The organism is Candidatus Pelagibacter sp. IMCC9063, from assembly GCF_000195085.1.
GTDB lineage: Bacteria > Pseudomonadota > Alphaproteobacteria > Pelagibacterales > Pelagibacteraceae > IMCC9063.
Map to the genome: position 1 here is coordinate 793,341 of NC_015380.1, position 113,021 is coordinate 906,361.

Consider the following 113,021-nt stretch of genomic DNA (forward strand, 5'->3'; position numbering starts at 1 on the left):
TTCGCCCAAAACTGCTCTTTGTTTTGAATCGATTCTTTAAAAGCTGATGTGTATTTATCCATAAATTATATGCTTAGTTATATTTTGAAAAAATAGATTAAAGCATGAAAAATGCACAAAAAAAAAGTAAATTTTGACCAATTTTGGGTTATTTTCCTTGTTTATAAGTCATTTTTTATTTGTATATCGAGCAAATTCTAGTACTGTTTAACAAAATAATGCGGAATCTAAGTAATTAGAAGTCGCATTTTTTGTTTAAACAAAAAAAAGGGAGTAAATTATGAAAACTGCTATGTTAGCATCAAATGATTTCGTTGGAATTTCGTTCTGGCTGATTTCTATGGCTATGTTAGCTTCAACTGTTTTTTTCTTCATTGAGAGAAATTCAGTTAAAGCATCTTGGAGAACCTCAATCACTATATCTGGTCTTGTAACTGGTATTGCATTTGTGCACTACATGTACATGAGAGAAGTGTGGGTTTCTACAGGAACTTCACCAACTGTATATAGATATATCGACTGGTTATTGACAGTTCCGTTATTAATGATTGAATTTTATTTCATCTTGTCGGCTGTTAAAAAAGTATCATCAGGTATTTTCTGGAGACTACTAGTTGGTTCATTAGTAATGTTAATCGGTGGATACTTAGGTGAAGCTGGCTACATAAATATCACTGCTGGTTTTGTAATAGGAATGGCAGGATGGATCTACATTCTATATGAAATATTTTCAGGAGAAGCAGCAAAAGAAGCTGCAAAATTAAAAGGTCCAGTAAATGGCTGTTTTAATTTTTGTAAATGGGTTGTAACTTTAGGTTGGTCAATTTATCCATTAGGTTACCTATTTGGATATATGATTGGCGGAACTGATGAAGCGTCTCTTAATATCATCTACAACTTAGCTGACTTACTAAACAAAACTATCTTCGGATTGGTTATTTATCAAACAGCAAAAAATCTTACGCCAGCTGGTAAATAATTATATTTTAAATTAATTTTTAAAATAAAAAAAAGAGGCCCCTTTATAGGGGCCTTTTTTTTGTGCTAATAAAAATTGTAATTTATTTGTGCCAAACCGTTTCGGTAAGTTATTCCGTACAGGCGATCTTTTTTTAAAAAATAAGCTCCATCTAAGTCACAATAGTTACAATCGTTAAAATATCTTAAGGCAGGGTAGATAGAAAGAGAGGAGCTAACCATACAGCCAAGCATAATTTTTTTCTTTAGTTTTTTTGCAATAGAAATGTATTTTAGTATTTCCTGATGAGTTCCAAACTTATCTAATTTTAAATTTACATAAGCATAGTGCTGTATATCTTTGATTAGGTTTTTGTTTTTTATATGAAAAGATTCATCAGCACAAAAATCTATTTTAGATTTGATATTCTTTAAGCAATGATCATTTCCCTGACGGAAGGGTTGTTCAATAAAAAGAATGTTAAATTGCTCTAACTTTTTAATATTTGCTTGAAGGAAAGTTTTGCTCCAAGATTCATTCGCATCAATAATAATTTTAGATTTAGGACAAATTTCTTTGATGAGAGAAAGTTTACCTATCACCTCTTTTTGATTCAGTTTTATTTTTATAATTTTAGTTTTGGTAAATTTCTTTAAAATTTTTTTAGTTTTCTCTAAATTAAAAATAGGAATAGTTATGGATGTAATAAATTTTTTTTTAATTTTGTTAAATTTAAAAAAGTTAACTTTATTTTTCTTATACTCTAATGACAAAATAGAAGTAGAAAGAGCATTTTGAAGACAAAGAAAAGGTATTCTTTTAATTTTGTTGTTTATGATTATTTTCTCTAGATTGTCTTTGTTATCCGTTAAATATTTAAGAATATCATCCAATCTCTCATTATATCTTTGATATGGAACACATTCTGCGGTGGTCGAATTGACGCTATCTTGGAGCGAAATATCAATAACTTTAATAATTCTCTTAGATACCCTTGATATTTTAAACTCATCTTTAAGTTTAAATGTCTTTATTTTAAAATTTAGTTTTATGTTATTTAAATTCTTTATTGTCATTAGCTATCGGATAAATATAAAGGAGATTATGCCAAAAGTAACCTATATTGAATTTAACGGAACAGAGCACGTAGTGAATGTTGAAAAGGGTCTTACTATTATGGAAGGTGCTGTGCAAAATAACATTCCTGGAATTGATGCAGATTGTGGAGGATCTTGTGCTTGTGCTACCTGCCATGTTTATGTCGATGATGACTGGGTAGATAAACTACCTGAGCAGTCTGATGCAGAAAAAGATATGCTAGACTTTGCATTTGAAACCAAGAGCACCAGCAGATTAAGTTGCCAATTATTTTTAGATGAAGACTTGGATGGTATCGCGGTTTCGTTACCGGAAAAACAAGGATAAATGATCAAAACAGATGCAGTTATAATTGGTGCAGGACCGGTTGGCTTGTTTACTGTTTTTGAGCTAGGTATTTTAGGTTTAAATTCTCATGTGATTGACAACTTAGATAAGGCAGGTGGACAATGTATTGAGCTTTACCCTGATAAGCCTATCTATGACATCCCAGCTCTTCCAGTTTGCACAGGAGAAAGTTTAACAAATAATCTATTAGAACAAATCAAGCCATTTAAAAATGAATTTCATTTAAATCAAAGAGTAAATACTATTAAAAAAAACAACAAGAACTGGATTGTAGAAACTAGCGATGATTTAATCTTTGAAACCCCCAACGTTATTATTGCAGGTGGAGTAGGTTCGTTTGAGCCAAGAAAACCTCCTATCAAAGGTATTGAAAAATTCGAGGATAAAAATTTGTTTTATTCCGTAAAAAATAAAAATCAATTTTCAGGCCAAGAGGTTTGCATATTTGGAGGGGGGGATTCTGCTTTAGATTGGGCGGTCGAGCTTTCAAAAATTGCAAAAAAAATAATCCTAGTTCATAGACGAGACGAGTTTAGAGCAGCTCAGCACACAGTTGATCAAATGATGAAGTTAAAAGAATCTGGAAAAATTGACCTTTATACAAACTGCCAGCCGAAAGATTTTGTCGGAAGCTCGTCTATAGAAAAAATTATCATAGAAGATAATCAAAAAGAAACAAAAGAGATCAAAGTAGATTCTGTCTTAGCTTTCTTTGGTCTCAAAATGGAACTTGGACCTATAGTGAATTGGGGTTTGAATTTGGATAAGAAAACGATTGTTGTTAATACTCATAATTTTGAAACGAATGAAAAAGGAATTTTTGCAGTGGGAGATATTTGTTCTTACCCAGGAAAGCTAAAGCTCATCTTGTGTGGTTTTCATGAAGCTGCATTAGCATCTCAAGAGTGCTTTAAAAGAGCCAAACCTGATGAAAAATATGTTTTTAGGTTCACAACCTCTTCCAGCGATATTCACAAAAGGCTGGGCCTTAAATAGTTTGATTTCTTATAGACTTAGTTATCCACACAGACACAATATCTAGTTCAAATGTTCACTCTTTGATTCATAAATGAATCTATTTTGGACTCAAAATACAACCTGAATAGGTGTATAGGTTTCTTAAACAAAGAACAAAATAAGAACAAAAATGAAAGAAACTTTACCTATAATTTTACAAAAAGTAAGCGCTGGATTTCCATCCCCAGCAACAGACTATATCGAAGAGCAAATTGATCTAAATAAAGAGCTTATTAAAAAACCTTCTTCAACATTTTTAATTAGAGTTCAGGGCAACTCTATGATTGATCACAAAATTACAGAGGGGGATGTTTTGATAGTAGACCGTAGTTTGGCATTAAAAACAAACTCTGTTGCAGTTCTTAACTTTGAAGGAGAGCTAGTAGTAAAAAAAATTATAAAAAAAAAAGAAAAATATTTTCTACTTTCTAAAAAAAAATAACTCTACAAAAGAAATAGAAATCAATACTAATTTGAATACTGAGTTATGGGGAGTCGTGACTTATGTTATTCACAAACTATAATGGTAAGAAAAAAATTATAGCATTAGTAGATTGTAATTCTTTCTACGTTTCTTGTGAGAGACTGTTCAATCCTAAAATTTCCCAATCTCCAGTAATTGTTTTATCTAATAATGATGGATGTGTCATTGCAAGATCCTCTGAAGCAAAAAAAGTTGGAATCAAAATGGGTGAGCCTTATTTTAAAATAAAAAACATAGTAACAGTTAATAATGTTCAGGTATTTTCCTCAAATTATGCCCTATATGGAGATATATCTAGAAGAATAATGACAATCTTAAAAAATATTTTTCCAGTTATTGAATATTATTCAATAGATGAAGCTTTCCTAGATCTAAGTGATATGCCTATAAAAAATATGAACAATTTTATCACTGATATTAAAAAAACCATTTATCAAAGTACAGGAATACCAGTTAGTATAGGAGTTGGAAGTAACAAAACACTTTCCAAAATAGCAAATCACTTAGCAAAAAGAAATTTAGAAGGAGTTATCGATCTAACAAAGTTACCCGACGAAGAAATAAACAATGTCCTTAAAAATATTGATATTAAAGATGTTTGGGGAGTGGGGCGTCAACTTTCTATTTTGTATAAAAAAAATAAAATAAATAATGCATACGAGCTTAAATATTCAAGCTCATCTTGGATTAAAAAAAACACGAACGTTTTTGGTTTGAAAACAGTTATGGAACTAAATGGAGCAAGCTGCATTACGCTTGAAACCTCTAAACAAAAAAAAAGAAAAAGTTGCTGTGTTTCTAAGTCTTTTGGAAAGAAAGTAGAATCTTTTGAAAAACTTAAGGAGGCAGTTGTTACTCACTGCTTAAATGCAGCAGAAAAAATTAGAGAAGATAGGCAACTAGTTAAGTCTGTTATTGTTTTTATAAGAACCAGTCCTTTTGATAAGCATCTTTTTTTATCCAGGTCTGAAAAAATTGATTTAGCTATATTGACAGATGATAGCATGATCTTATCTAGAGCTTGTATAGATGCTTTAAAAAAAATTTTTGCAAAAGGTTATAGATACCAAAAAGCAGGAGTAGTTTTTTTAGGCTTGGTTAATAATAATGAGTACGGCCAAAATTTATTTGTAGATAAGAGTAGTCAAAAATCAAACAGCTTAATGAAAGCTATAGATAGCATGAATGTCAAATTTGGAAGAAATTCCTTAACACTGGCAGATAGTGGGGTCGGACATTGTTGGAAAATGAGAAGGAATCATTCATCTAAAATAGACACTTCTCATTTTGATTTCTTACCTACTGTAAAAAGTGGTTAGATCTTTAATATTTAAGTAGCTAGCATCTAGTTTTTTAAGATCGTCTTTTCGTGAGAGGTAAAACATAAACAGCATAAAAACCCAAGAGAGCATAGCTGGAATCAAAAAATATGAATCGGTAGTTTCATGGGCTGCATAGCTAAAAAACATAACTAAAAGAGTAGACCTGATAAAAATAGTCTCTCTAAAAGCAGCTGAGATATTTAAGGAATGGACCACCAGTTTTGTAAAATTCATCTTAGAAGTGCCAAAATACCTAGTACCTCTAATAGAACTTGTAGATTCTATTGAAGAAAAGTTTTTAATAATTGAGCCAGAGTAGCTAAGCCAAATAGATCCACTTGAAAGTATTTTTACTACAGCTTTTTTAGACAAGCATGAATAGTTTCCAAACTTAACCATTTTTCCTATCATTAGATAGGTAAGAAACTTGTGAACTATGTAGCAGGCTTTAAACAAATTCCCTTCACTTCTTTTTATTCTATTTGCTGTGATAATTTCAGGAGATGAAGAATCCGCCAGACTAAAAAAATGATTTAATTCTTCAGGTCTGTCCTCTCCGTCACCATCCATAGGTATAATGTAGTCGAATTCTAAATTTGTATCGCAATATTGAAGAGCTGTAGCAATTCCTTGGCAATGACCAATATTGTTAATTAAATTTAAAATTTTAACAGACTTGATTTTAGAATAGGTTCTTTTAGTGCCATCAATAGCCTCAGTTGAAGCATCGTTGATAATAATAATATCAACATTCTGATTATTAATTTGCAAATCAATATTATCTATTAGCTTTAAAACCGACTGCCAGTCATTGTAGACAGGAATGATAATTATATATTTTTTCATTTATCTATTATTTGTTTAAGCCACAAAGTTTGACTGTATACAAAAGAAGCTCTCTCTTTTTTATTTTCTGCGATTAATATAAAATCATTTTTATCTTGCACAGTACATTTGGGTCTGGGTTTTAAATTGTAGCATAAATTTCCTGCTAACCACTCATTACCCTGGATAGAAGAAATATTCTTATAACCCAGGTCAGTTAATTTTTTTTTAACTAATATGGCTTTTTCCTGACCCTTATAATCAGTGCGCTTATTATCTTTAGTTAGAGAAATGTAACTATAGGTGAAAGGCGATAAGAAAAATAAAAAAACAAACATGTAATAAAATTTTTTTAGATTGTTGATGCTTATCTTGCTCTGAAATATATAAATTACGAAAACTCCAAAGAATAAATAAAAAGGAGTCATCCACATAGTTCTGATTTTAATACCCATAGCCATGGATGTTAAGAATACTAGGGCCAGTGGGGTAAGGCTGGTGAATAGTAAAAAAATAAACTTACGATCCGTAAAACGAATATTAGTTTTGAGTTTAGGAATAATAAAAAAAGACATTAAAGCAAAAGGAATTAATATTCCAAGTTGTTTGCCCAAAAATATAATGGGTTGAGTTAAATGACTTAGTAGATTGGCTTCACCACCAGTTCTATTCAGACCATAGGTAACTGTAATGTAATTACTGTCTACTAACCACATTAGATGAGGCAACAGCAAGAGTAGAAAAGTGGGTACAATAACAAGAGATTTAGTTCTAATCTTTTTTTCCTTAACAATTAGATAAGCAAACAGAAGTCCAACACTCAAGACTAAATATGCAAAAAGGTATTTTGACAAAAGACCACAAGCAATGAATAGCCCTAACAACAAATAGTCTTTTATTTTGTCATATTTTATACATTTCCATGCATACAAAACAGTTAATGAGTAAAAAGGTAGTTGGCAAACATTTACATTAAATTCAGGTGTAGTGAAGTTATAAAAATAAATACCCTCTAAAAGCAAAATAGAAAAAAATGCATGACTTTTGTTTTCTAAAAATTCTTCAGCAAATTTGTAAACAATATAAAAAGATGTAATAACAAAAATTTGGCTTAGTAAATAGTAAGACCAATCTTGATTTTTAAATATTTGATAAAATAGTTCAACAGCAAAAGCGCTCATGGGAGGGTGCTTGTTAAATCCCCATTCTAGATTGCCTCCCCAGGCCAAGGCTTCAATGGTATCTAAAGGTAAATTGTTGTTGGCAATAGAAGGGACTAAAGTCCAAATTATCAAGTGTGTTGATAAAAAAATAAATAATTTTTTATTTATCGTCATTTATTTGCTTTTATATGCTTTATTATTAATTGACACTTAAAATTAGAACCCTATTATCCAGCGCTTTACAAATGCCAACAAAATTACCTAAAAATTACAAGCCCACTTCCAAAGAGAAGTATATGTGTGCCAAACACAAAGCTTATTTTAAACAGATGTTATTTAACTGGAAAAAAGAACTGATAGAGCAAAATAATAGAATTATGTTTAATGACATGGATGACAATTCAGCTTCTGCTGATATTGTTGACCAAGCTACTTCAGTATCTGGAAAAACAGTAGAGATGAGAACAGTTAATAGAAACAAAAAACTTATTACTAAAATAGATTCGGCTGTAAATAAAATTGAAGAAGGGACTTACGGGTATTGTGAAGAAACAGGTGAAGAAATAGGTTTAAAGAGACTTGTGGCAAGACCCATAGCTAGTTTAACGGTAGAAGCTCAAGAAAAACACGAGAAGCAAGAAAAGATTTTTGCGGATAACTAAATTCCGGGAACTGTCTCGCCTTTTTTTAAAAGATCATATCCTTTAATAACCGCTTCTCTTTTGGAGATATCCAAATACCATCTACTTAAGTTTTTAAAATTTTTAAGACCAATGTCATGCCAATCATGTCGCGCGATCCATGGAAAAGTTGCAATATCTGCGATCGTATAATTTTCTCCCGCCAAGTACTTGGATTGACCAAGACGTACATCTAGATCTTCATAAATTCTTTTAGCAATTTTAAAATATCTTTCTTCCCCAAATTCACTTTTACCGGAGTTGTAATGATGAAATTGATGGTGCTGACCTAGCATAGGACCAACGTAAGCCATTTGACCCATTAACCATTGATTGATAGTTAGTCTTTCGCTTTTATCATAAAACTTTTCACTTTTTTCACCCAGGTATATGAGGATTGCCCCTGACTCAAAAACTGAAATCTCCCCATCTTTAATAACTGGAATTTTACTAAAAGGACTAATTTTTCTAAATTCTGGATTAAACTGATCGTCTTTGTTGATGTTTATTTTTGTAACCTTATATTCAAGTCCAATTTCCTCAAGCATAATTGAAATTTTTTGACCATTGGGTGTATTCGCAGTTAAAAGATCAATCATTTTCTTAATATATATTTAATTAACTTTAATTAAAGGTATAAATATCAAAATGAAAATAGAATATTATTATAGCGTGGCATCTCCTTATGCCTACTTAGGTGTAAATAAATTTCAAGAACTTGTAAAAAAATACTCATTGGAAGTAGATGAAAAACCTTTTGATTTAGTGGGAATAGTTTTTCCTGCAACAGGAGGAGTGCCAGTTCCTAAAAGAGACCCATCAAGACAGGCCTATAGATTATTAGAGATAGAGAGATACGGAAAAAAATTAAATGTTAATATTAATAAACAGCCTAAATTTTTCCCTCCCGCAGACCCACATAAAGCTGCCTTGTTTGCTATTGCTACAATCAAAAATGGCTTTAGTCTGGATTTTGGAAAATCAGTATTAACTAAGCTTTGGTCAGAAGAGCAGGACATATCTTCCGATTCAACGTTAGAAACAACTTGTAAGGAGCTAGGGTTGTCTTTTGCTGATCTTAAAAAAGATATAGACAATGAGGCCATTAAGAGCGTCTATTTATCAAATTCTAAGGAGGCTATTAGCAAAGGTGTGTTTGGAGCCCCTTCATTTATCATAGATAATGAGCTTTTTTGGGGACAAGATAGACTTGATTTTTTAGAAGACAAGATTAAATCTCTTCAAAAGTAAAATGCGATTTGTAATAAATTTTTTATGTTTTTGTATTTTTGTAACGCATGCATATGCGGAGGAGAATTTATTTAATTCTCTAGCTTCTTCTTATTTAAGCAATCCTCAGCTGAATTCACAAAGAGAAAAAACAAAAGCAGTAGATGAAACTCTCATTCAGGCTTATAGTAATTTCAAACCATCCATAGAGGGGTCTGCAGAGATAGTAGATTCAATAAACAAAAATACAACTACATATAACGGTTCTTCCGTTTCAGATTCAAATTCACAAATACAGACCAACTCGATAACTGTAACTCAAAAACTATTTCAAGGAATACCCAATGCACAGAAATATAAAAAAGCTGTTGATATTTCTAGATATGAACTCAAAAATATAGAACAAGAAGTTCTTTTTAAAACAATAGAATCTTTTACAGAAGTTTTATTATTTGAAAAACAAGTATTGATTAACAATGACAACCTAAATCTTTCCGATAAACAAGTGGAGTTAGACAAGGCAAGATACAATAAAGGATTGTTAAAATTATCTGACTTAGCGCAATCAGAAGCTTCGTTAGCATCAGCAAAAGCAAAACTTTTAAGTTCAAAAAATGACTTGGCAATAAGTAAAAATAATTTTAAAAATATTATTGGCTATGAACCCAAAGACCTTAAGAATCCAAATTTAAAAAGTATAAAAATTCCACAATCATTAAATGATACTATTTCTGAATCTCAAAAACAAAATGTTCAGCTGTTAATCTCAGAGCTAAAAGTAAAGAAAGCAAAGTACGATTATAATAGTAACATTGAAGATGCATTTGCTCCTAAGGCATCAGTATCTTTTAAAGTTTCAGAATATGATGAGTTTAGCTCTTCTTATGACAAAAGAACCAAAACAGAAGCCTCCGCAAAAATTTCCATTCCAGTTTATTCAGGTGGCAAGGGATATTCTTTAGTTAAAGAAAAGCAGGCATTGAAGATTAGCGCGGAACTTGATTATGAAGACGCCAAAAACAATTCAGTAAAAGTTGCCTCATCATCTTGGTCTAATTTCAAACTTGCTGAAAGTAAATTACAATTAGCTAAGGCGCAATTAAAAGCATCAGAAATAGCTTACGAAGGTATTATCCAAGAGTATGAATCTGGACAAAGAACTACACTCGATGTTTTAAACTCTAGAGGTTTTTTGTTGGCATCAAGATTAAATTTAATTAATTCAGAAAGAGAACAGATTCTTTCAACCTTTAACTTACTTAAAATCACTGGAAATCTAACAGCAAGTTATCTTAATTTAGAAGCCAAGGTCTACGACCCAAAAGAAATTTATAAAAAAAGCTGGATTAGACACATTTTTTAGTAAAAAAACTCAATAAATCAGTTGTTTATTTAATAGTTTGAAAATAAGAACAAAATGTGTACATTTGTTTTATAGATTCGTTTAATCAAAAAATAAAAAAGGAAAAAAAAATGGCAAAAAAAGAAGGTAACTTAAAGGTAGTAAATGAGGCTCACACTGATGACAAAGAAAGACAAAAATCTTTAGATGCAGCAATTAGTCAAATAGATTCAAACTTTGGAAAAGGCTCTGTAATGAAGCTTGGCCAAAGACAAGTAATGGATATTGAGTCAATTTCAACAGGTTCGTTGAGTCTAGATATAGCTTTAGGGATAGGTGGATTGCCAAAGAGTAGAATTGTTGAAATTTATGGACCAGAATCCTCAGGAAAAACAACTTTAGCTTTACAAGTTATTGCAGAAGCGCAGAAAAGTGGTGGAACATGTGCGTTTATCGATGCTGAACATGCTTTAGACCCAAGTTATGCAAAAAAACTAGGTGTAAACACTACAGATTTATTAATCTCTCAACCAGATACTGGAGAGCAGGCTTTAGAAATAACAGACACATTAGTTAGATCTGGTGCAATTTCAGTATTAGTAGTTGATTCTGTTGCTGCTCTAACTCCTAGAGCTGAGCTTGAAGGAGAAATGGGCGATCATCACATGGGACTACAAGCTCGTTTAATGAGTCAGGCCTTGAGAAAATTAACGGGAAGTATTTCAAAATCTAATACAATGGTTATCTTTATTAACCAAATAAGAATGAAAATTGGAGTAATGTTTGGAAGTCCAGAAACAACTGCTGGAGGAAATGCTTTAAAATTTTATTCATCCGTTAGATTGGATATCAGAAGAATTGGTGCAATTAAAGACGGAGATGAAATTGTAGGAAATCAAACTAGAGTGAAGGTGGTAAAAAATAAAGTTGCACCTCCATTTAAGGTAGTTGAATTTGATATTATGTATGGAAAAGGTATAAGTAAATTGGGAGAGTTAATTGATCTTGGTGCCAAAGCCGACATTGTTGAAAAAGCAGGAGCTTGGTATTCTTATAAAGGAGAAAAAATAGGTCAGGGTAAAGAAAACTCTAAAGAGTATCTAATAAACAATCCTAAAATATCAGCAGAAATTGAAATGGCTATTAGAGCTAATGCCGGATTGATATCTGATAAAATGATGGGAAACCCTTCGCCAAAAGAAAAAATAGAAACTGAAGAGAATTCTAAAAATACAAAAGATACTAAGGAATTAGATAAGTAAAAAAACTTTATTATTAGCCATCTTAAAGCTAGATAAGAGCACCTTTGTAGGGTGCTTTTGTCTTGTATGGACTTCTATTTTAAAAACTGTATTTATTAAAATATGAGTAACAAAACACTTCAGGATGTAAGAAAGACTTTTAAAGATTTTTTTAAAGCGAACGATCACCAGATAGTTGATTCCAGCCCGCTAGTACCACAAAACGATCCTACCTTAATGTTTGCAAACTCTGGAATGGTTCAGTTTAAGAATGTTTTTACGGGTCTGGAGCAAAGAGATTATAAGAGAGCCACAACCGCGCAAAAATGTGTTCGTGCAGGAGGAAAACACAATGATTTAGAAAATGTAGGATTTACACCTAGGCACCATACTTTTTTTGAGATGTTGGGAAACTTTTCATTTGGAGATTATTTTAAAGAAGAGGCAATCAATTATGCTTGGCAATTAATTACTAAGGAATATTCCTTACCTAAAGATAAATTGTATGTGACTGTTTTTTCAGAAGATCAAGAAGCTTATGATTTATGGCACAAAATAACGGGTTTTAATGAAGATAGAATAATAAAAATACCAACGTCAGACAATTTTTGGTCAATGGGTGACACAGGACCATGTGGACCTTGTTCCGAAATATTTTATGATCACGGAGATCATTTGTTTGGTGGATTGCCAGGAACCAAAGATGAAGATGGAGATAGATTTATTGAAATTTGGAATTTGGTATTTATGCAATATGAGCAGGTATCAAAAGATAAAAGAATTAACTTACCCAAACCTTCAGTTGATACTGGAATGGGATTGGAACGAATGACTGCTGTTTTACAAGGAACACATGATAATTACCAAATTGATTTGTTTAAAAAAATTATTTTAGATACGGAAAGTTTGTTTGAACAAAAGTTATCTGAAAAAAATACTGCAAGTTACCGTGTAATAGCAGATCACCTTAGGGCTTCTGCTTTTCTAATTTCAGATGGTGTACTGCCATCTAATGAAGGGCGTGGTTACGTTTTACGAAGAATAATGCGTAGAGCGATGAGGCATAGTAATGTTTTGGGTAAAACAGATCCAATTTTATACAAAGTGTTACCAACTATTATTGAATTAATGAAAGAAGAATATCCCCAATTAGAAAATGCAAAAGATTTGATAAAAGAAACAGTTGTTACAGAAGAGGAGAGATTCTCGTCATTACTAAAAAATGGATTAAAAATTTTAAATGATGAAGTGAAGAAAATAAAAGATGAAACCTTACCGGGCTCGGTTGCATTTAAGCTTTATGACACATACGGTTTTCCAGTTGATTTAACCCAAGATGTTTTAAAAGAAAAAAATATCAAGATTGATCATGACGAGTTTAAAAAATTAAGAGAACAAAGCAAAGTAGAGGCTAGAGCTAGCTGGAAAGGTACAGGCTCAGTGGGAATAGATAAAATTTGGTTTGAGATTGTATCTGGTCAAAACAAAGAAAAATTAGCTGATACAGAGTTTTTTGGGTATGGATCTGATCAAATTGAATCTAAGTTATTATCCATAGTGAAAGAAAAAAAAGCTTCTCTTGAAATTAGGGAAGGAGACTCTGCAAGTTTAATTTTTAACCAAACAGTATTCTATGCAGAATCTGGTGGACAGATATCAGACACTGGTACAATTGAATCTAATGAAGTTTTATTTGAAGTCAGTGATACTCAAAAGATTTTTGGAACTTTTTATGTGCATTCAGGCGTGGTTAAAAAAGGAACGCTTAAACTAGGAGATAATTTTATTTTAAAAATCGACAAAAAAAGAAGAGACAAGATTAAATGTAATCACTCAGCAACTCATTTGTTGCATGCTGCACTAAGGGAAAAGCTTGGAAAACACGTATCCCAAAAAGGTTCATATGTTGGACCTGATAGATTAAGATTTGACTTTAGTCATTCAAAACCAATTAGCAAACAGGAGATTGTGGAATTAAATAAGAATGTAAATGCTGTGGTAATCAATGGTGGTGAGGTCAAAACTACACTAATGACGCCCAAAAAAGCTATTGAACAAGGAGCTATGGCGCTTTTTGGAGAAAAATATGGAGATGAGGTTCGAGTAGTAACAATGGGTAATTTTAATAACAAGACTTTTTCAATAGAGCTTTGTGGAGGAACTCATGTCACTGAACTGTCTACTATTGATAATTTTGAGATCATTAACGAGTCTTCCATTGCTTCTGGTGTGAGAAGAATAGAAGCGTTGAGAGGAGACGAGCTCTCTACCCATAAACAATCTTTAAATAAATTGGCCAAAGAGAAAGAAACTAGTCTGAATTCACAGATTAAGGGTTTGGAAAGTAATATAAAAAAACTAAATGGTAACCTAGAAGATTTTAAAGATTTTTCGCCAGAAGTAAAATTGGTTAAACTAAAATCTTTGTATGAATCTTTATATAAAAAAAACATTCTTCAAGACTCTAAAAAAAATATTATTAAAGATTATCCACTCAAAGACTTAACAGTTCGAATTCAATATATTTATGGTCTTTCTGGAAAAGATTTGAGAACCATTGTAGATGATAATAAAAAAGAAATTGGTAGTTCTGCTGTTTTTACTTTCAGCGAGCTTGATAATAAACTAAATATAGCAGTTGGTATTACGGACGAACTTACAAATAATTTAGATGCTTCTTTTTTTGCTAAAGAAATATCTAAATTCCTTAAAGGTAAGGGGGGAGGTGGAAGGAAAGATTTTGCTCAAGCAGGAGGAGAGCCCCCATCTAATTTAAAGACTGTTTATGATTTTGTTCTAAAGTTAGTAGAAACAAAAATTAATTAAATATTTTTTTCAATAAACTCTATAATTTTTTGTGAGTCTAAATTGTCAATAGTTTCTTTATTTTTTTCACAATCATATACAAAAGAGTTGTTTTTTATCGGTTTAAATTTATCTGAATTCTTATTAAAAAAAACAAACAGCCTTGGATCCGTTAAAGAAAGCATATGCATCACACCATTATCAATGCTAATATTAAAAATCATTTTATTTGCAATTGCCACGACAAGAGCTGGATTTTGTAATTCAGGACTAGCTAAATGTTCTGGAAAATATGCATTAAAAATGTGTTTTTTTATTAGATTAATTTCTTCTGTATATTTTGGCTCTATAAAAAAAACAGGTATAAATTTTTTTTCTGCAAAGTGCTGAGCTGTTTTAATAATTTCTATCAATTGAAATTCTTTGATTCTAGTTTTGTGACCTGCTTTAATGGAAAAACCAACATACCGCTTACTTTCATCAATTAATTTATCAGCTTCTTGTTTGTATTTAGTAGGAATTTTTATTTGAATATTTTTAATATCGAGTGTTTTATTTAAAAATTTTTCTAAATAGCTAATTACCCTCAATTGAACATGAGGATTTTTTTGAAAAAAACTTATTGGATTACTCAAGACACCTCTGAGGGCAAAGCTTAAAAAGTACTTGTGTGGTATTTTTTTATATATCAGGGCATTTCTAATTTTTGACTGATTGTCTATAATTAGATCATAAGGTTTTGTATTTCTAATTTTTTTATCGAATAGATGATTAAACCTAAAGCCGAAATAAAGAGGAAAGTTCTTAATAGTTTGTACATTAGCTGCCTTTAAAGAGCTTAATTTATTATCAAACCAAAAATTATTTAAATCATTTCCATAATAGTCGATATTTGGATTTTTAAATTCCTGATTAATTAATTCAAATATTTTGATGAATTGGATTGCATCTCCTATTCCACCACCTGCATTAATGATTAGAATATTTTTTATCGGATGTTGCAAATTTAATTTAATTTGCTTTGTAGGTTTTTGTTGATTGCTTCTAAAAATTGGCTGGTTGTTAAGAATTTTTGTTCCCCACCAACTAAAACAGCTAGGTCTTTCGTCATTTCACCTGTTTCAACTGTTTCTACGCAAGTTTGCTCAAGAGCATGAGCAAAATCTATTAATTCCTGATTACCATCTAATTTACCTCTATGTGCCAAACCTCTCGTCCATGCAAATATTGAAGCAACAGGATTGGTTGAAGTCTCATTTCCTTTTTGATGCTCTCTATAGTGTCTAGTAACTGTTCCATGTGCTGCCTCTGATTCAACAGTTTTTCCATCTGGAGTCATTAAGACGCTAGTCATTAATCCCAAGGAGCCATATCCTTGCGCAACAGTATCACACTGAACATCGCCATCATAATTTTTGCAAGCCCAAACATAACCACCACTCCATTTCATTGCACAAGCTACCATATCATCAATAAGTCTATGCTCGTATGTAAGTTTATGTTTTGCAAATTCATCTTTAAATTCATTGTCAAAAATTTCTTGGAATAAGTCTTTAAACCTTCCATCGTAAGTTTTTAAAATTGTATTTTTAGTCGATAAATATACAGGCCATTTTCTTAACAAGCCATAATTCATGCAAGATCTAGCAAAATCTTTAATCGATTCATCTAAGTTATACATTGTCATGGCTATTCCAGACCCTGGAAAGTCAAAGACATCATGCTCAACTGTGTCGTTACCATCTTCCGATGTCCATTTAACAGTAAGCTTTCCTTTACCGGGAACTTTAAAATCTGTTGCTCTATATTGATCTCCATAGGCATGCCTTCCAATAACGATTGGATCTGTCCAGCCTGGTACTAATCTTGGAACATTTTTCATAATGATTGGTTCTCTAAAGATAGTTCCACCTAAAATATTTCTAATAGTCCCGTTGGGAGACTTCCACATTTTTTTTAATTTGAATTCTTCAACTCTAGCTTCATCAGGAGTTATGGTCGCACATTTTACACCAACACCATATTTTTTTATTTCATTAGCGCTATCTATGGTGATTTGGTCATCAGTCTTATCACGACTTTCCATTCCCAAATCAAAGTACTTCAACTCAACATCAAGGTATGGAAGGATTAGTTTATTCTTAATAAATTCCCAGATAATCCTGGTCATCTCATCACCGTCAAGCTCTACTACTGGATTTTTAACTTTTATTTTTGCCATGTTATTAGTTAATTTAAGAAAATGTGTTATATACAAATCAAAAAATTTAATCAATTATAATTTAATGTTAGAAATAATTTTTCCAAAAATACACAAAGAAGGTAAAAAGATATTAACAATAACTCTTTCAATCAACTTTTTGGTATTTTTTTTATCTGAGACATTAGGATTGTTACTAATTATTATTAATGTTTGGGTTTATTACTTCTTTAGAGATCCTGATAGAGTTTCCATAGGTGATGATAATTACCTTGTTAGTCCTGCAGACGGAAAGATTAGTATGATTACAGAATGCAATGGTCCCAAAGAAATTGGAATGGAAGAAAAAACATTTACTAGAGTCAGCGTTTTTATGAATGTGTTTGATTGTCATGTGAATAGAGTTCCTACTAAGTGTGATATAGAAGAGATTTTTTACAAGCCTGGAAAGTTCATCAATGCTTCACTAGATAAGGCTAGCGAACACAATGAAAGAAACATTTTAAAAGTAAAAGGAAAAAATGGAGACGAGTTTGCAATTGTTCAAATTGCAGGATTGGTTGCTAGAAGAATTGTTTGCGAAACGGATGTTGGAAAAGAATTGAATCAGGGAGATAGATTTGGAATTATTCGTTTTGGAAGCAGAGTTGATTTGTATTTTGACAGTAGTTACCAACTTTTTGCAAAAACTGGCCAAACAGTTGTTGCTGGTGAATCCTTATTGGCTAAAAAAAAATAAGTATATAAAATACACCTGCTATGAAAAAAGCAATTAGTATAAGATCAGTTATACCAAATATTATTACCGTACTGGGTTTGAGTTTAGGTTTAACCGCAATTAAATTTACCTTAGTTCAAAATTTTCACAGCGCTATCATATGCATTGTGATAGCTGCAGTTCTAGATGCTGCTGATGGTAGAATAGCAAGATTAATAAAAGGAACTTCAAAGTTTGGTGCCGAATTAGATTCTTTAGCTGATTTTGTAAATTTTGGTGTTGCTCCAGCTTTGATGCTTTATATTTGGGATTTAAATGTTTATGGAAACTTGGGGTGGGTGGTTACATTAATTTATATTATTTGCTGCTGTTTAAGGTTAGCAAGATTTAATCTCACGTCTAACATTGTCAAAAATCCAATTTTAGATAATTTTTTTACAGGAGTCCCATCACCAGCTGGAGCAGGTATTGTGCTACTGCCTATTATTATTAGTTTAGGAAATTTTTCATTTCTTTTAGATGAAGCGCAGTATTTTCCAGTTATTATTATCATTATTTCCTCATTTTTAATGATCAGCAAAATTCCAACCTATGCTTTTAAAAAAATAAAAATTACCAAAGCTTACGTTTTATTAATTATGTTGTTTTCAGTTTTGTTATTTGGTTTCTTGATTACCTATACTTTCAATACTCTTTTTGTAATAGGAGTCATGTATTTAATGTCAATACCTGCAAGTTTTTTTCACTTAAGATATCTTAAAAATAAACATAATTTAAAAACAGACTCTGATGAAAGTTTAATTTCAGAAGATGTTTTGTAATATAATTTTACTTGCATTATTGTTTTGAAAAAATTTCAAAAAAAAAATTTAAGTCATAGCTCTAAGCTTTGGTTAACTAGACAATTAAATGATCCTTTAGTAGCTGAGGCTAAAAAACAAAACTATCGATCTAGAGCTATATTTAAGTTTTTAGAAATTAATGAGAAGCATCAATTTTTGAAAAATAATTTAAATATAATTGATCTTGGGGCTGCTCCTGGAAGTTGGTCTCAACACACAAGTAAAATTAATAAAGACGGAGTTAATATTGCGCTAGATCTATTGGATACAAAACCTATTAATAATTGTAAAATTATCAAAGGAGATTTTACTTCCGATGAGGTACAAAACAAATTAGTCAATTTGTTAGAAGGAAAAAAATTTGATATAGTTTTGTCAGATATTGCAGAAAACTCTACTGGGAATAGATCCTTAGATTCAATGAGAAGCAACATCATCACAGTTGAAGTGATGAAATTTTCACTAAAGCATTTAAAAAAAAATGGTAAGATTCTAATTAAGACCTTTTCAGGAGTGGGCAATGAAGAAGTTGTGGATATGGCAAAAAAGAACTTCTCAAAACACATCTTTATTAAGCCAAAATCAAGCAGGAAAGATTCAAAAGAGCTCTATTTGTACTGTATTTTATAATTTATTGACATTTGTCCGTAGGCAAAATAAATAGGATTATGGAACCAAATAAAGGCCTTACTTTTGATGATGTATTGCTAGTACCAAAGAAATCATCTCATTTACCCTCACATTCTATCACTAAAGCATTTCTAACTAACAACATTGAATTAGGTATCCCAATTATATCAGCCGCAATGGACACGGTTTCCAATTATCATTTGGCAATCGCGATTGCTCAGCTTGGTGGAATGGCATGTATTCACAAAAACATGCCTGTGGAAGAGCAATCACTGCAGATTAAAAATGTAAAAAAGTTTGAATCCGGAATGGTGATTAATCCAATCACTATAGGACCAGAAAGCGATATCTCTGATGCTATTAAATTAATGTCATCTAATAAAATTTCTGGAATACCTGTTGTCGATAATAACAAAACATTAGTAGGCATTATTACGAACCGTGATTTAAGGTTTGCCAAAGACACAAAAACAAAAGTTAAATCTTTAATGACCAAAAAAGTTGTAACCGTCGATCAAGGTGTGAAGCTAGAAAATGCTAAGAAATTACTACATGAACATAGAATAGAAAAATTAGTTGTAGTAAATAAAAAATTTCAATGCGTTGGATTAATTACAGTTAAAGATTTGGAAAAATCACAATTATATCCAGATGCCTCAAAGGACAGTAAGCAATCACTAAGAGTGGCAGGCGCAATAGGAGTTGGTGAAGAAGGATTGGTTAGAGCGGAACATTTAATTAATAGTGGTGTGGATGCTTTAATTCTAGATACAGCTCATGGACATTCATCTTCTGTTCTGACTGCATTAAAAAATATTAAAAAGAAATTTAAATTTAAAAATATTATTGTGGGAAATGTAGCAACAGCTGATGCTGCAAAAGAACTTGCTGATTTAGGAGCCGATGCAATTAAAGTAGGAATTGGTCCAGGCTCAATATGCACAACTAGAGTTGTTGCAGGAGTGGGGGTTCCTCAATTTACAGCCATCCAAAATGTTGCTAACGGATTAAAAAATTACAAAACTAAAATTATAGCAGACGGAGGAATAAGATACTCTGGAGATATCGCAAAAGCTATAGGTGCTGGAGCTGACATAGTGATGGTCGGATCTTTATTTGCTGGAACTGACGAGGCACCTGGTGAAATTTTTTATTACCAAGGTAGAAGCTATAAGTCTTACCGAGGCATGGGTTCTCTAGCTGCAATGGCAAAAGGTTCTGCTGATAGATATTTTCAACAAGATGTTTCAGATGCTTTAAAATTAGTTCCAGAGGGGATTGAAGGAAGAGTTCCTTATAGAGGTCCTGTAAGAAATATTATCAATCAGTTGGTAGGAGGATTAAAATCATCCATGGGCTATGTTGGAGCCAAAACTATTGCAGAGTTAAAGAAAAAAGCTACTTTTGTTGAAATCACCAATTCTGGAATCAAAGAAGGCCATGTTCATGATGTTCAGATAACTAAACAGTCACCTAATTATCCAACCGAAAGTTAAATGAAGTTTTTTATTATAATTATATTTTTTTTATATAGTGTCAGTTCATATTCAGCAGAGAATAATTTTTTCACTAAAGGTAAAACTTTATTTGATCAAAAAAAAATTACAGAATCAAAAATAGAGTTTGAAAGAAGTTTAGTTTCTGACCCTAAACACGTTAATAGTTATATTTTCCTATCTAAAATTTTTTCAGAAACAAAAAAACAAGACGAGGAAAAAAAAATTTAACAACTGCTTTATTACTTGATTCTAAAAATGAAGAAGCTCTTTACTTGATGTCCTTGCTTAATATTAAAGAGGGGGATTACAAATCCTTAGAAAAAAACTATTCTATTTTAAAGCTTAATTGCTCTAAGTTTTGTGATCAGCTAGAGGATTTAAACAAATCAATTAAAAAATTTAACAAATCATGAGCAAGGCAGTATCTGGCCAAAAAGTCTTGATTGTAGACTTTGGCTCTCAAGTTACACAACTAATTGCAAGGAGAGTTAGAGAACAATCCGTTTACTGTGAAATCATTAGTTTTGAAAATTTTAATAAACTTAAATCCATTGAAAATACCAAGGGCATTATTTTATCAGGTGGCCCATCCTCAACATCTGAAGCGAAATCTCCAAGAATTAAAAACTATGGCTTATTAAAAAACATTCCAATCCTAGCCATTTGTTATGGCCACCAGCTAATAGCTAAAAAATTTGGAGGTAGGGTTAAATTTACAAATAAAAAAGAATTCGGAAGAGCTGAAATTTATGAAAAATCTAATTCATTACTCACTAAGGGTTTCTTTAAGCAAAAAAAAAATACCGTTTGGATGAGTCATTCAGATCAAGTGATTAAAATAGGAGATGGCTTTTCGGTTGTAGCTGCTACTAAAAATGCAAAGTACGCAATTACCCAAAACATTAAACAAAAAATTTATACCGTTCAGTTTCATCCTGAAGTAGTTCACACCAATCAAGGAAAGCTTATTTTTAAAAATTTTATTTTTAATATTTGTAAATGTGAAAAAAATTGGACAGATAAATCCAAGCTAGAAAAAATAATTTTTGAAATTAAAAAAACCGTAGGAAAGAAAAAGGTTTTATGTGCCTTATCAGGAGGTGTGGACAGTAGTGTATTAGCGCACATATTAAAAAAAGCATTAAATAACAGGGTTTATTGTGTTTACATAGATACAGGTCTGATGAGAAAAAACGAGAGCAAGGAAATTGTTTCTATCTATAGAAAAAAATTTAAAAAAATTTTATTTATTTAAACGAAGGACCACTATTTCTAAAAAATTTACACAAAGTGTCTGACCCCGAGAAAAAAAGAAAAATAATAGGAAAAACTTTTATAAAAGTATTTGAAAATTTTTCCAAACAAAACAAAGGAATTGATTTTTTAGCCCAAGGAACACTTTATCCAGACATAATAGAAAGCCAAAGCTTTTCTGGAAGCCCTAGTTCTAAAATTAAATCGCATCATAATGTTGGCGGTCTTCCTAAAAAGATGAATTTTAAATTAATCGAACCATTCCGTGAAATGTTCAAAGATGAAGTTAGAAAGCTTGGAAAAAAAATGAACATCGAAAGCACTATTCTTGATAGACACCCCTTTCCAGGACCAGGATTGGCTATTCGAATTTTAGGCTCTATTAGCAATAATAAAATTAAAATTTTACAAAATGCTGATGATATTTTTATAAGAGAATTGAAAAAAAAGGGTTTATATAAAAATATATGGCAAGCGTTTGCTGCATTGCTTCCAGTAAAATCAGTTGGTGTGATGGGGGATAGTAGAACGTATGATTTTGTATGTGCCTTAAGAGCGGTCACTTCTACTGATGGCATGACAGCTGATTTTTATAATTTTAATTACAAGGATATCTCTGATATTAGTAACAAAATTGTAAATGAGGTTAGCGGTATCAATAGAGTTGTTTATGATATTACCTCTAAGCCACCAGGAACTATAGAATGGGAGTAAAACAAATGTATATCTCAGTAACAGGTCTAAAACCAAAAGGTTTAATTGGCTGGATACGATTCTGGATATTAACAATTCCAGCAGCTAAGGATGCTCAAAAAGCTGATGGAATACTGCATTGCGTGTTTAAATCTCGCAACGGGTTCCAACACACATTAACTGTGTGGAAATCAAAGAAACATATGCTAGGTTATTTGAGATCTCCAGCCCACGCAAAGGCTATGAAAAACTTTTCAAAGATTGGTGACGGAAAAACATATGGCTATGAAGCAGATGCTATCCCAAGTTGGGAAGACACATTGCTTGAGTGGGATAAAAATGGACGAATCCACTAAGATTTGTTAGAAAATGGTTACCAATTTTTCTTAACTAAGTGTGACTAAAAAATAATTTCACCTGAAATAATTGAATGGGAATAAAAAAAAATAATAAAATTAAAATTTATTGTAAGCAAAAGCGACCCTTGGTCTGTCTTACTGCTTACAACAAACATATGGCCACTATTCTGGATCCTTTTTGCGATTTATTGTTAGTTGGCGATTCATTGGCGATGGTACTTTATGGAGAAACCAGTACTAATAATGTATCCTTACAAACTATGATTGAGCATGGAAAATCTGTAGTAAAAGGATGCTCCAAAAGCATTATTATTGTAGATATGCCCAAAGGAACTTATGAAGTTTCAGCAATAGTAGCTCTTAAAAATGCAAAAAAAATCTTAAAAGAAACTGGTTGTGACGGAGTAAAATTAGAAGGTGGTGTAAAAATTTCACATACCATCAAGCTTTTAGTTAAAAATAAAATACCAGTTATGGGGCATATTGGACTTATGCCACAACAAGTAAAGCATCCGAAAAATTACAAGGTAAAGGGAAGGTCGTTAGATGAGCAGGAGTTAATTATAAATGACTTAAAGGCAGTAGAAAAAGCTGGAGCCTTTTCTGTAGTAATTGAGGCTGTCACTGAGAAATTGGCTAATAAATTAACTAAACTTTCTAAAATTAAAACCATAGGAATTGGCGCAAGCAAGAAATGTGATGGACAGATTTTAGTAACGGAAGATCTGTTAGGTTTTTTTAGTAAAAATGCTAAATTTGTTAAAAAGTATGCTGATATAAGCGGCTTTATCAGCAAAGCTATTAAAAAATTTAAATCTGATGTAATTAAAAGAAAGTTTCCATCAAAAAAAAATGTTTATTAAATGTCAAACGAATTAGACAATCAAGTATCAGAAAGTGTCTTTAATGATAAAATATCAAATTTTTATCAAAAGAGAAAATATTATATAATAGGATTAGCTATCCTGATTGTTTTAGTGCCTATTAGTTTTCAGATATTTTTAACTCTAGATGAAAAAAATAATTCAAAAGAGTTAGAAAAATACAGTGAGATAATTATTGGCAAGGATAAGAAAATACAAGAAGTTGAGCTAGAAAAATTATTACAATCCAACAATGAAAGTGTTTCATTGCTTGTCTTAAACCAATTACTTGAAATTAACAAAGATTCAAAAAAAAAATCAATTTCATTTATTGACCAGTTATTAAATGCCAATAAATTTTCTGAGAAAAATATAAAATTTTTAAAAATTAAAAAATCTTTATTGGTATTTGATACCGCCACTGAAGTAGAAATGTTAAATTTAATAGACTTAAAGAGCAAGGATTCTGCTTTTAGAAAAATGTCTTTCGAAATTATGTATGATTTTTATATTAGCAAAAAACAAAATTTAAAAGCCAATGACCTCAAGAGGTTAATTGATGAGAACTAGTCTCATCCTATTTCTTTCTTTCCTTTTATTAAATTGTTCTAAAGAAGTTGAGCTAGGAATAGATATAGAGAAGCTTAAAAACGACGGAATAACTGTTTTAAAAAAAATAAATAATTCAGAAAAATTGAATGAAAAAAAGTCTTTAATATCTAAAATTAATTTAGAAAATCCTGGTAATTTTAAGAATTGGAAACATCCTAATTTTAATTTTCAAAACTTAGTTCCACATCCAAAATATGAAGGAAATTTTTCTAGCATTAAAAAAACTTATAAATTCAAAAAAACAAAACAAAATACTTACATAAAAAATATTATTAAGGTTAACAACAAGATTGTTTATGTTGATGATTTTAGTAATTTGCATATTCTAGATGAGAATTTAAATTTGATGAATAAATTTCAAATTTATAAAAAAAAACTATTTAAAAAATATTCTTTAAAGTTCTCTATAGCATCGAATGATAATTTTGTTTATGTTGCAGATAATTTAGGAGGAGTGTTAGCATACGATATTGTTAATTTTAAATTAGCCTGGAGAATAGAGCTGGGAGTTCCTTTGTTGTCCAACATGGTTCTTTATAAAGAAAATCTTTTTGTTACCAACTCAAATGGAAAAATTTTCTCTCTAAATTCTATAGATGGAAAAGTTAACTGGAGCTACGAAACAGGCTCCTCTGGAGCAAGCTCTCATAAAGCATACCAATTAGTTGTAGCTAACGGTAAACTTTTGTTTTCTAACGATTTTGCCAATATTTATTGCATAGATCTTAAAAAACAAAATTTATCCTGGAGAATTACCCTGGAACGTGGAAGTGATTATAGTGATGTCTCTTTTTTAAAGCTATCTAATCTGGTTGTAGAAAAAAATAATCTTTTCTTATCATCTAGCTTTGGTTTAGTTCTTAAGATTGATATTGAGACAGGAAAAATTATCTGGTCTAACAATAACAACTCTGACATTCGACCATTAATAACAAAAAACCATATTGTATTTGTTAACCACAGAGGTATTTTTAAAATTTTCAATAAAGAAAGTGGAAAAATTGTTTTTCAAAAAAATTTATTTGAAATTTTAAAATCTAAAAATATTAAACTAAAAAAAACAAGAGTTAGTAATTTATTTTCTGCTTCTAATATCATTTATGTTTCCATAAACAGTAGATTTGTCTTTCAAATTAATAGTCTAAATTTAGAATCGATTGATTATTTAAAAATTTCTAAAAGTCCTCAGTCTAACCTCGTCTTTTCTGATGGATCTGTTTATTTTATATCCAACAATAAAATTTATAAAATTTAATGACTATTAATATTTCAATTGTAGGAAAGCCCAATGTAGGAAAGTCTACTTTTTTTAACAAAATTTTTTCTAAAAATATATCAAAAGTTGCTGATGAGCCTGGAACAACTAAGGATGTGATCTCCGAGTCTTTTTTGTTTGGTAATGAAGAGTTGGTATTTCACGATACCGGAGGACTTAAAAAAAAAGCCAAGTCTAAAGATGAAAATCAATCCTATATTACTAAAGAATGTTTAACTGCCATTAATAACTCTTCCATTGTTATTTTTATGATGGATGCAAATGACAAGTTTACCAAAAACGATAAACAAATTTGCAGAATGATTTTAAATAAATTTAAAACATTAATAGTTATTATTAACAAAGCTGATTTAATTAAGGATGAAATCAAAACTAGAACAAAATACTTTAACTATTATTTTGAAAATTTATTTTCAGATATTTTGATTAAGCCTCATTTCTTCTCTTCTATCATGGAAAAAAGCCCGGATGTTTTTCTTAGAAAAATTTGTAGCTTAGACCAATCTACTAAAATTATGATTAGTAACAATAAATTAAACACTTTTTTAGAAAAAACGAATAATTCCCATAGAGCTCCACAAAAGGGAAATTTTAGACCAAAAATTAAATTTTTAAAACAAGTCAACGCTAGACCTATTATTTTAAAAGCTTTTGGAACTAGATTAAAAGGAGTCAATAAAGATTATAAAAATTATTTTTTAAAACAACTGCTAAGTCATTTTGGCATTTACAATAAAGTAGTAATTATTAAGTTTGTAAATAACGAAAATCCTTTTAGCTAGAGTTATCCTGTAAAGTTACTGAGCAAAGATAATTGATTGTTTTTTTCAGTTTGGTTCTTAAAATCCTGGGGAATTACTGGATAGTCTCCAGTAAAACAATGATCTGTAAATTGTGGATTTTTATTATCTCTTTTTTTATGTCCTAGGGCCTTATAAACTCCATCTATACTTAAAAAAGATAATGTCTTAACACCAATAATTTTTCTCATTTCTTCTATGGTGTTATTCGCAGCTAATAATTCGGACACATTTGGCGTATCAATTCCATAATAATCAGGAAATTTAATTGGAGGACTTGAGATTTTCATATGTACCTCTTTTGCTCCTACCTCATATAACATCGAGACAATTTTTTTAGAAGTAGTTCCTCTGACAATAGAATCATCAACTAAAATAATTCTTTTATTTTTTATTAATGCTCTATTTGGATTGTGTTTAAGCTTAACACCTAATTGTCTAATCTGTTGAGTTGGTTCAATAAACGTTCTTCCCACATAATGATTTCTTATTATTCCCATATCAAATTGTATTTTTGACTCTTCGGAATATCCAATGGCTGCAGGATTACCAGAGTCTGGAACTGCAGATACTAAGTCAGCTTCTGTAGAAAATTCTTTAGCTAGTTGTTTGCCCAGATCTTTTCTATATTCATAAACACCTTTACCTCCCACAATGCTGTCTGGTCTTGAAAAATAAATATATTCAAAAATACATGGTCTGGAATTTTGTTTAGGAAATGGCTTGATACTTTCAATACCGTTTTTGTTAATAATTACTATTTCACCATTCTCAACTTCTCTTATAAATTCTGCCCCAATTATATCTAAGGCACAAGTTTCAGACGCAAAAATATAAGAATCTCCAAGTTTACCTAATACCAAAGGTCTGATTCCGAAAGGATCTCTAATACCAACAAGCTTTTTATTAGTTAGCATGACCATTGCGTAGCCACCCTGAATTTGAAAAATAGAATCGATGATTTTATCGATAATTTTAGTCCTTCTTGATTTTGCTATTAGCTGAACAACTGTTTCAGTATCAGATGTTGTTTGAAATATTGCTCCTTCTTTGACCATTTTCTCTCTAATGTGAATGGCATTGGTAAGGTTTCCATTATGCGCAATGCTAATACCACCCAAATATAAATCAGCAAAGAAAGGCTGAATGTTTCTAACAATAGGAAGTCCACTCGTTGAATAGCGATTATGTCCAATAGCTGTATTTCCAGGTAGTTGATCGATTATTTTTTTACTTGTAAAGTTGTCACCTACAAGACCTCTTCTTTTAACCGAATGAAAGTTCTTACCATCAAATGTATTGATACCACACGCCTCTTGCCCCCTGTGTTGTAGTGCATGCAAACCTAACGCCGTAAGAGATGCTGCATCCTTATGGTTGTAAACACCAAAGACACCACACTCTTCTCTTAATCTATCGTCTAGCACAGGCAATCCATTACATTAAATGACACAAAGAGTCATTTAGTAATTTTATCTACGTTTTCTTTACTTCTTTCTATGTATTCATACCGTTTGGGAAGATTTTCAGTTAAGAATTCTTGACCCCATACAATGGATGTAAAAAATTTTCCTTCATTTAGATTCGAACTCCATTTAGGAAAGGGGTGAACAAAATGCAAAAAAGTAAAGATAGATACGAAATATACATACCCTTTTAAAAATCCAAAAACAAAACCAAAAAATTTATCTACTCCTCCAAGACCTGTCCAGGACATGGTCTTCTTCATTCCCTTAGAAACCAGAATTGTCAGAAATAGAAAAATAATAAAAATTATACCACCAAATACTATGTCATGAGTGAATTCTGATTCAATGACATTTTCAGTATACGGAGTTGCAAGGGGTAAAAATATTTTAACTGCAATGATAGATAGTATCCACTTTAAAAAAGACAAAAGGCTAAGAACAAATCCATTCCTTAATGACAAAAAAGAATTTAAAATTAAGAAAAAAATAAAAATAAAATCAATTGTTGAAAAGATTTCAATAGAATCTAAAAAATTATCCATTAGTTTCCGGAGCAAATTGAATAAGAAGTCTTGGCAATAGAGTTAGAACCAAAATTAAAGCAGTGATCATTGCCAAACCAGTAAAAAGACCAAAATAAATAGTTGGTATGAAGTTTGAAAAACCCAATATAGAAAAACCAAAAACAATTGTTACTGAAGTGCTTATAATTGCTTTTCCTACGGTGTGATGGCAAATGTAAACAGCATCATTTTTATTTTTACGTTCTTTGATTTCCTGTCTAAATCTATAAATGTAGTGAATGCTATTATCGACTGCTATTCCTATGGTGATCGCAGCGATAGTGATGGTCATCATATCTAGCGGTATATTTAGAGCTCCGATAAAACCTAACACAAAAAAAGCAGCAATAAAATTTGGAACAGTTCCTATGAGAGAGTAGGTTAAAGACCTGAATAAGATTAAAAACATTAGAAAAATTCCTAGCATGACAATTCCTAAAGTTTTAATTTGAGAATCAAATAGACTCTGAAGTAAATTGTTAAATATTATTAACACGCCCGTAATCTTGAATTCGTCTTGCTTGAACAAAAACTTTGTTTGCAAATCAGATTGAATTTTTTCTATTAACTCTTTTCTTCTAAGATCTGGTTTGGAATCCAAAATTCTCATGCTAATTCTAGCCTCATCGTTTTGTACGGAGATATAAGGATTTATGATATTTCTTTTAATATCTTCAGGTAGCTTATTATACAAAACACCCATTTCAAGGGATCCAAGTTTTTTTCCATTATTTAAACTTTCAGCAATATCTAAAATGGAAGAAAAAGATAAAACTTTTCCAATATTCTGATTTTGTTCTAGATATTTATGAACCGATATAATTTTATCTATTTTATCTCTGGTAAACCAATATTTGTATTTTTCATCAAAAGCTTGTTGTTTATCCTCACCTAAGTAGTCATCTTTTTTTACAGTAGATCCTAAAAAATCGTCCTCTTTATTTACAACGGTCGTTTTTTTAAACTTTAAAATTATTTCTAGCGGAGTTGTTCCTCCTAACTTTTCATCTATATTTTTCATGCCTTTGTAAATTTCAGTCTTACTACTAAAATAATTAATAAAACTATTCTCTACTTTTAGTTTGCTAATTCCATAGATCGAAAAAATAATTAAGAATACAGACAAGGAATAAATTAGTTTTGGAAATTGAGTAGAAATATGAGCAAGCAATTCAGCAAATTTAGATTTTTTTTCTTTTATCTGAACAGATGCTTTTGGATTAAAAACAAGAATTAACGAAGGTAATAATAGAAAAGACAATGCAAATGATACTAACAGGCCATAAGTCATCATCCATCCAAAGTCCATCACAGGTTTAATGTCGCTAAATACTAAAGACATAAATGCACAGATCGTAGTCAGAACTGCATAAAAAATTGGATAAAAAATACTGGAAGAGGTTTTGGTAACAAGATCAATAGGTGTAGCGTTTTCATTTTCATTTTTTATCTGAATGTATCGAACTAGGTAATGAATGTTCATAGAAATGGTTAAGATCAGCATCAGCGCGATGAAATTTGAAGAGATAACCGTAACTTTCCATTGTAGAGCTCCTAAAAAACCCACCATTATCAATATAGAGGAAAAACAATTGATTAATGGAAAGGCTACCCATTTCAAATTTCTAAACACCATCCATAAAATAAATATAATAAATGCAAAAACTCCGAATCCAAAAATAACAATATCATTTTTGATAAAAGTAATCATGTCGTCGGCAATCATGGGAATTCCACTAAGCCTAATTGTTGCAAATTGATTTTGTTTAGCAATCAAATTCTTAATTTCTTGGTTGTAGCTTGATATTAAATCGCCCTGTTTCTTTTTCTCTATATCTAACTTTGCATTAGTTTTTTTTAAATCAGCCAGCAGACTTTCGTCAGGATTATTATTCTCCAGTAATCTCGACTTCTTAGAAATAAGATCTAAATATTGTTTGTTTTCTTTTAGATAGACGACAATACCAAATGTCTTTGAATCTTTGCTTATAATAAGATTTTTGTAGATAGGACTACTGGTAAGTTCTTTAATAGCAGTTTCAAATTCTATATTTGGACTTGTAATATATTTAAGATTTTGAATCCTCTCCATTAAAGGCTCATTAGTACTCTGCAGTAATGGAGCATTGATAACACTAATAGTTTTACTTACCCAGTTCAAGTTATTGATCTTAGTAACAAATTTCTCCAACTCTAAAACAGAATCTTTGTTTATAACGGCTTTAGGCTCGTAGGTTAAGATGAAGAATTCTTCTGAGCCGTATCTTTCGTTAACTTCTCTAAGGTATTTTAGATCTGGGTCATTTTCTAACAGCAGAGTATCGGCGGAGGCATCTAATTTAAAATTTTTAGAAAAGTATAGCGAACCTAGGAGTATGATAATTAGGCTTAATAGAATTAGTTTAGGAAAATTAAGTAATTTTTTATACATACAGAAATAACTTTCTAGATGTACTTTTTATCATATCTTTGAGACATACAAGTAATAATTCTGTAAGGAATAGTACCTGTTTGTTTTGCAAAATCATCAATTGTGTAATCAGAGTTGTATATGTCAATCATGTCCCCAACTTTGACTTTATTTTTGAATTTAGTTACATCTAAAATAATCAAATCCATAGATACTCTTCCTATAATAGGAATTTTTTTTCCCTTAAATAGAAAAAAACCTTTATTGCTTAAACGAATATTTAGTCCATCCGCATACCCAATAGGAATAGTGGCAGTTGTAGTATTTTTCTTGGTATAAAAAGTTCTAGAGTAGCCAATAGACTCTCCTTTTTTAATTTGATTAATTTGAGTAACAGGAACCTTGAGAGAAACTGCATGTTTGATACCTTTGTGAAACGTTCTTTTACCGCCGTAAAGACTAATACCAGGTCTAACCATGTCATAATGATATTGTTTGCCTAAAAATATCCCACCCGATGCCGCTAAGCTATATTTGCAATTAGAAAATTCTTTTTTGATCTTCTCGAATCTAGCCTTTTGAATATTGTTATAGTTATTATTTTTTTCATCCGCACAAGCTAAATGACTCATAAAAGTTATATCTTTAAATGAATATAGTTTTTTTTATTTTTTTTAATTTATCAATATCCTTTTCTTGAAAACCAAGTCGGTTCATTCCCGTGTCTACATGTATCATGATATTACGTTGGTAATTTTTTTTAAGATATCTAGTCCACTTTTCAAATTGCGAATAGGTATTTAATACAGGAGTTAATTTATTTTTAAAAAAAACAGATTCCTCCTTTATACCAAGTCCATTTAATACAAAAATATTAATTGATTTAAATTTTTTTCTAATCTTTAAAGCTTCCTTCACATTAGCTACGAAAAAATTTTTGCACTTAAGCTTAACTAAAGATGCTACAATTTTATTAGCCTCGCCCAATCCATAACTAGAGGCCTTAACAGTAGCGGAAACCACGGATGGCTTACAAAACCTTTTTAAAAATAGGTAGTTATTTTTAATAGATGTTAAGTTGATCGATACTTGTCCTGAAGAATGTTTCATAGCTTTAAAGGCTATTTATATAAAGGATTTCTTTATTTCTGTAACCAAGAATTTAAGATTGTGTGTCTTTAAATTTAGTATATGCACTTTCAAACTCAAGTCTTATGATACCAGTTGGGCCGTGTCTTTGTTTTCCAATTATTAGCTCTGCTTGACCATGAATTAAGCTCATTTTCTCTTGCCATTCTACGTGCTCAGCCGTACCAACTCTTGGCTCTTTTTTTTCTTCATAGTATTCTTCTCTATAAACAAACATCACTACATCTGCATCTTGCTCAATAGATCCAGATTCTCGCAAATCAGACAGTTGTGGTTTTTTATCATCACGCTGCTCTACAGCCCTAGATAGCTGAGATAATGCTAAAACGGGCACATCTAATTCTTTTGCTAATGCTTTTAAGCCTTGCGTAATTTCTGCTACTTCTTGAACACGACCTTCATTTCTGTAGTTTCCAGATTTCATTAGCTGAATGTAATCAACTATAATCAAATCAAGTCCATGAAGTCTTTTGATTCTTCTCGCTCTATTGCTTAAAGTAGAAATAGTAATAGCTGGAGTGTCATCTATAAAGAGTGGTAAGTTTTCCAAATTCTTTGAGCTTTCAATAAACTTTTCAAACTCATCTTGATTTATATTTCCTTTTCGTATGTCATTTGATTTTACTCTAGATTGCTCAGATAGAATTCTTGTTGATAGCTGTTCAGATGACATCTCTAAGGAAAAGAAGGTGACAGTAGATTTTTTATTATTCTCCTGTATTTGTCTTGCCGCATGAAAAGCTATATTCGTAGCTAGGGCTGTTTTCCCCATGGATGGTCTTCCAGCAATAATTAACAAATCTGATTTATGCAAACCTCCTAATCTATCGTCCAAATCCCTTAATCCTGTAGGGACACCAACAATTCCACCTTCATTTTTATAAGCAGAGGATGCAACAGCAATAGTTTCAAGTAGAGCTTCTTTAAATTCAACGTAAGACTTATTGAATTTACCACGCTCAGCTATATCAAATAATTTTTTTTCTGCAGATTCTATGATTTGTTCAGCACTAATTTCAGAATTTTTATTTTGAGACTCTTCAAGCGTTTCTTTAGATATGTCAATTAAATTTCTTCTTATCTTTAAATCGTGAAGTAAATTAGCGTAGTATTTTATTTGAAGTTTGGAAGTCGAAAATTTAGTAAGCTTAACAAGATACTCACTACCACCTATTTCATTTAATTCATCCTCATTAGAAAAAAAGTTTTTCAAAGTAATCGGGTTGGCTAGCAAGCCTTTAGCCATTAAGTCACTAATGATTTTGTATATTTTTTTATTGATAGGATTGAAAAAAAAATCTTCATTAATATCTGCAATTTCATCAAATATTTCATTGGAGAGCAATATGGTTCCTAACACCGTCTGCTCAGCTTCAAGATTTTGTGGGGATGTGTCTAATCCAGATAATATTTCCACATTTTTAAGAGAGCTCATGAACTATAATAGTATTATCTAACACCAAAGGTTCAACAATAATGTTTTGACGGATGTGTGGAGAAGTTAGTTAAATATTTGGATTATTCAACTTTTGGTTTTACATTTAAATTGATAGCAGCAATTACTTCAGCGTGTAAATTAATGTAGACTTTTGAAATACCTGTATTTTTTAATTGACCTTTTATTTCAATTTTTTCTGCAGATATATCTAAATTTTTTTGCTCTTTGATCAAAGTCACAATTTCTTTAATGTTAATAGATCCATAAAGCAGACCATTTTCCATAGCTTCTTTGTAAATTTCCAATTCCACATTGTTTAGTATTTGGAATGTTGCGTTAGCTTTGTTTTTTTCAATTTCATTTTTCTTATTGATTTCGCTCTTTTGCTGGTCAAAATATTCAGTATTTTTTTTATTGGCCACTAGAGCTTTTTTATTTTTTAATAAAAAATTTCTTGCATAACCATCTTTGACAGTTACCTTTTCACCGATTGCTCCAAGTTTTTTTATATTTTCTAGTAGAATTACTTGCATGTTAATTACCAACGTATGGCATTAAAGCCAAAACTCTTGCTTTTTTAATTTCTTTAGAAAGCGCCCTTTGTTTTCCAAAAGATACATTGGTTATTCTGCTAGGCAAAATTTTCGCAGTATCTGATACGTATTTTTTTAATAGTTTGATGTTTTTGTAATTGATTTCAGGGGCACCCTTACCACTTAACGGACAAGACTTATTTGGTTTAGCCGTAGATTTGTTAAAAAGTGCATTACCACCTTTATTGAATTTTTTTTTACCTTTTTCTTTTCTTTTAACCATTATGAAGTTACCGTTAGACCAGATTCTTCTTCTGGTATTTTTTTAATTTTCATAGAAAGAAATTTTATTATTCTTTCATCATATCTTTCAAATTTTTCCAATTCCTTGATAACCTTACTATTTCCTTCGATATAAAGGTTGCTGTATTTTCCTCTGTAATTCTTTTTAATAGAATAAGCTAAAGATCTTACTCCCCAATTTTCTTCTTTGACAATTTTGCTGTCATTTTTCTTTAAAATTTCTTCAATCTTTTCTTTTATAGAGTTAGAACTCTCTTCATTTAGTTCTGGGACAGTAATATATGTATGTTCGTAGTAGTTCATTTAATAATTATAAGTGTTTAAAAAAACAGTTGAATATAATATTATCTTCGTCATATCAAGCTATATAAAGAACTTATTACATTGAAAAAATCAATATTATTTCCAGGCCAAGGGTCCCAATATGTCGGTATGGGTCTTGATGTTTATGAAGCTTTTGACGAAGCCAAAGAGGTATACCAGGAAGTAGATGACGTTTTGCAAAGCAATTTGAGCGACATTATCTTTAGAGGCGAGGCTTCGGATCTGAACCTAACAGCTAATACCCAGCCTGCAATTATGGCAACAGGTGTTGCTATATTTAGGGTATTGCAAAAAAAGAATAACCTTAAAATTACAGATTTTTCTTTTTGCGCAGGTCATTCTTTGGGAGAATACACAGCGCTTGTTTGTGCAGAATCTTTAAGTTTAGCCGATGCTGCAAAAATATTAAGAGCTAGAGGTCAAGCAATGCAAAGCGCAGTCAAACCGGGGGAGGGCAGTATGGCGGCTATTCTTGGTTCAGAGATTAATGACATAGAACAGTTGATTAAAGAATCTAATTGTTCAACGGTTGAAATTTCTAATGACAATTGCCCAGGCCAAATAGTAGTAAGTGGAAAAAAATCAGAAGTTGATGAATGTTTAATTGCTATTAAGCAAAAGCTTTCAAAAAAAAGCATCTCACTTCCTGTATCTGCTCCTTTTCATTGCCAGCTAATGAAACCTGCAGCAGAAGAAATTAAAGAATTAATTATGAGTCTAAGTATGAAGAATCCTCTCATCCCCATAGTTTCTAATGTAACTGCCGAAGCCGTTACCCAGGCTGATGAAGTTAAACAACTACTGATACAACAAATTTATAAAAGAGTACGATGGAGAGAGATCATTGAATACATGTTTAAAAATTCTAATGATAGTTTTCTAGAAATAGGACCTGGCAAAGCACTTAGTGGCATGCTTAAAAGATTTAAAAAAGAAATTGAAATTAAAAACTACAACAATAGAGAGGACCTTGAACTATGACATTTTCAGACTTAAAAGATAAAAAAATAATTTTAACAGGAGGATCTAGAGGCATCGGTCTTTCAATGTTAGATAAGTTTTATGCGATAGGATCTAAGGTTTTAATTATTGGATCTAATAAAGAAAACTTAGAAAAAACGAAAGCAAAATACCCGAACATTCTCACAGAGGCGTTTGATTTGGGAAATCATGATGAAATACCTGATTTATTCAAAAAGTGTGTTGAGCAGTTAGGTGGCCTAGATGTATTAATAAATAATGCTGGAATCACAAAAGATAATTTGGCTATAAGAATGAAAAAAGAGGAGTGGACAAAAGTTATTGATGTAAACCTTACTTCTAGTTTTTTAATGGCTCAAGAAGCCATCAAAGTTCTTATCAAAAACAAATCCGGATCAATAGTTAATATTAGTTCGGTTGTTGCTCACTTGGGAAACGCAGGACAGGTTAACTACGCGAGTTCCAAAGCTGCTCTTATTGCCATGTCCAAGTCATTGGCTAGAGAGTATGCTAAAAAAAATGTTAGAGTAAACTGTATATCTCCAGGGTTTATCGAATCAGATATGACCTCAATTTTAAAAGATGATCAAAAAGAAATGCTATTAAAGAACATTCCTATGGCAAAAATGGGTACAGGTGAAGATATTGCAAATATAGCAATGTTTTTAGCGTCGAACCTATCTGGTTACATTACAGGGGAGACAATACATGTGAATGGAGGCATGTATATGGCTTGATTAATTTCATTTATTGATCTAAAGAAAAATATAATCATATAACAAAAATAGAAAGATAATAATGAGCGAAGTTGGAGATAAAATTAAAAAGATAATTGTTGATCATTTAGGTGTTGATGCCGAAAAAGTTACTGATGAGGCTAGCTTTATCGATGATCTTGGTGCTGATAGTTTAGATACAGTAGAATTAGTTATGGCATTTGAAGAAGAATTTGGAGCTGAAATTTCAGACAGCGAAGCAGAAAAAATTCTAACAGTTGGTGATGCTATAAAATTTGTTGAGAATAGCACATCTAAATAAGTTTTTTGTTAAAAGAAAAAAAAGGGGAGTTCTGATTGTTATTTCCTCCCCTTCGGGTGCGGGTAAAACTACTATAGCCAAAAAATTAGTTTCTAAAAAACTCAACATCGAACTTTCGGTATCCCTAACCACTAGAAAACCAAGATCTAATGAAATCAATAAAGTAGATTATCATTTTGTATCCAAGAAATTTTTTCAAACAAAGATTAAGCAAAAACACTTTCTAGAACATGCAAAAGTATTTGATAATTTTTATGGAACGTCCCAAAAAGAAATTACGAACAAGCTAAGCAAAGGCAAAAATATCCTATTGGATATTGATTGGCAAGGTGCAAGGCAGGTCAGAAAAAAAAAGGCAACTGATACCGTTAGTATATTTATTCTACCCCCATCCTTAAAGGTTTTGAAACAAAGATTAATGAAAAGAGAATCTAGCTTGGCATTTGTTAATAATAGAATGAGTAAAGCTAAAAAAGAAATAGCGCATTGGAATGAGTATGACTATGCAGTTGTTAATAAAGACTTAAAACAATGTTTAAAAGAAATTAAAAAAATTTTAGAAATACAAAAGCACAAATCATCTGGAAAAACTATTTTAAAATTTTAATCCTTTAACAGTTTTGTCAACTGATAAAAATTTTCTTTACTTATATTTTCCGCTCTCAAGTCAAAATACTGATCTAGCTTATTTTCTTCAATAACTCTTTCATCAAATAATTGCTTGATTTTATTTTTCAGTTTTTTCCTTCTATTAGCAAACAAAGTTTTAGATAAAAGCTCAAGTTTATGAATATTTTTATTATTTATAATAGTTTTTTTCAAAGGAACAAATTTAATCATAACCGAATCGACTTTTGGAACAGGAAAGAAGTCATTTTTATTTATGTCTAAAATTTTTGAACACTGAAAGAAGGCAGATACTATCAGAGATATTCGTCCATATTTTTTTGAATTTTCTTCTGAAAGAATTCTTTCCCCAACTTCCTTTTGAAACATTAAGATCATTTGATCAAACCATGGGTTAGTTATGTATTGATTAATCCATTTAAGAAGTAGTTTCAGAGAAATGTTATAGGGAAGGTTGGAAATTATAGTTACATTTTTTGAAAACACGGATGTTTCATCGAATTGTAATGCATCTTCATTAATTATCCAATGCTCCTTTTTAGCAAAAACATCATCCAATTTTTGAATTAAGCCCTTATCTATTTCAACAGCTAGATACTTTTTTGGATTAATTTTAACAATTTCTCTACTTAAAGCTCCATCGCCAGGACCAACCTCATAAACTATAGAATCTTTAGTGATGTTTGCAGATGTTATGATTTGATCAATAATAGTTTGGTTATTTAAAAAATTTTGACCAAATTTTTTTTTCATATTTTTTTATAGTGCTTTTCAAAAAACTTTAAAGCAGCAATAAAACTTTCAGGATTGGCTAGGTTTTTATTCCTTAAATTGCTAGCAGTACCATGATCAGGTGAAATTCTTAAAAAGGGAAGACCTAAAGTTATATTTATAGCATCAAATTTATGGATATATTTAAAGGTTGGAAGCACTTGGTCGTGGTAATGACCCACCAAACAATTGATTTTTTTTTTATTAACTTCATTAAATGCTACGTCCGGAACTAAAGGGCCAATTACCCTTATCTTGTTTTTAATTAGTTTTTTAATAGCAGGATTAATAACACTATTCTCTTCTGTGTTTTTTTCAAAATCCATACCGCTATGAGGGTTCAGACCCATTACTCCAATCATTGGTCTCTTGACACCAGGAATATTTTTGTAAAAATTATCTATATTAGTAATGTTGGTAATAATTTTTTTTTGGTTTAAATTTCTAGATACATCTTTAATCTTAATATGCGTTGTGTTTGGGCATACGGAAAAATTTTGATTATACAAAAGCATTGTTTCTTTACCTTTTTTATTAAATGCATCTGCAATATATTCTGTAAATCCAGCGTAATTCCCTGGCAAAAAACGCTTATTAAGCGGTAAGTTAATTAATCCATCTGCTTCTTTATTTTTTAGAAGTTTAAAGGCAAGCTCAAAGCATTTTTTTAAATAAACTTTTGTATTCGTACCTCTTTTAACATTCAAGAAATCTATTAATTTGTTATCTTTTTTAATATTATTACAGAGATCTTTTTGATCACCAACAAATAGATACTTGTTGTGTAGCTTTTTTTTAAAAAAGTTTTGAGATTTTTTTATAATTTCATAATTAATGCTAAGTGGATCAGAAGTTAAAATAAGAATGGTTTTTTTCATTTTATTATTTTAATTAACAGTTCTCTTTTTGCCTGCTCAAGGTGAGCTCTTGAATAGAAATCAAATTTTTTATTTTTTGCTCCTGCAGTCAATTTCTCTTTTTCTTTAATAGTGTCAGGATTGTTTGAATCCACATATCCTAATGCAGTTAATTTTTGTTCAATTTCATTAATATTAACATTTAGTTTCCAGCTATATTTTCTCGAAATTAATACATTCCAAGCATAGTCTATCTCACTTTTTTTTTTAATCTTATTAAAAATTCTTTTAGATTTAATTCCGTTATCGTTAAGTTTTTTTTTAAGATTAGTCAGTGCTTGGTTTGTTATTGCTTCTTTAATTTCAATTTTATTATTTATTATTTCAATTTCCTTAGAAGCCTGATCCACTAAACCTTGAAAAGCTGATTGTTGTAGTGTGTTTTTTTCTATTTCTTTAAAGTTATTTAAAGCCCTGATAATTAACATCTCATCTTTTAAATCAATGTTAGTAATAGAGATGTTGTTTACAGTTGCTAGTGTTATTATTTTTTCATTTGAATTGGCAGTCGTAGAGAAAAAAATAATAAAAATAAATAATATTTTTTTCATTTGCTTTGGTATTAATTTAAGAAACCAGATAAGTCAGGTGCAACAGGCGATCCAAATGGTTTTAACACAATAGAAAATGTCAAATTGTTGCTAGGCTTAAGTTCTTCATCCTGATAAAATATTTTTGATAAAGTCAGACCAATTTTCAGACAATCACTTTCATAATTTGTTTCAATAAAATTTCTTTCCGTAAAGTCTTCTTGTAAGTTTTTTCTTAACCCCATTGAAAAGCTTAGATTATCTTTAAATTCTCTTTGGTATTTCGTTTCGACATAATGTTTTGAGCCTATCTTGCTTTCCTCATAATAGCTTAATGATAAATTGTTATTATTGTTACTAAGTGTGGTGATAATTTCATTTTTTAAAAAAGTGTTAAAATTTTTGTTCAGTATGTAATTGTAATCAATATCAAATTGACCGCCGCTAAACTTCTCACTGCTTACTTTAAATGAAGCATTGCCAACATAGTCTGACTTTTTTTCTTGAAGGGAAGAGCTCTTTGGCATTTCTTTTAATCTACTTTTCTTTAAAATTTGACCCATTGAAAATCCCGCATCTAGATATACTTCATTTTTTAAATTTTTTTTATTTATGTTGTATTCAGCCCCGTATCCAACACTTGCTCCGGTTTCAATGTTTGTTGAACTGTTGGTTCTGTCCATTGAAAGAATATCCTGGTAATTTAATATTTTGTTTTGATCAGCAGCATTTTCCATTGAACCTGTGGTATATTTTGAAAATATAATGGGACTAATAGATTGTTCAGTTTTGTCGTTATATTTTACCAACGGGTAATTATTCTCCATAGCTAGTGTTAAATAGACATCATTATTCAAGTTTTCTTTAGCATTCTCAACATTGTCGTTATAAATATTAATATTTTTTATAGATGTCTTAAAAATACTGCCCATTCCTTGAATCGATTTTGTCTTTTTTAAATCGCTACTAGTAGAAATTTTATTAATTTGATGTGTTTGGTTGATATTTTCACCTAAATTCTTCGCTGAAAAATCATTGCTAAGGTTGATTGATTGATCAAATCTTCTAAAAAAATTATTGAAAGTTACGGATGGCAGGGTGTACTGATATTTTTTATTATGCTTTTCTTCGTTTAGATTTTCATAAACGTAAGCTTCTAGAGTTAGTTGCTTGCTATCCTCGTAGGAACGTAAAATTATATCATTTTGCAAAGCCGATATATCTTGCTTAATATTAGGAGTGTTTATTTGATGAACTTTTAAATAATTTTTTTGAGAAATTTTCTGAATATTCATTTCCAGATCGTTGGAAGCAAAAATCAGATCATCATAGCTACCCAAGAAATTAAAGAAAAAGTGGTTTCTTGACCCTGGTGTTCTTGCGATTGAAGACCCATCATCACTTTTTTTATTTAATTTTTTATAACCCTGAGAATAACTCGTATCTACATAAAGCTCACTATATTTATTTTTTTGTCTATACTCTCCTAAGAAAATAGAGTTTTCTTCTGTGTAATAAACTGGAGTAAAAGTAAAATCTTTGCTATTACCAATTTCTAAAAAATAAGGAGTCTTGAATGATCTTCCCAAATCTGTAAAATTTTTAATTGAAGGTGGCAAAAAACCACTCTTTCTTTTAACACTTGGATCTGGGTGTGAAAAATAGGGAGTGTAAAATACAGGAACGTTTCTAATATTGACGAGAACATTTTTGTGGTAAAGCATTTTTTTATTCTTATCGTGAGTTGTTTTAGATGAAGTAACGCTCCAGTCAGGACATTTTTCCAATATACTAGCACTCAAACCTTTATCAATTGCGCATGACGTGTAGGTATTTCTTTTTTTACCTGATTTGTCTTGGTTAATAATTAAAGTTCCCTTCTTTCCATCAATTTCAGCAGAAGCCCCTTCAAGTGAACTTTTATCGGCCATTTGACCTAAAAAATTTTCCCCAGAACCTTTTTGCAAGTCTTCATAGTATTCAAAAAGAGAAAATTTAAAATGGTCACCTGCATTATTAAAATAATTAACATTACCACTAGCTTTTATTTTTTTTAATTTTAAATCATAAAAAAACTCATTAGCTTCCAATCTGCTTCCTTTACCATCAAGATAAATAGACTTTTCAGAAGTTAATATTGTGAAATCTTTTTTATTATATATGATTTTATCAGAGTAGATTTCTTTACCAAGCTGATCCTTTGCATAAGCGTTCCCAGATGCAATTATTAAATTTTTATCATCTTCGTAAGTAATTTTTTTTCCTTGAATTTCATAAAGTGAATCTTCTCCATAAACAGGAAAAAAATTCATTAAAAATGAAAAAAAAAATACGAAAAATAATGAAATTGTTTTAGCGTTCATTGATCCTAATTAGATTTATTGTGCTAAGAATAATAATTAATCCCACGGGGGACCACACTGAAATTGCCAAGGGTAATTTGTTGCTTAAACCGAAGGATATAGACAGGTCATTTAAAAAATATATACAAACGCCTAAAATAGTACCAAAAAATAAATACATAAAAGTGTTATACTGTTTATTGGCACCCATTGTAAATGTGGTAGATACAAGAATCATTGCAAATAAATAAAAAGGAAGTGATAGGTATTTATGAAACTTTACCCTCAATTCTTCAGCAGAATAGCCCCTGGAATTTAGTGTTTTGATGGTTTTAAACATTTCCCAAAAAGAAACTGTATTAACATCAGTAAAATAGTTTTTTAAATCGTTAATATTAATTGACGAATCAAAACTCATTTCTACTAGAGAGGCATCATTATCTTTTTTGCTATCTGATAAAGATTTTTTTTCTTGTGTAACTTGAGTTTTGTTTAGTGACCACCTTTTTTGATTAATTGTAATTTTTTCACTGTCATATCTTTTAACAAAGTTGAATCCCTGATCTAAGTTGTAGATTGTAACATTGTTTAATATATTAAAATTATTCTTTTCAATCTTGTCAGCACGAATAATATTATATCCACTGGTTGTATTTTCCATGAACCAAAGACCCATCTTATTCATAACAATCAAATTATCATTAGAAGAATATATACGCTTTTCCTGTTCATAAAAATTTAAACTAGCAGATGAAATAGAAGTAAGAAAAAAAATTATAAATAGCCCACATATAAATGAAATTATAGACGGTATGAGAATAGGTAGAGTTTTGGAAATTCCTGCTAACAGCATGGTGTTTACTTCGTTATTTTTTTGAATCTTTACAAAAAACAATATTCCAGAAAATAAAAAAATAAATATAGAAAGTTCAATAATAGTAGTTGGTGTTTTTGCAAGCGTGAGTATTGTTGCCATCCAAATAACATTTTCTAATTTTTTATCTTTTAAATAAATAAGTTCACCAACAGAGTTAATCAAAAGAGATAAGGAAAAAAAAACTAAAAAAACTAACAGCAAGGAGAATATAAATTCTTTAGAAAAATAATAAATGAGTTTTGATGGGTATAAAGTATTCATTTAGCCAAAGGTTCGTTTTGAATAAATTTATGTAAGAAAAAATATATTATAATTCCCACACACATTGGAAATGAATATAAGAAATATTGAAAGAAAATATTAGAAGAGCTTAAGCTGATCAGTATTTCAAAAAAAATAATGAACAAAACACTTAGGGAAAATATTGAAAATCTTAATTTAACTAAATTAAATTTCTCATTATTTCCATATAAAATAAAGCAGCATAACAATGCAATAATTGGAATAAACAATGGTTTGAATATTCTTTTGTGAATTTCAAAGATAGTATTATTTTTTTCTTTTCTATTGTTTTTAAGCTCATTAAATAACCACAAAAGACTTCTTTCTTGAAGTTTGGGATAGGTGGTGAGATTGCTTTTGTATTTCGTAAAATCGTATAAAGTTTCTTCAAATTTAATTATTTGAATTTTTCCATTTTTATTTTTCTGATGAATAAAACCATCAATTAATTGTAGGTAATTTTTATTATCTACATTTAAAACTTTTCCTTGCTTGGCTATGATTGTCTTGTTGTTTTCAAATAAATACACCTTTTCCAAATTGCCTCGATTATCATTTTCACCGACATATACAGTTAAATTCCTGAAAGGGGAGTTGAAGTTATTTTTTTTTACCAAAGCATTAACAAATGTAAACTCTGAATTTGCCAATATATTTCTTGAAATTAACCCAGTCATTGGCGCTAAATAAATGTATAGAAAAAATGCCACAAATGTAGGCACTAATGATATTTTAAGAATTGTCCAAACTATTGTTTTTTTACTTACTCCCGATAGCCAGTAAATTTCCATTTCTTTATTATTTTGAAATTTAATGATGGATATAAAAAGACTAATTAAAAAGCTTATTAACATCATTTGAGAAACAATCTTAGGAAGCTGGTAAAGTATGTATGGAACATACACACTCATAGATAGCCCCATGTCTGTAATAAGATATAAAAATCTAGCCGATTGGGCGATCCAAATTAAGAAAGACAAAGTCGCCAAAACAAAAGCATACGATCTTAAAATTTCAGCAATAAAATAGTTGTTCAGCTTGTTTTTAAACATAAAATATGTAAATAGTAATTCTTTTTTAACTATTATATATGTTTAATATCTCATACAATTTAAATAAAAAGTCTCCAGCATGTGTAATTTTTGCTGATAAAAATCTTAAATTTTCTAATTATTTAAACTATTTTAGCAAGAATCAGTTAGATCAAATTTTTCAATTAAAAGAAACTTTCGTAAAAGATGGTCATGCCACAGGCGACCTTTGGGAAAAGGGTAAAAAACATAAAATTATCATATTTAAAATTAAGGATAAAACCAATGACTATGACGCCCAAAAAATTGGTGGCCTAGCATATTCAGCTTTAGCAAGTTTTAAAGAAGCGAATGTATTTTTTGAAGGATGTTCACTTGTAGAAAAAGCATCAAGTTCTTTTTCTTCTAATTTCTTTCTAGGTTTTTATTCTAAAAGCTACTCATTTAAAAATTACAAACTAAAAAAAGACATTGAAAAAAAAATACTAAAGTCGCTTTCAGTAGTTACTAAGAAAAAAGATCAAATCACAAAATCGATTAAGTACGCAAAAAATGTGTACGACGGTATTGAAGAAACTAGAAATTTAGTAACCTTGCCAGCAAACATTTTAAATCCTAAAAAATTTGTAGATGAAATCAATAAACTAAAAAAAACAGGGTTATCCATTGAGATTTTAGATGAAAAAAAAATGAAGTCCTTAGGTATGAATGCTCTTTTGGGAGTTGGCCAAGGTAGTACTAATAGTTCTTACTTGGCAATCATGAGATGGAATGGTGATAAATCATCGAAAGAAAAGCCAGTTGCGTTTGTTGGAAAAGGTGTTTGTTTTGACACTGGAGGAATTTCTTTAAAGCCTGCAAGATTCATGGAAGACATGAAATACGACATGGGTGGAGCTGGAACAGTCACAGGTTTAATGAAAACCTTAGCACTTAGAAAAGCCAAAGTTAACGTTGTGGGTGTAGTAGGCTTAGTTGAAAATATGGTCGATGGAAACGCACAAAGACCAGGCGATGTGGTGATCAGTTATGCAGGACAATCTATAGAAGTTTTAAACACAGATGCGGAAGGACGGCTAGTTTTGGCAGATGCTATCGCTTACACAGAAGATAGATTTAAACCAAAATTTATTATCAATCTTGCAACTTTGACAGGAGCTATAGTAGTAGCATTAGGAAATGAGTATGCTGGACTATTCTCAAATAACGACAAGCTAGCTCAACAAATTCACGACACAGGAATGAAAGACAACGAAAAAGCATGGAGATTTCCACTACATGAGAATTTTGATCGTTTGATGGATTCTAAAATCGCAGATCTACAAAATATTAATTATTCGGGAGGTGCTGGATCTATAACAGCAGCTCAATTCTTGCAAAGGTTTATCAGACACAAAACACCATGGGCTCACTTAGATATAGCGGGTATGGCATGGATTAAAAAAGATACAGAAATTACCCCAGAAGGCGCTACAGGTTATGGAGTAAAATTACTAAACAGACTAATCAAGGAGCATTACGAAAAATAATATGGAACAAACGTTATCATTAATTAAGCCGGACGCAGTAGAAAGAAATTTGATCGGAAAAATTGTAACTGTTTTTGAAGAAAACAATTTAACCATTAAAGAAATAAAAAAAATTCATGTAACTCTAGAATTTGCTCAAAAATTCTATGAGATGCATTCGGAAAGACCTTTCTTTAAAGACTTATGTAGTTACATTAGTTCAGGACCTTTAGTGGCTATCGTTTTAGAGGGAGATAATGCCATTCAAAAGAACAGAGACTTAATGGGAGCTACGAACCCAAGCGAAGCTCAAGAGGGAACTATCAGAAAAATGTTTGCAATATCAATTGATAAAAATTCTGTACACGGATCTGATTCTTCTGAAAGTTCTAAAAGAGAAATAGATCTTTTTTTCAAACAATAATTAGCAAATTTTATTAAGAGCGATGGGGTAAATTTGGTGTTCCACTTTTAATACTTTTTTAGAAAGAGTGGTTGCTGTATCTTTCTTAAGAATTTTAACTTTCTTTTGTAAAATTATTGTTCCAGAATCTAATTTAGAAGTCACATGGTGAACCGTGCATCCTGAGTATACATCTTTATTCTCGATAGCTCTAGCATGAGTTTTTAGGCCCTTGTATTTGGGTAGGAGCGAAGGATGTATATTGATAATTGGTATTTTGCATTTCTGTACAAATGTTTTAGATAAAATTCTCATAAAACCAGCCAAGCATATAACGTCAATATTTTCTCTACTGATTAAGAATAAGCTCTTCCGTTCAAATTCACTCATTTTTTTATCAATAGAATAAGACTTAATTTTTTTGGACTTAGAAAACAAAATGCCCTTGGTATCTTTTTTATTTGAAATAACTAGATGGATAGTAAATTTGGATGATTTAGTTTTTGAAAATTTATAAAGATTTTTTAAATTAGAACCTCTGCCTGATAAAAAAACAGCAATTTTTTTTTTAAAATTTGAGATTGCCATCAAAGGTAATGTTGGAGGAAGAGGAACCAGTGACAGTTCCAATTACATAAGGCTTGTAAGGAGATTTAAATACTTTGGTAATTTTTGCTATATTGTTAGTTTTGGCAAATACGACAAATCCAACACCACAATTAAAAGTCTTCAACATCTCATTTTGATCAACCCCTTGTTTACCAATCCAAGAAAAGATTTTTTTCACCTTAACTTTAGTAAGATCTATTTTGGCCGAAACATTTTTTGGCAACACTCTAGGAATATTTTCTGCTAGTCCACCGCCGGTAATATTGCAAGCTCCATTTATTAAATTTTGTTCAAATAGTTTTTGAATTTCTTTAGTATAAATTTTAGTAGGGGCTAGAAGGTCTTGGTATAGCTTTTTGTTTTTTGCGGTATAGGTTATTTTTTTTCTTTTAAAATTTTTCTAACCAATGAAAATCCATTCGAGTGGACACCAGAAGAGGGGATGGCAAGAATAGTATCCCCCTTTTTAATTTGCTGGCTTTTTAAAATTCTTTTTTTATCTGTAACACCCACAGAAAATCCAGCTAAATCAAAACCATCTTTGGAATAGATCCCAGGCATTTCTGCAGTCTCACCACCTGCTAAGTAGCATTTAGAAATTTCACATCCCTTGGCAATACCTTTTAAAATCGATTTGTATTTAGAGGGAACAACCTTACCAATAGCTATATAATCTAGAAAAAATAAAGGTTTGGCTCCTTGAACAATCAAGTCATTGACACACATAGCCACTAGGTCAATTCCAATCGTGTCATATTTTTTAGTGATATTAGCTAATTCCAATTTTGTCCCAACACCATCGGTAGCTGACACCAATACGGGGTTTTTTATTTTGTACTGAGAAAGATCAAATAAAGAGCCAAAACCACCTATATTTTTAAATGATTTAATAGTGCTACCTTTGATCTTTGTTTTGTTTGATAAATTTGAAATATATTTTACAAGTCTACTAGTAGTGTTGATATCAACACCACTTGTTTTGTAAGTAAATTTTTTTTTTGACATAATAAATATGACTAAATTTTATTTTATTAAAAGCTTCGCTAAAAGCATCAAAATTATTTTGTTGTTGTTATCTTTTCTATTCACTGCAACTTACAGTTATAGCGATGCTTATAGAGTTGAAAATGTAATTATTCAAGAAAGCTTTCAAAATACAAAAAATTTTAGACAAAATTTAATAAATAAGGGAATTATTAGTTCCTTCCAAACCCTCTCTAAAAGAATTTTATTAGAATCTCAATTTTGGAAAATCAAGAATATCGACTCAAAATTAGCCAAAGAGATGACCAAGACGGTTAGCCTGCAAGGAGAACGAAAAATAGATAACAATTACGAAATTAATTTGTCGGTTGTTTATGACAAAAACAAAGTTAAGAATTTTTTTAATTCAAGAAATATTGCTTATACAGAAACGATCAGTCAGCCCATTATGTTATTTCCCATTATTAAAGAGAATGACACGATCACTATTTGGGAGAATAATTTTTTTTCAGCAAATTGGGATAAATCTAAGTACTCCAGTTACTTTGTTTCCTTCTTAGTTCCAGAAGGCGATATTTTTGATCAAAAAAATTTAATACTAAATATGGATAACATTAGAGACATTGATGAAAGACAGATACTTCAAAAATATAACTTAAACAATTCACTTATAGTTCTAATAGACTTGGATACCCAAAAAAGTAACGTACAATATGAGCTTAATTTGTCTGGCGTTTCTTATTATAAAAAGATTAAAAAAGAGTTTAAAAATGATGGAAATAAAGAATCTCAGTTTTTAGAATTGATAGACGAAATTAAATATTCGGTAGAGAATTTATGGAAAAGTAAAAATACCGCTTTTTCAGATAGTGAGCTGTCACTAGAGTTTACTGCTCCACTCAAAAGCTTGAAACAATTGAACAAGTTAAGAAATGAATTGTTAGCCAATGCCTCTATTAAAAAAATTAATACCTTAGAAATTTCATCCAAAGTACTGAAAGGAAGAATATATTACACAGGCAGCCTTAAGAATCTCCAAGAAGGACTGGAAGACCAAAGTATTTTTTTAAAAGAAAATTTTAGCTCATGGGTCATTAGTTTCAATGGGTGAGCAGCAAATTTTTAATCTAAGCACGGAGGAATATTTCTTCGAAGAAGATTTTTGTATTTCACAGAGCAACCAAGATGTTTGTAATTATCTCAGAAAATGGCCCAATTGGGATGATAACATTATCAATATTTTTGGACCTAAAAAATCTGGAAAAACTTTTTTATTAACCGTGTTTGAGAGAAAAAATTCTTTTTTTAGAATTTCTGCAAACACATTAAATAAAGAAACTGTCTCTTCTGCTTTATCTCAAGACCGTCTAATTATTGAGGATGTCGAAGAGAACACGGATGAAGAACTCCTTTTTTTGTTGTTTAATGAATTTAAAAATAACAATAAATATTTAATATTTTCCTCCACACAAGACTCCTCTCGCATTTCTTTTCAATTACAGGATCTTTCCTCTCGTTTTAAATCAATGTTAAATTTAGAAATTTCCAATCCTTCAGACACGCTTCTTTGCTCTGTGTTAATGAAACAACTTTCAGAAAAACAAATTACCATCAAGAAAGAACTGATTACACACACTATCAAAAGAATAGAACGATCGTACGATTCTGTAAATAAATTTTCTGTTATGATTGATGAAGAAAGTCTAAAGAATAAAAAAAAATTGACCTAAAGTTAATTAATTTAGTTTTGTCTAAAATTTAAAAAGCTAGCGTATTTTTCTTAATTTTAATTTTTAGATTTTTTTTGACTAGCTGGTCAGTAATTTTATAAAATATTTTTTCTCTCCATTTGCTATTTTTTTTAAGGCCATCTTCCAGATAAGCAATAGTATCATTTTTATTAGATATTAATTGTTCTGAAATATTTTTATTCTTAGAGACTTCAGATCGAATGATATTAATCAGCTTAATAATATTGTCATTAGTAATTTTGTTATTATTTTTCTGTACCTTAATTTTTTTAAATTTGTTTATGAACATTTTCTTTTCTTGAAAAGTTAAATTCTTATTCTCTTTAATATCTTTGTGCTCTTTGTTTTTTATGATCGTTAAAATACCTGAGTCTGGGAAAATCCAATTTTTGGGTAGATTTTTTTTTTGTGCTAATTGCTCTCTTGTGTGCAGCAAGCTTTGAAAGCTTTTGTTGTTGATTGTCTTACTGTTCATTTTTTTTCTTATTAGGCTGCTAGTGATAGTTTCGCTTGCTTGGTCGATGATAGACATTTCTTCCTTAAAATAGGAAAAGTTTTTATTTTTTTTTAATTCTTTTGAAAAGAAAGCGTACAGGGGCTTTAAATATTTCACATCATTTTTTAAATATTCGATAGTTTTTTTATTTACAGGTCTTTTTAACCAATCACTATTTTGTAGTTGCTTATCCAAGCTTACTTTACAAATTTTTAATACAGCATTAGCGTAAGAAATAGGCTGTTCAAACCCGCAAAATTGGGCTGCTGTTTGTGTGTCAAATAAAGAGTTGAGGGGTAGTTGGAGGTGTTTAAAAATTTCTAAATCTTGCTGAGACCCATGCAATACCTTGGTAATTTTTTTATTATTTAACACTTTCGATAAAGCTTCTACCTTGATGTCGGTAAGGCAGTCGATTAGCCAAAACTTAGTTCCATCATAGACACTTATAAATGACAATTCTGAATAGTAGGTATTACGTCTGTCAAACTCAGTATCTATAAACAAAACTTTCTTCCTAGATGCTAGTTTGCAAAATTTTTCAAGATCTTGGTTGGATTGAATGATCATTAACTTTTAATTGATTGTTTTTTTTAATTATTAAATGTATTTATTTTTTGGAGATACATAGTGAATATTTATAGAACACACAATTGTAATGAAGTAAGAGCGTCGAATAGTGACGAAAAGGTTACTTTATCAGGCTGGATTCATAAAAAACGAGATCATGGAAATCTAGTATTTATAGACCTAAGAGATAATTACGGCATGACTCAATGTGTAGTTCAAAAGGACAGCTCTCATTTTGAAGAAATAGAAAAATTAAAATTAGAAACCGTTATTAAGATCACTGGCTCTTGTATTAAACGAGCAGCAGATGCGATCAATGCAGAGCTGGATACTGGAGAGATGGAAGTGGTAGTTGATTCTATGGAAGTACTAGGATCTTGTGGTGAACTTCCAATGCCCGTGTTTAGTGATCAAGAATATTCAGAAGATATAAGATTAAAATATCGTTTCTTGGATCTTAGAAGAAAAAAAATACATCAAAATATTATCCTTAGATCTAAAGTGATCTCTTTCATTAGAGATAAAATGAGTCAGCTTGGATTTTTAGAATTCCAAACACCTATTTTAACAGCTTCCAGTCCAGAAGGAGCGAGAGATTTTTTAGTTCCTAGCAGATTAAACCCAGGAAAATTTTACGCCTTACCGCAAGCACCACAACAATTTAAGCAATTAATCATGGTAGCGGGATTTGATAAATATTTTCAAATAGCTCCCTGTTTTAGAGATGAGGATGCTAGAGCGGATAGGAGTCCAGGCGAATTTTACCAATTAGATATTGAAATGTCTTTTGTGGAGCAGGAAGATATCTTTACTATTTTAGAAAAACTCATGAACGACGTGTTTTCGCAATTTTCTAAGAAAAAAGTTATTTCCAAAGTGTTTCCTAGAATTAGCTATGACGATGCATTGTTAAAGTACGGGACCGATAAGCCAGATCTTAGAAATCCATTAATGATTTATGACACTACCGATCTATTTCTTAGTGAGGAAGTTAAATTTGAAATCTTTAAAAAGTTAATCAAACAAGGCTCTTTAGTCAGAGCTATCAAAACGACTAAAACATCCGAACAACCAAGAAGTTTTTTTGATGGAATTGATAAGTGGGCTAAAGAACAGGGCGCATCAGGTTTGGCTTATCTTACTATTGAAAATAATAACAATGTTCTTTCTGGTAAAGGACCTATCGGAAAATTGTTTTCTGAAACAGCTATTAAAGAATTGATGAAACTTTGTGAAGCAGAAGTGGGAGACAGTATCTTTTTTGCCTGTGGAAAAAAATCAGAGGTAGAAAAATTATCAGCAATCGCAAGAGATAAAATTGCCAATGAGTTAAAACTAATAGATGAAAATACTTTTGCCTTTTGTTGGATTGTGGATTATCCGATGTTTGAACAAGATCCTGCTACTAATAAAATTGATTTCAGTCACAATCCTTTTTCCATGCCACAAGGAAAGATGGAAAATATTGATTTTAATAATCCTTTAAATATTAAAGCGTATCAATATGACATTGTTTGTAATGGTATCGAGCTATCCTCAGGCGCAATTCGAAATCACAAACCAGAACTGATGTACAAACTGTTTGGTATTGCTGGATATTCAAAAGACCAAGTAGATGATAAATTTAGCGGTATGATTAACGCTTTATCGTATGGTGCTCCACCCCATGGAGGGATTGCACCGGGATTAGATAGAATTGTTATGCTACTTGCAGATGAGAAAAATATTAGAGAAGTAACCATGTTCCCTATGAACCAAGGAGCTCAAGACTTAATGATGAATGCTCCTAGTGACGTAACTGATCAGCAATTGAAAGAGTTGAATCTAAAAAAGATTAAATAGCGTTTTTACTTTTAATATTAAGTCTAACGTTACTAAGATCTACTAGTTTTTCTTTATATTGATTTCTTACAAAGCCTTTACTAGTAATATTTTTTAAGACATCTAAAAACTTATCCTGTTCTGCATTTTCTTCTTCCGTGCCCATATCTGTTTTTTTGATAGAGGGTGTATGTGCTAAATCTTCTCTGTTTAGATAAGATATTGCTAACTCTCTAAAGATATAATCTAAAATAGAAGTCGCACTTAATATTCTATCGTTTCCAGCAATTTTTCCAGAAGGTTCAAATTTAGTATCGATGAATGCATCTACGTATTCTTCTAGAGGAACTCCGTATTGCAAGCCCAAAGATATAGCTATCGCGAAGTTGTTCATTAGTGATTTCACCAATTCACCCTCTTTATTAGTATCAATAAAAATCTCTCCGACTTTACCGTCGTCATACTCTCCAATGTGTAAATAAACTTTATGACCACCGATTTCAGATTTTTGAATATAGCCTTTTCTTCGGTCAGGCATTTTCTTTCTACCATTGAAAAACTTACTATCTTTTACAGCTGCAACCCCTTTAACTGGTGCAGGTTCTGATTGAGCTGCTGAATGTATTAAATCTTTGATGATCTCTTGTTTTTCAGCAGGGGTAGAAGTGTCTGAAGATAGTCCCTTTTTAATATCGCTTAAAGCTTTGGTTTTTCTCTTATTAAATTTGATGTCAATTAAGTCAAACTTCCCATCTTTTCTGTTCTCTAGATCTTTTAAGCTTTGGTTGGTTACTTCCTCTAGCTGGTGGGTAATTTTAAATAAACAAGTGTAGAAACTTTCTGCTAAGTATTTGCTCATATTTTATAAATTAGAATCAATTTGAATTTACAATGTTTGTATTTTAGATTGTGTGGTAAGTCTATTTAAATTAAAACAACTTAAGCTTGTATATGTTAATAAATTTTTTAAAATCAATTTTCACTTGGTGGAATACCCAAACAGTCGGAACATTTTTGTTTACACTTTTTTCTGGAAAGTTAGTCGGAGTAGATCAGTTTGGAAATAGATATCACAGAAACAAAGATGATTCTAAACGATGGGTTATTTATAATGGCGATATTGATTCGTCTAGAATACCTCCCGAGTGGCATTTGTGGATTCACAAAACTTCACTATCCACTCCTGATAAAATTAAATTCGAGAATCATGATTGGATGAAAGAACATCACCGTAATTACACTGGCTCAAAATTAGCCTATAGCCCATCTAAATCCAAAAAAGAAAAAAAAGATTCTTATAAAAAATGGCAACCAGAATCTTAGCCTATTTCTTTCTTTTTATTTTTCTATCTCCTATCTATGCGCTTGGTCAGGGTCTAAAAGATGTAAAAATATTAGATAGTAATGCCAATACAGCGAACATTGTTATTCTGGATAAAATTACTTCCAAAAAAAATACCCATACCATTCAAATCAATAAAAAATATAAGTTTTATTCTTTAGAGGTGTTAGTTAAAAGATGCGTCTTGGATAATAGTGATGGTTCTTTAAAAACTTCTGCTTTTGTGCAAATCCAAGATCCTAATAAAAAAAATAAAGACCAAGTATATATTTATAATGGATGGATGTTTTCTGGATTTCCATCGATCAATCCCATGGAACATGTTAATTATGATATTTGGATTGAGAGTTGTGTTTAATTAAGAATATCTGATTTCGCTAACCAGTTCGTATCAAATTTAGAGTTCACAAAATCATCATGCTGTAAGATTTTTTTATGAAGGCCAATGGTACTTTCTATTCCAGCTATCACAAATTCATCTAAAGCTCTTTTAGAAATAGCTATCGATTCTTCTCGGTTATTTCCGTGGCAAATTAATTTTGCAATTAAGCTATCGTAATAGGGTTGAACTTTTCCACCTTGGAAAATGCATCCATCTACTCTTGTTCCCAGACCAGAAGGTTGATGGTAGGTGGTAACCGTACCCGCACTAGGTTGAAAGTTTTTTTGATAATCCTCTGCATTAATCCTGCATTCGATGGCATGACCTGAAAATATAATATCTTCTTGTCTTAAACTTAGTTTTCCGGTGGAGGCAATTTCTATCTGTCTTTTAACAATATCTATGCCAGTTACCGCTTCGGTAACAGGATGCTCTACTTGTAATCTAGTATTCATTTCTAAGAAAAAGAACTCTCCATCTTCATAAATAAACTCCAAAGTACCTGCACCTTCATATCCAAGTTGGGAAATACTTTGGACACAGGTATTTAACAAATCTTCCCTCTGTTTGGCTGTAATGACAGGACTAGGGGACTCTTCGATTACTTTTTGGTGTCTTCTTTGAATAGTACAGTCCCTTTCTCCAAGATGTACCGTATTATCTTTTCCATCTGAAAGTATTTGAACTTCAATGTGTCTTGGGTTTTTGAAATATTTTTCAATAAACACCTCATCATTATTAAAAAACTTTTTGGCTTCATTTTTAGCAATTTGTAAATTTTCCAATAATTCAGAATCTTTTTCTACAATTTTCATTCCTTTTCCACCACCACCACCAGCAGCTTTGATCAGAACCGGGTATCCAATCTTATTAGCAATTTCTTTAGCCTCATTAATTTCGGAAACTCCTTTTTCAGAACCTTTAATGACTGGTAATCCTAATTCTTTAGCGATTTTTTTAGCTTGGATTTTATCACCCATCTTATTAATTAATGCAGAGCTGGGTCCAATAAATTTAATCTTATGATCTTCTAAAATTTTAACAAAATTATAATTTTCTGATAAAAATCCATAACCAGGGTGAATGGCATCAGCACCAGACAATTCAAAAGCAGAGATAAGAGCTTGTACGTTTAGATAGCTGTCTTGTGCTTTATGAGGCCCTACGCAAATACTTTCATCCGCCATTTGGACATGCATGGATTCACTATCGACATTGGAATGGACGGCAACGGACTTAATTCCTAATTCTTTACATGCACGAATAATTCTAACTGCTATCTCACCACGATTGGCGATTAAAATTTTTTTAATCATGAGTTATTTTATTTTTGCTAGAATTTGGTCGAATTCTATTGCTTCACCATCTTTGACACATACTTCTTTTAACTCACCATCTGAGGTTGCTTGAATGTGGTTCATGGTTTTCATGGCTTCAATAATTAAAATAGTAGTTCCTTTTTTAACTTTAGTTCCTACTGTAACAAATGGTTTTGCACCAGGTTCTGCTGCAAGGTAAGCAGTTCCGACCATAGGACTTTTGATTAAGTGAAGAGATGGATCTTCTACCGGTTCGTTGGCTGCAACGGTAGCTGTAGGAGCAGCCGCTAATGGTGCAGAGGCTGCGGCAGTTGCTTTTGTTTCTTTTCCAACTTTAATAGAAATGTCTCCATCTTTATAACTAAGACTCGTTAGTTTAAATTCTTCCAAGTACCCAGATAGGGTTTTAATTAAATCTTTATTTATTTTCATCTTTAATAATTCTTTCTATCGCATCAACGGCTAAAATATAACTATTCAATCCAAATCCGCAAATAATTCCATTCACCGATTTACTAATCATTGATTTGTGGCGAAATTCTTCTCTAGCAAACACATTGGAAATATGAACCTCAATTTTAGGAATGTTCAGCGTATTTAAGGCATCCAATATAGCAACCGAAGTATGAGTAAACGCAGCGGCGTTAATAATTAAACCATCCGCGCTTTCTGATATTTCTTGAATTTTTCCAACTAATTCTCCCTCAATATTAGATTGATAAAAATCTGCAGTTATTTTTTTTGGCTGACAGTGGCTATCCACTTCTTTTTTAATTTCGTCTAAAGTCAAATGTCCATAAATATCAGGCTCTCTTTTGCCTAATAAATTTAGATTTGGACCGTTGATAATTTGTATTTTTAAGGTCATATAGCTTGAAGATTAATTATAATAAAAACTATGGAAATACAATTAAATGGAAATGCATATCCATTAGACAAAGAATGCAATATTGATGATTTCTTGAGCAAGCTTTCTATTGATAAGACCAAAGTTGCAGTTGAACTGAACAAAAGCGTCGTTCCCAAAGACAAATACTCTGTTACCAAATTAGCTCATAAAGATGTTGTTGAAATAGTAACCTTTATAGGAGGAGGGTAAATGTCAGATATTTTTAAAATTGGTGAACGAACTTTTAATTCTCGCTTAATTGTAGGAACGGGAAAATATAAAGATTTACAAGAAACTGCAGATGCAGTGAAAGCGTCGGGTGCTGATATTGTGACAGTTGCGGTAAGAAGAGTTAATATCACCGACACGAAAGAACCTTTGTTAATGGATTTTATTGATCCTAAAAAAATTACATACCTTCCTAATACTGCAGGATGTTTTAATTCTGAAGATGCTTTGAGAACTTTAAGATTAGCCAAAGAAAGTGGAGGCTGGAATTTGGTAAAACTAGAGGTTTTAGGAGATGAAAAAACATTATACCCCAACATGAGAGAAACTTTAGTGGCAGCTGAAATATTAGTGAAAGAAGGTTTTGAAGTTATGGTCTATTGCTCGGATGATCCTATTGCATGCAAACAGTTAGAAGAAATTGGTGTGGCAGCCATTATGCCTTTAGGTTCTTTAATTGGATCCGGACAAGGAATTCCTAATAAATTAAATATAGAAATTATTAAAAAACAATCCAAGGTCCCAGTTATTGTCGATGCAGGAATTGGTACTGCATCTGATGCTGCAATTGCTATGGAACTAGGTTGTGATGGAGTGTTAGTAAACTCTGCAATAGCCAAAGCTCAAAATCCTATCCTGATGGCAACCTCCATGAAGAATGCTGTAATTGCTGGAAGACAATCCTATTTATCAGGCAGAATGGACAAAATTAATATTGCCTCACCATCTTCTCCAGTAAAAGGGAAAATTAACTAAAACTATCTTTTTCTCTTCTTAGTTTTTTTTTATATTAGTTTATTAATTTGAGCCAATATATATTTATTTTTATTTGGCTAATTTTTTTATTTGATTTTTGCTTTTATTTTTAGCCTTGGTTTTTTTTTTACACGTTTCTTTTTAAAAACAATCACAGGCCCATACTTATTTTTTTTAAGATCGCTGGGTAATGAAAATAATAAAATACTAATCACTAAAGATATAATTCCAAACCACTCGAAACCCTCTATTCGAGACACGATACTAGGAACAATAGGTAGTAAGACATACCAGGCACTTTTGTTAGAATCGTGAAGTCTTCTGATAGCTACTCCAAGATAGGGAAGTAAACTTCCTAAGGAAAAGGCATACATGATCCACATCAACACGTTGCTCATTTGGAAATAGAACATAGAAAAAGTTAAGAGAAAAATAATTGTGTAATAAAATAGTACAAAGAACCAGAATTCAGATCTAGTTGCTCTGCCTGAAAAGGTTGCATATTTCACGTAGGTATTTTTTATCGAATTAAAAAATTTCATATTTAAGGACTTGTTCTATTAAAGTTTAGAGTCGTAATTTTCAGGATTGTAATTTTTGTTATTACGTATCGTCATGACAGCGGAAATACCTATAACTAAAAAAACTGATGAAAAAATTATAACTAAGTTTTTCTTATCAAAGAAATCAAAAAAAGCACCCAATACCGTTAGTGTTATTAACAATGCAGACACAGTAATTTGATAACGCACAATATTTTTGTGTTTTTGTTTGATGTCAGTGCTCATTTCTATTTCTGCTCTTAAAAAATCTCGTATGGAAAAGAAATCGGTCAAAATATTATCTTCATTTACCACAGGCATATGACGAATATTTTTATTTTTCATTATTGCAATAATTGAATCAATGCTGTCATTTAATTTAGCGGCAATGATTTCACTTGTCATGATTTCCTTAGCGGTAGTTAAATCAGCATCCTTTGCCTCTACCACCAGTTTAGTTACTATATCTCTCTCCGAGACAATTCCCACTAGCTTGTTTGCATTATCAACAATAGGTACTGCACCAATACTTCGCTCTTTTAATGCTGTAGCAATTTCGCTAATAGGTGTGTCCGGCTGGAAATAAAAATTTTCTTTATTATCTTTTAATTTCCTAAGATCTAATATTTTCATAAAATATTTTAATTTATATTTGTATAATTCTAAGACAAATGTAATGTTTATTTTAGACCATGAAAAGTAAATTTGTCATTGAAACCGGAAATACTTCTTGGTGGAAAAATGTCAAATATCGGAGAAAAGCTGCTGAAACTATCCGTAACTACCGAAAATTAGGTTATAAGTTAAAAAAAATGAAGACTTACCGGCTTAGTGGCCCCAATACCCTCATTTATTCAGATTATGAAGTTAGATTAAGTTGTCTTGATTAAGAAAGATCTAGACCAAAATGAACAATGCTAAAAATCTTAAGATGTTTAAAAGCTTTCCACATTCTACCTTACTAGTTTTGTTATCTTTACTATTCTTCAGACAATTCTGATAGTTGTGTTTTTCATATTTAAGAAAAAAAATAAAAATGGCTGATAAAATAGAACTAGATACCGGAACAGAATTGCCCAGCTCCTTTGTATTAACCGAAGAGTTCAAAAGCATCTTTAATACGATTGAAAACACCAAATCTAATTTATTTATTACCGGAAAAGCAGGATGTGGAAAATCTACTTTGCTTGAATATTTTAGACAGAACACGAAAAGACCTCATGCCATTGTAGCTCCTACGGGTTTGACTGCAATTAAAGCAAAAGGCATGACGATCCATAAGCTTTTTAAATTACCACCTACTTTTATTAGAAAAGAAGATGTCAGATTCTTAAAAGATAAAGCTTTGTTGAAAAAAATGGAAGTGTTGCTGATTGATGAGTGCTCTATGATGCGAGCGGATATTCTAGATGCGATTGATGAATCATTGCGAAAGAATAGAGGAAACCAAAAAGTGTTTGGTGGCGTTCAAGTAGTGATGTTTGGAGATTTGTTACAGCTTTCACCCATCGTTAATCAAAATTTAGAAGGGGATGTGATGAGAAGCATTTACCCTGATGGAAGTTATTTTTTCAACTCACAGGTTTTTTATCAATCTAATTTTCAAATTAATGAATTAACTAAAATATTTAGACAATCCGATAAATCATTTATTGATTTATTAAATAAATTCAGAATAGCCAAAGTCAACGATCAAGATTTAGCAGACATTAATCAAAGATATCAAGGACCTGGTTTTAAAGTACCGAATGGCGTTATTCTACTTTCCACCACGAATGCCAAAGTAGATAAAATTAATAATTCGAAATTAGCAGAATTAGATTCTAAGCATTTTGAATATGCAGGATCTATCAAGGGAGATTTTAAAGAAAAAGACTGTCCATCACCAGAAACATTAAAGTTAAAAGTAGGAGCACAGGTTATGTTAACTCAAAACGATGTTGGCAATGAGCCTAGACGATGGTCGAATGGAACCCTTGCAATCATTCATGAATTAAAGCCCAATTCCATTAGTATTAAAATTAAGGATGAAATTTTTGTATTAGGAAAAAGTAGATGGGATAAAATTCAATTCACTGTTGCTGAGGATACGATTAACCGCAAAGTAGTAGCAACCTTTTCCCAGTATCCTTTAAAATTAGCTTGGGCTTCTACTATCCATAAGTCCCAAGGGCAGACTTTTGAAAAAGTAGCCATCGATTTAGATAGAGGTGCTTTTGCTCATGGACAAACCTATGTTGCATTATCTAGAGCCAAATCCATGGAAGGTATTTATCTGATAAGAAAAATTGCTTATAAAGATCTTATCTTTGATGAAAAGGTTTTTGATTTTTTAGGTCAAGACTTTGAAGCTAAAAATAAAGAACAAGTTACTAAAAAAAATGAACCATCAGAATACGCATCAAGTCTACCTTATGATGAAGACTACAACCAAGATTCTTAAAGTAAAATGAAAGACAAAATATTCATAAAGATAGTCATTGGAGTGGTGATGTTTGTGATAGGTTTTGGAGGAAGCTATTTATACAAAACTAAATTCAGCGACACTTCTCTAAAAAACTTAAAGCAAAGCATTAGCAAATAAGCATGACTAATTTAGACATTTCTCACACGGATTATGCTAAGCAGCTCATCCAAAGCTTAGAGCAGGACCGAACCTTTAATATTGAGCTGAAAGAAGCATCTAATGTGTTTTTAGAAAAGTCGGTAGAAACGTATTACGATTTTTATGAAAAAGGTAAACGAGGTAGTTTCTTTAATTGTTTGATCTTTTATTTTCCAGAACCTAGACAATCAGATGTGGGTTTATTTATTGAAGATACACGAGGCTTATATATCAAAGCAGATCATAAGGTGATTGCCACGGAAGATAATAAGTCTTGTGCTATGATGCGTTCTTTCATTCCGCATAATTCTAAGTCTTTTTCCACAAAGGAAATACAAAATATCAAAGATATTTATTTAAAAGCTATTTATAAAACTGCTGAACAAGTATTTCATTTAGAAAATAAAAAAAACTAACAAGTAGAGGGGCACTTTGTTGTTAAGCGCCCCTATAATATTATTTACTAGCTTTTAAACATCTCCAAAGCCTTATTTAACAATTCTTCAGATTTTGCATGCTCTCCAGCATCGTGAGCTTTCATACCTGCGTCACGCATTTTTTGCGCTTCTTCAATTTTAGTATCCAAGTTTTTAGCCATCATTGGACACGAACCAGCGTATGCTGAGCCTGTAAAAAGAACTAAGATTGATACAATTAAAAATTTTTTCATGTTTTCCTTTCAGTTAATTTTTTTTAAATACCATAGATGATAAGATTAAAGTCGCTCACAATTGTCACGGAGCTTAATCGGGAACGACTCTTCGGTAATAATTACCAGAAGAGCCCCCTTTAAAATGACCTTTCGGTCGAATTCATTTAGAAAAATGAATTCTTTTTTAGTCTACTTAATAAAAGTTTAATTTACTTAAACCTTCAAGTTTCAGGCGGTGACATATATAGTCCTCCTCCAACAATTACCCTCTGCGCATTTAAAGAATAAGTCAAATTGACGAATTAAAAACCAAAACAAATTATATCGTAGCAAAACCAAGTAGTTATTTGCTTAGTTGGTTAAAATAAAATTAATAGGATTTCTTAAGCATTACATACCAAGGGTTTTTTTTTAATTGTAAAAATTTAATATTTTTGTCTTTGTTTTCAATGCTTTAGATTTCTTTAATGTAGTGATTGAAAGGCGTATAATTTTAGAAATTTTTTTTACAAAACTCATTTTCTTAAAATACTAACTTTTTTTATTTAAGTAGTAGTCTGGTTGTTACAATGAACTTAGAAAGAGCTATCGAAATTGCCCAAGAAGCTCATAAGGGAGTAAAGGACAGAGGGGGCCATGATTACATTAACCATCCCATAAGAGTCATGCATGCCATGAGTAATGATCAGGAAAAAATAGTAGCGATCCTTCATGATGTAGTAGAAGATTCAGATTGGACCTTTGAACGGTTAAAGGAAGAAGGTTTTGAAGATTCTGTGATTGAAAGCTTACGTTGTGTAACCAAATATTCAGAAGAAGAAGACTATCAAGAATTCATCAAGAGAGCTGCTACCAATAAGATTGCTACCAAAGTAAAAATGGCAGATATCGAAGACAACCTAGATTTAAGTAGACTAGGTACCTTAACCGAAAAGGATCTCACCCGAATAGAAAAGTACAAAAAAGCTTTAAAGTATTTAAAAGCCTTATAATTCCATCTATCCACAACTTTTCCTTTTAAATCAAACTTGAAACGTGGTTCTTGAGACCGTACAATATTAGGGATAAATTATGAGAGGTAGTTGGTTAGCATATTGTATGAGTAGTAACGATTGTTCTTCGTTAGAATGGATTGCACCTATAACTTATTTTCTACTAACCCTTGCTTCAATTTATTTTGCAAGAAAAGAGTACTTAACAAAAATCAAACCTGTAGGATTTATTCCTCGTAATATAGTCATGATGGTATTTTATATTTCAGTTCCGATTGGTTTTTTCACTATAGGAGTTGTAAGTTTAGTAGTTTTTTAGCGTGAAAAATAATCCAGATATAAATCGTAATCATGAGAAGTATAAGAGCGTGAGCCCAGACGATTTATCCTTAGCATATAAGTCGTTTTGCACGGACTCACAGAAGTAATGGTACTTATGGAAGGAACTTTAGTCTACAGAAAAAATAATCTTTGCATTCACAGTATTCCAATACTCATAATTCTGGGATAGAATTTAGGGATGAGAAGTATTTTATTGGCGTTAGTTTTGAGTTTGTTGTTGAATGGAAATGTAACTGCAGAACAATTAAGCAAATCTCCTTTTATACCAGATGATGTTTATGATCAATTCAGTCAATTGTCTAAAGAGCATAAAATTAAATTTTGTGGCTTTAAAAATTACAAACCAAAAAATAACATAATTAACAAAGATCTCCCTCCAAGAATTTATGGTTACAATTCAAGAATGGATAATGATAAAAATGTAGAAGGTATTTATGCTAGAGATGTTTTTAGAGCATACTCGCATGCTATTAATTTTGTGATGGTAAATGAAAATGATGAAATAAAAGAAATTCTTTTTAATAAACTTTATATATGGGCAAAAAATAAGGCTCTTACTAAAACAAAACAATGTTACAGGAATTCAGCTAAAAATTCTATATTGGAAGAATGCGAAGGAGAATGGAGTGATCCTGAGGGACAAGATTTAGCGCCGATTAAAGACGCAACAGTTACTTTGGAAATAATTATGGGATTAAATTATATCTACAATCTTAATTTTGCTGATTACAAGATTAACGATTCTAGACATAAAGATATTAATGCGTGGTTTAAACCTTTTTACAAAAGAATAAAGCGAGCTAATAAATTTTATTGGGGAAATTCTGCTGGTTGGTATTTTCCAAATATAGCATTAAGACATAATAGTAATAAAAAATATAAAAGTTTAGTGAAGAAACTGGTAAAAGGTGCTGATAAATGGATTTTAGAGGATGGAAGCATTAGGGATAGAACTACTCGTGGAGATAGAGCATTATGGTACCATCATACAGGTCTAGGCGAGGCATTCATGATACTAGAAATTGCTAACGCTGCTAAAGTGAAATTACCTAAAAATTTTGAAAAAAAATTAATTAAAGCTGTGGAGTTATTCCACGACTCATTTTTAGATAATTCAAAAATTGAGCCTTGGGCAAAGAAACGGCATAATTCGCAAGCTAGCAATAGAGTTCAAAAATTTACTCTTAACTTAGATAGCATTTCATTTAATGGTTCATGGTTTCATATTATGCAGTATAGATACCCAGAACATAGAACTTCAAGGTTTTTAAATAGTCATATGTCAAATCGTTCACAATCTCTTAAAGGTGATGAGGTTACTGGAATTGGGATGGGCTGTGTATACAACGCATTAGCAAATCAATGAAAAAACTTTTAGAGATCGTGGTTTCAAAAGATTAAATGGTTTTACTTTGGTCCATTTCATTTTTAGTAGTCTTAATTTTTTTAAGTAATTTTTTAACAAATTATTTAAAAAGTCTTGACATAGAAAATGATCACAACAGCCCAGATGCTTTTTGGAAATTTACCTATGATCATTATGATAAAAATGAATTTAATAAATCTATTACAAAAGTAAAAGATTCTGATTCAGTAGAAAAGCAAAAAATATTTAAAGACAGATTGATTATATTATATTGGCTGCTTACAATTTCGATTTTTGTAACTGTTATTTATATTTTAACTTTAGTTTTAAAAATGATATTATTATAATCAAGAAATCGTAGCTAATTAATCTTCTCATTACGTTATGTATATAATTATAGCCTATCCATCCGTTCCATTGCCCGAGATTCTAGGGTAGAATTCTGGTTATGAAAAAGCTTTTAGGGATCATGGTTCTGGGTTTGTTGTTAAGTGGGAACGCTTATGCAGAAATTAACTGGCAGAAAAGAAATTTGTGCGAAAAATCTGAATACAAAGATTTATGTTCTATAATTTTAGATAAAAAATTAGTTGGTGTAAATACAATAGCAAATTTTAAATTTGAAAAAGGAAAAATTATTGCACTAATAATTGTTAAAAAAAGGGAAAATATGAGTTTGCTTCAAGATCCAGATCCAAGTTATGTAGCAAAATATACAGGTGAATATCTTGTTTATAAAAATGCAGATGGGATATTTATCACAGAATTTGCACCTTCCTCTCCTATGGAAAATTTAATATGTGATAATTCGAATAAATGTATTAATGCCAACTCAATAAGATCTTAACATGAAAAAACTAATTTGCATCATGGTTCTGGGTTTATGACACTTGAGATTATTATTATTTCATTAACTATCGTCTTTGCAGTTTATTTTTTATTTAGACCTACCTCTAAAAAAGAAAAAGACAGGTTTGAAGATAAAGATAACTGGAGGGGTGGGTTTTAAATGAAAAAAATCCTAACGTTCCCAATTCTCGGTAGAGTGGATTAGAAAATGTATGAAATAGCTGCAAATTTAATATTATTGGTTCATTTTATATTTATTCTCTTTGTTGTATTTGGTGCCTTATTATTTTTTGCTTCAGCAAAGATTATTTTGATACATACGCCTGCTTTTATTTGGGGGTGCTATATCGAATTCACTAATTCTATATGTCCTCTGACTTATCTTGAAAATTGGTTTTTACATAAAGCTAATCTAACAACATATTCTGTAGGTTTTATTCAAAATTACTTAGTGCCGATTGTTTATCCGGTGAGTCTTACGAAAGATTTACAAACATACCTAGGAATAGCCCTAATAGTCATAAATGTAGTTTTTTATGCCTTTATATTTAATAAATTGAAAAAAAATTTTAAATGAAAAAGATTTTAGGTATAGCGTTTCTGGTTTTGTTGTTGTGCTAGAATGCTTATGCAAAAATTGATTGAAAATACATCAAAAACGATACATCTTTAGATTTAAGGTAAGCAAACGACGAAATTTAACATCGATATCTTCTTTAATATTTTAGCAAAACATGACCGCTCTACTATTGTATTCAATTAACCTTAATTTGGTTTAATTAATGCGATATTTAAAGCTTATTAAGCCTTTTTTGTTTTAGGGACGATCTTTGTGTGATTGGAGTTTTTGTTTTTTTTATTACAACATTCTTTTAAAACTTTAACTGCAGCCATACCACCTAAAAAAGTTAAACCGAGTACCTTAAGCCCAATTAAAGTTTTAATTATCATTATTATTAATTATCACAGATTTTTTATTCAAGAAATAGTTTTAAACTTAATCAATCCAAGAAGTGAGACACTATTGCAAAAAAAATAAATGCAATTATCTTTAAAATACAACTAAGAGCATATATCTAGATCGTCATGACAAATAAATATCTTATTTTTGGAGCAACAGGTTCCATTGGTTCCAGTTTAGCTAAAATGCTTAAGCAATCTGATTTTGATATTCATCTTGTCGCCAGACAAGAAGATTTGGTATCACAACTTGCTAATGAATTAGGTTGTAGTTTCACCGTAGCTGATGTTTTAGAAGAAAATTTTATTGAAAAGGTAAAAGCTGATGCGCCTGATATCAAAGGGCTAGCTTATTGCGTAGGTTCTATAGATTTAAAGCCACTTAAAATGGTTAAAGAACAGGATTTACAAAAATGTATGAAGCTTAATCTGTACTCTGCGGTGGAAATTATAAAAGCTTATCATGATAGTTTAAAACAAAACAAAGGTTCAATTGTATTATTTTCAACAGTTGCTGCTCAAAGAGGATTTACAAATCATGCAATTATCGCTTCTGCTAAAGCTGCCGTGGAAGGATTAACAGTTTCTCTAGCGTCTGAATTTGCACCTGATATTCGTGTCAATTGTATTGCACCCAGCTTAAGCTACTCAAAAATTGCCGAACCTATGCTTAAAAATAAACCTTTAGCGGATGGTATCGCAAAAGCTCACCCACTTAAAAGATTGGGTGAGGGAAAAGATTCAGCAGCCTTAGCTAAATTTTTACTGAGTGAAGAAAGTTCTTGGATGACGGGACAAATTATTGGTGTCGACGGCGGACGATCTAAGCTTTCTTAAATATATAAATTCAATTTAAAAAATTAATATTCTTTACTAATTTGTTTTTTTTAAATTTGTTTGTTGTTCTTCGTTAGGATCTAATTTGTTGTTTAAAATATTTGCATATGAATGATTAACATCTCTATGACCCGCTTCATCTTCTCTAACTCTTACGACCACATCTCTTAAAGTCGCGTGAAGTGGAAGGCTATAGTAATCAATGGCAATTTTAGGAGCAGGTTCATTTTTCATTTTACCGCTATCAAGTTCGTCTAAGAACTCAGTATAACTATAAACTGCTTCTTCTTCAAAATAACCAACAATTCGGTGCGCCGTTCTTTTTGAAATAATATAAATAAATAAATACATTAGAATAAAAATGAATTGCGCTATTAAAATGATAACTCGTTCCATGGCCGTTGGTTTTGCAATGTTGACGAAAATCATTAGATGCATTCTTTCATTTTCAGCTTCATCTAAAAGGGTCTTAATCCAACCCTTATCATCTTCAATTTTTCTAATGGACTTTAAATGCGTTAACATTCCAGCTATCATACCAGGAACTGCTGCCACTGTTTCCAGTACCACAGCACGATGCCCATATTTTTTTTTAAAGAAGGTATCTGCAACAAACCTTAAAAATTTGGTAAATCCAAATGCAATACGATCACTAATATTTTCAGGTTTATGGTGACTGTCTAATTTCATAAAATTTATATAGTAAATCTTAATAAATTTTCTTCTGCAATTTTATCATCTATGCTCTTTGCCATCATTGGGCATGAACCTGCATAAGCAGAACTTGTGAAAAGTACTAAGAATAATGTAATTACTATTTTTTTCATTAATAACCAAATAATAGGAAAATAATTAGTTTTTACTATAACCAATATTGTCACTTTGCATGTGCAAAATGACCCAACTATTTCTTGTATAAATTTACTGTGCGCATAAAGCCTATAATCATTTAATAAAAATCCTGTATTATGATTATTATTAATGATTGAAATTTATGATTGAAAAATTTAATGGAATTTTTTATTTAGTATTATTTGTAGTACATTTCTTAGGTGTTGGAGCTTATGCTTATCAACTGATTATTGGAAACCAAAAATTTAGAGATAAATTTCAAATAAATGAAACTGCTACAGCAACCCTGAGAATGATTGGCGCTATGTTTTTAGGTACTTTCCTGATGGCAATGTATATCATGTTTGTAAGACCCAATGGCGTTCAGGATACATGGGCATTTTTCAATTTAGTTTTTGTTCAAAATTTGTGCATTTTTATTGTTAATACTTATTCGATTAAGATTGATAAGACCGGTGTAAAATCACCATCAAATGAAGCTGTAGTTGCACCATTAATCTTTACAATCATTAGTGCAGTTCTCTGTTATGGGTTGGCTGATAAAATTTATATTTACTAAACTTTTGAAGGCAATGATAAGAATGAAACATATACTATACAAAGTAATTGTGATTACCTTGTTTGCTTCATCAATATCTTATGCTGAGTTAATAGAACCTAATGATGGAATTGAACCTTCTCAAGTTATCAAAATTCAATTGAGAAGTTTAAAGCAGAACAATAAACCTAATAAAGACAATGGGATTGAACAGACCTGGAAATTTGCCCATCCAAACAATCAAAAATACACAGGTCCTTTAGACCGATTTAAAACTATGATTAAAGGAAAGTCTTACGAAATGTTGCTCAACCATTTAGACCATAATATTACAATGGTTCAATCTAATGATTTAATAGTGAATTTTGAAGTAACGGTTCTTGATAAAAACAAAACCTACTATAAATTTAATTGGACAGTTGAAAAATATAGAGAAGAGGGACCACTTAAAGACTGCTGGTTAACTACTATAGTGTCAGCTCCAAAATCTCTAGGATCATCAATTTAAATAATCCCCATTTAAAAGCCCATCTAAAATCCTATCTTCAACAGCCCAATAAATTTCCAATACCTACACAAAACCTACACAAAACCTACACAAAACCTACACAGATTGTTCTCTGGGATCTCTCTGGACTTCTAAAAGATGCGCAACTCATCGTCTTAACGTTAGCTTTTTTTAAAATATAAAAGTCATAAATCGCGACACTTAAAATAGTCAACGTTGATATCCAAGCGGCGGTGTTCATTTTTTATTTTTCTCTCTTCTCCATAATATATAAAATAATAATATGAGAGCTGGCTGTAAGATTACAAAAATAACAATATTAGCCAATTCATAGCCCATCCCTGTTACATCACCTATAACCTCAAGAACCCAGACACACCAGTTGAAAAAATCATGAATCATGGAGGTTATTTTTTCATATAAAGTATTTTAATGAGTTTCCAATAGCTGACAATATTAGTATCACAGTAGTAACCTTTGCTGTAGTAGCCCAGCTATAAAGCTCGCCTGCTTTAATTTTTTTAGCTTTATAAATATCTGCAGAATTAAACACTCCCATGACTGCAAGTACATTCCAAATAATAAGCAAAATATAAATTAACAAAATAATTATTTTATTGGGCAAAAACAAAGTGGTTAAAATGTTAAAAAAAATATTTCCAAAAATAAAAAAACCCCAAAAAGAAGCGGCTAAACTTTTATTACCATGCCAGAAATTTTTAAACGTGTGTTTGCGATTAATTTTTCCTAGATTAAAAGTATTTTTTTTTAATCTCATTTTTAGACTCCGTTTTCTTTTATTTTTAAACAATCCCACTAGAGGAATTGCAAAAACTAATGCAAAACCCATAATACCGTAAATAAAATTAGTCCTTGTTTCCTTATCTCGTATTTGTTTAATTTCTTTACTGGTGAATTTGCACTCTCTTTCAGGCAAAACTATATGAAAATATTCAGATTGTGAATTAACCCAACGCGAATGAACTTTACCTTCATAGCATTCAAGATTTTTTACCATACCACCTTTGTGTTCGGCACTAGCCACTGCACCAAATAAACAACTTAGAACGATGATGCAAATTAGTTTTTTCATTTATTAATGGCCCGTACAATTCCATTGCATATTTTTAGATCACCACCAATATAGTTATTCATCATATATATCCCTGTTTTAGCAAAAGATTCGTTTCCATCTTTTTCTAGATACTTCATCATATTATCTATGTCAGTCTTAAGACTCTTTGCTGTAACCTCTTCAGTCCAATTCATTTTTTTCATTAAGATTTTTGCAGCAAAATTAAACGTTATTCGAAACGCTTTTAAAAGATTTTCTGGATTAGAAGAGTCTTTAGTTATTGAAGTAGCATATATATATGCTGCGGAGCATCTTTTTAAAACGTAGGTAAAAGTTATAGGATCACTAGCGTAATTATCATTTTCTTGAATATATTTTTTTAAAGCTATCATTGATTGAGAATAAGCATTCCCACCCAACAACAAACCCAGAACCACGATCAAAGAGAAGAGTTTTTTCATTTCCAATTACTATCGCATCCTATCATCCAAGCATTAGTTGGATACTTTCTTAGCATTTCTGCAGTATTAGAATATTCGTCTATAAAATCCTGACAATCATCTACTTCTTTAGCTTTAAATTTTCCACCTAAATAAAATTTGTATTTACTAGGTCCCCCTTCCATACATGGATCTCCTGTTCTTCCAAGGTCAGGGTTATTCAAAACTCCTTCCTGATAATTGCACAAATATGCTTTTACATCTTTCTTAAAAAAAGCATAAGCATTCCCACTCAACAACAGTGCTAATACCAATCCCAACACAATCCTCTTCATCTTCGAATTCTACTCCAGAATCATGGGCAATGGAACGGGGTGATAAGCTAGGAAATACTGTAATCTCTGATAAATTATATGAGTGAGAAAGATATCAGAATCAAAAAGTTGGAAAGAATTAAACAATCATTTAGCTTCTCTAACTACCTCGCAAAAATCTAAAGCAGGTGGAGATATATTTGAACACGTTTGTAAGTATTATTTACAAACAGCACCTCACTACCAGTCCAAGCTAAAAAAGGTTTGGCTCTTAAAAGAAATTAAAGAAGATTTAAAAAGAAAACTTAATCTCCCCGATACCGATGAAGGTATCGATTTAATTGCAGAGACTTATGATAAAAAATATTGGGCGATCCAATCTAAATACAGATCCAATCCTAAAGACACCCTTACGATTAAAGGGGATCTAGCAACCTTTGCTAATTTAGCTTTTAACAACTGTAAACACATAAGTCATGGTTTAGTTCTAACGACTTCTGATAAACCACCACTTAAAACCAAACTATTAAGGGGAGTTGGTTTTGAAACGTTAGAAAGCTTTGTTGGTTTAGATGATAATGATGGTGAAGGTTGGAAAGCTATTACTGCTAAAGCCAAAGGTAAAACCATTAAACCAAAAGCCCTAACTCCAAGACCCCATCAAGCAGAAGCTATTAAAAAGAGTTTCGAACACTTTAAAAACAATGAACGTGGCAAAATGATTATGCCCTGTGGTACGGGTAAAAGTTTAGCTGCATTTTGGATTGCAAGAAAAGTAAATGCTAAATCTATTTTAATTGCTGTTCCTTCATTAGCGCTTCTTCAACAAACGTTAAAAGTATGGACTAGAGAATATTTAATAGCAGGTGTTAGACCTGATTGGTTATGCGTTTGTAGTGATCAAACGGTAAGTGATGATCAAGATGATTTTGTCAGCAACATTTATGATTTAGGAATCGATGTCACTACGGACAAGAATGATATTAAAAAGTTTCTTCAAAAAAAGAACAGTAACTTAAAGATAGTATTTACCACCTATCAATCAGGAAAAGTCACCGCTCAAGGAGCTAAAGGATTTAAGTTTGATCTTGGAATTATGGATGAGGCTCATAAAACAGTAGGGCATGGTGAAAAAGCAATGGCTCATTTAATTCATCAAAAGAACATCAAGATTAAGAACCGTTTGTTTATGACGGCAACCGAGAGATTATTTAGAGGCGATAAAGATGAATACTTATCCATGGATGATCCAAGAGATTATGGAGAGATCATCTATCAATTAAGCTTTAAAGCTGCGATCGAAATGAAGCCACCTATCATTTCAGATTATAAGATTATTACTTTCGGGATCACGGCTCCTGAAATTGAAGCGGTTTATAGTAGTAATAAATTCATCCAAGTTAAAAAAGAAATCGATAATATTACTGCCAGAGAATTTGCAATAGCCATAGCTCTTCGAAAGGCAATAAAGAAACTTAAAATAAGTAATGCTATTTCTTTTCACAGCTCCATCAAAAGAGCCAATAACTTTAAAAAACAACAAGAGCTTATCTCTAAAGTTTATAAACAATACGGAAAAATCAAAACATTCCACGTAAGTGGTGCAATGGCAACCAGCCAACGTACATCACAAATGAGAGAGTTTGCGGAAGGCAAAGGTTTAATGACCAATGCTAGATGTTTAACGGAAGGGGTGGATTTACCAGCGATCGATTGTGTTGTGTTCACGGATCCCAAAAGATCCAAAGTAGATATAGTGCAAGCGGCAGGAAGAGCTTTGCGATTATCTAAAAGTAAAAAGTTTGGTTATATTCTTATACCCATTCTTATTTCAGAAGATGAAAATGCCACTGAAGCTGCAAAGGACACAGCCTTTGAAGATATCGTAGCAACGATTAGAGCATTAGCTACACAAGATACCAGGATCACTGATTATTTAAGAGCGGTCAGCAGTGGAACTATTCCAAGAGGCAAAGGAAGTCCAGTTGATGGCTTGACAAAACTTAATGTCCTAACAAAAGTTAATGAAGAAGAGTTTAATAAATCCATCCAACTAAAGGTCTGGGACCGTGTAGCTTTTGGTAATTGGAGACCTTATGAAGAAGCTAAAAAATATGTTCAATCTTTAAAGTTAAAAAATTCCACACAATGGAGAGCCCATATTAAACTAAAAAATTTTCCAAAGGACATTCCACAAAGCCCAAATGAAGTCATTGTATACAAAAAAGAATGGGAAAGCTGGGGTGTATTTTTAGGAACAGGAAATGTTGCTTCACAACTAATACAATATAGAGATTACAAAGAAGCAAAAAAATACGCTCAATCTTTAAATCTTAAGAGCGGAAGAGAATGGGTAGCCCATACTAAATCTAAAAATTTTCCTAAAGATATCAAGGTTGCCCCTCATTCATATGAAGAATTTGAAAGTATGGGTATATTTTTAGGAACAGGAATTGTTGCTAACAGGTTAAGAAAATACAAAAAATACAAAGAAGTTAAAAAATATGCTCAATCTTTAAAATTAAAAAGTGCTAAACAATGGACTGATCATTGTAAATCAAAAAATTTCCCAGAAGATATTCCAGTAAAAGTTTGGGATATTTACAAAAATGAATACCAAGGTATGGGAGATTTTCTAGGTACAGAAAATACTTCTTGGAGATATAAAAATTACAAATCGTACAAAGAAGTTAAAAAATACGCTCAATCTTTAAATCTTAAGAGCAGAAGAGAATGGAAAGCCCATATTAAATCTAAAAATTTTCCTAAAGATATCCCTTTATACCCAGATAATCTCAAAACGTATAAAAAAAAATGGGAAAACTGGGGTGTATTTTTAGGCACAGGAAATACTTCTTTGAAACATAAAAAGTACAAATCGTACAAAGAAGCTAAAAAATATGCTCAATCTTTAAATCTTAAGAACAGAAATGAATGGATAGCCCATGCTAAATCTAAAAATTTTCCTAAAGATATCAAGCGTGCCATTTGGCTTGATGAAGAGTTTGAAAGTATGGGTGTATTTTTGGGAACAGGAACTGTTGCTAACCATTTAAAAGAATTTAGAAGTTTCAAGAAAGTTAAAAAATATGCTCAATCTTTAAAATTAAAAAGTGCTAAACAATGGACTGATCATTGTAAATCAAAAAATTTTCCAGAAGATATTCCGAGAAATCCAGACGCTTCTTACAAATATAAAAAAGAATGGAAAGGCTGGGACGATTTTCTGGGTAAGAAGAAATGACGAAAAAAGAAGATGAAATTATTGAGGTAGGGTTAGATTTGTATGAATTAGCTATGGCGGGTAAGCTAAAATACAAGGCTCCGCGTAGGAAATCACAACAAAACTTAGAGCATAAAGTACTCTTTGGTATGATGAAATTAGTTCGAGAAAAACTACACACTCCTCACAAAGCTCAATTGCAGTTTAGCAAAACCGAAGAATTATTGGAGCTATATAGAAAAGATAAGAAGATACCTGCCACGGACAATCCTAAGCATTGGGCTTCAGAAAAGCTATTTAAATACTGCAAGAATATGTGGGATAAATATATGCGAAAAGGCGGTATTTATTCATCTTTAAAGAGGAATAAAAAAGGTAGACCCAAAGATAAAAAAAAGAATAGCTAAATAAGAACTTAGCAATTTTTTTCATACATTTTCTTTTGTAGAGAATGATCTATGAAACATTTAAATAAATACGACCGCAAACTAGAGCTACTAGCTTTAGAATGCATTGAGTTGTTAAAGAAACAACTTCATTTACCAAACAAAGAAAAACCAAGAGAACAATTTGCCAAAGGTGGCAGTGTTGGCTCCTTGATGGATAATGGAAGAATTGACCAGCCGATGAAGCGCTTGTCTATGAAGCCAGTGGAACAAATGCATAAGATGCAGCAACTGCGTATATTGCTTTCTGAAGGAGGAATGGTTGATGATGAATCACAAACCAGATATCTCATATCCATTTTAGAATCAGCACATGAACTATCACCCATTGAGCAAAAACTATTAGAGGATCTGTATCAAGATCTTAATAAATTTAAAGGAGGAAAAAAATAATGAGCAGTGAAGCAAAGGTAACTTCTATCAAACAAGTAGAGGCTAATAAGAAAAATGCACAAAAAAGTACAGGGCCCAAATCTATGTGGGGAAAACATAATGCAAGCGGTAATGCAGTTTCCCATGGTTTGCATGCCAATAAACATTTGGTGATAGGAGAACAGCTAGAAGAGTTTGAAGAATACCGATCTGCTTATTTAGATATGTTAGCACCTATTAATCCCGTTCAGGAGGAAACTGCTTTGCAGATTATTTCTGCAGGATGGAGACTCAGACGTTATGCCAATGTAGAGGCTGGCTTGTTTGATAACGAACAGTTGGATGGAAAACAATTTTTAAAAGAATCTTATGCCAGTAAAATTAGTTCGAAAGAGTATGAGGATTTGGTTAATAAAAGTTATAGGCCTAATGAGCTCCAAGGTCTGGCTTTTACTAGAAACTGCAATAGTCAAAATGGATTTTTAAAACTAAGTACGATCGAGCAACGATTGTTGACTAGGTACTATAAGCTTTTAGATATTTATGCTTCGATGCAAGAGAAGAGTAGCAATGAAGAAACGTAAGAAAAAGCCTTCGTGCGAAACGAACCCATTTAAGGAAACTCGCCCATTTTATAATGAGCGAAAGTACATTAGATGGGTTGATCCCTTTGAGTCGATTAATCAAACCAGTCTAGGTCATTCTCAGAGCTGGAGGGACAATAAGTCCAAAAAAGAGTAATATTAAGTGAGGTTTTTTAGGCTTTTATGCAACCTATGGGCGGTTGTTTAGTTTGATTATTGCTTTAATTAGAGTGTTTTACGGGAGAGACTATTTAAATATAGCGCTGAAGGATCAACTGCTCAGGAAAATCTCAAGCAAAAGGACCGTAAAAATTAAAACTCTGGAAAGAGAGCTTAAGTGCTCCACCGAAGGATTAAGATCTCAGGTATTCAAGACAGATGAGCATATAGATTTTGAATGAGTAGTTTAAAAACAGCGTTATTTGATTTTCATGTTAGCCAAGGAGCAAAGATGGTTCCTTTCGCAGGCTATGAAATGCCTATTCAATATTCTTTTGGAATTATCAATGAGCATGACAAAGTAAGAGCTGCTGCAGGTATTTTTGACGTTTCACACATGGGACAATTTTCAATTGTAGGCGATGATAGCGTTTGCTCAGCAATTGAAAAAATTATTCCAATTGATTTGTCTGTATTAAAAATGAACCAATCCAAATATTCTTTTCTTATGAATGAGCAGGGTGGGATCGATGATGATTTGATTGTGACCAGAGTTAAAAATGGAATTAATATTGTTTTGAATGCTGCATGCAAACACAGTGACGTTAAAACTTTAAAAAATATTTTACCTAATCCAGATTGTGCAACTTTACATGATCATTTAGCCTTAATAGCTGTTCAGGGTCCTTTGGCGGTTTCCATTTTAGAAGAAATAGTTCCAGGTGTTGCTGATTTAAAATTTATGAATGGAGGAGAATTTTCATATAACGGTGAAACGATTTATATTACTCGATCTGGCTACACAGGTGAAGATGGTTATGAAATTTCTATTTCAAATGAAAAAATAACAAAACTTTGTGAGGAATTGTTATCTAAAAATAAAATCGCTATGATTGGTCTTGGGGCAAGAGATTCTTTGCGTTTAGAAGCTGGGCTTTGTTTATATGGTCACGATTTAGATAAAACAACATCACCTATTGAGGCAGATTTAATGTTTGGAATTGCAAAAAATAGAAGAGCTACTTTTGATTTTGTTGGTGGTGACGTTGTAAAGGCCCATGTAGAAAAAGGAGTTACAAGAAAAAGAGTTGGAATTAAGTTAGAAGGTAAAATTATTGCAAGAGAAGGGGCTAAAATATTTCAAAGTGAGAAAGAAGTGGGAGTGGTTACCAGCGGTTGTTTCGGACCAAGTGTAGGAAGTGCTGTTGTCATTGGTTATGTTAATTTTGATTGTTCAGAAGAAGGAACTTCTGTGGAATTAGAAGTAAGAGGTAAACAATATCCAGCAAAGATTTGTTTGTTACCATTTTATAAAAAAAGTTACGCAAAATAGGAGAAACATATGAGTGAAGTAAAATATTCAAAAAAACATGAGTGGGTATCAGTAGACGGAGATGTGGGAACGGTAGGAATTACCAAACATGCAACCGAACAATTAGGAGATATTGTGTTTGCAGAAATTCCTGATGTAGGAAAAGCACTAACTAGTGGTGGAGAAGCTGCTGTGGTTGAAAGTGTGAAAGCTGCTTCTGATGTGTACACACCAGTTAGTGGAGAAATAGTGGAAGGAAACCCAGCTATTGTTGAGGATCCTTCGTTAGTGAACAAAGACCCAGAAGGAAACGGTTGGTTTTTTAAGATTAAAATTACTAGTCCGGATGAATTAACAGCTCTTATGAGCAAAGCTGATTACGACAAATTTGTAGAGGAGAACCCAAGTTAATGAGAGATCACAGAACATCAGAATTTATTAAAAGACACATAGGCCCATCCCAAGCTGAGCAAACTAAAATGTTGGATTCAGTTGGTTACAAGTCCATGGAAAAATTTATTAAAGACATTGTTCCTTCAAGCATTTTAGAAGACGAGCAATTAGATATGAGAGATTCTGTATCAGAACAAAAAGCATTAGATATTTTAAAAGGAATAGCTTCTAAAAATACAGTAAATAAAAGTTATATAGGAATGGGTTATTACGGAACCTACACGCCTAATGTGGTGTTGAGAAATGTTTTGGAAAATCCAGGTTGGTACACAAGTTATACGCCATATCAGCCAGAAATTGCACAAGGCAGATTAGAAATGTTGTTAAACTTTCAACAGATGATTAGAGATTTGACTAAAATGGATATCGCCAATGCATCTTTGCTAGATGAATCTACTGCAGCTGCAGAAGCAGTAGCGCTTTGCCAGAGAATTAATAAAGAAGATGCTAAAATTGTTTTTGTTTCTCAAAATTGTAATCCACAAACTATAGATGTGATTAGAACTAGAGCGGAACCTTTTGGTTTGCATGTCATGGTGGGAACGTTTGATATGTTAGAAAACATCAAAGATAATATATTGTGTGGAATTGTTTCCTATCCAGATACGTATGGTTTCGTAGAAAATATTGAAACTCATATTAAAACCATTCAATCAAAAAAAGGAAAAGCAATTGTAGTTGCTGATTTACTTGCTCTTACCTTACTAAAAGCACCAGGAGAAATGGGTGCGGATATTGTGGTTGGAAATTCTCAACGATTTGGAGTGCCGATGGGATATGGCGGACCTCACGCTGCTTTTTTTGCAGCCAAAGATGAATATAAAAGAGCGATGCCAGGTAGAATTATTGGAGTATCGGTTGATCGAAAAGAAAACCAAGCATTACGTATGGCTCTACAAACAAGAGAGCAACACATTAGACGTGAAAAAGCAACGAGCAACATTTGTACGGCTCAAGCATTGCTTTCTATTATGGCAGCAGCTTATGGAATTTATCATGGACCGGATGGCATTAAACATATTGCAGAACGCGCTAATACTTTTGCAAATATGTTTGCCTCCGAGACGTCAACTAAATATAAATTAGTTGCAGACACTTTTTTTGATACTGTTTGTTTAGACACGGGAGCAGACACAGCAGATATTTTAAAACGAGCTTATAATTACGGTATTAATTTACGAAAAGTAAATGACGAAAGAATAAGCGTTTCTTTTGATGAGACTACCGAACTAAAAGATATCAATAATTTACTTGAGATTTTTGGTGTGGAAAAAAAATTAGAAGCACTAGATGCCAATACTGCGACCAGCATTCCAGCTGAATTGGTTAGAGGTTCTAAGTTTATGGAACATGAGGTATTCAATTCATTTCACTCAGAAACAGAGATGTTAAGATATTTAAAACGTCTAGAAAACAAGGATATAGCGCTTAATCAGTCTATGATTGCACTTGGATCCTGTACGATGAAATTAAATGCTGTTGCTGAAATGATCCCAGTGACGTGGCCAGAATTCGGTGGTCTTCATCCTTTTGCACCAGTTGATCAAGCGCAAGGATACCAAGAATTATTTGAAGATTTAAAAAAGATGTTGTCTGAGATTACAGGTTTCTCTGGAATTTCATTACAACCGAATGCAGGAGCTCAAGGTGAGTATGCAGGTTTAATGACTATTCGAAAATTTCATATTTCTAATGGAGATGAAGAAAGAAATATCTGCATCATTCCGGAAAGTGCTCATGGTACTAACCCCGCATCAGCGCAAATGGCGGGTATGAAAGTGGTCGTGATTGATTGTGATGAAGAGGGAAATATTGATTTAGAAGTACTAAGGAAAAAAGCAGAAGAACATTCTAAAAACTTAGCAGCTTTAATGGTAACCTATCCTTCTACACACGGTGTGTTTGAAGAAAACATTGTAGACATTTGTAAAGTGATTCATGATCATGGAGGTCAAGTCTACATGGATGGAGCTAATCTAAATGCACTAGTTGGAATTGCAAAACCGGGAAAATTTGGACCAGACGTGTGTCATATGAATTTACATAAAACATTTTGCATCCCGCACGGTGGAGGGGGCCCAGGTATGGGACCAATCGGTGTGAACGAACACTTAGAACCTTTTTTACCCAATCATTCTGTTATTACGGAAAACTCAGGACCAGAAACTGGAATGGGATCGGTATCAGCTGCACCCTGGGGAAGCGCTAGTATTCTACCAATTTCTTGGATGTACATCCGTATGATGGGACCTAAAGGATTGAGAGAAGCAACTGAAGTTGCGATTTTAAATGCAAATTATATGTCTAAAAAATTAGAAGGACATTTTAAAACTTTGTACAGAGGAACGAAAGGCTTAGTAGCACATGAATGTATTATTGATCTTCGTCCCATTAAAGCGGAAAGCGGTATTAGTGAAGAAGATATTGCGAAACGATTAATTGATTATGGGTTTCATGCACCGACCATGTCTTGGCCTGTTGCGGGAACGTTAATGATTGAGCCAACGGAGAGCGAAAGCTTAAATGAAATTGATAAATTTTGTAATGCATTAATTAATATTAAAAAAGAAGTTCTTATGGTTCAAAATAAAATATTTGATGAAAAGGATAATCCCTTGAAGAACGCTCCTCATACCCATCAAGAGTTAACAGGAGATGTGTGGGAACACAAATATACGAGAGAGCAAGCAGCCTTTCCTTTAAAATATTTAAAGGAGAATAAATTTTGGGCACCTGTATCCAGAGTAGATAATGTGTATGGTGATCGAAACTTAGTTTGTTCTTGTCCTTCTTTAGACTCTTATAGAGACGAAGTAGCTTAAAGAGTGAAATGGGAATTGCTGTACAACCCGGGCAATGTACTTTGTGATTATCTAAAGATTAAAGATGATCATAAGTTCATTTTAAGAGTGTTTATAAATCTTACATATTTTGGCCATTTTATTGCTGTTATCATTCTATTTTTAGTTCGTAATACAGATCTTCTATGAATTTTATTACAAAATACCAAAGCTTAGCCCTTATACTTCTTGCAACTTATGTCATCTCCCTACCAGCTAGTATTATTACCATGCCGTCGGTGGCCACTTGGTATGTGGATATTGTAAAGCCAAACTTTAATCCTCCCAATTGGGTATTCGGTCCTGTCTGGACCACCCTGTATGCCTTGATGTCGGTTGCGGTATGGAATGTTTGGAATGATCTAAAAAAAACAAAAATATATTATGCCAAAAAAATTATTTTTATTTATTTTGTACATTTGTTAGTAGGAGCTAGTTGGAGCTTTGTATTTTTTGGAATGCATCAAGTAGGATTAGCAGTATTTATTATTGTAGCTATTATTAGTTTTATTATTGTCCTTATGAAAATCTATTGGCCTATCAACAAAGCATCTTTTTATTTAATGATTCCGTATTTGCTATGGAGTTCGTATGCTTTGATTTTAAATATTAGTATTTGGAAACTTAATTAATTCGATTAACGATATAAAAAGCTAATTCTTGTAATCTAGTTTTTTCTTTGCTTTCAGGAAAAATCCCAAGAGAATCTGCTGATACCGAAGAAAAGTGTTCTGCTCTTTTTTTACAAGAAGCAATGACTTGATACTTAGTCATTAAATTTAACGTATATGCCAACTCTTCTTTAGTGCGTTCTTTACGAACAAACATTTCTTTTAGAGCTAATCGTTCCGACTCGGATGATTTTTGATATAACATGATAATGGGCAAGGTAACTTTACCTTCATAAAAATCATTACCAATCACTTTTCCAAAAGCAATTTTATCAGAATAGTAATCTAAGATATCATCTGTAATTTGAAAGCATATTCCAAGATTGAAACCAAATGAAGTTAAAGCTTCTTTTTCATTTTTAGATTTATCGTTAATGCATCCACCCACTCGCATAGAAGCTGCAAATAGTGAAGAGGTCTTTGATCCAATAATCTCTAAATAAGTTTTTTCTAAAGTTTCAACTTCTTTTTCATGTTGAAGCTGAAGAATTTCTCCCTGTGCGATTTCTGATGATACAGAAGAGAGTAGTTTTAATACTTCTAAAGATCCATCCTCCACCATAATCTCAAAACACCTACCTAATAAGTAATCTCCAGTTAAAATAGAATTTTTATTTCCCCAAAGATTGTTATTAGTTTTTTTGCCTCGTCTAAAATCTGATTTATCAATCACATCATCGTGAAGTAAAGTGGCATTATGAATGAGCTCTACACAAGCTGCTAATTTAATGTGACGGTCACCTTGGTAACCAAATAATTCTGAAGATGCGATCGTTAACAAGGGTCTTAGTCGTTTTCCACCAGACTGAATTAAGTAAGAAGACATCTCTCCAATAAGCTCGACATGGCTAGAAAGTTTCTCTTTAATAAAAGAATCTACCTCTTCAATTTCTGATTGATAAGCGCTTCTAAGCTCCTCATAAGGATTGGAGGTTTCTAGCTTCTTTAATGGAACTACATTATTAGACATGACTTAATCTAGCTTATTTAAATGACCATGGTTAATTATCTAATGACGCACCAAATACAATTGAATCATGCTATATTTCTTTACTCTCAATTTCTTAAGTTTTAAAAGGCTTAAACAAAATATGTTTTTTAAAAAAAAATCACTTATAGCTCATATTCGCCTTTCAGGCGTGATTGGCAATGTAGGAAGATTTCAACAAGGCCTAAGTTATGCATCTCACCACGAGATTATCAAAAAAGCTTTTTCTCTTAAAAAGATCAAGGCCGTAGCTATTACCATTAACTCTCCAGGAGGATCGCCCGTTCAATCTCATTTATTATATTCTCTTATTAGAAAATTGGCCGATGAAAAAAAAGTGAAAGTAATCACCTTTGCAGAAGACGTTGCAGCATCGGGTGGTTATATGTTGGCTTGTGCAGGAGATGAAATTTATGCAAACGCTAGTTCTATTTTAGGATCGATTGGAGTTATTTATTCAGGTTTTGGTTTTCAAGAATTAATTAAAAAAGCAGGAGTAGAACGAAGAGTGCATACTGCAGGTACTAGCAAAAGTATTTTAGATCCTTTTGTAGAAGAAAAGCCTGAAGACATTCAAAAATTAAAAGCAATTCAAGAAGAGCTGCATAAAGAATTTATTCTATTAGTTAAAAACAGTAGAAAAGGAAAAATTACACTAGCAGATGACAAATTATTCACTGGGGAATTTTGGGCAGGATCCAAATCAAAGGAACTGGGTCTTATTGATGGAATAGGAAATATGTTCCAAGTCATAGAAGATCAGTTTGGAAAAGATGTTAAGGTTAAAAATTTTGAGAAGCAAGAAGGTTGGTTAAAGAAAAAATTATCTTCTAGCATGGCCAATGCAGCTTCTTCAATAGTAAGCGAATTGGAAACTAGATCTTTTTGGAATAAGTTCGGACTTTAATATGGTTGCAAAAAAAGCAAAAGTAAAAGCAAAACCTAAAGCTGTTAAGAAAGTAAAGACAGCGGCTGCAAGCAAAGAAAAGAAACAACCTAATTTTTTAAGTTTTCAAGAAATCATTTTTAAATTACAAAAATTTTGGTCAGATCAAGGTTGTGTTATTCTTCAGCCTTACGATACAGAAGTTGGTGCAGGAACGTTTCATCCAGCGACTACACTAAGATCCTTAGGACCGGAACCATGGAAAGCAGCTTATGTTCAGCCATCGAGAAGACCCACCGATGGAAGATATGGTGAAAACCCTAATCGCTTACAGCATTATTATCAATTTCAAGTAGTGATCAAACCATCTCCAGAAGATGTACAAAAATTATATTTAAAAAGTCTTGCTGCGATTGGAATTAATCATAAAGATCATGACATTCGTTTTGTAGAAGATGATTGGGAAAGTCCCACTTTAGGTGCGGCTGGTCTTGGTTGGGAAGTCTGGTGCGATGGTACAGAAGTTACCCAATTCACGTACTTTCAGCAGATGGCAGGATTTGAATGCAAACCAGTTACTGCAGAAATTACTTACGGCTTAGAAAGATTAGCAATGTTTATTCAAGGTAAAAAAAGTGTGTTTGATATTGAATGGAATAAAGAAGGTATTAAATATGAAGCAATATTCAAGCAGGCTGAAAAAGAATTTTCGGCGTATAATTTTGAACATGCCAATACAGACAATTTATTAAAAATGTTTGGTTTTGCAGAAGCTGAATGCAATGCCTTAATAGAAAAAAAACTTTGCTTGCCTGCTTATGACCAGTGCTTAAAGGCCAGCCATACTTTTAACTTACTGGATGCAAGAGGAGTGATCTCCGTTTCTGAAAGAGCAGGATACATTACCAGAATTAGAAACTTAGCTAAAGGCTGTGGCCAGGCTTGGATTGATAGCCAGCAAAAATAAATGGCCCAATTTTTATTAGAACTGTATTCAGAGGAAATACCTCATGGATTACAAATTGATACGAGAAAAAATATTGAATCTTCATTTAAAAAAAAACTAGAAGAGTTTAGTACTAGCTATAAAAAGTTTTCTGTTTTCTCCACACCAACTCGTCTTTGCGTTTCCATAGATGGTTTGCCCTCTCACTTGTCTGTTCCATCTAAAGAAATTAAAGGACCTAAGGTAGGTTCTCCAGAGCAGGCCTTGATAGGTTTCTTAAAATCAAATCAATTAGAACAAAAAGATGTGTTTGAAAAGACGATTGATAAAGGAAGTTTTTATTTTATAAAAACCAAGCAGCAAAAAATAGACTTACAACAATTGCTTGCAACTACCGTTCCAGAAATATTACAAAGTTTAAATTGGAAAAAATCTATGCGATGGGCCGACCATAATCTTTCTTGGGGAAGACCATTAAAATCTATTTTTTGCCTATTAGACAAACACACAATCAATTTTAATTTTCATCACTTATCTTCTTGTAATAAAATTTATGTGGGAGCTATTTATGATGAAAAAAATATTACGATTAAATCTGCTGAGCAGTATTTCCAAGTTTTGAAAGATAAGAATGTTGTTTTAGATCAAGATGTTAGAGAAAAAATGATCTTAAGTAGCCTCACCTCTATTTTTAAAAAATCTAAGTGCGAAGACAATCCTAACTTACGATTAGTAGAAGAGGTGACTAATTTAGTAGATCATCCAACTGCTTTAAAAGGCTCTTTTTCTGCTGATTTTCTAGTGTTACCAGAGGAATTGTTGAATCTTACTATGATGCAACATCAACGATATTTTCCCATGAAGTCTTTAGAAACGGGAAAAATTACAAACAGCTTTATTACCATTTCCAATAACCAAGATGAAAAAAAATTAATTATAGATGGAAATGAAAGAGTGTTGCAAGCACGCTTATCAGATGCAAAGTTTTTCTGGGACAAAAACAGAAGACAAAATCTTGTAAAAAATGTTTCTAAATTAAATGGTATTACTTTCTACAAAGATCTAGGAACCTTGTATGACAAAACTCAAAGAGTCAGACAGTTAGCCTCACTAATTGCTGATATTATTGGTGCGAATAAAGGTGATGCTGAAATTGCAGCATCTATTTGCAAAGCAGATTTGGTGACAGATTTAGTGGGAGAGTATCCAGAGCTACAAGGAGTCATTGGAAAATATTTTGCAATGTCCCAAGGGTTTAGTCCAGAAATTGCAAATGCTATTTCAGAACATTATTTACCTTTAGGTCCATCCGACAAAGTTCCCAAAGACAAAATTGCTATCTGTGTAGCTCTTGCAGATAAGTTAGATACTTTAATTGGTTTTTTTGGAATAGGGTTAAAGCCTACTAGCTCCAAGGATCCCTTTGCATTAAGAAGAGCTGTGTTGGGCATGATTAGAATTGTGATAGAGAACAAACTATCCATCTCTCTAAAAGAACTCATCAACAATGCAAAAAAATTTATATTTATCTAAGAACGTAAATATTACTAACAAGAGTTTAGCAGATGATCTGGTAGAATTTTTTAATGATCGATTTAAGAGTTTGCTAAAAGAGAAAGATATTAGCTTCAATGTTGTAGATTCAGTATTAAACAATAACCGAAGCGATGATTTTTATAATTTGTTTTTAAAAATTATTACCATTGCAAAATGCATCAAACAACCTGAGGGAATTAATTCTATCGCAGCTTATAAGCGTGCTAAAAATATTTTAGAACAAAATGAAGATATTATAAAAGGAAATATTTTTGGAACCCCAGATATCGTGTTGTTTAATTCTGAAATTGAAGAAACATTGTTTGCTAAAATTAATGAGGTTAAAGAATACTTTACAACCCCAAGTAGACTTCGCGATTCTAAAAAAACTATCCAGATGTTGTCTGAAGTTAAAGTAATAACAGATCAATTTTTTGAAGAAGTGAAGGTTAATGATGAGAATGAAGAAGTGAAAAAAAATAGACTAGAATTATTACTTTTGATGTGTAAAACCTTTGATAATTTTACAGACTTTTCAAAATTTGAAGGAATTTAATGCCAAAGAAGATTAAAAAAAAAGCTTTAAAAAATGCCAAGGTAAAAAAAGCCAAGGCGTCTAAAAGCAAAAAAACTTCATCTAAATTTAAGTGGGTATATAATTTTGAGGATACTCCTCGATTAAACACACAATCTCTAAAGAATTTATTAGGTGGCAAAGGTGCCAACTTGTCAGAAATGATAAGAATAAAATTACCAGTTCCTCCAGGATTTACAATTACGACAGAAGCCTGCAATGAATATTACAACTTAAATAAAAAATATCCTGCCGCTTTAGTTAAGCAAGTAAAAGACTCAATAAAAAAAGTTGAAAAAAAAATAAAAAAATCATTTGGCAATGCATCTAACCCTCTTCTAGTTTCTGTAAGATCAGGTGCGAGAGTTTCTATGCCAGGTATGATGGATACGGTTTTGAACTTAGGATTAAATGACAAGACCGTTATTGGATTGGCAAAAAAAACAAACAACGAAGCATTTGCTTACGATAGCTACCGTAGATTTATTCAGATGTATAGCAACGTTGTGCTTGGTGTGAACCATCACAATTTTGAAGACTTAATTGAAAATTACAAATTAACCAAAGGAGTTCTTTTAGATACAGAACTTACAGCCGAAGACTGGAAATCTTTAATTGGATCTTTCCGCGAACAAATTATTAAAGAAACCGGAAAAGATTTTCCTCAAGATGTGCATCAACAATTATGGGGCGCTATTGGAGCAGTGTTTCAATCATGGAAAAATCATAGAGCCAACGTATATAGAAAATTAAATAATATTCCGGAAGAGTGGGGAACTGCAGTTAATGTTCAATCTATGGTATTTGGAAATATGGGACAAGATTGTGCTACCGGTGTTGCTTTTACTCGAAATCCTTCTACGGGAGAAAATAGTTTTTATGGTGAGTATTTAATTAATGCGCAAGGAGAAGATGTAGTAGCAGGAATTAGAACTCCACAAAATATTACCAAGAAAGCAAGATTAGAAGCAGGATCGAAAGAACTTTCTATGCAAGAATCTATGCCGAAAGCATTCAATGAACTAGTTACCATTTATAAAAAATTAGAAAAGCACTACCGAGATATGCAAGACATAGAATTTACGGTGGAAAATAAAAAATTATGGATGCTACAGACTAGGTCTGGGAAAAGAACAGCGAAAGCAAGTATTAAAATTGCTGTGGACATGGTTAAAGAAAAATTAATTAATAAAGATGAGGCTGTCTTAAGAATTGATCCAAAAATTCTTGATACTTTATTGCATCCAACTTTAGATCCTAACGCAACTAAGAATATTGTTGCAAAAGGATTACCTGCATCACCTGGTGCTGCTACAGGAAAAGTAACTTTTACAGCAGATGATGCTGAACAATTAAAAGCACAGGGGCAAAAATCAATTTTAGTTAGATTAGAAACTTCACCGGAAGATATCCATGGAATGCATGCTGCAGAAGGAATTTTAACTTGCAGAGGTGGAATGACGAGTCATGCCGCGGTAGTTGCAAGAGGAATGGGAAGACCTTGTGTATCAGGAGCTGGAACAATTCAAATTGATTATGAAAGCAAACTTTTTAAAGTTGGCTCTCACGAAGTAAAAGAAGGAGATATTGTAACGCTTGATGGCTCTACAGGAGAAGTTATGCTTGGAGAGGTAAACACCATTAAGCCTGATATTTCTGGGGATTTTTCCACCCTTATGGCATGGGCAGACAAAGTTAGATCTCTTAAAATTAGAACCAATGCAGAAACTCCTTTGGATACTAAAGTAGCAAGGGATTTTGGAGCAGAGGGTATTGGTCTTTGTAGAACAGAACATATGTTCTTTGATGATGAGAGAATTTTATATGTAAGGCAGATGATTTTGTCTAAAAATGTAGAAGATCGAAATGAAGCCTTAAAAAAGATTCTGCCGTTCCAGAAAAAAGATTTTATAGAGATATTTAAAACAATGAGTGGACTACCTGTGACAGTTCGTTTGTTAGACCCACCTTTACATGAATTTTTACCTAAAAGTGAAAAAGAAATTTCTGGAGTAGCTAGCAGTTTAAATATCACTGAGCGTGAAATCAAAAATAGAATAAATGATTTGCATGAAGAAAACCCTATGTTGGGACATCGTGGTTGTAGATTAGCAATTTCATATCCAGAAATTTATGAGATGCAGTGTGAGGCTATTTTCGAAGCATTAATGGAGTGTCAGAAAGCAAAAGTAAAAGCAATCATTCCTGAAATTATGATCCCTTTAATTTGCACTGCCAAAGAGTTGGAAATTTTAAGAGCTTTAGTAGATAGGGTTGCCAAAATTGTTGAGAAAAAATATTCCATTAAATTAAGTTACTTAGTTGGTACGATGATTGAATTACCAAGAGCAGCTTTAAATGCATTTGAAATTTCTAAACAAGCTGACTTTTTTAGTTTTGGAACAAATGATTTAACTCAAACTACACTAGGAATAAGCAGAGATGACTCTGGAAAATTTTTAGATGATTATGTAAATAATAATATTTTCAAAATTGATCCATTCATTAGTATTGATGTCGATGGTGTAGGGCAGTTAGTTAAGATTGCTTGTGAGAATGGAAAAAAGAATAATTCTAAAATTAAGCTCGGTATATGTGGAGAACATGGTGGCGACCCGGACTCCATTGATTTTTGTCATAATGCAGGATTGCACTACGTATCTTGTTCCCCTTATAGAGTACCTATTGCTAGATTGGCAGCAGCCCAAGCAAAAATAAGATCGAAAAGATAAGTTTACTTTTTAATTTCTAAAGAGAAATCAAAATTAGATATTGTGTGGGTCAGAGAGCCCATGGAAATACGGCTCACACCAGTTTTGGCATAGCTAACAATATTTTTTTCGTTAATATTTCCAGACGCTTCTGTTTGAATATTTTTAGGAAGCAACTGAATACCTTTTTTGATTTGAGATGGTTGCATATTATCAAAAAGAATTCGGTTTATTTTTAAATGTTTAATCCCTTTTAATTGAGCAAGCGTATCCACCTCTACAGTAATAATTTTTTTAGATTTATTTTTCTTAATTACATTCTGAAGAAGTAATGCAATATTTTTTGTATTTGCTAGATGGTTATCTTTAACAAATATTTCATCACTTAAATTCATTCGATTATTAGTGCCACCCCCTATTAATACAGCATATTTCTGTAGGTTTCTGAGATTAGGAATAGTTTTTCTAGTGCAACAAACTTTGCTTTTAAACTTTTTAATTTTTTTAGATACATGATTAGTTTTAGTAGCTATCCCCGTTGTTAAACCCAAAAAATTTAGAGCAGTTCGTTCGGCTGTTAGAATAGAGTTTTTTTTTCCATAGATTTCTAAAATGGATTGATTGTTTCTAATTATATTTCCATCTTTAAATTTTCTTTTGATCCTTAAAGAAGGATCTACAGATAAGAAAACTGCTTTAGCAATTTCTAGCCCACACAAAATACCGTGTTCCTTAGAAATAATCTTTGCATGCACTTTTTCTTTATTAGCAACAGTTAACTGAGTAGTGATATCCTTTGAGGGAACATCTTCTCTCAAAGCATCAGAAATAATTTTATTAAGATTATTCAAGATCAGTTAATCTTGTCTTCCAATAGCAACCATTTTTTCAATAGAACCTCTAGCTCGCTCTAAGGTGTTGCTATCAATTAAAATTTCATTTTTTTTATTTTGTAAGCAGTCTAATATATTCGATAATGTAATAGACTTCATGTGAGGACAAAGATTGCAAGGCTTAATAAAATTTACATCTGGATTTTCAATTTCAATATTGTCACTCATAGAACATTCTGTAACTAAAAAAACATCCTTAGGTTTTTTGTCTTTAACATAATTGACCATATGAGATGTGGACCCTGCAAAATCAGAGGCAGCAATAACATCTGGAGGACATTCTGGGTGAGCAATAATCATAAGACCCGGATAGTTTTTTCTTAATTCTTTTATCTCTGCTTCGCTAAATTTTTCATGAACTTCACATTTTCCATGCCAGGAAATAATTTCAACATTGGTTTTGGTAGCAACATATTTTGCCAAATATTCATCTGGTAAAAACAAAACTTTATCAACGCCAAGAGACTCTACTACCTTAACTGCATTGGCTGATGTGCAACAAACATCGGTTTCAGCCTTAACATCAGCAGACGTATTCACATAAGTTACCACGGGAACTCCGGGGTGTTTTTTCTTAAGTTCAATGACATCTTGGCCAGTAATAGATGCTGCCAAAGAACATCCAGCTTTTAAACTAGGAAGGTACACATGTTTATCAGGAGACATGATTTTGGCAGTTTCTGCCATAAAGTGCACACCACACATTATTATATTGTCTTCTTTTACTTTTGACGCTTCTACAGCTAAAGCCAAAGAATCTCCCACAATATCTGCCACACCATAAAAAATCTGAGGCGTTTGATAGTTGTGAGCTAATATAACTGAATTAGTTTCTTTTTTTAGTTTGTTAATTTCGTAAATATAAGGCGCAAGAAAAGGCCATTCAATATCCGGTATTGAGTCTTTAATCTTATTATAAATAGAAGAAGTTTCATGTTGTACCTCATCTGTAAAAGTAAGTTGTTGTGTGCTCATAAAAAAAAATATTAATAGCAGAATAACTATAATTGGTACTGTATTATTGTCACGTTTATATCTATTAATGTTTAAAAATCATTACTTTGCGGCCATGCTGGAATTGGTAGACAGGTACGGTTGAGGGCCGTATGAGCTTTGCTTGTGAGAGTTCAAGTCTCTCTGGCCGCACCAAAGAAGGCTCTTAAATAGGTAGGCTAAAAAAGCAGATTTTATTCAATCTATGAAAAAATAAGATAGAACTAATTCATGAATAACAAGCTTTATACAGATCCAACTTATCAACGCTTTAAAAAGTATAAAAAAAAATATTCTTTAGGGAGTAATTTTGACCTAAACCTAAAAGAAAGCAATTCGGAAGTATATTTAAAAGACAAGGTTAATTGGGAACGGGCTAGAACAGAATTTAAATTGTCTAAAAAACAAATGTTAGAGCTAATAGACAAAGGGGAGGTCTCTCATACTTGGCAAGATAGCGTCAACAAAGACAGGTCATATAAGGGAACAGTTACTTTTAAAGATAGAGAGCCCAAACAAGAAAAATAATTTACTTTTTATTGTAAATTGATAATCATATATTCTAAATCATGTTATCCAAGTCCCATCTATCTAAGCTACAACCATCCTCAACTTTGCTTATTAATGAGCAATGCAAAGCAATAGAAAAATCTGGTGGAGAAGTTTTTAAATTTGGTTTTGGCCAATCTCCATTTCCTATTCCCCAAAATATTGTTGATGAGCTAAAGGCACATGCTTTTGAAAAAGATTATTTACCGGTAAATGGTCTTCTATCTTTAAGAAATGCTATTCACAAAACGTTATTACAAAAAAAATTAAATCACTTTTCTGTCGATAATGTTTTTGTAGGACCCGGCACTAAGCAGTTAATGTTTTTGTTGCAATTAGCTTTTGACGGAGACATAATTTTACCTGCACCTAGTTGGGTTTCTTATGAGCCACAGTCTGTTATTTCTAATAACAAGGTTCACTGGATACAAACAAAAATAGAAAATAATTGGCACGTAACATCCGAAGAAATCACGGAAGTATTAAAACAATCTACCGCTAAAAATAAAATTATAATTTTAAATACTCCCAACAATCCTTCAGGAACTAATGCCAATAATTTAAAAGAACTTGCTGAAATTTTTAAAAAAAATAATATTATTGTTTTATCAGATGAGATTTATTCAGATTTAAATTTTTCTGAAAATTATGAATCTATTGCAAAATATTATCCTGAAAAGACGATTATCAGTAATGGTCTTAGCAAGTGGTGTGGAGCGGGTGGTTGGAGGTTAGGTTTTTTTGCTATTCCCGATTCTTTAAAAGAATTAAATGATAAAATGCAAGTTCTTGCTAGTGAAGCTTATAGTTCGGCCTCTGCACCAATTCAATATGCTGCAATTGCTGCTTATGAATCTGATCAAACTAAATTTTTAAATCATTCTAAAAAAATCCTAAATCTTATTGGGGAGCATTGTTATAAAAAATTAAAGACTAACAATATTGAAGTGTTAAAACCTGAAGGAGGTTTTTACATCATGCCAGATTTTAGCACCTTACTAGCAAATAAATTTAAATCCTCCGCAGATTTTTGCAAAGTTCTTTTAGATGAAACAGGAGTTGCTTTATTGCCAGGGTCTGATTTTGGCTTTGATTCAAAAAAATTAATTTTTAGACTAAGTTTCGTTGATTTTGATGGAGAAAAATTTCTTAATTACTCCTATTTGAAAGATGAGTTAAGCGAGGAAGACTTGAATATTTATGCCCCTAAAATAGTCAAAGGTATTAACAAAATCATTGATTGGGCTAACAAATAAAGACCTTGAGTCTCTTTTTTTTACACTATACGCTAATCTCTAATAATAAAATTAAATACAATATTGTATTTAATTAAACTTTAAATAGGGGACATTATGAAAAAACTAATATCTTCTGTAGTAGGAGCTTTAAGCATTTTTGCTTTAAGTTTATCACTGATGGCTACGGCAAAGTCAGCTGAATTTTTTACTATAGGAACAGGCGGACCAACTGGGGTTTATTTCCAAACTGGTAACGCTATTTGTAAAATGTTGCACAAATCTGCAATCAGTAAAGAGCACGGAAGAAAAAAAGGTGGTGACAAAGCTTACAGATGTACAGCGCCTTCTACTGGTGGTTCGAATTACAATATTGGACAAATTAAAGAAGGTGAATTTCAATTTGGTGTAGCTCAGTCTGACTGGCAATACCATGCTGTAAATGGATCTAGCAAATGGGAAGGAAAAAAATACGGAAAATTAAGAGCTGTATTCTCTGTACACAACGAGCCTTTTCAAATTTGGGCTAGCAAAAAATCTAAAGTTAAAAACTTTAAAGGCCTTAAAGGAAAAGTAGTTAACATTGGTAACCCAGGTTCTGGACAAAGAGGAACTATGGAAGAGCTAATGAAAGCTATGGGAGTTAACAATAGTTACTTCAAAACAACTACAGAGCTTACATCATCTGAGCAAGTAAAAGCTTTATGTGATGGTAAAATTGATGCATTCGGTTATTCAGTTGGATTTCCTAATGGAGCAATGGAACAAGCTGCTACTTGTGCTGCAAAAGCAAGCCCAATTAATTTGACTGGATCGCAAGTGAAAAAGTTAATTAGTGGAGCTGATTATTATGCACAAGCTGTAATTCCAAAAGGTACTTACTCTAACCAGAAAAAAGACGCGACTACTTTTGGTGTAAAAGCTACAGTAGTAACAAGTGCGGATGTTTCTGATGAGCTAGTATATTTGGTGACAAAAGCTGTTTTTGAAAACTTTGATGATTTCAAAAAACAACATCCTGCATTTTCTTTTTTAAGTAAAAAAGATATGATCAAAGATGGTTTGTCTGCACCTTTACATCCTGGTGCGATTAAATATTACAAAGAAGCTGGGTTAATGTAATCTAGTTTTTAAACTAAATCAAAAAAGGCCCACTTAGTTGGGCCTTTTTTTTATAGCTTAATAATTTCACAATGGTTTTAAATATAAAAAAAAATGTAGAAAGTAAGATCCAGGAAGATTTATCTCCTACAAGAAATTTGACTGGAATACATTTGAAAATTGTAAGTGCGCTTGCAATTATTTGGTCTTTATTTCAGCTTTGGTATGCATCTCCGTTTCCATTCATGTTCGATTTTGGAATGTTTAAAGGTCTACCAGCAAGAGCTATACATTTGGGATTTGCCCTAACTTTAACATTCTTAATTTATCCTTTTTCTAGAGGTAAAAAAATTTCTTTCTTTGATATTGTAATTAGCATTACAGCAGCTTTTTGCTGTTTATATATTTATTTTTTTTATGACCAATTAATTGCAAGAGGTGGAGTTCTTTTAAAAGTCGATATTGCAAGTTTTTCTATTCCATTGGAAATTATTATTGGTAGTACTGGAATTCTTATTTTGCTAGAAGCTACGAGAAGAGCCATCGGTACTCCTCTGGTTATTATTGCAGTATGTTTTTTATTATTTTCTTACTTTGGTAGATACGCACCAGAGATTATTTCTCATGGAGGACTATCTCTTAAGCGCCTTGTTGGTTTTCAATGGTTTGATCAAGAAGCTATTTTTGGAATTCCTATCGGTGTTTCTGTAGATTTTATTTTTCTATTTGTTTTGTTTGGTGCTCTTTTGGAAACAGCTGGAGGAGGAAAATATTTTTTAGATTTAGCATTCTCAATGGTGGGAAGAATGAGAGGAGGGCCTGCAAAAGCTGCTATTCTTGGTTCTGGATTAACTGGACTAATTTCAGGCTCTTCAATTGCAAATACAGTAACTACGGGAACTTTTACTATTCCTATTATGAAAAAATCTGGCTTTTCCAAAGAAAAAGCCGGAGCGATTGAGGTTTCTGCGTCAGTCAACGGTCAAATAATGCCTCCCGTTATGGGGGCTGCTGCTTTTGTAATGGCTAGTTTTATAGGAGTGACGTACTTTGAAATTGTGAAGCATGCATTTCTTCCAGCAATTATTTCATACTTAGCTTTATTTTACATTTCTCATTTAGAGGCATTGAAAATGAACTTAAAAGGAATGGAAGAAAGTGAAATTCCAAATTTGAAAAAAACTTTTTTAGACGGTTTGCATTTTCTAATTCCTATTTTTGTTTTAATTTATATGTTGGTTTTTTTACGTTACACAGCGTCATATTCAATTTTTTTTGCAACCATCACTTTGATACTTGTGAATTTAGTTCAAAAGCTATTTAAAGAATCTGATTATTTATTTGCTTTAAAATCCTGGTTTAATCAAACAGTAGTTGGCTTTGAAAAGGGTGCTTTAAATATGGTTGGAGTGGGTATTGCCATTGCAACAGCCGGAATAATTGTTGGAGCAGTTGGCTCTACTGGCTTAAGTACTAATCTAATTATCGTCATAGAATCTATTGCCAAAGACAACATCGTGATCTTATTATTTTTAACTATAATCTTATGTTTATTGTTAGGTATGGGTTTACCAACTACTGCTAATTATGTAGTGGTAGCTTCATTGATGGCTGCAGTGCTAGTTGAGGTGGGGGCGGCTTCAGGATTTATTTTCCCATTAATTGCGGTTCATTTGTTTGTGTTTTATTTTGGTTTAATGGCGGATGTTACCCCTCCTGTTGGACTTGCCTCTTATGCTGCAGCAGCTATTTCGGGAGGAGATCCTTTGAGAACAGGAATGCAAGCATTTTGGTATAGTTTGAGAACTGCGATTCTTCCAATTGTTTTTTTGTTTAATCACGAGCTATTATTAATAGGTATTGAAAATATTTGGCATGGTTTATTAGTGATTGTAACTTCTTTGATTGGAATTTTAATTTTTACTTCAGCTACACAGGGCTGGTTTTTTAACAAACTTAGATGGTATGAAATTATTATCTTTTTGTTTATTTCTATTTCCTTTCTTGCGCCAGAGTTTATCTTAAATAGAGTATATCCAAAGTATAACTATTTTGATGTCTATCAGGCTCAAACAGTTCAGTTAGATTTTGACAAAGAGGTAAGATTTAAAGTCACTAGAAATAGTGACTACGGTGAACGTTACAAGCTATTCTTAATTAAAGAAAACAGTTTTGAAAAGAAATATACCCTTCAAGATTTTGGATTAAATGTTGTAACAGACAAAAACAAACTAGTTATTGTAGATACAATTCAATGGAATGGTCTCGCCAAGAAAGCTGGATTTCAGCAGGGAGATATTATTAGCGAATTCAAGATAGAGAATACCAATAGGCCTGACAAAGACTGGATTTATCCATTTGCATTAATTCTTCTGGGATTGTTTGGTTTTTCTAATTACAAAAGAGAGAAAAATTAAGCTAAATTTTTTTTTGCAATTGATATAAGAGTATCAATTAAGTTAGAAAGACCACTTTGTCGTTGAGCTGTAAGCAATTCTAAAATTCCAAGATTTTTAAAATCATTTTTACTTAGTTTTGAAATCTCTGCGATTTGCTCATTGTTTAGTAGGTCAATAACAAGTTTTGCGGTACCTTTTGTAATGAATGCATCGGCATCAAATCTATAGACCATTGTATCGTTAGATTGTTTCGAGCCAACAACCCAAAGATTAGAAGCACATCCAGCAATTTTATTATCATGGATTTTGTATTGATTGTCTAATTCAGCGGCATCGTTTGCTATATCAATTAAGTATTGCAAACGATCGGTTCCCTCCAGAACAGAAATTTCCATACCTTTAGCTTTAATTTTTTCAATAATCATTTGTAATAGTCGTAGTTAATATCGCATCAATGGGTAAAACAATACAGTTTTTACGATTTCTATTGTTAATATTTAAAAGCGACTTGAAATCCATAATCTCAAAAGTTTGTTTCGTATCAATTTGGTTAAAAAAGTTCATAATTTGTATTTTAAACAAGCCTAAGCTGTCCCAATTGAGCTTATTTATATTTTTGGAAAGTAATGAGGCCGATGCTTGGCAATAGATGCATACCTCACCTTCATACCTAAAATTACTTATTTGCTTATTCTTTAGATCGAATTCTATTTTAATCTCATCGCCGCAATTTTTATTTTTTAATATATTTTTAAATTGCGCATGTCCTTTCAAGCCAAAAGATTTTGTGTTGGCAGCAAGTTTAATTAACTCCTCCATAAATACATATTACTTTAGATAAGGGCCTATGTTTAAAATTAATACTTCTTTAACAAGATAATAAAACTGACCTATATTTATAATTAATTGTTCCTTTGCTAAATAATATGTCTGAAATGAAGGTATATTAGTAATAATAAAAATTTGGAAGTAATCGAGGGCTATAATTGATAAACCAAAAAAAATTACGAAAAGAAATAATACTCGAGAAAATAAGAAATTTTTAGAGTTTGATTTGTTTCCATGTATCCATTTTAAATTACAAATACCACATTGAACTTCTCTATTGCCAGTTCCAAGTTCTGATTTTTTTTACATCAAACTGATATTTACCACACTTACAATTTATGATCATTTGTTAGCCCCTGGCGGCATCATAGTAATGATTTTGATTTTAGAGTTATGTAATTTGTTTAAAAATAATGATTTTGTATTAGTAGGTTTGTATTTAATTATTCTTGTTAATAAAAGAGATTTTTCAAAAGATGTTTCTTTCTTTTTCTGAATAATATTGTTTTTTTTGACTTTTGTATTTTTTCTTAGTTCAGTTTTGGAGACTACGCTCTTAATTGCAGTTTTTTCTTTTGGTTGATTGTTTATCTCAATAGCAGCTTCATTGTTTTGAATACTATCTACAGCTTTTAAAATCTTTTCTGTGGTTAGTTTCTTTGCTTTTTGATTATTTGAAATAGGATTGATATCATGAACGGCATCTAAAATTTCATTTATTGAAAATTTTTTATTCATCAAATTTTTATATCATATTTTTAAAATAAATATAATTTTAAGAATACAACTTATAAACAGATATTTAAGCATGAGAAACTTTCTTTTATTTTTATCCACCTTAACCTGTTGGGCACCTACCTGGTATCTTATAAAATTTCAGTTTGGAATTGTTGATCCTATTGTGTCTGTATTTTATCGCTTTTTTTTAGCTGGTTTAATTCTATTTGTTATTTTACTTATCGCAAAAAAAAATATGATCTTTAGAATAAGAGACCATGCTCGCTTTGCAGCTCTTGGAGTAGCATTGTTTTCTTTAAACTATATATTTTTTTATTCTGCCAATACTTATTTAATAAGTGGAATAGTTACTGTAGCTTTCTCTTCAATTTTGATTATGAATATTTTAGGGGAGAGAATCTATTTTGGAGTTATCTCATCAAAGAAAACTTGGTTAGCTGCTGGGCTTGGAATTTTAGGAATCTTTATTATTTTTCAAAAAGAGATTCTGGCATTTGAATCTAGCAACAATATGCACCTAGGAATTGCTTTTTCTTTTATAGCAACTTTTTGGGCTTCTACTGGCAACCTACTGCATCAGAGTAATTTTAAAAACAAGATCCCTTTTTTTCCATCCTTGTCTTATGGAATGATTTATGGCTCTTTGTTTTCGCTTATGATCGCAAAATATCGTGGAGCTGAACTGATTTTTGACTTTTCTGCTTCGTATGTTTTTTCCTTTTTATATTTGGTGATATTTGGATCTGTTATTGCTTTTTATTTATATTTAAACTTATTAGAACGGATCGGATCGGCTAGAGCGGGCTACATAGGTGTAGTTATGCCAATAGTGGCCCTTTCTATCTCAACAGTTTTTGAAGGTTTGCAGTGGACTGAAAACTTAATCTATGGACTTCCTATTTTGATTGTTGGATGCGTGTTGATTCTTGATCAAAAATCCAAATCAGAACTATAGAAGAGACGTCTTTTTTATTGTCATCAATTCATTAATTATGTAAAAACTTGCCATCATGCCCCCTTAGCTCATTTGGTAGAGCAATTGATTTGTAATCAATAGGTGATCTGTTCGAATCAGATAGGGGGCACCACTTTCTTTAGATAGCTAATTAAATAATAAAAACTTTGTTAATAAGTTATTTGCTATTTTGGCAAAAATAAATCACTCTTAACAAAAAGTTAATTTATGAATAAAATTTTAATATTAGGCTTTGGTGTAGCTAGCACTGCTTACATATCGCTTTTAGATCATAATAAAAAAAAAGTGTCCGTATTAGGTACACCATTTGATCTTAAAAAAATCTCTAGCTTAAATGCATCTCACATTAAAAAAGATAAAAAATCTGGATTGGTTTTTTCAAATAATGTTAAATTTTACAATAACATAGAAGAGATTATCAAATCTAAATATTCCTTAGTTGTTGTTGGAGTTAACTCGAATGGAATTTTATGGGCTTCCAAGCAACTTCGTTTGCTGAAACCAGGCTGTCCTATTTTAATTTTAACGAAAGGCTTGTTTAAATCAAAAAATAAAATTTATAAACTTTCAGATTTTTTTAAGCAAAAAAATAAATTAACTAAAATAGTTTATGCAGCTGGCCCATGCCTTGCTGGTGAGCTGATAAACAAAACACACACAAGAACTGTATTGGCTAGCAATTCTATCATTAACGCAAAGTACGTTAAAAAAATATTGCAAAATGACTATTATCATCCAGATATTACTGCAGACATAGCTGGTGCAGAAATTTGCTCTGCGACCAAAAATATTTATGCAACAATCATAGGCTCTTCTGTTGGGCAGTCGAATAAATATTTGTCTAAAAAAGATAAGGAAAAAAATTATTTTAATGCTGCTTCTGCATTGTTTGAACAGTCTATTCGCGAAATGAATATTATAGTTACAAAATTTAAGGGACAAACGTCAACTGTATTAGGTCCTGCTGGAACTGGTGATCTTTACGTGAGTGCTTTAGGAGGAAGAAATAGCAAAATGGGTTCTTTTTTAGGTAATGGTTTTTTGTATAAAAACATCATTAAATCACAAATGAAAAATATTACAGTGGAAGGTGCTGAGCTGATGCTTGATGTTGGTTCCTTGTTATTAAAGACAGTTGGGAAAAAGAATCTGCCTCTAGCAAGCCTTTTGTTGAGCTCTCTTAAAAACAATAAAAAATTAAAGATAGATTGGAAAAAATTTTCAAATTAGTTAATTTTTGCGACATTTTGTGTGGTTAATTAGCTCAATCCCTTATTTATTAGAATATAAATTAGGTGTATAGACAAGGCCTATGGAAACTGAGTTTTTAAGAGATTATGCAACAATTTTGATTTTTTTATTCATCTCGATTGGCCTTGGCTTTGGGTTTATTTTTGTTAATTTTTTATTTTCACCAAGCAATCCTGACACGGAAAAGCTATCAGCTTATGAATGTGGTTTTGAGGCTTTCTCAGACTCTAGAATGAAATTTGATGTGCGATTTTATTTAGTAGCAATCCTATTTATTATCTTTGACCTTGAAGTAGCTTTTTTATTTCCTTGGGCTGTAACTTTGGGACAATTAGGACCCTTAGGTTTTTGGAGTATGATGATATTTTTAACAGTTCTTACGATTGGTTTTATTTATGAGTGGAAAAAAGGAGCGTTAGATTGGGAATAGTACCTGCCGAAAAATTGAAAGACATTCCAAAAGAATTCAGAGAAGTAGCTGAAGAATTTACGGAAAAAGGATTTGTTACCATTGGTAGCGATAGACTCATAAATTGGGCTAGAACTGGATCTTTGCACTGGATGACTTTTGGTCTTGCATGTTGTGCTGTTGAAATGATGCAAACCTCAATGCCGAGATATGATCTAGAACGTTTTGGAGCTGCTCCAAGAGCCTCTCCTCGTCAGTCAGATGTCATGATTGTTGCTGGAACTTTAACAAATAAAATGGCTCCTGCTTTAAGAAAAGTTTATGATCAAATGCCAGAACCTAGATATGTAATTTCCATGGGTAGCTGTGCTAATGGCGGTGGTTATTATCACTATTCTTATTCGGTAGTAAGAGGTTGTGATAAAATTGTGCCCGTAGATATTTATGTTCCAGGTTGCCCACCTTCGGCGGAAGCATTGCTGTATGGTATTTTGCAACTTCAAAAAAAAATAAGAAGAGAAGGAAGTCTTCAACGCTAATGTCAGAAATTTATCAAAATTTAAAGAAATTAGTTTTAGAAAAAAAAGAACTAAAGCTTAAAGAGGTAGATTTGACTCATGATAATCTTATTTTAAACTGTGATGTAGATAACATTATTCATAATATTGATATTCTAAAGAGATCTCCTGAATTTAAATTTCGTCAGTTAATAGATATCTTAGGAGTAGATTATCCTCAACAAAGTAAAAGATTTGAAGTTATTTATTTGTTTTTAAGTCATGAAAATAATTTTAGAATTTCTTTAAAGATCAAGATTGGAGATGAAGAGATAGTCCCAACTCTTACAGATATTTTTCCATCAGCCAACTGGCAAGAGCGAGAAGTTTTTGACATGTATGGAATTCGATTTGCTGATCATCCTGATCTCAGAAGAATTTTGACTGACTATGAATTTGAAGGCTATCCATTAAGAAAAGATTTTCCTCTAACTGGATATAAAGAGGTCAGATATAGCGCAGAACATCAAAAAGTTATTTACGAACCAGTTAAGCTAGCTCAAGATTATAGAGATTTTAATTTTGAGAGTCCTTGGGAAGGGTCTGAATATATTAAAAAAGAACAAGACAAAGTGGAAGAAAAGAAATGAGCAAACATACCAAAACAATGAATCTAAATTTTGGTCCACAACACCCTGCAGCACACGGTGTACTTCGTTTGATTCTTGAATTGGATGGAGAGGTTATTGAAAGAGCCGATCCTCATATTGGTTTATTACACAGAGGAACTGAAAAATTAATTGAACACAAAACATACACCCAAGCTATTCCATATTTTGACAGATTGGATTATGTCGCTCCCATGAACCAAGAGCATGCATTTGCTATGGCAGTGGAAAAGCTTCTGAAAATTGAAGTGCCTATTCGAGCTCAGTATATCAGAGTAGTTTTTTGTGAGATCGGAAGAATTTTAAGCCATATTTTAAACATTACAACACAAGCATTAGATGTTGGTGCTTTAACACCTTCTTTGTGGGGTTTTGAAGAACGCGAAAAACTTATGGTATTTTATGAACGAGTGTCCGGTTCAAGATTACATGCCAACTACTTTAGACCTGGTGGTGTTCATATAGATCTGCCCACTGGTCTTGCGGATGATATTTATAAATTTTGCGAAACTTTTCCTGACGTAATTAATGATTTAGAAACTTTGCTTACTGACAATAGGATTTTTAAACAAAGAAATGTAGATATAGGAATTGTCTCTAAGCAAGAAGCTTTGGATCATGGTTTTTCAGGAGTTATGCTAAGAGGATCAGGAGTACCTTGGGACTTAAGAAAATCTAATCCTTATGAATGTTACAACGAATTTGATTTTAAAATTCCAGTAGGAAAAAATGGTGATTGTTACGATAGGTATCTTTGCCGGATAGAAGAAATGAAAGAAAGCATTTCTATTATGAAGCAAGCTCTGCAAAAAATGCCAGAGGGACCTGTAATGACAGCCAATACAAAGGTAGGACCTCCAAAACGTAAGGAAATGAAAATGAGTATGGAGGCACTAATCAATCACTTTAAATTATATACAGAAGGTTATCATGTACCTAAAGGAGAAGTGTATACTGCTGTTGAAGCTCCTAAAGGAGAGTTCGGTGTTTATTTAGTGTCTGATGGTTCCAACAAACCTTATCGCTGTAAAATTAAAGCACCTGGATTTACACACTTGCAAGCTATGAATTATATGATCAAAGGACACATGTTAGCGGATGTTCCGGCTGTATTAGGTTCTATGGACATTGTTTTTGGAGAGGTTGACCGATGAGTGGAAAGCACGTTGCTAAAGACCAGCCAAAATCATTTATTTTTTCTTCAGAAAATTTAAAAACAAAAGATATAATATTAAAAAAATATCCAGAAGTTAGAAAAAAAAGTGCTGTAATGCCTTTATTAAATTTAGCTCAAAAGCAAAACGATGGATGGATATCATTAGCAGCGGTTCAATATATTGCTGACTTGTTAGAAGTTCCTTACATAAAAGTTTATGAGGTTGCTACGTTTTACACTATGTACAATCTTGCCCCTGTAGGAAAATATTTTGTCCAAGTGTGTACTACAACGCCCTGTGCAATAAGAGGCTCAGGAAAAATAGTAGAAGCTTGTAAGAAATATATTTCTAGTAACGAAGGACATCTAAGCGAAGATAAAAAAAGCTCATGGATTGAAGTGGAGTGTTTAGGCGCTTGTGTTAATGCACCTATGATACAAATTAACGAAGATTATTATGAGGATTTAGATGCCATTTCAGCAGAAAAGATTTTTAAAAGCTTTAAAGACGACAACTTGCCAAAATTAGGATCTCAAAAGGGAAGAAAAGGATCTGAACCGATTAAACAAAGATTAACTTTATTAAAAAATTAAATGCTAGAAGATAAAAATAGAATATTTAAAAATTTATACGGAGATGAGAGTTTTAGCCTTCCTGCCGCTGAAGTTAGGGGTGATTGGAAAGATACTAAAGAAATCATTTCTAAAGGAAAAGATTGGATTATAGAAGAGGTTAAAAAATCAGAGCTACGCGGTAGAGGTGGCGCCGGATTTCCTACTGGAGTTAAATGGTCTTTTGCACCGAAAGAAGTCAAAGAAGGAAGACCTCATTATCTAGTAATTAATGCCGATGAATCAGAACCAGGAACATGCAAAGATAGAGATATATTAAGGTATGAGCCTCACAAATTAATCGAAGGATGTTTAATTGCAGCCTACGCAGTAAGTGCAAATATTTGTTACGTCTACATTAGAGGCGAGTATGTAAATGAAGGTAAGGTTTTACAAGAGGCAATTAATGAGGCTTATGAAAAAGGTTATTTAGGAAAAAATGCTGCAGGAACTGGATGGGATCTAGATATTTTCATTCACTATGGAGCAGGAGCATATATTTGTGGCGAAGAAACAGCCTTATTAGAAAGTCTTGAAGGAAATAAAGGTCAACCAAGATTAAAACCTCCTTTTCCAGCGTTGATAGGTCTTTATGGGTGTCCAACTATTGTTAACAATGTAGAAACTGTTGCGGTAGTTCCTACTATCTTAAAAAGAGGAAGCGAATGGTTTGCCTCTTTTGGAAGAGTAAAAAACAGAGGAACTAAAATTTTTTGTATTTCTGGAAATGTTAACAACCCATGCAATGTTGAAGAAGAAATGGGCATTCCTTTAAAAGTTTTAATAGAAAAACATGCGGGTGGAGTAATAGGTGGATGGGACAATCTACAAGCTGTAATTCCTGGAGGCTCATCTATGCCCCTACTTCCAAAGAATATTTGTGAAACTATAAATATGGATTTTGATGCTTTGATCGAGGCGAAAAGTGGCTTAGGAACAGCAGGCATAGTAGTAATAGATAAGTCGCAAGATATTGTTAAGTGCATGACTAGAATAGCCAGATTTTATAAACATGAAAGTTGTGGTCAATGCACTCCATGTAGAGAAGGTACGGGTTGGATGTGGAGAATGTTAGAACGAATAGGTCGAGGAGAATCTAATATTTCTGAAATTGATATGCTTATGGATGTCACCAAGCAAATTGAAGGACATACGATTTGTGCTTTTGGTGAAGGTTCTTCATGGCCTGTCCAAGGTCTTTTAAGACACTTTAGAAAAGAAATGGAAGCAAAGTGTAATTCAGACCAATATCATTTAAGGAAAGACATAATTTAATGCCAAAAGTCAAAGTAGATGGAGTAGAGATTGAAGTTGAGAATGGAACTACCGTTTTGCAAGCTTGTGAAATTGCAGGCAAAGAAATACCAAGATTTTGTTATCATGAAAGACTTTCTATAGCTGGAAATTGTAGAATGTGCTTAGTGGAAATAGAGAGATCAGCAAAGCCTGTTGCTTCCTGTGCAATGCCAGCTGCAGAAGGACAAGTTATTTTTACAAATACAGAGATGGTAAAAAAAGCAAGAGAAGGTGTTATGGAATTTTTGCTTATTAACCATCCACTAGATTGCCCGATTTGTGATCAGGGTGGTGAGTGTGACCTTCAAGATCAATCAGTTAATTACGGTGGCCGAAGCTCTCGTTATGAATTGAACAAAAGATCTGTAAAAGAAAAATATATGGGACCGTTAATCAAAACCCAAATGAATAGATGTATACACTGCACAAGATGTATTCGTTTTGCAGAAGAAATTGCCGGTGTTCCTGATTTGGGCGCAATTAATCGTGGTGAAAACATGGAAATAACGACATTTCTTGAAAAAACTGTAGACAGTGAATTGTCAGCCAATGTCATCGACTTGTGCCCTGTCGGAGCACTTACTTCCAAGCCTTACGCTTTTGAAGCAAGACCTTGGGAGTTAACCAAAACAGAAACTATAGATGTTATGGATGCAGTTGGATCTAATATTAGAGTTGATACAAAAGGATGGGATGTAAAAAGAATTTTACCTAGAATAAACGAAGATATTAACGAAGAGTGGATATCTGATAAAACTAGATATGCTTGTGACGGATTGTCTTCGAACAGAATAGATCAGCCTTACATTAAAAAGGAAGGTAAGCTAACCCCATGTTCTTGGGAGGAAGCTTTTTTAAAAATTAGTGAAGAGTTTAAAAAAACTGCAAATATAGGTGGCCTAGTAGGAGACTTGGTAGATTTGGAAACTATTTTTTCATTAAAAAATTTACTATCAAGCGTTAGTGGAAGTGATTCGGTAGATTTTAGACAGAAAGATTTTTATATAGATCCATCTCATCCTTCTAACTATTTATTTAACACCCCCATTGCTGAAATCGATGATGCTGATTTATTTTTATTAGTTGGTGCAAACCCGAGATTAGAAGCAACGATGATAAATTCTAGGATTAGAAAAAACTTTGTTAGCAAAAAATCAGAAGTTTTTTCAATTGGAAACCCTGGAGATCAAACGTATAAAATAAATTTATTAGGTGATAATTTGAATATTCTTAAAGATATAGAAGCTGAAAAAAATTTATTTGCTGATAAAATAAAAAAATCAAAAAAACCAATATTTATAATTGGTGAAAGTGTGTTGAACTCTAAGCAAGGAAAGTTTGTTTTGGAAACTTCAAAAAATATTTTGAAAAAATACAATGCTCTCTCAGGTCTTAATACACTTCATAGAAATGCGTCTTCTGTAGGAGCTTTAATGCTGGGTGCTTACAATACTAACCAGGACGTTTTGAAAAATGAAATTTTATATTTGATCGGCGCAGATGAAATAGAAATTGATAGTAAAAATAAGTTTATTATTTACCAAGGCTCTCATGGTTCTAAAAACACAAAGATAGCAGATGTTGTTTTGCCTGGAGCTGCTTATACGGAAAAAGATAGTTTATATGTTAATTTAGAAGGCAGAGTACAAGCTGCATACAAAGCCTCTTTCCCCCCTGGAGATGCAAAAGAAGATTGGAAAATTTTAAGAGCTTTATCGGATGTGCTTAAAAAACCACTAAAATTTAATACTATTGAACAGTTAAGGTCTAAAATATTTGAATCATTTTCTGTTTTGCCGGAGATTAATCAACTGCCAAAAGTAAAGACTGAAAATTTATCCATAGCATCTGTAGACACGCTAGATTCCAAAGTAAACTTTACTATTTTAGATTATTATCAAACCAATGAAATTGCCAGATCCTCCAAAACTATGATGGAGTGCAAAAGTGCCAGAGAGCAATTGGCAAAAACAGGAACGGACGATTAGAGATGATGTCTGAATACTTAAATATTATACTTTTTGATAGCTTGAAGATATTGGCGTTATTAATACCTGTTTTAATTGCTGTAGCTTTAATTGTTTGGGTAGATAGAAGAGTGTGGGGTCTTGTACAGCTAAGAAAGGGTCCAAATGTAGTTGGTCCATTTGGTTTATTTCAAACTGTTGCTGACGCTTTAAAATATATTTTTAAAGAAATAATTATTCCAGCGGGTGCAAATAAGATTATTTTTATTTTAGCCCCAGTCGTTACTATGTCCTTAGCTTTATTAGCTTGGGCAGTAATTCCTTTTGGAGAAAACCTTTATGTAACCAACATTAATGTTGGAATTTTGTATTTATTTGCAGTTTCTTCTTTGGGAGTTTATGGAATTATTATGGCAGGATGGGCTTCCAATTCAAAATATCCTTTTCTTGGAGCATTAAGGTCAGCAGCTCAAATGGTATCGTATGAAGTTTCCATAGGATTGGTTATTATCACTGTTCTATTGTGTGTAGGTTCTTTAAATCTAGTTGATATTGTTGTTGCTCAAAAAAATATATGGTTTGCCATTCCTTTGTTTCCCATGTTCGTTATTTTCTTTATTTCAGCTTTAGCAGAAACCAATAGGCCTCCTTTTGACCTTCCTGAAGCAGAAGCAGAGCTTGTCTCTGGATATCAAACTGAATATTCAGGAATGATGTATGCACTTTTTTGGCTTGGAGAGTATGCGAATATATTATTAATGTGCGCACTAGGTTCTATTTTATTCCTAGGTGGGTGGCTATCTCCATTGGATATCACTCCATTCAATCTTGTTCCTTCTCCTATTTGGCTGATTTTCAAAATTCTACTATTATTTATTTTATTTGCATTGGTAAAAGCAATTGTACCAAGATATAGATACGATCAATTAATGAGATTGGGATGGAAAGTATTCTTACCTCTCTCTTTATTTTGGGTGGTATTGACTTCGGGGTTTTTATTCTACTTTGACTTACTTCCAAATTAAATATGAAATTTGATAGAATTATAAAGACAATTTTTTTAGTAGAGTTTGTAAAAGCTCTATATTTGGCAATTAAATACATGTTTAAAGACAAGGCTACTATCAACTATCCTTTTGAAAAAGGCCCTTTAAGCCCAAGATTTAGAGGGGAACATGCCTTACGTAGATACCCAAATGGAGAAGAGCGATGCATTGCTTGTAAATTGTGTGAAGCAGTATGTCCCGCTCAAGCAATTTCTATTGATGCAGAACTAAAAGAAGACGGTTCTAGAAAAACTACTAGGTATGATATTGATATGGTTAAGTGTATTTATTGTGGCCTTTGTCAGGAAGCTTGCCCAGTAGATGCAATAGTACAGGGGCCCAATTTTGAATTTTCTACAGAAACTAGAGAAGAGCTTTATTACAACAAAGATAAGCTAATGGATAACGGAGATAGATGGGAAAAAGAAATTGCTCATAATATAAAAAAAGATAAAGCCTACAGGTAATGCTAGCTCATTCAATTATATTTTATTTTTTTTCATTTATAACAATCGCATCCTCTTTAATGGTGATCGCTAGTAAAAATACTGTTCATGCAGTTTTTTTTTTAATACTTGATTTTGTTAGTATATCATCTTTGTTTATCATGATGGGAGCTGAATTTTTAGGAATGCTCACATTGATTGTTTATGTCGGTGCAGTAGCAGTACTTTTTCTATTTGTTGTTATGATGATTAATGTCAATTTTTCAGAATTAAAATCTGGTTTTTTAGAATACATACCATTTGGATTGCTAATCGGTCTTGTTATTTTGTTAGAACTTGGAATGATGATTGCTACCTGGAAATACAAACCTGATTTTGTACCATCTAATACGATTATAAATAAAACTATTACTAATACAGAAAGCCTAGGCCTAGTAATTTACACAGATTATATTTTCTTTTTTCAATTATCAGGTTTTATTTTATTAGTAGCGATGATTGGTGCTATCGTTTTAACCTTTAGAAGAAAAGAATCTCTTAGAAGACAAGACATTACCACACAAGTTTCTAGAGAGAGAACAGATTCAGTTGAATTGGTTGAAGTGAAGCATTCCGAAGGAGTTAAAATAAATGATTGAAATTGGATTAACCCATTATTTATTCCTTGCGTCTATAATTTTTACAATTGGTGTAATAGGAATATTTTTAAACAGAAAAAATGTAATTGTAATTTTAATGTCGGTGGAACTAATTTTAATTGCTGTAAATATTAATTTAGTTTCATTTTCTGTTTATTTGAATGATATTGTTGGGCAGGTTTTTACATTGTTTGTATTAACTGTAGCAGCCGCTGAGGCCGCTATAGGGCTTGCTATATTAGTGGTATTTTTCAGAAACAAAGGCTCTATTCACGTAGATGATATCAACTCTTTAAAAGGTTAAACAATGGCTTATTTATTAGTTTTTTTGCCATTAGTTGCCTCTTTCATAGTTGGTATTTTTGGTAGAATTTTAGGAGATAAAATTTCACAATTTATTACGTGCTCGTTTGTTTTAATTTCATCTGTTTTATCTATCTATATCTTTTCTGACGTTGCTATAAATTCTAACATCTACAATCTTAAGATTTTTAACTGGATCACTTCTGGAGGCCTAGTACTTAATTGGTCTATCAATATCGATACTCTTACTTCAGTCATGTTGGTAGTTGTCACTTCGGTTTCAGCTTTAGTTCATGTTTACTCAGTAGGATATATGTCTCATGATCCTGACAAACCCAGGTTCATGTCTTACTTATCTTTATTTACTTTTATGATGTTAATGCTAGTCACATCAGATAATTTTTTACAGCTATTTTTTGGCTGGGAGGGAGTAGGTCTTGCATCTTATCTTTTGATAGGATTTTGGTATAAAAAACCATCAGCCAATTCAGCAGCCATAAAAGCATTTGTTGTCAATAGAGTAGGAGATTTTGGTTTAGCGATTGGTATTTTTTTAATATTCAAATACACAGGCAGCGTTAATTTTGTAGATGTGTTCAAAGCTATTCCAACGCTTTTAGATAAAAATATTAGCATGCTTGGCATTGAGTCTTCTTTAATTAACTTTATTTGTATTTTTCTATTTATTGGGGCGATGGGTAAATCAGCGCAGATTTTTTTACACACTTGGCTACCTGATGCTATGGAAGGACCAACACCTGTTTCTGCATTAATTCATGCAGCCACCATGGTTACGGCGGGAGTTTTTCTAGTTGTGAGATGTTCGCCAATATTTGAATACTCTCCTTTTGTTTTAAATATTATAGTTTTGGTTGGCGCTACTACAGCTTTTTTTGCTGGTACCATTGGCCTTGTTCAGAACGATATTAAAAGAGTGATAGCGTATTCAACATGTAGTCAATTAGGGTACATGTTCTTTGCAGCTGGTTTGGGAGCTTATCATATTGCTATTTTTCATTTATTTACACATGCATTTTTTAAAGCGCTTCTTTTTTTAGGAGCTGGATCTGTCATTCATGCATTTAATGACGAGCAGGATATGAGAAACATGGGAGGTGTTTGGAAAAAAATTCCTTACACTTATTCATTAATGATTATTGGAACCTTGGCACTAACAGGCTTTCCTTTTCTTTCAGGTTTTTTTTCAAAAGATGCAATTATAGAAACTGCCTATAATTCAACTTCTTTTTTTGCTGGTTATGCAGTTACTATTGGAGTGTTAACAGCTTTTATGACTTCTCTTTATTCGTGGAGGTTAATTTTTATGACTTTTCATGGAACCTATAACAACAAAAACATTAGTCTATCTAAGGTTCACGAATCTCCAGCAGTAATGCTTGTGCCTCTTTTATTTCTTGCTTTAGGTGCGATTTTTGCTGGTTACGCTTTTAAAGACTATTTTATAGGTTCTCAATTTATCCAATTTTGGAGCAGTTCAATTTTCTTTTTAAAAGAGTTTGTTTTGCTGCATCCTCCTTTGTGGTTTTTATTACTAACTCCAATTTTAGTTTTATTAGCCATTCCACTTTCTTATTACTTTTTTGTCAAAGATAAAAAATCTCTGGATGGTTTTGTAGAAATAAACAAACCTCTTTATAATTTTCTAGTAAACAAATGGTACTTTGATGAGTTGTATGATTTTTTATTCGTGAAGCCCGCCAAAAAGATAGGTGCTTTTTTTTGGAAAATTGGAGATGGTACAATCATAGACGGCTTTGGTCCTGATGGTCTAGCTAAATTAGTCAAATTAGTTTCAGATAAGGCTGTTCAATTTCAGTCAGGGTTTTTATATCATTACGCTTTTGTTATACTGATAGGGCTTTCAATCTTATTAACCTACATGATGATTTTTTAATTAATGAACTTACCGATATTAACCATAATCACTTTTCTTCCTTTGATAGGAGTTTTTTTTATTCTTTTTAACAAAGGAGAAGAAGAGAGGGTAGGTAAGATTAGTTTTCATGTGTCTTTGCTAACTTCTTTGCTAGTTTTTGTTTTGTCATTATTTTTATGGTTTAGCTTTGACAAAACCATATCCTCTTTTCAGTTTGTCGAAGAAAAAAAATGGATCATTGACTTTGTGAAATACAAAGTAGGAGTGGATGGTATTAGTATCCTTTTTGTTGTGCTGACTGCCTTTATTACTCCAATTTGTATTGTTGCAACCTACAATAGTGTAAAATTTAGAAAAAAAGATTTCTTTATTGCTCTACTAGTGATGGAGACAATGATGATAGGAGTTTTTTGTTCCTTAGATCTTTTCTTATTCTATCTTTTTTTTGAAGCAGGATTAATACCCATGTTTTTAATTATTGGTATATGGGGTGGGATTAGACGAGTGTATGCGGCTTTTAAATTTTTCTTATACACACTTCTAGGATCTGTTTTTATGCTGATTGCAATTATATTTATATATATGCAAACAGGAACCACAGATGTGGAGGCTTTGTTAGCCTTGGATATACCTGTGCAATATCAATATTTATTGTGGCTTGGTTTTTTTGCTTCATTTGCTGTTAAAACACCAATGTGGCCAGTTCACACTTGGTTACCAGATGCGCATGTTGAAGCTCCTACTTCAGGCTCAGTAATTCTAGCAGCTATTTTGCTTAAAATGGCAGGCTATGGTTTTATTAGATTTTCCCTTGGTTTATTTCCAGTAGCTTCAGATTTTTTCTCACCTTTGGTATTTTCATTGAGTATAATAGCTATTGTTTACACGTCCCTTGTAGCCTTAGTCCAAAAAGATATGAAAAAATTGATAGCCTACTCGTCAGTTGCTCACATGGGCTTTGTTACTATTGGTATTTTTGCTTTCAATTCACAAGGTATCGAAGGAAGTATATTTCAAATGATAAGTCACGGCATAGTGTCTGCTGCTTTATTTCTTTGCGTAGGTGTTGTTTATGACAGAATGCATACGAGACAAATTTCAGATTATGGTGGGGTATCAAACGTAATGCCCAATTATGCAATTGTATTTATGGTTTTTATCTTAGCAAGCGTAGGACTTCCAGGAACCAGCGGTTTTGTTGGAGAGATTTTAGTTTTGATTGGAATATTTAAAACGAACTATTTGGTAGCTTTCTTTGCAGCTACAGGAGTTGTTTTGTCAGCTTGTTATAGCTTATCATTATATAGAAGAGTTTGTTTTGGAGAAATTATCAATGATAAGGTTAAAGTTTTAAAAGATATGAATTATTCAGAATATATTACTTTAATACCTTTACTGATTCTTGTAATTTTACTTGGAGTTTATCCAAACATTATTTTAGATACAATTTCAACAAGTGTGGAAAATTTAGTCTCTGTTTACAATGTTAAAATTTCAACATTTAATAATTTAATGATTAAATAATTATGGAAAATATTAATTTTATATATCCGGAAATTTTTATAGCAATTTCTATTTTAGGATTGTTAATGGTTGGAGTTTTTAAAACCAATAGTTTTAATTTAGTTACTAAGCTTACTTCGTTTATGCTTTTGATAACTATACCTATAGTTTTTTTGAATAGTACTGTTTCGATGAAGCTATTTTCAAATAACTACATAGTCGATGAATTGTCTTCTTTTTTAAAAATACTTATTTTGGGGTCTAGTGCTTTTGCGTTATTTTTTACTGATCAGTACATAAAGAAAAATAAATTAGATAAATTTGAATATCCAGTATTGATTACAACAGCTATACTTGGAATGTTTGTGATGGTCAGTTCAAATAACTTAATTGGCCTGTATCTTGGAATTGAGCTTCAGTCTCTTTCTCTTTATGTTTTGGCTTCATTAAGTAGAGATTCTACAAAATCTACAGAAGCCGGTGTTAAGTATTTTGTTCTAGGAGCATTGTCTTCTGGTTTGCTTTTGTACGGCTGTTCTCTAGTTTATGGATTTACAGGATCTACAAACTATTACGTAATTGCCGAAAACTTTTCTGCTGACAATATTGCTTTATTATTTGGTCTTGTCTTTATATTGATTGGATTGGCTTTTAAAATATCTGCTGTTCCATTTCATATGTGGACACCAGATGTTTATGAGGGTGCTCCTACTTCAGTAACAGCATTTTTTGCGTTAGCTCCAAAAGTCGCTGGCTTTGGAGCAATTATAAGAATTTTATATATTGCTTTTGGAAATGTTTTTGATGAGTGGCAGTCTATCTTGATTTTCATATCAGTAGCATCTATGATTTTGGGAGCCGTTGCTGCTATTGGGCAAACCAACATTAAAAGACTTATGGCCTATAGCAGTATTAGTCATATGGGCTATGGTCTTGCAGGGTTAGCCACTGGAATTAACGAAGGTGTGACAGCTTCTGTTCTTTATATTTTTCTTTATGTCGTAATGAACATCGGAAGCTTTGCCTGCATTCTCATTATGAAGAGAAAAGATATTTATTTAGAAAACATTAGAGACCTTTCTGGGTTGTCCAAAAATCATCCTCTTGTAGCTTTTTGCTTAACGGTAATGTTTTTTTCTTTGGCAGGTATTCCTCCCTTAGCTGGATTTTTTGCCAAATTTTATATTTTTATGGCTGTAGTTAAGGCGGATTTAATTATTTTAGCCGTAATTGGATTGGTAACTTCAGTAATTTCAGCGTTCTATTATTTGAGAATTATTAAAATAATATATTTTGATCCGGAACAAGAAAAGTTCGACCCAATCTCAAGCAAAGGTGTTAAAATTTCTTTAGCACTTTCAACCTTGTTAATATTATTTTACTTCTTGAATCCTTCTATACTAAATTTTTTCGTTAACCTTGCATCAAAGTCAGTTCAATAAAAGCAATGACCAAGACAATTTTTTATTTTGATAGTGTTAATAGCACCAACGATGAAGCTAAGAAATTAGTTGAAAATCATAAAGTTATGTCAGGCTTAGTGATTAGTGATCACCAAAAAAAAGGTAGGGGAAGGTTTGGTAATAATTGGGTATCCATGAAAGGAAATTTTATGGGGTCTGCTTTCTTTCCTGTTCGTAATTACAATTCTATTGACAGGTTGCAGTATAAAGTTTTAAAAACCCTTCTTAATTTATTTGTCAAAATTACCAAAAAAAATAATTTTAAAATTAAGAAACCTAATGATATTCTTATAGGAGACAAAAAAGTATGCGGAATACTTATAGAAAGCTTTGTTAACAATAATAAACTATTTGCCATCATTGGAGTAGGGGTTAATTTTATAAAAAATCCAATTCTTAAAAAGTATAAGGCAACTAATTTTAAAAAAGAGTTTAACAAATCAATAAACGTATTAGAATTTTCTAGAATTTTAAATCAAGAAATGAAAAAAACTATTATATGATTTTAATTGGAGATATAGGAAATACACAGTCTAAGTTTGCTCATTATAACAAAGGCAATAACAAGATATTTAAATTAAAAAATTTTAATACTTCCGATATAGAAAAAAATAAAGATTTTACAAAATTTGTTAATAATACAAAATTTACAAATGCTGTTATTGCATCAGTAGTTCCAAAG

The 113,021-nt window shown here is 31.8% G+C and carries 125 protein-coding genes, 2 tRNA genes, 1 pseudogene and 1 riboswitch (2 of these 129 cut by a window edge); of the genes and pseudogenes, 84 read left to right on the plus strand and 44 right to left on the minus strand.

Going from position 1 to position 113,021, the window contains the following annotated elements; genetic code table 11:
• Positions 1-62, minus strand: the beginning of a protein-coding gene (locus SAR11G3_RS04175; RefSeq protein WP_013695532.1) for a propionyl-CoA synthetase. 1,825 nt of this gene lie to the left of the window's left edge; 62 of the gene's 1,887 nt are visible here — the first part of the coding sequence; its start codon is at positions 60-62; its stop codon lies off the left edge, out of view.
• Positions 63-280: 218 nt separating this feature from the next.
• On the opposite strand from SAR11G3_RS04175, the gene SAR11G3_RS04180 reads away from it, so the two are divergent.
• Positions 281-979, plus strand: a complete 699-nt coding sequence (locus SAR11G3_RS04180) for a bacteriorhodopsin-like (protein WP_013695533.1) — start codon at positions 281-283, stop codon at positions 977-979.
• Positions 980-1,044: 65 nt separating this feature from the next.
• On the opposite strand, the gene SAR11G3_RS04185 is transcribed toward SAR11G3_RS04180, so the two are convergent.
• A complete protein-coding gene (locus tag SAR11G3_RS04185) occupies positions 1,045-2,034 on the minus strand; it encodes an enolase C-terminal domain-like protein (RefSeq protein WP_041862508.1) in 990 nt (329 codons plus the stop codon).
• Positions 2,035-2,062: 28 nt separating this feature from the next.
• On the opposite strand from SAR11G3_RS04185, the gene SAR11G3_RS04190 reads away from it, so the two are divergent.
• From SAR11G3_RS04190 to SAR11G3_RS04205, 4 genes are all read left to right on the plus strand, one after another.
• Positions 2,063-2,383, plus strand: a complete 321-nt coding sequence (locus tag SAR11G3_RS04190; protein ID WP_013695535.1) for a 2Fe-2S iron-sulfur cluster-binding protein — start codon at positions 2,063-2,065, stop codon at positions 2,381-2,383.
• Positions 2,384-3,400: an NAD(P)/FAD-dependent oxidoreductase gene (locus SAR11G3_RS04195; protein ID WP_013695536.1), complete on the plus strand. Its 1,017-nt coding sequence runs from the start codon at positions 2,384-2,386 to the stop codon at positions 3,398-3,400.
• A 151-nt stretch (positions 3,401-3,551) separates the two neighbouring features.
• Positions 3,552-3,863 (plus strand): LexA family protein, encoded by a 312-nt coding sequence (locus SAR11G3_RS04200; protein WP_013695537.1) that lies wholly within the window; start codon positions 3,552-3,554, stop codon positions 3,861-3,863.
• A 62-nt stretch (positions 3,864-3,925) separates the two neighbouring features.
• The gene (locus tag SAR11G3_RS04205; RefSeq protein WP_013695538.1) at positions 3,926-5,224 is read left to right on the plus strand and encodes a Y-family DNA polymerase; all 1,299 of its coding nucleotides are present in this window, start codon (positions 3,926-3,928) and stop codon (positions 5,222-5,224) included.
• Here SAR11G3_RS04205 and SAR11G3_RS04210 read toward each other — a convergent pair.
• Both SAR11G3_RS04210 and SAR11G3_RS04215 read right to left on the minus strand, forming a co-directional pair.
• Positions 5,201-6,073 carry a glycosyltransferase family 2 protein gene (locus tag SAR11G3_RS04210; protein ID WP_013695539.1) on the minus strand — a complete coding sequence of 291 codons (873 nt, stop codon included), beginning with the start codon at positions 6,071-6,073 and terminating at the stop codon, positions 5,201-5,203. The genes SAR11G3_RS04205 and SAR11G3_RS04210 overlap by 24 nt on opposite strands.
• Positions 6,070-7,389 (minus strand): glycosyltransferase family 39 protein, encoded by a 1,320-nt coding sequence (locus SAR11G3_RS04215; RefSeq protein WP_013695540.1) that lies wholly within the window; start codon positions 7,387-7,389, stop codon positions 6,070-6,072. Before SAR11G3_RS04215 ends, SAR11G3_RS04210 begins: the two co-directional genes overlap by 4 nt.
• Before the next feature lie 71 nt (positions 7,390-7,460).
• Between SAR11G3_RS04215 and dksA the strand changes: the two genes are divergently transcribed.
• Positions 7,461-7,877, plus strand: a complete 417-nt coding sequence (gene dksA, locus SAR11G3_RS04220; RefSeq protein WP_013695541.1) for an RNA polymerase-binding protein DksA — start codon at positions 7,461-7,463, stop codon at positions 7,875-7,877.
• Here dksA and SAR11G3_RS04225 read toward each other — a convergent pair.
• Entirely contained in the window at positions 7,874-8,494 is a 621-nt protein-coding gene (locus SAR11G3_RS04225) for a glutathione S-transferase family protein (protein ID WP_013695542.1), read from the minus strand. The genes dksA and SAR11G3_RS04225 overlap by 4 nt on opposite strands.
• Before the next feature lie 49 nt (positions 8,495-8,543).
• Here SAR11G3_RS04225 and SAR11G3_RS04230 point away from each other — a divergent pair, with 49 nt between their 5' ends.
• From SAR11G3_RS04230 to alaS, 4 genes are all read left to right on the plus strand, one after another.
• Positions 8,544-9,146, plus strand: coding sequence for a 2-hydroxychromene-2-carboxylate isomerase (locus SAR11G3_RS04230; RefSeq protein WP_013695543.1), 603 nt, complete (start codon positions 8,544-8,546; stop codon positions 9,144-9,146).
• 1 nt (position 9,147) lies between these two features.
• Positions 9,148-10,488: a TolC family protein gene (locus SAR11G3_RS04235; RefSeq protein ID WP_013695544.1), complete on the plus strand. Its 1,341-nt coding sequence runs from the start codon at positions 9,148-9,150 to the stop codon at positions 10,486-10,488.
• Between the two features lie 110 nt (positions 10,489-10,598).
• Complete coding sequence (gene recA / locus SAR11G3_RS04240; RefSeq protein ID WP_013695545.1) at positions 10,599-11,729, plus strand: recombinase RecA; 1,131 nt, start codon at positions 10,599-10,601, stop codon at positions 11,727-11,729.
• Between the two features lie 102 nt (positions 11,730-11,831).
• On the plus strand, positions 11,832-14,534 hold the full coding sequence (gene alaS, locus SAR11G3_RS04245) for an alanine--tRNA ligase (protein ID WP_013695546.1): 2,703 nt from the start codon (positions 11,832-11,834) through the stop codon (positions 14,532-14,534).
• On the opposite strand, the gene SAR11G3_RS04250 is transcribed toward alaS, so the two are convergent.
• Both SAR11G3_RS04250 and SAR11G3_RS04255 read right to left on the minus strand, forming a co-directional pair.
• A complete protein-coding gene (locus SAR11G3_RS04250; RefSeq protein ID WP_013695547.1) occupies positions 14,531-15,517 on the minus strand; it encodes a glycosyltransferase family 9 protein in 987 nt (328 codons plus the stop codon). The genes alaS and SAR11G3_RS04250 overlap by 4 nt on opposite strands.
• A 2-nt stretch (positions 15,518-15,519) precedes the next feature.
• Complete coding sequence (locus SAR11G3_RS04255) at positions 15,520-16,734, minus strand: NADP-dependent isocitrate dehydrogenase (RefSeq protein WP_013695548.1); 1,215 nt, start codon at positions 16,732-16,734, stop codon at positions 15,520-15,522.
• 64 nt (positions 16,735-16,798) lie between these two features.
• On the opposite strand from SAR11G3_RS04255, the gene SAR11G3_RS04260 reads away from it, so the two are divergent.
• From SAR11G3_RS04260 to SAR11G3_RS04310, 11 genes and pseudogenes are all read left to right on the plus strand, one after another.
• On the plus strand, positions 16,799-17,452 hold the full coding sequence (locus SAR11G3_RS04260) for a phosphatidylserine decarboxylase (RefSeq protein WP_041862510.1): 654 nt from the start codon (positions 16,799-16,801) through the stop codon (positions 17,450-17,452).
• Between the two features lie 20 nt (positions 17,453-17,472).
• Positions 17,473-18,252: a CDP-diacylglycerol--serine O-phosphatidyltransferase gene (pssA, locus tag SAR11G3_RS04265; protein WP_013695550.1), complete on the plus strand. Its 780-nt coding sequence runs from the start codon at positions 17,473-17,475 to the stop codon at positions 18,250-18,252.
• A gap of 24 nt (positions 18,253-18,276) precedes the next feature.
• Positions 18,277-18,903, plus strand: coding sequence for an RlmE family RNA methyltransferase (locus SAR11G3_RS04270; RefSeq protein WP_013695551.1), 627 nt, complete (start codon positions 18,277-18,279; stop codon positions 18,901-18,903).
• A 38-nt stretch (positions 18,904-18,941) separates the two neighbouring features.
• Complete coding sequence (gene guaB, locus SAR11G3_RS04275; protein ID WP_013695552.1) at positions 18,942-20,399, plus strand: IMP dehydrogenase; 1,458 nt, start codon at positions 18,942-18,944, stop codon at positions 20,397-20,399.
• Complete coding sequence (locus SAR11G3_RS04280) at positions 20,400-20,630, plus strand: hypothetical protein (protein ID WP_013695553.1); 231 nt, start codon at positions 20,400-20,402, stop codon at positions 20,628-20,630.
• 181 nt (positions 20,631-20,811) lie between these two features.
• Positions 20,812-22,370, plus strand: a pseudogene (gene guaA, locus SAR11G3_RS07810) (glutamine-hydrolyzing GMP synthase).
• Positions 22,361-22,705 (plus strand): hypothetical protein, encoded by a 345-nt coding sequence (locus SAR11G3_RS04290; RefSeq protein WP_237697282.1) that lies wholly within the window; start codon positions 22,361-22,363, stop codon positions 22,703-22,705. The pseudogene guaA and the gene SAR11G3_RS04290 overlap by 10 nt, the downstream one beginning before the upstream one ends.
• Before the next feature lie 74 nt (positions 22,706-22,779).
• Positions 22,780-23,571: a 3-methyl-2-oxobutanoate hydroxymethyltransferase gene (panB, locus tag SAR11G3_RS04295; protein WP_041862363.1), complete on the plus strand. Its 792-nt coding sequence runs from the start codon at positions 22,780-22,782 to the stop codon at positions 23,569-23,571.
• Complete coding sequence (locus SAR11G3_RS04300; protein WP_013695560.1) at positions 23,572-24,141, plus strand: hypothetical protein; 570 nt, start codon at positions 23,572-23,574, stop codon at positions 24,139-24,141.
• Positions 24,131-25,438, plus strand: coding sequence for a PQQ-binding-like beta-propeller repeat protein (locus SAR11G3_RS04305; protein WP_013695561.1), 1,308 nt, complete (start codon positions 24,131-24,133; stop codon positions 25,436-25,438). The genes SAR11G3_RS04300 and SAR11G3_RS04305 overlap by 11 nt, the downstream gene beginning before the upstream one ends.
• Positions 25,438-26,241: a GTPase gene (locus tag SAR11G3_RS04310; RefSeq protein ID WP_013695562.1), complete on the plus strand. Its 804-nt coding sequence runs from the start codon at positions 25,438-25,440 to the stop codon at positions 26,239-26,241. The genes SAR11G3_RS04305 and SAR11G3_RS04310 overlap by 1 nt, the downstream gene beginning before the upstream one ends.
• Before the next feature lie 2 nt (positions 26,242-26,243).
• Here SAR11G3_RS04310 and purF read toward each other — a convergent pair whose 3' ends face one another.
• From purF to rpsF, 9 genes are all read right to left on the minus strand, one after another.
• Positions 26,244-27,686 (minus strand): amidophosphoribosyltransferase, encoded by a 1,443-nt coding sequence (gene purF / locus SAR11G3_RS04315; protein WP_013695563.1) that lies wholly within the window; start codon positions 27,684-27,686, stop codon positions 26,244-26,246.
• 32 nt (positions 27,687-27,718) lie between these two features.
• Positions 27,719-28,270, minus strand: coding sequence for a CvpA family protein (locus SAR11G3_RS04320; protein ID WP_013695564.1), 552 nt, complete (start codon positions 28,268-28,270; stop codon positions 27,719-27,721).
• The gene (locus SAR11G3_RS04325) at positions 28,263-30,722 is read right to left on the minus strand and encodes an efflux RND transporter permease subunit (protein ID WP_013695565.1); all 2,460 of its coding nucleotides are present in this window, start codon (positions 30,720-30,722) and stop codon (positions 28,263-28,265) included. Before SAR11G3_RS04325 ends, SAR11G3_RS04320 begins: the two co-directional genes overlap by 8 nt.
• A gap of 14 nt (positions 30,723-30,736) precedes the next feature.
• A complete protein-coding gene (locus SAR11G3_RS07700; protein WP_013695566.1) occupies positions 30,737-31,333 on the minus strand; it encodes an alanine racemase in 597 nt (198 codons plus the stop codon).
• A 13-nt stretch (positions 31,334-31,346) separates the two neighbouring features.
• Positions 31,347-31,811, minus strand: coding sequence for an alanine racemase (locus SAR11G3_RS07705; RefSeq protein ID WP_013695567.1), 465 nt, complete (start codon positions 31,809-31,811; stop codon positions 31,347-31,349).
• 52 nt (positions 31,812-31,863) lie between these two features.
• Positions 31,864-33,285: a replicative DNA helicase gene (locus SAR11G3_RS04335; protein WP_013695568.1), complete on the minus strand. Its 1,422-nt coding sequence runs from the start codon at positions 33,283-33,285 to the stop codon at positions 31,864-31,866.
• An 83-nt stretch (positions 33,286-33,368) separates the two neighbouring features.
• Positions 33,369-33,821: a 50S ribosomal protein L9 gene (rplI, locus tag SAR11G3_RS04340; protein WP_013695569.1), complete on the minus strand. Its 453-nt coding sequence runs from the start codon at positions 33,819-33,821 to the stop codon at positions 33,369-33,371.
• 1 nt (position 33,822) lies between these two features.
• The gene (rpsR, locus tag SAR11G3_RS04345; RefSeq protein WP_013695570.1) at positions 33,823-34,104 is read right to left on the minus strand and encodes a 30S ribosomal protein S18; all 282 of its coding nucleotides are present in this window, start codon (positions 34,102-34,104) and stop codon (positions 33,823-33,825) included.
• Positions 34,104-34,427: a 30S ribosomal protein S6 gene (gene rpsF / locus SAR11G3_RS04350; RefSeq protein WP_013695571.1), complete on the minus strand. Its 324-nt coding sequence runs from the start codon at positions 34,425-34,427 to the stop codon at positions 34,104-34,106. Before rpsF ends, rpsR begins: the two co-directional genes overlap by 1 nt.
• Positions 34,428-34,508: 81 nt before the next feature.
• Between rpsF and fabD the strand changes: the two genes are divergently transcribed.
• The 4 genes from fabD (at position 34,509) to gmk (ending at position 37,074) form a co-directional block, all read left to right on the plus strand.
• The gene (gene fabD / locus SAR11G3_RS04355) at positions 34,509-35,429 is read left to right on the plus strand and encodes an ACP S-malonyltransferase (RefSeq protein ID WP_013695572.1); all 921 of its coding nucleotides are present in this window, start codon (positions 34,509-34,511) and stop codon (positions 35,427-35,429) included.
• Entirely contained in the window at positions 35,426-36,166 is a 741-nt protein-coding gene (gene fabG, locus SAR11G3_RS04360; protein ID WP_013695573.1) for a 3-oxoacyl-ACP reductase FabG, read from the plus strand. Before fabD ends, fabG begins: the two co-directional genes overlap by 4 nt.
• 61 nt (positions 36,167-36,227) lie before the next feature.
• Positions 36,228-36,467: an acyl carrier protein gene (locus tag SAR11G3_RS04365; protein ID WP_013695574.1), complete on the plus strand. Its 240-nt coding sequence runs from the start codon at positions 36,228-36,230 to the stop codon at positions 36,465-36,467.
• Entirely contained in the window at positions 36,445-37,074 is a 630-nt protein-coding gene (gene gmk / locus SAR11G3_RS04370) for a guanylate kinase (RefSeq protein ID WP_013695575.1), read from the plus strand. The genes SAR11G3_RS04365 and gmk overlap by 23 nt, the downstream gene beginning before the upstream one ends.
• On the opposite strand, the gene rsmA is transcribed toward gmk, so the two are convergent.
• From rsmA to SAR11G3_RS04400, 6 genes are read right to left on the minus strand one after another with little or no spacing between them, the layout of a single operon-like run.
• Positions 37,071-37,847, minus strand: coding sequence for a 16S rRNA (adenine(1518)-N(6)/adenine(1519)-N(6))-dimethyltransferase RsmA (gene rsmA / locus SAR11G3_RS04375; RefSeq protein WP_013695576.1), 777 nt, complete (start codon positions 37,845-37,847; stop codon positions 37,071-37,073). The two genes, gmk and rsmA, sit on opposite strands and share 4 nt — an antisense overlap.
• Positions 37,844-38,743: a 4-hydroxythreonine-4-phosphate dehydrogenase PdxA gene (locus SAR11G3_RS04380; RefSeq protein WP_013695577.1), complete on the minus strand. Its 900-nt coding sequence runs from the start codon at positions 38,741-38,743 to the stop codon at positions 37,844-37,846. The genes rsmA and SAR11G3_RS04380 overlap by 4 nt, the downstream gene beginning before the upstream one ends.
• Positions 38,740-39,333, minus strand: coding sequence for a hypothetical protein (locus tag SAR11G3_RS04385; RefSeq protein ID WP_013695578.1), 594 nt, complete (start codon positions 39,331-39,333; stop codon positions 38,740-38,742). The genes SAR11G3_RS04380 and SAR11G3_RS04385 overlap by 4 nt, the downstream gene beginning before the upstream one ends.
• An 11-nt stretch (positions 39,334-39,344) precedes the next feature.
• Entirely contained in the window at positions 39,345-41,675 is a 2,331-nt protein-coding gene (locus SAR11G3_RS04390) for an LPS-assembly protein LptD (RefSeq protein ID WP_013695579.1), read from the minus strand.
• Complete coding sequence (locus SAR11G3_RS04395; protein WP_013695580.1) at positions 41,665-42,792, minus strand: LptF/LptG family permease; 1,128 nt, start codon at positions 42,790-42,792, stop codon at positions 41,665-41,667. The genes SAR11G3_RS04390 and SAR11G3_RS04395 overlap by 11 nt, the downstream gene beginning before the upstream one ends.
• Positions 42,789-43,865: an LptF/LptG family permease gene (locus tag SAR11G3_RS04400; protein WP_013695581.1), complete on the minus strand. Its 1,077-nt coding sequence runs from the start codon at positions 43,863-43,865 to the stop codon at positions 42,789-42,791. Before SAR11G3_RS04400 ends, SAR11G3_RS04395 begins: the two co-directional genes overlap by 4 nt.
• A gap of 38 nt (positions 43,866-43,903) precedes the next feature.
• Here SAR11G3_RS04400 and SAR11G3_RS04405 point away from each other — a divergent pair, with 38 nt between their 5' ends.
• Together SAR11G3_RS04405 and ndk are read left to right on the plus strand one after the other, a co-directional pair.
• Positions 43,904-45,373 carry a leucyl aminopeptidase gene (locus SAR11G3_RS04405; protein WP_013695582.1) on the plus strand — a complete coding sequence of 490 codons (1,470 nt, stop codon included), beginning with the start codon at positions 43,904-43,906 and terminating at the stop codon, positions 45,371-45,373.
• 1 nt (position 45,374) lies between these two features.
• Entirely contained in the window at positions 45,375-45,776 is a 402-nt protein-coding gene (gene ndk / locus SAR11G3_RS04410; protein ID WP_013695583.1) for a nucleoside-diphosphate kinase, read from the plus strand.
• On the opposite strand, the gene purN is transcribed toward ndk, so the two are convergent.
• From purN to purM, 3 genes are read right to left on the minus strand one after another with little or no spacing between them, the layout of a single operon-like run.
• Positions 45,777-46,343, minus strand: a complete 567-nt coding sequence (purN, locus tag SAR11G3_RS04415) for a phosphoribosylglycinamide formyltransferase (RefSeq protein ID WP_013695584.1) — start codon at positions 46,341-46,343, stop codon at positions 45,777-45,779.
• Positions 46,324-46,743 (minus strand): AIR synthase-related protein, encoded by a 420-nt coding sequence (locus SAR11G3_RS07545; RefSeq protein ID WP_315861714.1) that lies wholly within the window; start codon positions 46,741-46,743, stop codon positions 46,324-46,326. The genes purN and SAR11G3_RS07545 overlap by 20 nt, the downstream gene beginning before the upstream one ends.
• Positions 46,740-47,369: a phosphoribosylformylglycinamidine cyclo-ligase gene (purM, locus tag SAR11G3_RS07550; RefSeq protein WP_013695586.1), complete on the minus strand. Its 630-nt coding sequence runs from the start codon at positions 47,367-47,369 to the stop codon at positions 46,740-46,742. The genes SAR11G3_RS07545 and purM overlap by 4 nt, the downstream gene beginning before the upstream one ends.
• Positions 47,370-47,376: 7 nt before the next feature.
• On the opposite strand from purM, the gene SAR11G3_RS04425 reads away from it, so the two are divergent.
• Positions 47,377-48,459 (plus strand): hypothetical protein, encoded by a 1,083-nt coding sequence (locus tag SAR11G3_RS04425; protein ID WP_013695587.1) that lies wholly within the window; start codon positions 47,377-47,379, stop codon positions 48,457-48,459.
• Complete coding sequence (locus SAR11G3_RS04430; protein WP_013695588.1) at positions 48,452-49,078, plus strand: DnaA ATPase domain-containing protein; 627 nt, start codon at positions 48,452-48,454, stop codon at positions 49,076-49,078. The genes SAR11G3_RS04425 and SAR11G3_RS04430 overlap by 8 nt, the downstream gene beginning before the upstream one ends.
• A 28-nt stretch (positions 49,079-49,106) precedes the next feature.
• Here the strand turns inward: SAR11G3_RS04430 and SAR11G3_RS04435 are convergent, their stop codons facing one another.
• On the minus strand, positions 49,107-50,165 hold the full coding sequence (locus tag SAR11G3_RS04435; RefSeq protein WP_013695589.1) for a ribonuclease D: 1,059 nt from the start codon (positions 50,163-50,165) through the stop codon (positions 49,107-49,109).
• Between the two features lie 60 nt (positions 50,166-50,225).
• On the opposite strand from SAR11G3_RS04435, the gene aspS reads away from it, so the two are divergent.
• The gene (gene aspS, locus SAR11G3_RS04440) at positions 50,226-52,007 is read left to right on the plus strand and encodes an aspartate--tRNA ligase (RefSeq protein ID WP_041862365.1); all 1,782 of its coding nucleotides are present in this window, start codon (positions 50,226-50,228) and stop codon (positions 52,005-52,007) included.
• On the opposite strand, the gene SAR11G3_RS04445 is transcribed toward aspS, so the two are convergent.
• Positions 52,000-52,845 carry a TSCPD domain-containing protein gene (locus tag SAR11G3_RS04445; protein ID WP_013695591.1) on the minus strand — a complete coding sequence of 282 codons (846 nt, stop codon included), beginning with the start codon at positions 52,843-52,845 and terminating at the stop codon, positions 52,000-52,002. The genes aspS and SAR11G3_RS04445 overlap by 8 nt on opposite strands.
• Positions 52,846-52,937: 92 nt before the next feature.
• On the opposite strand from SAR11G3_RS04445, the gene SAR11G3_RS04450 reads away from it, so the two are divergent.
• Positions 52,938-53,309, plus strand: coding sequence for an NADH-ubiquinone oxidoreductase subunit NDUFA12 family protein (locus SAR11G3_RS04450; protein ID WP_013695592.1), 372 nt, complete (start codon positions 52,938-52,940; stop codon positions 53,307-53,309).
• A complete protein-coding gene (locus tag SAR11G3_RS04455; protein WP_013695593.1) occupies positions 53,291-53,686 on the plus strand; it encodes a DUF2155 domain-containing protein in 396 nt (131 codons plus the stop codon). Before SAR11G3_RS04450 ends, SAR11G3_RS04455 begins: the two co-directional genes overlap by 19 nt.
• On the opposite strand, the gene accC is transcribed toward SAR11G3_RS04455, so the two are convergent.
• The 3 genes from accC to aroQ are packed head-to-tail and all read right to left on the minus strand — an operon-like array spanning position 53,683 to position 55,897.
• The gene (accC, locus tag SAR11G3_RS04460; RefSeq protein ID WP_013695594.1) at positions 53,683-55,026 is read right to left on the minus strand and encodes an acetyl-CoA carboxylase biotin carboxylase subunit; all 1,344 of its coding nucleotides are present in this window, start codon (positions 55,024-55,026) and stop codon (positions 53,683-53,685) included. The two genes, SAR11G3_RS04455 and accC, sit on opposite strands and share 4 nt — an antisense overlap.
• A gap of 3 nt (positions 55,027-55,029) precedes the next feature.
• Entirely contained in the window at positions 55,030-55,461 is a 432-nt protein-coding gene (accB, locus tag SAR11G3_RS04465) for an acetyl-CoA carboxylase biotin carboxyl carrier protein (protein WP_013695595.1), read from the minus strand.
• Positions 55,448-55,897 carry a type II 3-dehydroquinate dehydratase gene (gene aroQ, locus SAR11G3_RS04470; protein WP_013695596.1) on the minus strand — a complete coding sequence of 150 codons (450 nt, stop codon included), beginning with the start codon at positions 55,895-55,897 and terminating at the stop codon, positions 55,448-55,450. Before aroQ ends, accB begins: the two co-directional genes overlap by 14 nt.
• Before the next feature lie 30 nt (positions 55,898-55,927).
• Between aroQ and thiS the strand changes: the two genes are divergently transcribed.
• Positions 55,928-56,128 carry a sulfur carrier protein ThiS gene (gene thiS / locus SAR11G3_RS04475; protein ID WP_013695597.1) on the plus strand — a complete coding sequence of 67 codons (201 nt, stop codon included), beginning with the start codon at positions 55,928-55,930 and terminating at the stop codon, positions 56,126-56,128.
• Positions 56,129-56,902: a thiazole synthase gene (locus SAR11G3_RS04480; RefSeq protein ID WP_013695598.1), complete on the plus strand. Its 774-nt coding sequence runs from the start codon at positions 56,129-56,131 to the stop codon at positions 56,900-56,902.
• 86 nt (positions 56,903-56,988) lie between these two features.
• Here the strand turns inward: SAR11G3_RS04480 and SAR11G3_RS07185 are convergent, their stop codons facing one another.
• On the minus strand, positions 56,989-57,444 hold the full coding sequence (locus SAR11G3_RS07185; protein ID WP_081456290.1) for a DUF805 domain-containing protein: 456 nt from the start codon (positions 57,442-57,444) through the stop codon (positions 56,989-56,991).
• An 18-nt stretch (positions 57,445-57,462) separates the two neighbouring features.
• The gene (locus tag SAR11G3_RS04490) at positions 57,463-58,077 is read right to left on the minus strand and encodes a CBS domain-containing protein (RefSeq protein WP_013695600.1); all 615 of its coding nucleotides are present in this window, start codon (positions 58,075-58,077) and stop codon (positions 57,463-57,465) included.
• A gap of 403 nt (positions 58,078-58,480) precedes the next feature.
• Here SAR11G3_RS04490 and SAR11G3_RS04495 point away from each other — a divergent pair, with 403 nt between their 5' ends.
• The 3 genes from SAR11G3_RS04495 to SAR11G3_RS04500 are packed head-to-tail and all read left to right on the plus strand — an operon-like array spanning position 58,481 to position 60,465.
• A complete protein-coding gene (locus SAR11G3_RS04495; RefSeq protein ID WP_013695601.1) occupies positions 58,481-59,887 on the plus strand; it encodes an ATP-dependent DNA helicase in 1,407 nt (468 codons plus the stop codon).
• 6 nt (positions 59,888-59,893) lie between these two features.
• Positions 59,894-60,028 carry a hypothetical protein gene (locus tag SAR11G3_RS07710; protein WP_013695602.1) on the plus strand — a complete coding sequence of 45 codons (135 nt, stop codon included), beginning with the start codon at positions 59,894-59,896 and terminating at the stop codon, positions 60,026-60,028.
• A gap of 2 nt (positions 60,029-60,030) precedes the next feature.
• Entirely contained in the window at positions 60,031-60,465 is a 435-nt protein-coding gene (locus SAR11G3_RS04500) for a hypothetical protein (RefSeq protein ID WP_013695603.1), read from the plus strand.
• Between the two features lie 47 nt (positions 60,466-60,512).
• Here SAR11G3_RS04500 and SAR11G3_RS04505 read toward each other — a convergent pair whose 3' ends face one another.
• The gene (locus SAR11G3_RS04505) at positions 60,513-60,719 is read right to left on the minus strand and encodes a hypothetical protein (protein ID WP_013695604.1); all 207 of its coding nucleotides are present in this window, start codon (positions 60,717-60,719) and stop codon (positions 60,513-60,515) included.
• A gap of 551 nt (positions 60,720-61,270) precedes the next feature.
• On the opposite strand from SAR11G3_RS04505, the gene SAR11G3_RS04510 reads away from it, so the two are divergent.
• From SAR11G3_RS04510 to SAR11G3_RS04545, 8 genes are all read left to right on the plus strand, one after another.
• Complete coding sequence (locus SAR11G3_RS04510; RefSeq protein ID WP_013695605.1) at positions 61,271-61,693, plus strand: HD domain-containing protein; 423 nt, start codon at positions 61,271-61,273, stop codon at positions 61,691-61,693.
• 106 nt (positions 61,694-61,799) lie between these two features.
• Positions 61,800-62,012: a hypothetical protein gene (locus SAR11G3_RS04515; RefSeq protein ID WP_013695606.1), complete on the plus strand. Its 213-nt coding sequence runs from the start codon at positions 61,800-61,802 to the stop codon at positions 62,010-62,012.
• A gap of 201 nt (positions 62,013-62,213) precedes the next feature.
• Entirely contained in the window at positions 62,214-63,401 is a 1,188-nt protein-coding gene (locus SAR11G3_RS04520) for an alginate lyase family protein (RefSeq protein ID WP_013695607.1), read from the plus strand.
• A gap of 35 nt (positions 63,402-63,436) precedes the next feature.
• Positions 63,437-63,748 (plus strand): hypothetical protein, encoded by a 312-nt coding sequence (locus SAR11G3_RS04525; RefSeq protein ID WP_013695608.1) that lies wholly within the window; start codon positions 63,437-63,439, stop codon positions 63,746-63,748.
• A gap of 101 nt (positions 63,749-63,849) precedes the next feature.
• Entirely contained in the window at positions 63,850-64,248 is a 399-nt protein-coding gene (locus tag SAR11G3_RS04530; RefSeq protein WP_013695609.1) for a hypothetical protein, read from the plus strand.
• Between the two features lie 36 nt (positions 64,249-64,284).
• A complete protein-coding gene (locus tag SAR11G3_RS07715) occupies positions 64,285-64,410 on the plus strand; it encodes a hypothetical protein (RefSeq protein WP_013695610.1) in 126 nt (41 codons plus the stop codon).
• Between the two features lie 48 nt (positions 64,411-64,458).
• Positions 64,459-64,827, plus strand: a complete 369-nt coding sequence (locus SAR11G3_RS07915) for a DUF2784 domain-containing protein (protein ID WP_013695611.1) — start codon at positions 64,459-64,461, stop codon at positions 64,825-64,827.
• 509 nt (positions 64,828-65,336) lie between these two features.
• On the plus strand, positions 65,337-66,047 hold the full coding sequence (locus SAR11G3_RS04545) for an SDR family NAD(P)-dependent oxidoreductase (protein ID WP_013695613.1): 711 nt from the start codon (positions 65,337-65,339) through the stop codon (positions 66,045-66,047).
• A gap of 36 nt (positions 66,048-66,083) precedes the next feature.
• On the opposite strand, the gene SAR11G3_RS04550 is transcribed toward SAR11G3_RS04545, so the two are convergent.
• Positions 66,084-66,737, minus strand: coding sequence for an alternative oxidase (locus SAR11G3_RS04550; protein ID WP_013695614.1), 654 nt, complete (start codon positions 66,735-66,737; stop codon positions 66,084-66,086).
• Positions 66,738-66,742: 5 nt separating this feature from the next.
• On the minus strand, positions 66,743-66,919 hold the full coding sequence (locus SAR11G3_RS07285; RefSeq protein ID WP_158304711.1) for a hypothetical protein: 177 nt from the start codon (positions 66,917-66,919) through the stop codon (positions 66,743-66,745).
• 122 nt (positions 66,920-67,041) lie between these two features.
• Here SAR11G3_RS07285 and SAR11G3_RS04560 point away from each other — a divergent pair, with 122 nt between their 5' ends.
• Positions 67,042-67,458 (plus strand): hypothetical protein, encoded by a 417-nt coding sequence (locus SAR11G3_RS04560; protein ID WP_013695616.1) that lies wholly within the window; start codon positions 67,042-67,044, stop codon positions 67,456-67,458.
• A gap of 22 nt (positions 67,459-67,480) precedes the next feature.
• The gene (locus tag SAR11G3_RS04565; protein WP_013695617.1) at positions 67,481-67,945 is read left to right on the plus strand and encodes a hypothetical protein; all 465 of its coding nucleotides are present in this window, start codon (positions 67,481-67,483) and stop codon (positions 67,943-67,945) included.
• A 415-nt stretch (positions 67,946-68,360) separates the two neighbouring features.
• Here the strand turns inward: SAR11G3_RS04565 and SAR11G3_RS04570 are convergent, their stop codons facing one another.
• Genes SAR11G3_RS04570 through SAR11G3_RS04580 form a run of 3 tightly spaced genes read right to left on the minus strand, consistent with a single transcriptional unit; the run spans position 68,361 to position 69,795 of the window.
• Positions 68,361-69,038, minus strand: coding sequence for a hypothetical protein (locus SAR11G3_RS04570; RefSeq protein ID WP_013695619.1), 678 nt, complete (start codon positions 69,036-69,038; stop codon positions 68,361-68,363).
• A complete protein-coding gene (locus SAR11G3_RS04575; RefSeq protein ID WP_013695620.1) occupies positions 69,035-69,481 on the minus strand; it encodes a hypothetical protein in 447 nt (148 codons plus the stop codon). Before SAR11G3_RS04575 ends, SAR11G3_RS04570 begins: the two co-directional genes overlap by 4 nt.
• Positions 69,478-69,795 (minus strand): hypothetical protein, encoded by a 318-nt coding sequence (locus SAR11G3_RS04580; RefSeq protein WP_041862369.1) that lies wholly within the window; start codon positions 69,793-69,795, stop codon positions 69,478-69,480. Before SAR11G3_RS04580 ends, SAR11G3_RS04575 begins: the two co-directional genes overlap by 4 nt.
• A gap of 82 nt (positions 69,796-69,877) precedes the next feature.
• On the opposite strand from SAR11G3_RS04580, the gene SAR11G3_RS04585 reads away from it, so the two are divergent.
• The 8 genes from SAR11G3_RS04585 to SAR11G3_RS04625 all read left to right on the plus strand — a co-directional run bounded on the left by SAR11G3_RS04585 (position 69,878) and on the right by SAR11G3_RS04625 (position 79,795).
• On the plus strand, positions 69,878-73,018 hold the full coding sequence (locus tag SAR11G3_RS04585) for a DEAD/DEAH box helicase family protein (RefSeq protein WP_013695622.1): 3,141 nt from the start codon (positions 69,878-69,880) through the stop codon (positions 73,016-73,018).
• Positions 73,015-73,404 carry a hypothetical protein gene (locus tag SAR11G3_RS04590; protein WP_013695623.1) on the plus strand — a complete coding sequence of 130 codons (390 nt, stop codon included), beginning with the start codon at positions 73,015-73,017 and terminating at the stop codon, positions 73,402-73,404. Before SAR11G3_RS04585 ends, SAR11G3_RS04590 begins: the two co-directional genes overlap by 4 nt.
• A gap of 51 nt (positions 73,405-73,455) precedes the next feature.
• Positions 73,456-73,836: a hypothetical protein gene (locus tag SAR11G3_RS04595; protein WP_013695624.1), complete on the plus strand. Its 381-nt coding sequence runs from the start codon at positions 73,456-73,458 to the stop codon at positions 73,834-73,836.
• On the plus strand, positions 73,836-74,399 hold the full coding sequence (locus SAR11G3_RS04600) for a hypothetical protein (protein ID WP_013695625.1): 564 nt from the start codon (positions 73,836-73,838) through the stop codon (positions 74,397-74,399). Before SAR11G3_RS04595 ends, SAR11G3_RS04600 begins: the two co-directional genes overlap by 1 nt.
• Positions 74,400-74,627: 228 nt before the next feature.
• A riboswitch (glycine riboswitch) is annotated at positions 74,628-74,715 on the plus strand.
• An 81-nt stretch (positions 74,716-74,796) separates the two neighbouring features.
• Positions 74,797-75,891: a glycine cleavage system aminomethyltransferase GcvT gene (gcvT, locus tag SAR11G3_RS04610; RefSeq protein WP_013695626.1), complete on the plus strand. Its 1,095-nt coding sequence runs from the start codon at positions 74,797-74,799 to the stop codon at positions 75,889-75,891.
• A 9-nt stretch (positions 75,892-75,900) separates the two neighbouring features.
• Positions 75,901-76,281 carry a glycine cleavage system protein GcvH gene (gene gcvH, locus SAR11G3_RS04615; protein WP_013695627.1) on the plus strand — a complete coding sequence of 127 codons (381 nt, stop codon included), beginning with the start codon at positions 75,901-75,903 and terminating at the stop codon, positions 76,279-76,281.
• Positions 76,281-79,145 (plus strand): aminomethyl-transferring glycine dehydrogenase, encoded by a 2,865-nt coding sequence (gene gcvP / locus SAR11G3_RS04620; protein WP_013695628.1) that lies wholly within the window; start codon positions 76,281-76,283, stop codon positions 79,143-79,145. Before gcvH ends, gcvP begins: the two co-directional genes overlap by 1 nt.
• 164 nt (positions 79,146-79,309) lie before the next feature.
• The gene (locus tag SAR11G3_RS04625) at positions 79,310-79,795 is read left to right on the plus strand and encodes a TspO/MBR family protein (RefSeq protein ID WP_013695629.1); all 486 of its coding nucleotides are present in this window, start codon (positions 79,310-79,312) and stop codon (positions 79,793-79,795) included.
• Here the strand turns inward: SAR11G3_RS04625 and SAR11G3_RS04630 are convergent.
• The gene (locus tag SAR11G3_RS04630) at positions 79,788-80,804 is read right to left on the minus strand and encodes a polyprenyl synthetase family protein (protein ID WP_013695630.1); all 1,017 of its coding nucleotides are present in this window, start codon (positions 80,802-80,804) and stop codon (positions 79,788-79,790) included. The genes SAR11G3_RS04625 and SAR11G3_RS04630 overlap by 8 nt on opposite strands.
• 121 nt (positions 80,805-80,925) lie before the next feature.
• On the opposite strand from SAR11G3_RS04630, the gene SAR11G3_RS04635 reads away from it, so the two are divergent.
• The 5 genes from SAR11G3_RS04635 to ppdK are packed head-to-tail and all read left to right on the plus strand — an operon-like array spanning position 80,926 to position 87,496.
• Positions 80,926-81,729 carry a S49 family peptidase gene (locus SAR11G3_RS04635; protein ID WP_013695631.1) on the plus strand — a complete coding sequence of 268 codons (804 nt, stop codon included), beginning with the start codon at positions 80,926-80,928 and terminating at the stop codon, positions 81,727-81,729.
• Position 81,730: 1 nt separating this feature from the next.
• Entirely contained in the window at positions 81,731-82,675 is a 945-nt protein-coding gene (locus SAR11G3_RS04640) for a glycine--tRNA ligase subunit alpha (protein WP_013695632.1), read from the plus strand.
• Positions 82,676-84,187, plus strand: coding sequence for a glycine--tRNA ligase subunit beta (glyS, locus tag SAR11G3_RS04645; RefSeq protein WP_013695633.1), 1,512 nt, complete (start codon positions 82,676-82,678; stop codon positions 84,185-84,187).
• Positions 84,162-84,746, plus strand: a complete 585-nt coding sequence (locus tag SAR11G3_RS07375) for a DALR anticodon-binding domain-containing protein (protein WP_013695634.1) — start codon at positions 84,162-84,164, stop codon at positions 84,744-84,746. Before glyS ends, SAR11G3_RS07375 begins: the two co-directional genes overlap by 26 nt.
• Positions 84,746-87,496, plus strand: a complete 2,751-nt coding sequence (gene ppdK / locus SAR11G3_RS04650; RefSeq protein WP_013695635.1) for a pyruvate, phosphate dikinase — start codon at positions 84,746-84,748, stop codon at positions 87,494-87,496. Before SAR11G3_RS07375 ends, ppdK begins: the two co-directional genes overlap by 1 nt.
• Positions 87,497-87,498: 2 nt before the next feature.
• Here ppdK and nadC read toward each other — a convergent pair whose 3' ends face one another.
• Positions 87,499-88,326 carry a carboxylating nicotinate-nucleotide diphosphorylase gene (gene nadC / locus SAR11G3_RS04655; protein WP_013695636.1) on the minus strand — a complete coding sequence of 276 codons (828 nt, stop codon included), beginning with the start codon at positions 88,324-88,326 and terminating at the stop codon, positions 87,499-87,501.
• A gap of 6 nt (positions 88,327-88,332) precedes the next feature.
• Positions 88,333-89,343, minus strand: a complete 1,011-nt coding sequence (gene nadA / locus SAR11G3_RS04660; protein ID WP_013695637.1) for a quinolinate synthase NadA — start codon at positions 89,341-89,343, stop codon at positions 88,333-88,335.
• A gap of 88 nt (positions 89,344-89,431) precedes the next feature.
• On the opposite strand from nadA, the gene SAR11G3_RS04665 reads away from it, so the two are divergent.
• From SAR11G3_RS04665 to SAR11G3_RS04685, 5 genes are all read left to right on the plus strand, one after another.
• Positions 89,432-89,517: transfer RNA gene (locus SAR11G3_RS04665), tRNA-Leu, on the plus strand.
• Positions 89,518-89,592: 75 nt separating this feature from the next.
• Positions 89,593-89,889, plus strand: coding sequence for a hypothetical protein (locus tag SAR11G3_RS04670; RefSeq protein WP_013695638.1), 297 nt, complete (start codon positions 89,593-89,595; stop codon positions 89,887-89,889).
• A 41-nt stretch (positions 89,890-89,930) separates the two neighbouring features.
• Entirely contained in the window at positions 89,931-91,166 is a 1,236-nt protein-coding gene (locus tag SAR11G3_RS04675; protein ID WP_013695639.1) for a pyridoxal phosphate-dependent aminotransferase, read from the plus strand.
• A gap of 96 nt (positions 91,167-91,262) precedes the next feature.
• A complete protein-coding gene (locus tag SAR11G3_RS04680) occupies positions 91,263-92,267 on the plus strand; it encodes a TAXI family TRAP transporter solute-binding subunit (RefSeq protein ID WP_013695640.1) in 1,005 nt (334 codons plus the stop codon).
• A 71-nt stretch (positions 92,268-92,338) separates the two neighbouring features.
• Complete coding sequence (locus SAR11G3_RS04685; RefSeq protein WP_013695641.1) at positions 92,339-94,663, plus strand: TRAP transporter permease; 2,325 nt, start codon at positions 92,339-92,341, stop codon at positions 94,661-94,663.
• Here SAR11G3_RS04685 and SAR11G3_RS04690 read toward each other — a convergent pair.
• The 3 genes from SAR11G3_RS04690 to SAR11G3_RS04700 all read right to left on the minus strand — a co-directional run bounded on the left by SAR11G3_RS04690 (position 94,660) and on the right by SAR11G3_RS04700 (position 96,211).
• Positions 94,660-95,070, minus strand: coding sequence for a SufE family protein (locus tag SAR11G3_RS04690; protein ID WP_013695642.1), 411 nt, complete (start codon positions 95,068-95,070; stop codon positions 94,660-94,662). The two genes, SAR11G3_RS04685 and SAR11G3_RS04690, sit on opposite strands and share 4 nt — an antisense overlap.
• Entirely contained in the window at positions 95,060-95,464 is a 405-nt protein-coding gene (locus SAR11G3_RS07010; RefSeq protein ID WP_013695643.1) for an iron-sulfur cluster assembly scaffold protein, read from the minus strand. Before SAR11G3_RS07010 ends, SAR11G3_RS04690 begins: the two co-directional genes overlap by 11 nt.
• Before the next feature lie 351 nt (positions 95,465-95,815).
• Complete coding sequence (locus SAR11G3_RS04700) at positions 95,816-96,211, minus strand: hypothetical protein (RefSeq protein ID WP_013695644.1); 396 nt, start codon at positions 96,209-96,211, stop codon at positions 95,816-95,818.
• Between the two features lie 70 nt (positions 96,212-96,281).
• Here SAR11G3_RS04700 and SAR11G3_RS04705 point away from each other — a divergent pair, with 70 nt between their 5' ends.
• The 19 genes from SAR11G3_RS04705 to SAR11G3_RS07820 all read left to right on the plus strand — a co-directional run.
• On the plus strand, positions 96,282-97,166 hold the full coding sequence (locus tag SAR11G3_RS04705) for a DMT family transporter (protein WP_013695645.1): 885 nt from the start codon (positions 96,282-96,284) through the stop codon (positions 97,164-97,166).
• A gap of 57 nt (positions 97,167-97,223) precedes the next feature.
• Positions 97,224-97,299 (plus strand) — tRNA-Thr (locus SAR11G3_RS04710).
• Positions 97,300-97,394: 95 nt separating this feature from the next.
• A complete protein-coding gene (locus tag SAR11G3_RS04715; protein ID WP_013695646.1) occupies positions 97,395-98,417 on the plus strand; it encodes a glycerol-3-phosphate dehydrogenase in 1,023 nt (340 codons plus the stop codon).
• A gap of 82 nt (positions 98,418-98,499) precedes the next feature.
• The gene (locus tag SAR11G3_RS04720) at positions 98,500-98,868 is read left to right on the plus strand and encodes an NADH-quinone oxidoreductase subunit A (protein WP_013695647.1); all 369 of its coding nucleotides are present in this window, start codon (positions 98,500-98,502) and stop codon (positions 98,866-98,868) included.
• Positions 98,865-99,386, plus strand: coding sequence for a NuoB/complex I 20 kDa subunit family protein (locus SAR11G3_RS04725; RefSeq protein ID WP_041862521.1), 522 nt, complete (start codon positions 98,865-98,867; stop codon positions 99,384-99,386). The genes SAR11G3_RS04720 and SAR11G3_RS04725 overlap by 4 nt, the downstream gene beginning before the upstream one ends.
• The gene (locus tag SAR11G3_RS04730; RefSeq protein ID WP_013695649.1) at positions 99,386-99,994 is read left to right on the plus strand and encodes an NADH-quinone oxidoreductase subunit C; all 609 of its coding nucleotides are present in this window, start codon (positions 99,386-99,388) and stop codon (positions 99,992-99,994) included. Before SAR11G3_RS04725 ends, SAR11G3_RS04730 begins: the two co-directional genes overlap by 1 nt.
• Positions 99,991-101,166, plus strand: a complete 1,176-nt coding sequence (locus SAR11G3_RS04735; protein ID WP_013695650.1) for an NADH-quinone oxidoreductase subunit D — start codon at positions 99,991-99,993, stop codon at positions 101,164-101,166. The genes SAR11G3_RS04730 and SAR11G3_RS04735 overlap by 4 nt, the downstream gene beginning before the upstream one ends.
• Positions 101,163-101,762: an NADH-quinone oxidoreductase subunit NuoE gene (nuoE, locus tag SAR11G3_RS04740; protein WP_013695651.1), complete on the plus strand. Its 600-nt coding sequence runs from the start codon at positions 101,163-101,165 to the stop codon at positions 101,760-101,762. Before SAR11G3_RS04735 ends, nuoE begins: the two co-directional genes overlap by 4 nt.
• Entirely contained in the window at positions 101,763-103,055 is a 1,293-nt protein-coding gene (nuoF, locus tag SAR11G3_RS04745) for an NADH-quinone oxidoreductase subunit NuoF (protein WP_013695652.1), read from the plus strand. It abuts the gene before it with no gap.
• Complete coding sequence (nuoG, locus tag SAR11G3_RS04750) at positions 103,055-105,064, plus strand: NADH-quinone oxidoreductase subunit NuoG (RefSeq protein ID WP_013695653.1); 2,010 nt, start codon at positions 103,055-103,057, stop codon at positions 105,062-105,064. The genes nuoF and nuoG overlap by 1 nt, the downstream gene beginning before the upstream one ends.
• 2 nt (positions 105,065-105,066) lie before the next feature.
• Positions 105,067-106,068 (plus strand): NADH-quinone oxidoreductase subunit NuoH, encoded by a 1,002-nt coding sequence (gene nuoH, locus SAR11G3_RS04755; RefSeq protein ID WP_041862373.1) that lies wholly within the window; start codon positions 105,067-105,069, stop codon positions 106,066-106,068.
• Between the two features lie 2 nt (positions 106,069-106,070).
• Positions 106,071-106,556, plus strand: coding sequence for an NADH-quinone oxidoreductase subunit NuoI (nuoI, locus tag SAR11G3_RS04760; RefSeq protein WP_013695655.1), 486 nt, complete (start codon positions 106,071-106,073; stop codon positions 106,554-106,556).
• Positions 106,556-107,173: an NADH-quinone oxidoreductase subunit J gene (locus SAR11G3_RS04765; protein ID WP_013695656.1), complete on the plus strand. Its 618-nt coding sequence runs from the start codon at positions 106,556-106,558 to the stop codon at positions 107,171-107,173. The genes nuoI and SAR11G3_RS04765 overlap by 1 nt, the downstream gene beginning before the upstream one ends.
• On the plus strand, positions 107,169-107,477 hold the full coding sequence (gene nuoK, locus SAR11G3_RS04770; RefSeq protein WP_081456305.1) for an NADH-quinone oxidoreductase subunit NuoK: 309 nt from the start codon (positions 107,169-107,171) through the stop codon (positions 107,475-107,477). The genes SAR11G3_RS04765 and nuoK overlap by 5 nt, the downstream gene beginning before the upstream one ends.
• Before the next feature lie 3 nt (positions 107,478-107,480).
• Entirely contained in the window at positions 107,481-109,391 is a 1,911-nt protein-coding gene (gene nuoL / locus SAR11G3_RS04775; RefSeq protein WP_013695658.1) for an NADH-quinone oxidoreductase subunit L, read from the plus strand.
• A 3-nt stretch (positions 109,392-109,394) separates the two neighbouring features.
• Positions 109,395-110,897, plus strand: coding sequence for an NADH-quinone oxidoreductase subunit M (locus SAR11G3_RS04780; RefSeq protein WP_013695659.1), 1,503 nt, complete (start codon positions 109,395-109,397; stop codon positions 110,895-110,897).
• A gap of 2 nt (positions 110,898-110,899) precedes the next feature.
• Positions 110,900-112,318, plus strand: a complete 1,419-nt coding sequence (nuoN, locus tag SAR11G3_RS04785) for an NADH-quinone oxidoreductase subunit NuoN (RefSeq protein ID WP_013695660.1) — start codon at positions 110,900-110,902, stop codon at positions 112,316-112,318.
• Between the two features lie 5 nt (positions 112,319-112,323).
• Positions 112,324-112,842, plus strand: a complete 519-nt coding sequence (locus SAR11G3_RS04790; RefSeq protein WP_013695661.1) for a biotin--[acetyl-CoA-carboxylase] ligase — start codon at positions 112,324-112,326, stop codon at positions 112,840-112,842.
• On the plus strand, positions 112,839-113,021 hold the 5' portion of the coding sequence (locus SAR11G3_RS07820; RefSeq protein WP_013695662.1) for a type III pantothenate kinase. Its footprint extends 42 nt past the window's final position; only the first 183 of its 225 coding nucleotides appear in the window; it begins with the start codon at positions 112,839-112,841; the stop codon falls past the right edge of the window. Before SAR11G3_RS04790 ends, SAR11G3_RS07820 begins: the two co-directional genes overlap by 4 nt.

Bases quoted from the DNA above. Each gene is read 5' to 3' on its own strand.
- SAR11G3_RS04425 (WP_013695587.1), top strand. From the start codon at position 47,377: ATGACTAAATTTTATTTTATTAAAAGCTTCGCTAAAAGCATCAAAATT.
- SAR11G3_RS04580 (WP_041862369.1), bottom strand. From the start codon at position 69,795: ATGAAGAGGATTGTGTTGGGATTGGTATTAGCACTGTTGTTGAGTGGG.
- SAR11G3_RS04670 (WP_013695638.1), top strand. From the start codon at position 89,593: ATGAATAACAAGCTTTATACAGATCCAACTTATCAACGCTTTAAAAAG.
- SAR11G3_RS04560 (WP_013695616.1), top strand. From the start codon at position 67,042: ATGATTGAAAAATTTAATGGAATTTTTTATTTAGTATTATTTGTAGTA.
- SAR11G3_RS04510 (WP_013695605.1), top strand. From the start codon at position 61,271: ATGAACTTAGAAAGAGCTATCGAAATTGCCCAAGAAGCTCATAAGGGA.
- glyS (WP_013695633.1), top strand. From the start codon at position 82,676: ATGGCCCAATTTTTATTAGAACTGTATTCAGAGGAAATACCTCATGGA.
- SAR11G3_RS07185 (WP_081456290.1), bottom strand. From the start codon at position 57,444: ATGAAATTTTTTAATTCGATAAAAAATACCTACGTGAAATATGCAACC.
- gcvT (WP_013695626.1), top strand. From the start codon at position 74,797: ATGAGTAGTTTAAAAACAGCGTTATTTGATTTTCATGTTAGCCAAGGA.
- alaS (WP_013695546.1), top strand. From the start codon at position 11,832: ATGAGTAACAAAACACTTCAGGATGTAAGAAAGACTTTTAAAGATTTT.
- purN (WP_013695584.1), bottom strand. From the start codon at position 46,343: ATGGCAATCTCAAATTTTAAAAAAAAAATTGCTGTTTTTTTATCAGGC.
- SAR11G3_RS04570 (WP_013695619.1), bottom strand. From the start codon at position 69,038: ATGAAAAAACTAATTTGCATCATCGTTCTAAGTTGTTTATTTGGTGCA.
- SAR11G3_RS04690 (WP_013695642.1), bottom strand. From the start codon at position 95,070: ATGATTATTGAAAAAATTAAAGCTAAAGGTATGGAAATTTCTGTTCTG.
- rsmA (WP_013695576.1), bottom strand. From the start codon at position 37,847: ATGAAAAAAAAATTTGGTCAAAATTTTTTAAATAACCAAACTATTATT.
- gcvH (WP_013695627.1), top strand. From the start codon at position 75,901: ATGAGTGAAGTAAAATATTCAAAAAAACATGAGTGGGTATCAGTAGAC.
- nuoE (WP_013695651.1), top strand. From the start codon at position 101,163: ATGAGTGGAAAGCACGTTGCTAAAGACCAGCCAAAATCATTTATTTTT.
- SAR11G3_RS04715 (WP_013695646.1), top strand. From the start codon at position 97,395: ATGAATAAAATTTTAATATTAGGCTTTGGTGTAGCTAGCACTGCTTAC.
- SAR11G3_RS04300 (WP_013695560.1), top strand. From the start codon at position 23,572: ATGTCAAACGAATTAGACAATCAAGTATCAGAAAGTGTCTTTAATGAT.
- SAR11G3_RS04550 (WP_013695614.1), bottom strand. From the start codon at position 66,737: ATGAAATTAGACAGTCACCATAAACCTGAAAATATTAGTGATCGTATT.
- SAR11G3_RS04455 (WP_013695593.1), top strand. From the start codon at position 53,291: ATGGCAACCAGAATCTTAGCCTATTTCTTTCTTTTTATTTTTCTATCT.
- SAR11G3_RS04630 (WP_013695630.1), bottom strand. From the start codon at position 80,804: ATGTCTAATAATGTAGTTCCATTAAAGAAGCTAGAAACCTCCAATCCT.
- ppdK (WP_013695635.1), top strand. From the start codon at position 84,746: ATGCCAAAGAAGATTAAAAAAAAAGCTTTAAAAAATGCCAAGGTAAAA.
- SAR11G3_RS04530 (WP_013695609.1), top strand. From the start codon at position 63,850: ATGAAAAAGCTTTTAGGGATCATGGTTCTGGGTTTGTTGTTAAGTGGG.
- SAR11G3_RS04215 (WP_013695540.1), bottom strand. From the start codon at position 7,389: ATGACGATAAATAAAAAATTATTTATTTTTTTATCAACACACTTGATA.
- SAR11G3_RS04310 (WP_013695562.1), top strand. From the start codon at position 25,438: ATGACTATTAATATTTCAATTGTAGGAAAGCCCAATGTAGGAAAGTCT.
- SAR11G3_RS04720 (WP_013695647.1), top strand. From the start codon at position 98,500: ATGGAAACTGAGTTTTTAAGAGATTATGCAACAATTTTGATTTTTTTA.
- SAR11G3_RS04180 (WP_013695533.1), top strand. From the start codon at position 281: ATGAAAACTGCTATGTTAGCATCAAATGATTTCGTTGGAATTTCGTTC.
- SAR11G3_RS04380 (WP_013695577.1), bottom strand. From the start codon at position 38,743: ATGAAAAAAACCATTCTTATTTTAACTTCTGATCCACTTAGCATTAAT.
- SAR11G3_RS04625 (WP_013695629.1), top strand. From the start codon at position 79,310: ATGAATTTTATTACAAAATACCAAAGCTTAGCCCTTATACTTCTTGCA.
- SAR11G3_RS04490 (WP_013695600.1), bottom strand. From the start codon at position 58,077: ATGAAAATATTAGATCTTAGGAAATTAAAAGATAATAAAGAAAATTTT.
- purM (WP_013695586.1), bottom strand. From the start codon at position 47,369: ATGTCAAAAAAAAAATTTACTTACAAAACAAGTGGTGTTGATATCAAC.
- nadA (WP_013695637.1), bottom strand. From the start codon at position 89,343: ATGAGCACACAACAACTTACTTTTACAGATGAGGTACAACATGAAACT.
- SAR11G3_RS04675 (WP_013695639.1), top strand. From the start codon at position 89,931: ATGTTATCCAAGTCCCATCTATCTAAGCTACAACCATCCTCAACTTTG.
- SAR11G3_RS04705 (WP_013695645.1), top strand. From the start codon at position 96,282: ATGAGAAACTTTCTTTTATTTTTATCCACCTTAACCTGTTGGGCACCT.
- SAR11G3_RS04700 (WP_013695644.1), bottom strand. From the start codon at position 96,211: ATGAATAAAAAATTTTCAATAAATGAAATTTTAGATGCCGTTCATGAT.
- recA (WP_013695545.1), top strand. From the start codon at position 10,599: ATGGCAAAAAAAGAAGGTAACTTAAAGGTAGTAAATGAGGCTCACACT.
- SAR11G3_RS04365 (WP_013695574.1), top strand. From the start codon at position 36,228: ATGAGCGAAGTTGGAGATAAAATTAAAAAGATAATTGTTGATCATTTA.
- SAR11G3_RS04395 (WP_013695580.1), bottom strand. From the start codon at position 42,792: ATGAATACTTTATACCCATCAAAACTCATTTATTATTTTTCTAAAGAA.
- SAR11G3_RS04635 (WP_013695631.1), top strand. From the start codon at position 80,926: ATGTTTTTTAAAAAAAAATCACTTATAGCTCATATTCGCCTTTCAGGC.
- SAR11G3_RS04450 (WP_013695592.1), top strand. From the start codon at position 52,938: ATGTTAATAAATTTTTTAAAATCAATTTTCACTTGGTGGAATACCCAA.
- rpsR (WP_013695570.1), bottom strand. From the start codon at position 34,104: ATGGTTAAAAGAAAAGAAAAAGGTAAAAAAAAATTCAATAAAGGTGGT.
- nuoF (WP_013695652.1), top strand. From the start codon at position 101,763: ATGCTAGAAGATAAAAATAGAATATTTAAAAATTTATACGGAGATGAG.
- rpsF (WP_013695571.1), bottom strand. From the start codon at position 34,427: ATGAACTACTACGAACATACATATATTACTGTCCCAGAACTAAATGAA.
- SAR11G3_RS04525 (WP_013695608.1), top strand. From the start codon at position 63,437: ATGGTTTTACTTTGGTCCATTTCATTTTTAGTAGTCTTAATTTTTTTA.
- accB (WP_013695595.1), bottom strand. From the start codon at position 55,461: ATGAAAATAAATAAAGATTTAATTAAAACCCTATCTGGGTACTTGGAA.
- SAR11G3_RS04390 (WP_013695579.1), bottom strand. From the start codon at position 41,675: ATGAACGCTAAAACAATTTCATTATTTTTCGTATTTTTTTTTTCATTT.
- SAR11G3_RS04190 (WP_013695535.1), top strand. From the start codon at position 2,063: ATGCCAAAAGTAACCTATATTGAATTTAACGGAACAGAGCACGTAGTG.
- SAR11G3_RS04195 (WP_013695536.1), top strand. From the start codon at position 2,384: ATGATCAAAACAGATGCAGTTATAATTGGTGCAGGACCGGTTGGCTTG.
- aroQ (WP_013695596.1), bottom strand. From the start codon at position 55,897: ATGACCTTAAAAATACAAATTATCAACGGTCCAAATCTAAATTTATTA.
- nuoN (WP_013695660.1), top strand. From the start codon at position 110,900: ATGGAAAATATTAATTTTATATATCCGGAAATTTTTATAGCAATTTCT.
- SAR11G3_RS04730 (WP_013695649.1), top strand. From the start codon at position 99,386: ATGTCAGAAATTTATCAAAATTTAAAGAAATTAGTTTTAGAAAAAAAA.
- SAR11G3_RS04765 (WP_013695656.1), top strand. From the start codon at position 106,556: ATGCTAGCTCATTCAATTATATTTTATTTTTTTTCATTTATAACAATC.
- SAR11G3_RS04735 (WP_013695650.1), top strand. From the start codon at position 99,991: ATGAGCAAACATACCAAAACAATGAATCTAAATTTTGGTCCACAACAC.
- nuoL (WP_013695658.1), top strand. From the start codon at position 107,481: ATGGCTTATTTATTAGTTTTTTTGCCATTAGTTGCCTCTTTCATAGTT.
- nuoG (WP_013695653.1), top strand. From the start codon at position 103,055: ATGCCAAAAGTCAAAGTAGATGGAGTAGAGATTGAAGTTGAGAATGGA.
- SAR11G3_RS04685 (WP_013695641.1), top strand. From the start codon at position 92,339: ATGGTTTTAAATATAAAAAAAAATGTAGAAAGTAAGATCCAGGAAGAT.
- SAR11G3_RS04575 (WP_013695620.1), bottom strand. From the start codon at position 69,481: ATGAAAAAACTCTTCTCTTTGATCGTGGTTCTGGGTTTGTTGTTGGGT.
- SAR11G3_RS04430 (WP_013695588.1), top strand. From the start codon at position 48,452: ATGGGTGAGCAGCAAATTTTTAATCTAAGCACGGAGGAATATTTCTTC.
- SAR11G3_RS04500 (WP_013695603.1), top strand. From the start codon at position 60,031: ATGACTAATTTAGACATTTCTCACACGGATTATGCTAAGCAGCTCATC.
- SAR11G3_RS04325 (WP_013695565.1), bottom strand. From the start codon at position 30,722: ATGTATAAAAAATTACTTAATTTTCCTAAACTAATTCTATTAAGCCTA.
- nuoH (WP_041862373.1), top strand. From the start codon at position 105,067: ATGATGTCTGAATACTTAAATATTATACTTTTTGATAGCTTGAAGATA.
- panB (WP_041862363.1), top strand. From the start codon at position 22,780: ATGGGAATAAAAAAAAATAATAAAATTAAAATTTATTGTAAGCAAAAG.
- gcvP (WP_013695628.1), top strand. From the start codon at position 76,281: ATGAGAGATCACAGAACATCAGAATTTATTAAAAGACACATAGGCCCA.
- SAR11G3_RS04505 (WP_013695604.1), bottom strand. From the start codon at position 60,719: ATGAAAAAATTTTTAATTGTATCAATCTTAGTTCTTTTTACAGGCTCA.
- SAR11G3_RS04385 (WP_013695578.1), bottom strand. From the start codon at position 39,333: ATGAAAAAAATATTATTTATTTTTATTATTTTTTTCTCTACGACTGCC.
- nuoI (WP_013695655.1), top strand. From the start codon at position 106,071: ATGAAATTTGATAGAATTATAAAGACAATTTTTTTAGTAGAGTTTGTA.
- SAR11G3_RS04400 (WP_013695581.1), bottom strand. From the start codon at position 43,865: ATGTTTAAAAACAAGCTGAACAACTATTTTATTGCTGAAATTTTAAGA.
- SAR11G3_RS04680 (WP_013695640.1), top strand. From the start codon at position 91,263: ATGAAAAAACTAATATCTTCTGTAGTAGGAGCTTTAAGCATTTTTGCT.
- fabG (WP_013695573.1), top strand. From the start codon at position 35,426: ATGACATTTTCAGACTTAAAAGATAAAAAAATAATTTTAACAGGAGGA.
- SAR11G3_RS04405 (WP_013695582.1), top strand. From the start codon at position 43,904: ATGTTTAATATCTCATACAATTTAAATAAAAAGTCTCCAGCATGTGTA.
- SAR11G3_RS04480 (WP_013695598.1), top strand. From the start codon at position 56,129: ATGTCAGATATTTTTAAAATTGGTGAACGAACTTTTAATTCTCGCTTA.
- SAR11G3_RS07710 (WP_013695602.1), top strand. From the start codon at position 59,894: ATGAAAGACAAAATATTCATAAAGATAGTCATTGGAGTGGTGATGTTT.
- dksA (WP_013695541.1), top strand. From the start codon at position 7,461: ATGCCAACAAAATTACCTAAAAATTACAAGCCCACTTCCAAAGAGAAG.
- SAR11G3_RS04235 (WP_013695544.1), top strand. From the start codon at position 9,148: ATGCGATTTGTAATAAATTTTTTATGTTTTTGTATTTTTGTAACGCAT.
- SAR11G3_RS07915 (WP_013695611.1), top strand. From the start codon at position 64,459: ATGTATGAAATAGCTGCAAATTTAATATTATTGGTTCATTTTATATTT.
- SAR11G3_RS04780 (WP_013695659.1), top strand. From the start codon at position 109,395: ATGAACTTACCGATATTAACCATAATCACTTTTCTTCCTTTGATAGGA.
- SAR11G3_RS04255 (WP_013695548.1), bottom strand. From the start codon at position 16,734: ATGGCAAAAATAAAAGTTAAAAATCCAGTAGTAGAGCTTGACGGTGAT.
- SAR11G3_RS04600 (WP_013695625.1), top strand. From the start codon at position 73,836: ATGAGCAGTGAAGCAAAGGTAACTTCTATCAAACAAGTAGAGGCTAAT.
- SAR11G3_RS07010 (WP_013695643.1), bottom strand. From the start codon at position 95,464: ATGGAGGAGTTAATTAAACTTGCTGCCAACACAAAATCTTTTGGCTTG.
- guaB (WP_013695552.1), top strand. From the start codon at position 18,942: ATGGAACCAAATAAAGGCCTTACTTTTGATGATGTATTGCTAGTACCA.
- SAR11G3_RS04205 (WP_013695538.1), top strand. From the start codon at position 3,926: ATGTTATTCACAAACTATAATGGTAAGAAAAAAATTATAGCATTAGTA.
- ndk (WP_013695583.1), top strand. From the start codon at position 45,375: ATGGAACAAACGTTATCATTAATTAAGCCGGACGCAGTAGAAAGAAAT.
- SAR11G3_RS07700 (WP_013695566.1), bottom strand. From the start codon at position 31,333: ATGAGTCATTTAGCTTGTGCGGATGAAAAAAATAATAACTATAACAAT.
- SAR11G3_RS04515 (WP_013695606.1), top strand. From the start codon at position 61,800: ATGAGTAGTAACGATTGTTCTTCGTTAGAATGGATTGCACCTATAACT.
- pssA (WP_013695550.1), top strand. From the start codon at position 17,473: ATGAAAAAAGCAATTAGTATAAGATCAGTTATACCAAATATTATTACC.
- SAR11G3_RS04260 (WP_041862510.1), top strand. From the start codon at position 16,799: ATGTTAGAAATAATTTTTCCAAAAATACACAAAGAAGGTAAAAAGATA.
- SAR11G3_RS04185 (WP_041862508.1), bottom strand. From the start codon at position 2,034: ATGACAATAAAGAATTTAAATAACATAAAACTAAATTTTAAAATAAAG.
- SAR11G3_RS04210 (WP_013695539.1), bottom strand. From the start codon at position 6,073: ATGAAAAAATATATAATTATCATTCCTGTCTACAATGACTGGCAGTCG.
- SAR11G3_RS04595 (WP_013695624.1), top strand. From the start codon at position 73,456: ATGAAACATTTAAATAAATACGACCGCAAACTAGAGCTACTAGCTTTA.
- SAR11G3_RS04565 (WP_013695617.1), top strand. From the start codon at position 67,481: ATGAAACATATACTATACAAAGTAATTGTGATTACCTTGTTTGCTTCA.
- SAR11G3_RS04520 (WP_013695607.1), top strand. From the start codon at position 62,214: ATGAGAAGTATTTTATTGGCGTTAGTTTTGAGTTTGTTGTTGAATGGA.
- SAR11G3_RS04305 (WP_013695561.1), top strand. From the start codon at position 24,131: ATGAGAACTAGTCTCATCCTATTTCTTTCTTTCCTTTTATTAAATTGT.
- SAR11G3_RS04335 (WP_013695568.1), bottom strand. From the start codon at position 33,285: ATGAGCTCTCTTAAAAATGTGGAAATATTATCTGGATTAGACACATCC.
- SAR11G3_RS04640 (WP_013695632.1), top strand. From the start codon at position 81,731: ATGGTTGCAAAAAAAGCAAAAGTAAAAGCAAAACCTAAAGCTGTTAAG.
- SAR11G3_RS04200 (WP_013695537.1), top strand. From the start codon at position 3,552: ATGAAAGAAACTTTACCTATAATTTTACAAAAAGTAAGCGCTGGATTT.
- SAR11G3_RS04230 (WP_013695543.1), top strand. From the start codon at position 8,544: ATGAAAATAGAATATTATTATAGCGTGGCATCTCCTTATGCCTACTTA.
- SAR11G3_RS07705 (WP_013695567.1), bottom strand. From the start codon at position 31,811: ATGAAACATTCTTCAGGACAAGTATCGATCAACTTAACATCTATTAAA.
- SAR11G3_RS04590 (WP_013695623.1), top strand. From the start codon at position 73,015: ATGACGAAAAAAGAAGATGAAATTATTGAGGTAGGGTTAGATTTGTAT.
- SAR11G3_RS07375 (WP_013695634.1), top strand. From the start codon at position 84,162: ATGCAAAAAAATTTATATTTATCTAAGAACGTAAATATTACTAACAAG.
- SAR11G3_RS04445 (WP_013695591.1), bottom strand. From the start codon at position 52,845: ATGAGCAAATACTTAGCAGAAAGTTTCTACACTTGTTTATTTAAAATT.
- SAR11G3_RS04290 (WP_237697282.1), top strand. From the start codon at position 22,361: ATGGGAGTAAAACAAATGTATATCTCAGTAACAGGTCTAAAACCAAAA.
- rplI (WP_013695569.1), bottom strand. From the start codon at position 33,821: ATGCAAGTAATTCTACTAGAAAATATAAAAAAACTTGGAGCAATCGGT.
- SAR11G3_RS04790 (WP_013695661.1), top strand. From the start codon at position 112,324: ATGACCAAGACAATTTTTTATTTTGATAGTGTTAATAGCACCAACGAT.
- SAR11G3_RS04545 (WP_013695613.1), top strand. From the start codon at position 65,337: ATGACAAATAAATATCTTATTTTTGGAGCAACAGGTTCCATTGGTTCC.
- SAR11G3_RS04495 (WP_013695601.1), top strand. From the start codon at position 58,481: ATGGCTGATAAAATAGAACTAGATACCGGAACAGAATTGCCCAGCTCC.
- thiS (WP_013695597.1), top strand. From the start codon at position 55,928: ATGGAAATACAATTAAATGGAAATGCATATCCATTAGACAAAGAATGC.
- SAR11G3_RS04280 (WP_013695553.1), top strand. From the start codon at position 20,400: ATGAAGTTTTTTATTATAATTATATTTTTTTTATATAGTGTCAGTTCA.
- SAR11G3_RS07715 (WP_013695610.1), top strand. From the start codon at position 64,285: ATGACACTTGAGATTATTATTATTTCATTAACTATCGTCTTTGCAGTT.
- SAR11G3_RS04435 (WP_013695589.1), bottom strand. From the start codon at position 50,165: ATGATCATTCAATCCAACCAAGATCTTGAAAAATTTTGCAAACTAGCA.
- accC (WP_013695594.1), bottom strand. From the start codon at position 55,026: ATGATTAAAAAAATTTTAATCGCCAATCGTGGTGAGATAGCAGTTAGA.
- SAR11G3_RS04225 (WP_013695542.1), bottom strand. From the start codon at position 8,494: ATGATTGATCTTTTAACTGCGAATACACCCAATGGTCAAAAAATTTCA.
- SAR11G3_RS04320 (WP_013695564.1), bottom strand. From the start codon at position 28,270: ATGGATAATTTTTTAGATTCTATTGAAATCTTTTCAACAATTGATTTT.